The sequence below is a fragment of the Nonomuraea sp. NPDC049725 genome, assembly GCF_040674795.1.
Taxonomy (GTDB): domain Bacteria; phylum Actinomycetota; class Actinomycetes; order Streptosporangiales; family Streptosporangiaceae; genus Nonomuraea; species Nonomuraea ceibae.
Map to the genome: position 1 here is coordinate 1 of NZ_JBFANJ010000011.1, position 114,436 is coordinate 114,436.

Here is a 114,436-nt window from a genome sequence, read left to right on the forward strand (position 1 = left end):
GCAGCCGCCAGCATGCTCATCACGGGCGCCCGGTCGCGCCGGACGCCCGGCGCGACGGCGAGCTGGCCCGGCGGCTGGCCTCGGACCTCGGCGACCCGGGGCGGGGGGTGCTGCCCGCCGGGACGGCGAGCGTCGAGGCGCCGGCGGGCGCCCTGGTCAGGGACCTGCTGGGCGAGGACGGCTGGCAGTCCGGTGAGCCGTGGACGCCGCTGCGCCGCGACCTCACCGCGCCGGTGCCCGGCCCCGGCGTGCGGGTGGTGGAGGTCACCCCTGATCAGGTGCCCGATCGGGTGGCCGTCCAGCGGGCCTCGTTCGACGGGTCGACGTTCACGGAGGCGGCCTGGCACGCGATGGCCGCCGGCTCGCCGTACGCCGGCGCCCGCTGCCTGGTCGCCTACGACGAGCGGGGCGACGCGGTGGCGGCCGTGACCGTCTGGCCGGCCGGCCCGGACCGGCCCGGCCTGCTCGAACCGATGGGCGTGCACCGCGACCACCGAGGCCGCGGCCACGGCGCCGCGATCGTCCGCGCCGCCGCCGCGGCGCTGCGCGAGCTGGGCTCCTCCAGCGCGGTCGTGTGCACCCCCAGCTCCAACACCGCCGCCGTCGCCACCTACGGGTCGGCCGGCTTCGACCGCCTCCCCGAGGTCCGGGATCTGTGCCGGCCGCCCCTATGAGGGGTTCTGCTCCGTGGACTGGTCCATGACGTAGAGGGTCGCGCCGCCCGGGTCCCGGTAGGTGGCCTGGAAGCCGCCGGGGATCTCCGACGGCGCTTCGACCACGGCCAGCGACTCCGGGCGGGCGGCGTGGAACGCCTCGACGCTCTCGACGACGAACACCGGCCCGACCGGGGCGGCCGGGTCGTGGGCGTCGAGCATGATCTGCACGTCGGTGCCCGGCAGGGCCAGGGCCACGGTCGCGTCGCCCTCGCGCCAGCTCTCGGTGAAGCCGAGGCCGTCACGGTAGAGGGCGAGCGACGCCTTCAGGTCGGCGGTGGGGACGAACAGGAACTCCAGCTTCACGGCGCATCCTTCCGGATTCCGGACGTAATTGGATTTCCTCTCACCATAACGGCATTATGTACGGGTGCGCGAATGGATCCCCGTATCGACCTCCCCGAGGGGCAGGCTCGTACTCGCAGCGGTCAAGGAGTTCGGGGCGCGCCCCTTCGACGAGGTCACGGTCGCCGATCTGGCGGCGGCGGCCGAGGTCACCACGGGCGCCCTCTACCACCACTTCGGCAGCAAGCTCGGCCTGTACGCCTTCGTCCGGGACGACGTCGAACGGCGCCTGCTGGACCGGATGGAGGGCGCGATGGCGGCCACGGGGCCCGGGCCGGACCGCTCGGCGGTCGTCACCGCCGCCCTGCTGGTCGGCCTGGAATTCGCCGTACGCGAGAACTTCCTGCGCATCCTGGGCGAGCCGCCCCAGGACGCGGAGCGCGACCGGCTGGCCGAGCTGCTCGGACGCGGCGACCTGCCGTCGGCGCCGCTGCTGGGCCGCGTGCTCGCGGCGGCCTGGCGCGCGGCCCTGGCGGCGGTCGCCGAGGGCGCCGAGCCGGAACACGCCCGCGCCGCCCTCGCAGCCCTCAGGCCGCACACCCCCTGACGGGCCGCCGCCCGGGACGTGGGACGAATCGCCCGCTCAGGGAAGAAGGGCGTCGTCACCGGCCACGTCCATCCGGGCGCCGAGCCCGTACCTGTCGATCAGCTCGGTGATGGGCGTCCCGTCGACGCGGGCGACGACTTCGAGGGCGTCGAAACCGAGCTCGTCACGTCCCTGATCATCCCCCCTGGTCGAGGTCGGGTCAGGGGGTCAGAGAGGGCGCGGGTCAGGTGGGGGAGGTGGCGGGGGCGGGGAGGGCGGGGTCCGTGGGGGCGGACAGGCGGCGCAGGCCGCGTACCGGTCTGATCAGCAGCAGGGCGGCCGACACGCCGACCGTCACCACCGCCGAGCCCAGCAGGAAGGTCTGCGGCTCGACCACCAGGGCCGCCGGTCCGGCGAGCGCCTGGCCGACCGCCATGCCCGCGACCGATCCGGCCACCTGGTAGGCGGAGACCCGGTTGAGGACGTCCGGCGCGACGAGCGTCTGCACGCTGGTCGACCACATGACCGACCAGAACGCCATCGCGCATCCCCCGATCACGTGGCCCGCCATCAGCGTCGGCAGCGGCGCGCCGAGGGCGACGGTCAGCGGCACCGGAGCGTAGCCGATCAGCGCGATCGCCCCGGCGGCCAGCGGCCGGGCCGGGCGCAGCCGGATGGCGACCACGCCGCCGATCACCGTGCCGAGGCCGAGCGCGGCCATCACCCAGCCGTAGTCGGCGCCGATGACCTGCGACGACAGCGGCACGGACGGCCCGACGACCAGGACGCCCCAGAACACCCACACCAGGATGACCGACCACATCCAGCTCCTGGCCTTGAACTCGTGCCAGCCCCGGCGCAGGTCGGCCAGCACGTTCGAGGGTTCGGGCCTGGGCACGGTGACGCGGACCAGCAGCAGGCAGATGGCGCTGACCAGGAACGTCGCGGAGTCCAGCGCGTACACGAACACCGGGCCGGCCGCGAGCACCAGGATTCCGGCCAGCGCGGGCCCGGCGAGCTGGGTGATGGCCTCGGCGATCTTCAGCGTGGCGTTGGCCCGCTGCGGGTCGCGGGCGACGAGCGGCACCATGCCGTTGACGCCGGGCTCGAACATGCCGGCCCCGATCCCGGAGAGGAACGCCATCGCCAGCAGCAGGCCGTACGGCGGGGCGCCGTCGAGGAAGGCGACCGCCACCGTGGCCTGGGTGAGGATCCGCAGCAGATCCGCGACGATCATCACGGTACGGGCGCCGATGCGGTCGGCGAGGACGCCGCCGAAGAGCATGACGAGGACGGCGGAGGCGGTCCAGAGGGCCAGCACGTAGCCGACTCCCGCGATGCCGTACACCTGGCCGACCGCGAGGGCGGCGGCGACCGGCATCATGGCGTCACCGAGCAGCGAGATCGTCCGGGCGCCGAAATAGAGGGTGAAATTCCTCGTCCACATAAGCAACAATTGTGGATATTTCCAGATCAGGGCGCTGGTGTCCCAGATGACATCATTGGGTACATTTGCGCCATGCTCCTCGCGCCACCCCTGGACCTGCCCTCGGCCACGCTCCCCGCGTGCCCCCCGCCGCCTCCGCCGCTCGACCCGCACCGCGTGGTCGCCCTCGTCGGCGAGAACCAGGAGCTCTACCCCGTCACCTCGGCCTCGGCGGTCTTCGGCTACCAGGGACGCGAGATCCCCCAGCATTACAGCTTCCGCCTCTGCGCCGAACGCCCCGGCTCGCTCACCACCACGCTGGGCGCCCCCATCCACGTCGAACACGGCCTCGACGCCCTCGACACCGCCGACACCGTCGTCATCGCGAGCTGGACGGTCGCCCCCACGCCCGCCGTGCTCGACGCCGTCGCCGGGGTCCACGCCCGCGGCGGCCGGATCGTCGCCGTCTGCGCCGGGATCTTCATCCCGGCCGCGCTCGGCCTGCTCGACGGCCGCCGCGCCTCCGTCCACTGGGACCTCGCCGCCGACCTGGTCGCGCGCCACCCCCGCATCGTCCCCGACGACACCGTCATCTACGTGGACCACGGCGACGTCGCCACCGCCGGGGCCTCGGCCGCCACCCTGGACCTCTGCCTCCACCAGGTCCTCCAGGAGCACGGCGCGTCCCACGCCATGCGCGTCGGCCGCCAGCTCGCCGCCGGGCCGCACCGCGAGGGCTGCCAGCGCCAGTACCCGCCGCTGCCGACGGCCGGGCCCATGCCGGACTCCCTCGCGCCGCTGCTGGAATGGCTGCTCGCGCACCTGTCCGAGCCCGTCACCGTCGAGGACATGGCCGCCTTCTCCGGCGTCTCCCCGCGCACGCTCACCCGCCAGTTCGCCGACCAGCTCGGCGTCCCGCCGGCCCGCTGGCTGCTGGAGCGCCGCCTGGCCGCCACCCGCGCGCTCCTGGAGGACACCGACCTGCCGGTGGAGACGATCGCCGCCCGCGTCGGCCTGTCCTCGGCGGTCAACCTGCGCCGCCGCTTCCACGCCGCGCTCAACACCACCCCGGCCGCCTACCGCCGCGCCTTCCGCTGACCGGCCCCGTGCCGGGCCCGGCCGGGGGCGGCTACGGGGCGCGGTCCTCCGGGTCGGGGGCGGAGCCGCCGGCGACGAGGGCGTCGCCGAGCTCGGAGCGCAGGTAGAGGACCGAGCGGCCGTGCCGCGCGCTGGTGAGCAGGCCGGCGTCGCGCAGCGCGCGCAGGTGCTGGTTGACGGCCGAGGTGGTGACGCCGAGGCGGCCGGCCAGCTCGGTGGAGGAGGCCGGGGTCGCGAGCGTCGTCAGCAGTCCCGCGCGGGTCGCGCCGAGCAGGCCGGTGAGCGCCGCGGGGGAGCGGTGCGTCTCCGTCTGCCAGAGCGTGCCCGCGCCGCGCGTGCCGTACATGATCAGCGGTGGCTCCTCCGGCGAGATGGGTGCGGTCACCCCCCGGCCGAACAGCGTCGGCACGAGGGTGAGCCCCTCGCCGCCGGTGGAGCGCCGGTAGCCGGCGCTGGTGGTCAGGCGGACGCGCACCACGCCGCCGTCGAGGGAGACGCGTTCGCTGAGCCCGGCGAACATGGCCGCCAGGCCGTGCGCCGAGATGACCTGCGCCCGGTGGATGATGTCGGCCTGCAGGACCGTGCGCATCCTCGGCCACCAGGGCGCGAAGCAGGCGTGCCAGTACGCGCGCAGCGCCGTGGTGATGCGCTCGCGCACGGCGGCCGGGTCGCCGCGCAGCGGCTCGGGCAGTTCCCCTGGGTGCAGGGCGCGCAGGTCGTCGAGCATGCGCTCCAGGGGGACGCGGGCGATGGCGGCGAGCTCGTCGTCGATGCGGGTGAGCGGCGCGTACGGCCGGGGCGTCAGGTAGTCGGGCGACCACATGGACGCGTTCGTGAGGGCGTGGAGCAGGGGCAGGTCGAGCCCGGCCCGGACCCGCTCGGTGCGCCGCAGCCAGGGCAGGTGGACGGGATAGCGCCCGGGGTCGCGGAACGTGCGCAGGGACAGCGTCAGCTCGTTGACGGGCGAGACGGCGAAGCGCACGTCGGCGACGTCCATCCCGGCGAGCTCGTACGAGATCAGCCCGCCGCCCGGGAGCATGACCATGTAGCCATACCCTACATGAATTCGCCCATCGGTTCCGATACGGCACAAAGGGGACCGTGATCCGTACCTTCTTCCCCGAGGACCGCGTCGGCCGCTCGCTCACGCTGAGCACGATGGCGTTCGCGCTGTCCAGCGGCGTCTTCTACACCGTCAGCACGCTGTACTTCACGCTCGTCGTCGGGCTCGCCCCCACCACCGTGGGCCTGGGGCTCGGCATCGCGGGCGGCGCCGGCGTGCTGTCCTCGTACGTCTCGGGACGGCTGGCCGACCGGCTCGGCGCGCATCGCGTCCAGGTGGCGGCGACGGCGCTCAACGGCGCGGCGATGCTCGGCTACACGCTCACCTCGGACGCCGTCGCGTTCACCGTGGTCGCCTGCCTGGCGACGGCGATGCGGTCGGCCAGCGGCACGTCGAAGCAGGCGATGCTGGCGCGCTGGTACACCGGCCCGGAACGCGTCGAGGTGCGGGCCCGGATGCGCGTGGTCACGAACGTCTTCATCGGCCTGGGCACCGTGGCCGCCGCCGCGGCGCTCCTGGCCGGCACCGCCGCCGCCTACCGGGCCGCGATGCTCGTCTCCGGCCTGCTGCTGCTGACGGCGAGCGTGCCCCTGGCGCGGCTGGCCGGCCGGGTGCCGGAGCTGGCCGGACGGATGGCCGCCCCGGCCGGTCCCGCGAAGGGCGCCGCCGCCGGGCCGTCGCCGCTCAAGGACCGCACGTACGTGGCGAGCGTCGCGTGCAACACGGTGGTGGCCATGCAGTTCGGCCTGATGACCGTCGGCGTGCCGCTGTGGGTCGCCTCCACCGAGGCCCCGACCGCCCTCGTGTCGGTGCTGCTCGTCCTCAACACCGTGGTCGTGGCCCTGCTCCAGGTGCGCTTCTCGCGCGGCGTGCACGACGTGCGCCGCGCCGGGATCGCCGTCCGCCGCGCGTCGTGGCTGCTCGCGCTCGCCTGCGGGGCGTACGCGCTGGCGGGCTACGGGAACGTGGCCGTCGCGTGCGCGCTGCTCCTGGTGGCCGCGTTCGCCCACACGCTCGGCGAGATCCTCGGCGAGGCGGGCGGCTGGGGCATGGCCTTCGAGCTGGCCGACCCGCGCAGCGCGGGCGCCTACCAGGGCCTCAGCCAGACCGGCTACTCGATCGCCGCGATGGTCTCTCCGGTGCTCGTCACCGCCACCGCCGTCGAGCACGGGACCGTGGGCTGGCTCGCGCTGGCCGTGCTGTTCGTCGCCGGCGGCACCGGGGCCGCGGCGGTCGCCCGCCGGCACCGCCCCGCGCCCGCCGCGGACGGCCCCGCGCCGGTCACCGAGCCCGTCGGCTCGCCGCCCGCCTGACAGGAGCGCCGGGGCGACTTGACCGGATGATGTTGCCCGGCGCCCCGGAAAGGGCAGGGACCCCCGGAGACGATCATCCGCTCGGACGACCTGAGGAGCTGGTGTGCAAGACATCCTGTCGAGGATCTCGGACTTCGTCTGGGGACCGTTCCTGCTGATCCCGTTGCTCCTGCTGACGGGCCTCTACCTGACGATCATGCTGCGCGGGCTGCAGTTCCGCAGGCTGTTCTACGCGTTGTGGCTGGCGCTCATCCGGCGCAAGGAGCCGGGCGGCGTCGGCGACATCACCCACTACCAGGCGCTGTCGACGGCGCTGGCGGCCACCGTGGGCGTCGGCAACATCGCGGGCGTCGCCACGGCCATCCACTTCGGCGGGCCCGGCGCGCTGTTCTGGATGTGGGTGACCGGCCTGGTCGGCATGGCGACCAAGTACTCCGAGGCGTTCCTCGGCGTCCGCTTCCGCCGCACCGACGCCAAGGGCGAGCAGAGCGGCGGCCCGATGTTCTACCTCACCTACGGGGTGGGCGGCAGGTTCGGGGCGACGCTGGGCGTGCTGTTCGCGGTGTTCGGCGCGCTGGCGGCGTTCGGCATCGGCAACATGGTGCAGTCCAACAGCGTGGCCGACGCGATCAACGCGCAGTGGGACGTGCCCATGTGGCTGACCGGCGCGGTCATCACGGTGCTGGCCGCCGTCGTCATCCTGGGCGGCATCAAGAGCATCGGCGCGGTCACCAGCGCCTTCGTCCCCGTGATGATCGTCTTCTACATCCTCGGGGCGCTGTGGATCATCATCGCCAACGTCGGCGAGCTGCCCGGCGCGCTCGCGCTCATCTTCACCGACGCCTTCACGGGCACCGCCGCCACGGGCGGGTTCGCGGGCGCGGGCGTCCTGCTGGCGATCCGGTACGGGGTCGCCCGCGGCATCTTCTCCAACGAGTCCGGCCTCGGGACCGGCGGGATCGCCGCGGCGGCGGCCAAGACGACCGAGCCCGCGCGACAGGCGCTCGTGTCGATGACGCAGACGTTCATCGACACGCTCGTCGTGGTCAGCATGACCGGCCTGGCCATCGTCGTCACCGGCGCCTGGCGCAGCGGCGAGAACGGCGCGCCCCTGACCACCCTGGCCTTCAGCCACGGCCTGCCCGGTCAGTGGGGCGGCATCGTCGTCACGATCGGCCTGGTGTTCTTCGCGTTCTCCACGCTGCTCGGCTGGGCGTACTACGGGGAGCGGTGCATGGACCGGCTCTTCGGTCGGGTGGCGGTGACGCCGTACCGGCTGCTGTTCATCGTGCTGATCTTCACCGGCACGGTGCTGGAGCTGCAGACGGTGTGGACGTTCTCCGACATCATGAACGGCCTCATGGCGCTGCCGAACCTCATCGGCCTCATCCTGCTGTCGGGCCTGGTCGTCCGCGAGACCCGCGCGTACTTCGCCAGGCCGGACTGGCGGGACGACACGGTGTCGCGGTGAGCCCACGCGCCCTCACCGCGGCCGGCGCCCGGACGGCCCGCGCCACCAGGGCCTTGGGTCCCGGACCTCTGTTTGAAACAACTGTTTACGGGCGCTGGTAGGATCGCCCGAATGGGAGTCCCTGAGGATTTGCTGGCCGCGGCCAAGCAGTGCCTGTCCGAGCGCGGCTACGCCCGCACGACGGTGCGCGACATCGTCGCCGTCTCCGGCAGCAACCTCGCCGCGATCAACTACCACTTCCGCTCCAAGGACGCCCTGCTCACCCAGGCGATGATCGAGACGACCGGGGAAGCGGTCGCCGAGGTCCTCAAGGCGTTCCCGGACGACTCCAAGCAGTGGTTCGAGGCGTTCTGGGGGGAGATGATCGAATCGTTCCGGGCCAATCCGATGGTGTGGCGCGCCAACGTGGAGACGCTCGCGCAGGCGCCCCACCTGCCCGAGGTACGGGCCCGCCTGACCGAAGGGCAGGCGCTCGCCCAGCGCGAGCTGGGCAGGCGGCTGCCGCACGGGGACGAGGCGGGCGCGCAGGTGCTGCTGACGCTGTTCATCGGCCTGCTGGTGCGCTGGCAGCTCGACCCGGACAACGCCCCGTCGGCCCGCGACCTGGTCGCCGGGATCCGCTCGGTGGCCGAGGCCGCGGGCGGCTAACGCATCGCGTGCCGCCCGGCGGGGTCCGGCTGGGCGGGCGGCGTCGCGCGCCGCACGGAACGCAGCAGGACCGGCGCGAGCACCGCCATCAGGCACAGGCCCGCCGCGGCGGCGCTCATGGCGTAGTGCTGGCCCTGCGTGAAGGCCACCCGGGCCGCCCCGGCCAGCGCGCTCCCGGCCGCCTCCGGCAGGTGCCGGGCCGTCTCCAGAGCGCCGCCGAGGGTGTCCATCGCGGGCGCGGGCGCGCCGGTGCCGGCGAGGTGGCCCCGGTAGACGGCGGTCCCGATGCTCCCCAGCAGCGAGATGCCGAGCGCGCCGCCGAACTCGGTGGCCACCTGCGACAGCCCGGCGACCGACCCGGCCCGCTCCGGCGGGGCGGTGGCGATGATCAGATCCGAGGAGACGGTCAGGACGAGCGTCACGCCGCCGGCCATGAGCATGATCCCGGCGATCAGCAGGCCGCCCTGGCCGGTCACGTCCAGCATCGAGAGCACCGCGAACCCGCTCGCGCCGACGAGCAGCCCCACGCAGACCACCAGCCCGGGCCGCACCCTGCGGACCAGGACGGGGGCCAGCCCGGCGGCGAGCATCGCCGTGCCCGCCGACGGAAGCGCGTACAGCCCGGCGATGAGCGGCCTGGCGCCCATGACCATCTGCAGATACTGGGTGGTGAACAGGCTGGAGCCGACCATGGCGAAGACGCCGAGCGTGTTGGCGCTGATGGCCGCGGTGAAGGCGCGGCTGCCGAACAGGCGCACGTCCAGCAGGGGATCGGCGGCCGAGCGCTGGCGGCGGACGAAGGCCACGCCCAGCGCCAGCCCGGTCACGACGGCGAGCACCGGGGCCCAGCCGAGGCCGTCCTGGGCGATGTGCTGGATCCCGTAGATCGCCGGCAGGATCGCGCCCAGTGACAGGGCCACGCTCACCAGGTCGAAGCGCCCCGGGCGCGGGTCACGCGACTCGGGGAGCAGCAGCGGCGCCAGGACCAGCAGCAGCGCCATCACCGGCAGGTTGACCAGGAACACCGAGCCCCACCAGAAGTGCTCCAGCAGCGCGCCGCCCATCAGCGGGCCCAGCATGGCGCCACCGGCGAACGCGCCCGTCCAGATGGAGATCGCGACCCGGCGCTGGCCGGCGTCGTGGAACATGTTGCGGATCAGCGACAGCGTCGAGGGCATCAGGGTCGCGCCGCCCACCCCGAGCAGGGCCCGGGTGACGATGAGCAGGTCCGCGCTGGGGGAGAAGGCGGCGACCGCCGAGGCCGCGCCGAAGGCCGCCGCCCCGGCCAGCAGCAGCCGCCGCCGTCCGATCCGGTCGCCCAGCGTGCCCATCGGCAGCAGCAGCCCGGCCAGCATGAACGGGTAGATGTCGATGATCCACAGCAGCTGGGCGCCGCTCGGCGCCAGCTCGGCGCTGATGAACGGCAGCGCGTACGACAGCACGTGCAGGTCGACGGAGATCAGGAGCACGGGCAGGACCAGGACCGCCAGCCCGATCCACTGCTTGCGTCCGGCCCTCATGGCCGGCCCGCCCGGCCGAGGGGGTGCGGGGGGTGTGGGACCGCGGTCGTCGCGGTGGGTGATGTCATGCCGCCGACCATACACACGTTTGGCGCAGTCGTGCAAAACGTTTGTTTGTGACAATTGTTTGGATAGGGTGGCGGCATGACCGAGCGAGACGACCCGGCCCCGGCGATGCCGTCGCTGACCCTGCGTCAGGCTTTGCTGATCGTGGACGCGGTGAACGGCCTGGGCTCCACCGGCCGCCTGGCCAGGGCACGCCTGCTGGCGCGGGAGGTGGCGGCGGTGATCGCGCTGGGCGCGCCGGAGGTGTGGGCCGACGACGGGCGCGCCCTGCTGGGGCTGATCGAGACCTGGACGACCGGCGAGCGCCTGGCCGTCATCGACGCCGCCGAGCGGTTCTGGGCCTCCGCCGAGGGCGGCTACGAGGAGGGCCTGCGCGCGGCGGGCCTGCTGCCCGGGGCATGAACCGGGCGGGAACCCGGCCGTGCCCGGCGCCGGAGAGTGAGCCGGGCCTCCGTCACCGGTGGCGGACGACGCCCGTCATCGTGGTGCCGCCGGCGGGCACGCTGTTCACCGTCACCAGCCCGCCCACCTCGGCGAACGCGGCGCTCAGCGCGGCGATCCGCGACGCCGGCCACGGCTCGCCGCCGCCCTCGTGGCTGACCGTCAGGCGCACCCCCCGGGCGCCCGACGTGCAGGCCACGTGCACCACCGCCGGCCGCTCGCCGTCCTCGACCGCGCCCAGCGCCTCCCGCAGCGCCCGCGCGAGCGCCCCGGCGACCCGCGCCGGCACGGGCGTGCCGGTCCAGAGCCACGCCTCCACGGGGACGCCGGTCCGCTCCGACCAGGCGGTCAGCACCTCCGCCACCGTCGCGGGACGGCCGGGCGCACGCGTCCCGCTCACCGCGACCGGACCGCCATCCGCACCCCGATGACCCCGTACGTGCCCACCAGCCAGGCGGCGCTGACGTACGTGGACACGACGCCGCCACCGAGGATCTGCGCGGCCATCGTCACCGGGAACCAGCACCCGGCCACGAGCGGCAGCCACCGCATCGCCCCCCGGTAGCGGCCGGTCACCGCGACCGCCACGCCGAGCACCAGCATGCCGAGCATGCTCAGCGGCCAGCACCCGTCCAGGATCATCAGCCACAGCGGGAACTCGTCGTGCGTGGCGTAGCCGAACGACAGCGCGTTCAGCAGGAACGCCCCCGGCAGCAGCGCGAGCAGGACGACGGGCACGGCCCGCCCGGCCCGGTCGCCGCTGGCCCGGTCGGCCCGCAGCCGCCACACGAACGCCCACACCCCGGCCGCGAACATCATGCCGGTGACCGTGTCCAGCGTCTGGATGCCCTCCTGGATCTTCTCCCCGACCACGAGCGTGCCCACGGCCCAGGCGCTCGCGCCGGCCGCGAGCAGCACCCCGGCCGTCCGGGTCGCCGCCCGTCCGTCGGGGACTCTCGCGGCGAGGGCCCCCGTGGCGAGGGTGGTGTCGTGCGGGCTCTCTGACATGGGGCGCCTCCGTCGTCGCGGGCCCCGGCCGGGCGCCGGGGCGGCCTCCACGGTCGCGCCGCCGCGTCCCGGGCCACCAGGGAACGCCGCCACCCCCGCCGTCCCGGCGCTGTCCCGGACCGGACGGGACAGGAGTCCCGGCAGATCCGGGATCGCGGTCACCTCCCGCCGGCGGCGGCGCGTGCCACGCTAGGGAGGTGTTCAGGTATCGCGCGGGCCGCCGCGTCCCGGGCCACCAGGAAACGCCCCCGCCCCCGTCCCCGCCGCCCCGCGACCCGGCGCGGACGGCCGCCGTCGCCGTCGCCGCCGCGGCGGGCCTGGCCGCGCTCGCCGCCACCGGGCTGGACCTCGCGGCGGGCCCCGCCGTCCGGCCCGAGCCGATCGACTGGCCGGTGTGGTCGTCGACGGTGCCGGGCGTCGCGCTCGCCGCCGCCGGGTTCGTCCTCGCCACCCGGCTGCCCCGCCACCTGATGACCTGGCTGCTGCTCGGCGGCGGCGCCGTCTCCGGCCTGAACGCGCTCGGCGCCGCCTACGCCGTCCTGTCGCTGCACGCGCACGGCGGGCGGCTGCCGCTGACGGCCGCCGCCCTGTTCGCCGGGGCGCGGCTCGGGCCGCTGCTCAACCTGGTGACGCCGCTGGTGCTGCTGTACTTCCCCGACGGGCGGCTGCCGTCGCCGCGCTGGCGCGCCGCGGCCTGGCTGACGCTCGGCTCGGCCGGGCTGGCCGCCCTCCTGTTCATGACCGTGCCCTGGCGGCTGATGTCGGCCGGACCCGGGTGGCCGGGCGTCGACGCACCGCTGCCGCCGCTGCCCGACGCGGTGTGGACCGCGCTGCTGCCCGCCGCGCCCCTGCTGCTCGTCGTGAGCACGGCCGTCCCGGTGCTCGCGTTCGTCAGCCGCTTCCGCGGCTCGCGCGGCGTGCTGCGCGCCCAGCTCCGCTGGATGGCGCTGGCCGCGCTGCTCAACGGCGCGCTCATCCTGCTGCCGCTCGCGCTGAGAGGGCTGCCGCAGGACCTCGCGTTCGTGCTGTCGCTGCTGGCCGTCGCGGGCGCGGTGCTTGTCGCCGTCGGCCGCTACCGGCTGTACGACATCGACCCGCTGCTCGGCTGGACGCTGCTGTACGGCGGCCTGGCCGTGGCCGTCGTCGCCATCGACGTGCCCATCTTCGTCGGGCTCGGCGCGCTGATCGACGAGCCGGTCGCCGCCGTCCTGGCCGCCTCGGCCGTCGCCCTGGTGTACGCGCCGCTGCGCGAGCGGGCCCGCCGCTGGGTGAGCCGCGTCCTGACCGGCCGGGCCGAGCCGTACGAGGTCGTCTCGGTCCTGGCGCGGCGGCTGGAGGAGGCGACCGGCCCCGAACGCCCCCTGCTGGAGCCGCTGCTGGAGACCGCGCGGGCCGTCTGCGCCGCCTACGGCTCCCCGTACGCGAGGGTGGAGCTCGACCAGGCGGACGGCGGGACGCTCGTCGCCGAGCACGGCACGCCGGGCGGCGCCACGGTCGTGCTGCCGATCGGCTACCGGGGCGAGCCCATCGGGCGGCTGTCGCTGACCCCGCGCGGCCGGCTCGCCGAGGCCGACGAGCGGCTGCTGGCCGACGTCGTCCGGCAGACGGCGGCGGCGGTGCGGGCGATCGCGCTCAGCGAGGAGCTGCAGGAGAGCCGGGCGCGACTGGTGTCCGGGGTGGCCGAGGAGCGGCGGCGGCTGCGCCGCGACCTGCACGACGGGCTCGGCCCGGCGCTCGCCGCGGCGGCGCTGAAGGTCGAGGCGGCCGGCAACCTGATGGAGCGCGAGCCCGCCGCCGCCCGGCAGGCGCTCGGGCAGGTGCGCGCCGACCTCGGCGCCGTCATCGGCGACGTCCGGCGGCTCGTGCACGACCTGCGGCCGCCCGCGCTGGACCAGTGGGGGCTGGCCGGGGCGCTGCGCAAGGAGGCGGCCAGGTTCAGCGACGGCGGGCTGGCCGTGCGCGTCGAGGTGCGCGGCGAGCTCGACGGGCTGCCCGCCGCCACGGAGGTCGCCGCGTACCGGATCGTGTGCGAGGCTCTCGTCAACGTGGCCAGGCACGCGGCCGCGCGGACGTGCGAGGTCCGGCTGACCCGGACCGGCGGCGAGCTGGAGGTCGAGGTGGCCGACGACGGCCGGGGCGTGGAGCCGCAGGCGGCGCCCGGGGTGGGGCTGATCGCCATGCGGGAGCGGGCGCGGGAGCTGGGCGGCCGGTGCTCGGTCGCGCTGCGGGCGGGCGGCGGCACGCTCGTCCGGGCGGTGCTGCCGTCGGGGGGCGTCGCGTGAGCGTGCCGCGCGTGCTGCTGGCCGACGACCATCCCGTCTACCGTGACGGGCTGCGCATGATGCTCGACTCGACGGGCCAGGTCGAGGTGGTCGGCACCGCCGCCGACGGCGCGCGGGCCGTGGCGCTGGCCGCCGAGCTGCGGCCCGACGTGGTGGTGCTCGACCTGCAGATGCCGGGCCTGGACGGGCTCGCCGCCGCCGAACGCATCCTGGCGGCGGCGCCGGGCACGGGCGTGCTCGTGCTGAGCATGCACGAGGACGACGACACCGTGCTGGCGGCGATGCGCGCGGGCGCGCGCGGCTACCTGCTCAAGGGCGCCGACCAGACGGAGATCCTGCGGGCGATCACCGCCGTCGCGGGCGGCGAGGTGATCTTCGGGCAGGCGCTGGCGGCGCGGGTGAGCGGCTTCTTCGCCCGGCTGGCGGGCGGCGACGCGCCGAGGGCGCAGCCGTTCCCGCAGCTCACCGCCCGCGAACGGGAGGTGCTGGAGCTGATCGCGGCGGGGCTGTCCAACGCGGAGATCGCGGCGCGGCTGTTCCTGTCGCCGAAGACGGTGCGCAACAACGTGTCGAACGTGTTCGCCAAGCTCCAGGTCGCCGACCGCGCCCAGGCGATCATCCGGGCACGCGACGCGGGTCTCGGCCGCTGACCTGCGCCCGGCCGGTCAGGAGCGCAGCACGTGGCTGGTCAGCTCGTACAGGCGGTGGGCGGCGGCCGGGTCGAGCGTGGGCAGCGACGGGTCGAGCGGGCGGCGGCGGTCGTAGGCGAGCAGGCCGCCCGTGCCCGGCGGGCCGTCCATCAGCTCGATGATCGGCGCGATCGCCCGCTCGACCGGCTGGGCGGCGAACCTGGCCAGCAGCTTGACGACGGACCTGGCCGGCTGCGCGAGCCCGTCGGCGCCGCTGTCGGTGAAGCCGGGGTGGTGCAGCAGGTAGCGGGTGCGGGCGTCCGGGTGGTTGCGGGCGTACGCGACGCCGAGCAGGTCGGTGGCGCGACCGGCCTGCAGCATGGCCTTGACGGTGCCGTAGCCGCGCTTGAGCGACAGGTCGTCCCAGTGGATGCGGCCCTTGGTGACGCCGACGCCGCAGATGTTCACGATCATCGGGTTCGCGCCGCGTTCGAGCAGGCCGGTGAGGCCGTAGGCGAGCAGGAAGCGGCTGACGTAGTAGAGGGCGAACGTGGCCTCGTAGCCGTCGGGCGTCTCCACCCGCTTCGGGAACGGCCGCAGCGCGGTGCAGACCAGGCCGTCCAGCGCGTCGTGCCGTGCCTTGACCTCCTCGATCACCCGGGCGTTCTCCGCCGCCGACGTCAGGTCGGCGCGCACGAACGCGGCCCGGTCCGCGGCGCCCAGGCGGGCGGCGTCGTCGAGCAGGCGCCGCCCCCTGGCGGGGTCGCTGCCCACGACCGTCACCCGGTCGCCCCGGCTCAGGAAGTGCAGGGCGAGCCCGCGGCCCATGCCGTTGGTCCCGCCCGCCACCACGTACGTCCCCATGAGTCACTCCGTAAGTCATCGAACGCTGACTTGAGTGAACGTAGCACGACCTCCGCCTACAATGTCAACGGTCGATGACCGAGCGAGGAGGACCGCGGTGCAGAAGAGGGACAGGGAGGCCACCCGGGCGCGCCTGCTGGAGGCCGCCAGGCTGCGCTTCGCCCGCGAGGGCTACGACGCCACCAGCGTCCGCGACATCGCCCGCGACTCCGGCGTCGACGCCACCCTCATCTTCCGCTACTTCGGCTCCAAGAAGCAGCTCTTCGACCTGGCCACCGCCGCCGACGTCCCCGCCGGGCTGCTCGACGGCCCCCAGGAGGAGCTGGTCGCCCGCATGGTGCGCACGGTCGTCGAGCACGACTGGACCGCGTACGGCGGCGAGCATCCCCTGGTCGCCATGCTGCGCTCGTCGGCCCACGAGGACGCCCGCCGCCGCATCCGCGACGAGGTCTGCGCCACCTACGTCGACGCCCTGCGCGACCTGGCCGAAGGCGAGGACGCCGAGCTGCGGGCCGAGCTGCTCAGCGCCTGGATGGTCGGCATCGGCATCCTGCGCTCGGTCGTCGCCACCCCCGCCCTGGCCGGGGCGAGCGCCGCCGACCTGGACCCGCACGTCGCCGCCGTCGCCACGGCCCTCCTCGGCCGCCCCATGTCGGGCGCCGTCGCCCCCGACGGCGAACGCTGACGCACCCGCCTCCGCGCCTGGCCGCCGCTCAGGCACCCCGTGTATACCCTCGGTATATATTGGGCTTCCATGACTGTCCCCCTGGCCCTGCTCGGCCTCCTGGACCGAGAGCCCAGCTACGGCTACGACCTCAAGCGCGACTACGACACGTACTTCGCCAGGGGCAAGCCGCTGCCCTTCGGCCAGGTCTACTCGACGCTCAGCCGCCTGGCCAGGGACGGCAAGGTCACGGCCGGTCAGAGCGAGCCCGGCGACGGCCCCGACCGCAAGCGCTACTCCATCACCACGCTCGGCAAGCAGGAGGTGGACGCCTGGCTGGCCGAGCCGGTGGCGGCCGAGCCGTTCCTGCAGACGGTGCTGTTCACCAAGGTCGTGCTGGCGCTGATGCTGGGCCACGACGCGCAGCGCTTCCTCGACACGCAGCGCGCCACCCACCTGCGGCGCATGCGCGAGCTGTCGGAGATCAAACGCGGCGGCGCGCTCGTCGACGCCCTGCTGGCCGACCACGCGCTGTTCCACCTGGACGCCGACCTGCGCTGGATCGACGTGACCACGGCCCGGCTGGGGGCGCTGGCCGAGACGGTGCGCCGCGCATGACCGTCGACGGCCTCCCCGTGCCGGGCCCGCTGCTGGAGGCCCGCGCGATCGACCGCTCCTACGGCCGCACGCAGGCGCTGCGCGAGGCCAGCCTGTCCGTGACGCCGGGGGAGATCCTGGCGATCATGGGCCCGAGCGGATCCGGCAAGTCCACGCTGCTGCACTGCCTGGCCGGCATCTTCACCCCCGACGCGGGCGAGGTCTGGTTCGACGGGCGGCGGCTCGACACGCTGAGCGACGCCCGGCGCTCGGAGCTGCGCCGCACCGCGTTCGGCTTCGTGTTCCAGTTCGGTGAGCTCGTGCCGGAGCTCACCGTGGCCGACAACGTCGCCCTGCCGCTGCTGCTCGGCAGAGCCGGGCGCAAGGAGGCGTACCGGCGGGCGGCCGGCTGGCTCCAGCGGCTGGAGCTGGACACCCTGAGCGGGCGGCGCACCGGCGAGCTGTCCGGCGGGCAGGCGCAGCGGGCGGCCATCGCGCGGGCGCTGGTGACGCGCCCCAAGGTGGTCTTCGCCGACGAGCCCACCGGCGCGCTCGACTCGCTCACCGGCGAGCGGGTCATGGACCTGCTCGTCGGCCTGGCCCGCGAGGAGGGCACGAGCGTGGTCGTGGTGACCCATGACGCCCGCGTCGCCGCCTGCGCCGACCGGGAGGTCATGGTGCGCGACGGCAGGGTGACCGATCCGTACGTCGGCGGGGCCGTCCGATGACGCTCCGGCTCGGCCTGCGGCTGTCGCTGCGCGGCGGCCGGGAGGCGGCCGGCCGGCTGGTCCTGGTCGCGGCCTCGGTCGCGCTGGGGGTGGCGGTGCTGCTGTCCACGCTGGCGCTGTTCAACGCCTTCCGGGCCACCGCGGCCCGCCCGTGCTGGGAGTGCACGACCGGCTCCGCGCCGGGCGCCGCCCCGGGCCCCACCTTGGGCGCGGTGCTGTGGAACCACCGCCAGGACTCGTACGCGGGCCGCCCGATCGTCCGCCTCGACGTCGCCGTCCCCGCCACGCGGGCGGCCCTGCCCGGCATCCCGGGCATCCCGGAGCTGCCAGGAGCCGGCCGCCACTACGTCTCGCCCGCGCTGGCCGGGCTGATGGCCGCCGTGCCGCGCGACCAGCTCGCCGACCGCGTCCCCGGCACCCGCGCCGGCCTCATCGGCAGGGCGGCGTTGTCCGGCCCCGACGACCTGGTCGTCATCGCCGGCCGGAGCGCCGCGGAGCTGACCGCGATGGCCGGCACCGTGGCCGTCGGCGAGGTCGCCACCGCCCCGCGCGCCGACGACACCACCGCCCTGTACGAGCACGGGTTCGGCATCGCCGCCGTCGGCCTGGTCTTCCCGCTGCTCGTCCTCGTCGGCACCGCCACCCGCCTGGCCGCCGCCCGCCGGGAGGCGCGGTTCGCGGCGATCCGCCTGGCCGGCGCCACCGCGCGGCAGGTCAACGCGATCGCGTCGGTGGACGCGGCGCTCGGCGCCGCCCTGGGCGCGCTCGCCGGGATCGCCGTCTTCCAGGCGATCCGTCCCGTCCTGGCCGAGGTGGCCATCACCGGGTCCCGGTTCTTCCCCGACGTGGTCGCGCCCACCGCGCTCCAGTACGCAGCCGTGGCCGCGGGCGTCCCGCTCGCCGCGGCCGGAGCCGCCCTGTGGTCGCTGCGCCGGGTGCGGATCACCCCGCTCGGCGCGGCGCGCACGGCGCGGGCCTCCGCCCCCGGCTGGTGGCGGGTGCTCCCGCTCCTGGCGGGCCTGGGCCTGTTCGCCGGCCCGGCGATCGCGCCGGGGAAGGAGCCCGACGCGGTGCTCGTCGACACCGGCCTGGCCCTGATCATGGCCGGGCTCGTGCTGGCCGGGCCCTGGCTGACGATGCTGACCGCGCGGCTGGCCGCCCGCGTCACCTCCGGCCCGGCGACGCTGCTGGCCGCGCAGCGGCTGGCGGCCGACCCCAAGGGCGCCTTCCGGTCGGTGAACGGCATCGTGCTCGCGGTCTTCATCGGCACGGCCGTCGCCGGCATCGTCCCCGCCGTCGTCTCCGGCCAGCAGGCCGCGGGTGGCGGCACGCTGAACGCGGTCCTGCGGGCCTCCTTCGGCGACGACCGGCCCCTCCCGCCCGCCGCCGAGGCCGGCCTGCTGGCCCGGTTGCGCGCCCAGCCCGGCGTCACCGTGCTGCCGATCCACCACCGGCCCGACGCGCCGCCCCTGCCCATGCGGCCTCCGCCGTGTGACCCGGGCCCCGGCTGCCGCCCCGGCTTCCTGCTGCGCCACGTGGTCGCGTGCGACGCCCTGGCCGCCTTCCCGGCGCTCGGCCGGTGCGTCCCGGGCCCCCGCGCCGTGGCGGTCGACCTCAACCGGCTGCTGACCAGCGACAACATGCTCTCCGTCGACCGCAACCTGCCGGTCGTCGACGCGGCCAACCCGGCCGCGCCCGGCGACCCTGGCGCCTGGGCCGGCCTGCCGCTGGCCGCGGTGCTGGTCCACACGGACGACCCGGCCGTACGCGAACGCGTCCGCACGCTGCTCGGCCCGTACCTCGCCCGCACCGGCAGCACCGAGACGCCGCAGACGCTCGCCGAGGTCGCCCAGGCCCGCGCGGTGCTGCTGGACCGGGTCGAGGACGCCGCGCTGGCCATCGTCGCGCTGACCCTGCTGGTGGCGGGCTGCGGCCTGCTGGTCTCGGTCGCCGGCGGCGTCGTGGAGCGCAAACGGCCGTTCACGCAGCTGCGGCTGTGCGGCACGCCGACGCGGACGCTGTCGAGCGTGGTGCTGCTGGAGACGGCGGCCCCCGTGGTGCTGGCCGCCCTGGTGGCGGCGGTCGCGGGGGTGGGCGTGGCAGGCCCGGTGATCGGCCGGCTGGCCATCAAGAGCGCTCCGGCGGCGCTGCCGGGCCCCGCCTACTTCCTGACCGTCGGCGGCGGCCTGGTCGTCGCGCTGCTCGTGATCCTCGCCGGGCTGCCGCTGCTCAAGCGCGTGACCGCGCCCGGCGGCGCCCGCTTCGAGTAGGACCGCCGGCGAACCCGGGCCCGGTCCGGCGACCGGCGGTGCCGACCGGCCGATCTTCGCCTATGCTCACAGTGACCATTCGATCACCATGAGTGTCACTCGTGCGGCAGGAGCTCGGCATGACGGTCAGTCCGGCGCAGCCCCCGGCGACGAGAGCCGGGCGCCGCGACCGGGTCGTGCTCTGGCTCGGCGTCGCCATCATTCGACCTCGGCTCTTAGCGGACGCCTCGCCGGGCGCGGCCGGCGCACATGACCGACGCCCCCGAGGAGAGTCATGACCCGATATGCGCCGATGCTGATTCCGGCCTGGCTCGCCCTGGGTGACCCCGCCGTGACCCGGGCCTTCGACCGGGCCGGCGACATGATCACCAGCTGGGCGCCGGGCATCGGGCGGCTGGTGGTGATCCGCGACCCGGTCCTGGTCCGGCAGGTGATGCGCGCCCCGGGCGAGGACGTCGACGCCGTGTCGGCCAACCGGCTGCAGGAGCCGGTGGCCGGCCGCCTCGGCCTGGCCGTGCTCGACGGCGACGAGCACCGCCGCATCCGCGCGATCATGCTGCCCGCGCTGAAGGGCCGGATCCTGCACGACCTGCGCGACGTCGCCGCCCGCATCGCGCTGCGCACCGTCGAGACGTGCCCGGCGGGCACGCCGTTCCGGCTGCTGCCGCGCCTGCGGCCGGCCATGCTCCACGCCATCCTGCACACCACGGTCGGGGGCGACCCGCTCCTGCTGCGCCGGTGGGGCACCCCGCTGCGCCGCCTGCTCAACCTGGCCGACTCCTACGAGATGCACGTGCGGTACGCGCTCCGCGACGTGGGCGGCCTCGCGCTGTGGCAGTCGTACCGGCGGCTGGGCCGCGAGTGCGACCGGCTCATCCACGCCGAGGTCGATCGCCGCCTGCGGCGCGGCGAGGACCATGACGACGTGCTCGGCCTGCTGATGCGGGCCCGCGACGAGCGCGGCGCCCGGCTCACCCAGCAGGCGCTGCGCGACGAGCTGATGAGCGTCATCAGCGCCGCGCGCACCTCCACCGCCACCGGCATCGCCTGGGCGTTCGAACGGCTCGCCCGGCATCCGGAGGCGCTGCGCCGCCTGACGGCGGAGGCCGACGCGGGCGAGGGCGCGTACGCCGACGCCGTCACCTACGAGACGCTGCGCGTGCGGCCGCCGGTCGCCTTCGTCGGCCGCCGCACCGTGCGCGCCTACCGGCTGGGCGGGCGCGTCCTGCCGCCCGGCACGCTGATCGCCGTGCACCTCAAGAGCCTGCACCACGACCCCGGCCTCTACCCGGACCCGGAGGAGTTCCGTCCCGGACGCTGGTTCGACGGCCGGCCGGGCGGCTACGGCTGGATGCCGTTCGGCGGCGGCGCCCACACCTGCGTCGGCGACCGCCTGGCGTTGCTGCACATCAGGACGTTCCTGCACGTGTTCGCCAGGCACGTGACGATCACGCCCGCCGATCCGCGGGACGAGCCGGTCAGGTGGCGGGCCGTCTCCAACGTCCCGGGCCGCCAGTGCCGGCTCGTCCTTCACCCGCGCTGAGCCCCGGCCCGCGCCGGAACCTCACTCCACCTCGGTCACCGGCTCGGCGAACTGCGCCGAGTAGAGCGCGGCATAGGCCCCGCCGGCTGCCAGCAGCGACTCGTGGGTGCCCTGCTCCACGATCCGCCCGTTCTCCATGACGAGAATCAGGCTGGCGTCGCGGATCGTCGACAGCCGGTGCGCGATCACGAAACTCGTCCGCCCCTCGCGCAGGGAGCCCATGGCCCGCTGGATGAGCACCTCCGTCCGGGTGTCGACGGAGCTGGTCGCCTCGTCCAGGATGAGGATCGCCGGCTCCGACAGGAACGCCCGCGCGATGGTGATCAGCTGCTTCTCGCCCGCGCTGACCGTCGCGCCCTCCTCGTCGAGGACCGTGTCGTACCCGTCGGGCAGCGTGTGCGCGATCCGGTCCACGTGCGCGGCCTCGGCGGCGGCCTCGACGCGCTCGCGGGTGGCGCCCTCGGCGCCGTAGGCGATGTTCTCCGCGATCGTGCCGCCGAACAGCCAGGCGTCCTGGAGCACCATGCCCATCGCGCCGCGCAGCTCCTCCCGCGACATCTCCGCGATGTCGACGCCGTCGAGCGTGATCCGGCCGCCGGTCACGTCGTAGAAGCGCATGAGGAGGTTGACCAGCGTCGTCTTGCCCGCCCCGGTCGGGCCGACGATGGCCACGGTCTGGCCGGGCTCCACGGTGAGCGACAGGTTCTCGATCAGCGGCCGGTCCGGCGCGTACCGGAAGGACACGTTCTCGAACGCCACGCGCCCCCTGATCCGCGCCGGCCGGGCCGGGGCCGCCGGTTCGGGCGACTGCTCGGGGGCCTCCAGCAGCTCGAAGACCCGCTCGGCCGAGGCGGCGCCCGACTGGACGATGCCCGCCATGCCGGCCACCTGGGTCAGCGGCTGGCTGAACTGCCGCGAGTACTGCACGAACGCCTGCACGTCGCCGAGTGAGATCGAGCCCGACGCCACCTTGAGCCCGCCGACGACGGCCACCAGCACGTAGTTGAGGTTGCCGATGAACATCATCGCCGGCTGGATGAGCCCGGAGATGAACTGGGCGCGGAAGCTGGAGGCGAACAGCGCCTCGTTGTGCTCGGTGAACGTCTCGGCCGCCTCGCGCTGCCTGCCGAACACCCTGACCAGTGTGTGCCCGCCGTACATCTCCTCGATGTGGCCGTTGAGCCGGCCCGTCGACGACCACTGCTTGACGAACTGCGGCTGCGACCGCTTGCCCACGACGGCGGTGACGTAGATCGACACCGGCACGGTGACCAGCGCGATGAGCGCCAGGAGCGGTGAGATCCAGAACATCATCGCCAGCACGCCCACCACCGTCAGCAGCGACGAGATGAGCTGGCTCAGCGTCTGCTGCAGCGACTGGGCGATGTTGTCGGTGTCGTTGGTGGCGCGGCTGAGGATCTCGCCGCGCGGCTGGCCGTCGAAGTAGCTGAGCGGCAGCCGCCCCAGCTTGGCCTCGATGCGCTCGCGCAGCCGGTACGCCGAGCGCTGCACGACGTTCGTGGTGAGCCGGAACTGCGCGATGCCGAGCAGCGCCGCCACCAGGTAGATGGCCAGGACCCAGGCGAGCACCCCGGCCAGCGCGGTGAAGTCGATGCCCTGCCCCGGCACGACGCTCATCGAGGCGACCATGTCGGCGTACGTGCCCTGCCCCTGGGCGCGCAGCCCGGCCACGGCCTGCTCCTTGGTGAGCCCGGCGGGCAGCTGGGACCCCACGATCCCGGCGAAGATCAGGTCGGTGGCGTGGCCGAGGATCTTGGGCCCGATCACGGTCAGCGCGACCCCGGCGGCGCCGAGGGCCAGCACCACGACCAGCATCGGGCGTTCGGGGCGCAGCAGCCGCATCAGGTGGCGGATGGTGCCCTTGAAGTCGCCGGGCTTCTCGGCGGGGCCGGCCATCATCCGCCCGGGCCCGAAGCCGGGCTGCGGCCGGCGCGCGGGCGTCTGCGTGGTCATGCCGCGGCCTCCTGTTCGGTGAGCTGGGACAGGACGATCTCGCGGTAGGTCGGGCAGGTGTCCATGAGCTCGCCGTGGGTGCCGATCCCGGCCACGCGGCCGTCGTCGAGCACCACGATGCGGTCGGCGTCGCGGATGGTGTTGACCCGCTGGGCCACGATGACGATCGTGGCGTCGGCGATCTCCTCGGCGAGCGCGGTGCGCAGCCGGGCGTCGGTGGCGTAGTCGAGGGCCGAGAACGAGTCGTCGAACAGGTAGACGCCGGGCCGGTGCACGAGCGCCCGCGCGATGGCCAGGCGCTGGCGCTGCCCGCCGGAGACGTTCGTGCCGCCCTGCGCGATCGGCTCGTCCAGCCCGCCGGGCATCGCCTCGACGAACTCGCGCGCCTGCGCCACCTCCAGCGCCCGCCACAGCTCCTCGTCGGTCGCGTCCGGCCTGCCGTAGCGGAGGTTGGAGGCGACGGTGCCGGAGAAGAGGTAGGGCGCCTGCGGGAGCAGGCCGACCCGCTCGGCGAGCGCCGCCGGGTCGAGGTCGCGCACGTCGACGCCGTCGACGAGCACCTGCCCCGAGGTCGCGTCGAACAGCCGGGGGACGAGGTTGAGCAGCGTCGTCTTGCCGCTGCCCGTGCTGCCGATGATCGCGGTGGTGCGGCCGGGCCGCGCCGCGAAGCTCACGCCGGACAGCACCGGCTCCTCGGCGCCCGGGTAGCGGAAGCCCGCCTCGCGCAGCTCCAGCTCGCCGGTGCGGCGCGGCGGGACGACCGGGTTGGCCGGCGGGCGGACGGTCGGCTCGGTGCCGAGGACCTCCTCGATGCGCTCGGCGCACACCTCGGCCCGGGGGATCATCATGAACATGAACATCGCCATCATCACGGACATGAGGATCTGCATCAGGTAGGAGATGACCGCGGTCAGCGCGCCCACCTGCATGGCGCCGCCGGCGATGCGGTCGGCGCCGAACCAGACCACGGCGACGCTCGACAGGTTCACCACCAGCATCACCGAGGGGAACATCAGCGCCATCAGCCGCCCGACCCGCAGCGACACGTCGGTGAGCTCGTCGTTGGCCGCGCCGAACCGCTCGCGCTCGTGCCGGTCGCGGACGAAGGCCCTGATGACCCGGATGCCGGTGATCTGCTCGCGCAGCACCTGGTTGATCCGGTCGATGCGCTCCTGCATGGCGCGGAACAGCGGGCGCATCCGCATCACGACCAGGCTCACGATGACGATCATCAGGGGCAGCGCGACGAGCAGCAGCGACGACAGCGTCACGTCCTGGCGCAGCGCCAGCACGATGCCGCCGACGCACATGATCGGCGCCGTCACCACCATCGTGCACGTCATCAGCACGAGCAACTGGACCTGCTGCACGTCGTTGGTGGTCCGGGTGATCAGCGACGGCGCCCCGAACCCGTTGACCTCCTGGGCGGAGAAGTCCTGCACCCGGTGGAAGATCGCGGCCCGCAGGTCGCGGCCCAGCGCCATCGAGGTGCGGGCGCCGTAGTAGACGGCCACGACCGAGCAGACGATCTGCACGAGCGTCACCCCGAGCATCACCAGCCCGACGCGGACGATGTAGTCGGTGTCGCCCTTGACGACGCCGTCGTCGATGATGTCGGCGTTCAGCGTGGGCAGGTAGAGCGTGGCCAGCGTCTGGACGAACTGGAAGAGCACGACGAGCGTGATCTCTTTCCCGTACGGCCTGAGCCGGGCCCGCAGGAGACGGAGCAGCATCAGGGAGCGCTTCCTGTGGAAGGGGCGGGGGAGTGGCGCACGAGGAGACCATCGAGCAGCATGGAGACGATCTCGTCGTCGTCCACGTCGCCGATCTCCGCGCCGCCGTGCCCGAGGTCGGCGTGCGCGCTGACCGCGACCAGCGTGAACAGCAGGTGGGCGGTGGTCTCGGGGGAGCGGCGCAGCAGGTGGCGGTCGGGTTCGACGAGGGCGGCGAGCGCGGCGGCCAGCCGGTCCCGGCCTTCCACCATCCGGTCGCGGAAGCACGCGTCGCCGTTCATCAGCTCGCGGGGCGCGGTGAGGAGGTTGGCGTTGGCCCGCATCCCGGCTCTCAGGATCGCGACGGCCTCGCGCAGTCGCTCGCGCAGCCCGGCCGTGGTCGCGCCGACGGCCGCCAGCGCGTCGATCCCGGGCTGCGGGTCGAACGCGTTCATGAGCGCCGCGCGCAGCAGGGACGCCTTGTCGGGGAAGACGCCGAAGATCGTGCCTTCGGCCACTCCGGCGGCCTCGGCGATCTGGCGGGTGCTCACCGCGGTGCCGTGCTCGCGCAGCAGGGGGACGGTGGCGGCGATGAGCGCCGCCCGGCGGTCTTCCGGCGCCATGGCCGGCACTCTGCGCCTTTTGGACATGCCGGACACCCTAATGAGCGAGCGCTCACTCGTCCAACGGGTTTTCGGGGCGTCCGGTCTTCGGGGGGTCCGTGCGGGGAGAGGGCGGCCGCCCGGCCTCGTGGCGGGGCCGGACGGCCGTTCGGGGTCAGGCCGTCAGAGCGGGCGCACGTCCAGGCCGTAGGAGACGCGGTCGATCCACCAGGGGCCGCAGCTCGCCGAGCTCCACTGCCCGGTGTTGGTCGTCACCCAGGCGCCGTCCCGGCGGCCGTTGACGCACTGGACGTAGGCGCGGAACTCGTAGGCGGGGCCGCTGGTCGCGCACCGGGCGGAGAACGAGTTCCCGCCCCAGCCGTATTCACAGTCGCCGGCCGCCGACGCCGGGCTCAGCAGGCCCGACCCGACGGTGACGGCTCCTGCCGCGAGCACGGTCGCGGCCAGGACGCGCAGGGTTCTGGTCATACCTCTCCTTGTGCTGGTGACGGTCGCCCCGAGTGAATTGCTTAGGAAACTTTCCTAAGCGAAAGATACGCGCCGACCAGGGCCCGTCAACCCCCCGCGCCACCCCATTCCGACCCCTTTCCGGCCCCCTCTCCGGAGCCGACGACAATGGGGGACATGACACGTGCTGTGTACGTCGCGGCGGGCGAGGCCGGGAGCAACAAGGCGACCGTGGCCCTGGGGCTGGTCGAGCTGCTGTCCCGGCAGGTCGGGGCCGTGGGCGTCTTCCGCCCCGTGGTCCGGGCGGGCCGCGAGGACGCGCTGGTCAACACCATCAGGAGCCGCTTCCAGCTCGCCCTGCCCTACGCGGCCTGCGCGGGCGTCACGTACGACGACGTGCACGACGACGTCGAGCGCGCGGCCGGCGAGATCGTGGCCCGCTACCGCGCCCTCGCCGGGCGCTGCGACGCGGTGGTGGTGATCGGCACCGACTACACCGACGTGGGGGCGCCGACGGAGTTCGGCTTCAACGCCCGGCTGGCCGCCGACCTGGGCACGCCCGTGATCAACGTGGTCAGCGGGCGGGGCCGCACCGCCGCGCAGATCGCCGCGGCGGTCGAGCTGTCGACCCGGGAGCTGGCGCAGCACCACGCCCACGAGCTCGCCGTCGTGGTGACCCGGGCCGCGCCGGGCACGCCCGCCGTCGGGCACCGGACGCCGGTGTTCGTGCTGCCGGAGACCCCCTCGCTGCGCGCGCCGACGGTCGCCGACCTGCTCGACGCCTGCGACGGGAAGCTCTTCCTCGGCGAGCGGGAAGGGCTCGGCCGCGAGGCGAGCAGCCTCATGGTCGGGGCCATGTCGCTGCCCGGCATCCTCGACCGCTACACCGAGGGCGCCGCCGTCATCATCCCCTCCGACCGGGCCGCCGCCCTGCTGCCCGGCCTGATCGCCGCGCACACCTCGCCCGGCTTCCCCTCCCTGTCGGCCGTGGTGCTCACCGGAGGCACGGACCTGCCGGGGCCGGTCGACCGGCTGCTGCGCGGCATGACGATCCCGCTGCCCGTGATCGCCGCCGACCACGACACCTTCGAGACCGCCACCAGGCTGTCGGCCGTGGAGGGCCGCTTCACCCCCGAGGCCATCGGCAAGATCGACACGGCGCTGCGGCTGTTCGCCGAGCACGTGGACGGCCCGCTGCTGCTCGACCGGCTCGCCATCGCCAAGACCGACGTCGTCACACCCCTGATGTTCGAGTACGAGCTGCTGGACCGGGCCCGCGCCCGGCGCAGGCACATCGTGCTGCCCGAAGGGGAGGAGCCCCGCATCCTGCGCGCGGCCGACATCCTGCTGCGCCGCGGCGTCGCCGAGCTCACCCTGCTCGGCGACGAGGAGCGCATCAAGGTCCAGGCCGGGCAGCTCGGCCTCGACCTGACCGGCGCCAGGGTGCTCAGCCCGTTCGACCCGGACCTGCGCGAACGCTTCGCCCGCGCCTACGCCGACGCCCGGGCGCACCGGGGCATGACCGTCGAGCTGGCCCGCGACACCGTCACCGACGTGTCCTACTTCGGCACGCTGATGGTCCACACGGGCATGGCCGACGGCATGGTGTCCGGTGCGGCCCACACCACCGCCCACACCATCAGGCCCGCCTTCGAGATCCTGCGCCTGGGCCTGGTCTCCAGCGTGTTCTTCATGTGCCTGGCCGACCGGGTGCTCGTGTACGGCGACTGCGCGGTCAACCCCGACCCGAGCGCCGAACAGCTCGCCGACATCGCGATCGCCTCCGCGCGCACCGCCGCGTCGTTCGGCGTCGACCCCAGGATCGCCATGCTGTCGTACTCGACGGGCGCCTCGGGCGCGGGCGCCGACGTCGACAAGGTGCGCGCCGCCACCGAGCTGGTCCGCGAGCGCCGCCCGGATCTCCAGGTGGAGGGGCCGATCCAGTACGACGCCGCGGTGGACCCCGCGGTCGCGCGGGCCAAGATGCCCGGCAGCCGGGTGGCCGGCCGGGCCACGGTCTTCGTCGTGCCCGACCTGAACACCGGCAACAACCTCTACAAGGCCGTCCAGCGCAGCGCGGGCGCCGTCGCGGTCGGGCCGGTCCTCCAGGGGCTGCGCAAGCCGGTCAACGACCTGTCGCGCGGCGCGACGGTGGCCGACATCGTGACCACCGTCGCCGTCACCGCAGCCCAGGTGAGCGACGAGCCCCCCGAGCCGCACGAGCCGCCCAGGTGAGCGGCGAGCCGCACGAGCTCACGCGGTGGTCGCCGGGTCGGACGGCCGCACCAGCGCGAGGGTCTGGGAGGCGATCTCCCACTCCTCGTCGGTGGGGACGACCAGGACGGCCACCTCGGCGCCCGGCGGCGACACCGCGCGCTCGCCCTCCCGCGCCGCCTCGTTGAGCGCGGCGTCCACGGTCACGCCGAGCCGGTCGAGCCCCGCCAGCGATTCGGCGCGGGTGGCGGCGTCGTGCTCGCCGATCCCGCCGGTGAACACGATCGCGTCCACGCGGCCGAGCAGCGCGTAGTAGGCGCCGACGTACGTGCGGATGCGCCGGGTGTAGACGTCCAGCGCCAGCCGGGCCGCGTCGTCGTCGCGGGCGCGCACCTCGCGCATGTCGCCGGACCCGGCCAGCGCCAGCAGGCCGCCCTCGTGGGTGAGCGCGCGCTCGACCCGCTCGGCGTCCAGCCCGGCCGCCCGCGACAGGTAGCCGGCCAGGGCCGGGTCGACGTCGCCGGAGCGGGTGCCCATGACGAGCCCCTCCAGCGGCGTCATCCCCATGGACGTGCCGACGCTGACGCCGCCGGAGATCGCGGTGGCGCTGGCGCCGTTGCCCAGGTGCAGCACGATCAGGCCGAGCTCGGCGAGGTCGCGGCCCAGCACGGCGGCGGCGCGCCGCGACACGTAGGCGCAGGACGTGCCGTGGAAGCCGAACCGGCGCACGCCGAACCGCTCGCGCCACTCGCCCGGCACCGCGTAGGTGTACGCCTCGGGCGGCAGCGTGCCGTGGAAGGCGGTGTCGAACACCGCCACCTGCGGCACCTCGGGGAACACCTCGCGGGCGAGCCGGATGCCGGTCAGGTTGATCGGGTTGTGCAGGGGCGCGAGCGGGGCGAGCTCCTCGACGGCGGCGATGACCTCCTCGTCGATGAGCACGGCCGAGGTGAACCGGGTGCCGCCGTGCACCACCCGGTGCCCGACCGCGACCGGCGCCGGCTCCGGGCCCGCCTCGGCGAACGCCGCCATCATCGCCGCCAGCCCCTCGGCGTGGTCGCGGAAGCGCCGCTCCACGACGTACGGCGGCGCGTCCCCGTGACGGTGGGTCAGCCGGCCCCGCTCCTCCCCGATGCGCTCGACGAGCCCCTTGGCGGCGCGCTCGCGCGTGTGCGGGTCGACGAGCTCGTACTTGATCGAGGAGGAGCCCGTGTTGAGGACGAGAATGTGGTCGGCCATGACGACGAGCCTATTTCCGCGGCGGCGGCCCGCCCCCGGCGGCCCGTATCAGGTGGCCGTCTCAGGTGGCGGCCTCGTTGAGCGGGCGGCCGTACGTCTCGGGCGCCAGGAACGCCGACGCCACCACCCCCACGCCGCAGAACGCCCCCAGCAGCACCATCGTCAGCGAGATCCCCGCCCCGTCGAGCAGCGACGGCACCACGAACGTGCCCAGTACGGCGCCGATGCGGCTGGCCGCCACCCCGATCCCGAACGCGGTCGCCCGGATCTCGGTCGGGAAGATCTCGTTGGGGTAGATCCACTGCAGGATCGTGGGGCCGCCGATGGCCAGCGCGTAGACGCCGGCGAGCAGCAGGATGACGGGCGGCGGCGCCTGCGCGAGCACGCCGAGCAGCACCAGGCAGCCCGAGGCCACCGCCATCGGCCAGATGAGCAGCGTCCTGCGCCTCATCCGGTCGGCGACCAGGGTCGCCACCACGCAGCCCAGCAGCAGCAGCCCCCCGACGGCGACGCTGGAGGCGCGGTCGTCGCTGATGCGCAGCGCCTGGAGGATCTGCGGCGCGAAGGCGTAGATCGCGTACAGCGGCGTCACCGAGCACGTCCAGAACAGCGCCACGAACACGGTGCGGCGCAGGTACACGCCCTGGAAGACGGTGCGGAACCGGGTGGGCGCCCGCCGCTCGCCGACGCCGTCGAGATCGGCCGACTCCCCGTAGACGCGGCGGGTGACGGCCAGCGCCTCGCCGCCGCGGCCCTTGGTGATCAGCCAGCGCGGGGACTCGGGCGTCCCGATGCGCAGCACGAACAGCACCGCCGCCACCAGCGCCGGCGACATGAGCAGCCACCGCCACGCGTCCGGCCCGAACCCCATCACCCACAGGCCGAGCAGGTACGCCAGCGCGTTGCCCGCCGACCACATGACCGTCTGCAGGCCGATGAGCGTGGCCCGCGACCGGCGCGGGGCGAACTCGGCCAGCAGCGAGGTGGCGATGGGGTAGTCGGCGCCGATGGCGACCCCGAGCAGCAGGCGCAGCACGAGCAGCTGCTCGGGCCCGGTGACGAAGAACTGCGCCCCGGAGAAGATCGCGATGGCCGCGATGTCCAGGGTGTACATGAGCTTGCGGCCCACGAGGTCGGTGACGTACCCGAAGACGAACCCGCCGGCGAACAGGCCGAGCAGCGCGGAGGCGGCCAGCGCGCCCTGCCACAGCTCGTCGAGCCGCCATTCGGCGGTCATCGGAGGCAGCGCGAGCCCGATGACGCCGAGCGCGAGGCCGTCGAGTAACGGCCCGCCGGAGCAGAACAGGGCCAGCCTGCGGTGGAAAGGCGTCATGGGGGCGTCGTCGATGACGTTCGCCGCCCGGGTCTCGTTCGTGGTCATGGGCTGCTCCGATCGGAGTGGGCCGCGTTCCTGTTCCTGGCGGCGTTGGCGTACCAGAACAGGGCGGCCAGCACGAGGCCGAGCGCGGCGAGCGAGACGAAGGGGTTGTCCAGCACCCGGATCGGCAGATCCCAGCCCATCGACCTGGGCAGCGCGGCGGAGAGCCCGACCAGGGCCTCGCCGGTGATGAGCCCCGAGCAGACCAGCACCGCCCGGTCGTGGGCGACGTCCTCGGCGCCGGGCTCGCCCGACCGGCGGCCGGCCCGTTCGAGCGCGTGGGCCAGCAGCCCGCCGACGAGCAGCGGCAGTGACAGGCTGAGTGGCAGGTAGATGCCGATCGCGATCGGCATCACGTAGATGACGGCCCCGCCGGTGACGCGGCGCAGCACCTGGTCCAGGACGATCAGCGCGACGCCGATCCCCGCGCCGGTCCACAGCATCCCCATCGGGACTGAGCCCCGGGTGAAGACCGCGTCGGCGAGGTTGGCGAAGATCACCGCCTGGGGCGCCTTGAGCGTGTCGCTGCCCTCCCCGCCGATGCCGTAGCCGGCCAGCAGCAGGACCACGATGGGGGCGACGACGAAGGCGAACACCCCGACGCCGAACAGCTGCGCGAGCTGCACCCGGCGCGGCGTGCCGCCGAGGATCGCGCCGGTCTTGACGTGCTGCGCGGTGTCGCCCGCCGTCGCCGTGGCGGTGCAGACGAACACCGCGATGAGCAGCACGCACAGCACCACGCGCGAGTCGGCGCCGGCCCGCAGCAGCGTGAAGATCAGGGACGCGGCCAGGAACCCGCAGATCGCCAGCCCCGAGATCGGGTTGTTGGAGTTGCCGACGAAACCGACCACGTAGCCGGACACCGCCGAGAAGAAGAACACCAGGACGACGGCGACCACGGCCGACAGCGCCGCCAGCGCGACCGAGCCGACCATGGACCACACGAAGGCGAAGATGCCGAGCCCGGCCAGCGCGACGCCGCCGACGACCCAGCGCATGCCCAGGTCGGTGTCGGTCCGCTCGGTGGCCGCCCGCCGGCCGGGGCGCAGCCCGGCGAACGCGGTCCTGGCGCCCCGGGCGATCGACGTCCGGGCCTGGACGATCGACCAGCAGCCGCCGACGATCATCGCGCCGATGCCCAGGTAGCGGATGTCGGAGGCCCAGGTGTCCCAGGCGAGCGTCACCAGCGACCCGCCCGCGGCCGGCACGTCCGCCAGGAGCGGGATGGCGACCAGCCAGGACAGCACGCCCCCGGCCACGATCATCACCGTGAAGCGCAGCTTGACGATGAGACCGACGCCGACCAGCGCCAGCGAGATGTCCATGCCGCCGTAGAACACCCTGCCGCCGATCGCGACGGCGCCCTCGACCGTGCCCGAGATCACCTGGACGACGCTGGACAGGACCTTGAACACGGCGCCGGCCAGCACCGCGAGCCCCGCCGGCAGCAGGGTGCCCCGCCCGTCCTCCCCGGCCTCGGCGATCTTGGCGGCGGCCACGCTCTCCGGATAGGTCAGCTCGGGCGACTCCACCGTGAGCGAGCGGCGCAGCGGGATCATGAACAGGACCCCGAGCAGGCCGCCCAGCGCCGCCGCGAGGCTGACCTCCCAGTAGTCCAGGTCCTGCCTGACCCCGGCGAGCACCAGCGCGGGCAGGGTGAAGGCGACGCCCACCGCCAGCGCCTCGCCGGAGGAGGCGATGGTCTGCGCCAGGTTGTTCTCCAGCACGGTCGCCCGTTTCGCCCGGACGCGGATCAGCCCGGTGCAGATCAGCGCCGCGGGGATGGCCGCCGAGATGGCCAGCCCCGAGTACAGCGCCAGGTAGGTGATGGCCGCCGTCATGACGAAGCCGACAGCGAATCCGATCCCGACGGACCGTACGGACAGCTCCGAACGCTCGCCCAGCTCCTTCACGCGCATCCTTTCGTGGTGCTTGAACAGATCCGTGCTGCCGGACCGCCGGCGCGGTCCCCTACTCGACCTTCAGGCGCACCAGCTCGTGCACCGCCTCGGCGTCGCGTTCGAGCTGCGCCCGGTCCTCGTGGACCAGCCGCACCAGCCCCCACGCCGACCCCAGGTCCACCGTGACCGGCCAGTAGCCGCCCTCCTCGGCGATCAGCCGCACGCCGTCGTACGACTCCAGCCGGCTGACCTCCTCCAGCCCCTCGAACCCGCTCACCCGGCCGGCGCGGTCGTTGATCAGGCAGCACATGTTGTAGTGCCGGTGGAAGACGTGCGGCTCGGCGTTGTCGTACTCGCCCAGGAAGATCTGGATGTTGTCGCGGTACCAGCTGCGGCCGGTGCACTTCTCGGCCATCAGCGGGGTGCCCGCGCCCGGCAGCCGGTTGTTGATCTCCAGGGCGCGCGGCCCCCGCGAGGTGAGCTTGTACTCGGTGTCGTTGATCCCGTAACGCACGTCGACCGCCGTGTTGAGATCCTGGATGTACGGCAGCGCCTCCAGCACCCCGGGATCGTCCAGGGGCAGCGACCGGAAGTTCCGGTAGACGCTGGGGCGCCCTTCCCGCTGCAGCTTGTCGTACTTGGCGGCCGAGACCAGCTGGCCCCGGCCGCCGTTGTGCAGCAGGTTCATGAAGTACTCGTCGCCGTCCAGGTACTCCTCGGCCAGCACCGAGCCGAAGCGCCGGTCGTACAGGTCGGGCAGGCTCGTGATCGCCGCGAACGCCTTGGCGACCTCCCGCTCGTCGGTGCAGACGAAGACGTTCGACGCGCCGGTGGAGGCGTTCGGCTTGAGCACCACGGGATACCCCTGGCGCTCGGCCCACTCCACCACGGACTCCACCCGGTCGGACTCGTGGAAGGCCGCGCACGGCAGCCCGTGCGCGTTCCAGCGCTCCTTCATCGCGCGCTTGTTCACCCGGGCCGCCAGGCTCTCGACCGGGTTGCCGATCAGGCCGAGCTCGCCGGCGAGCAGATCGGTGATGTCGAGCGCGACCTGGGTGCCGGGGATGACGGCGGCGACCTGGCGGGAGGCCAGGAACGCCACCGTCTCCCCGATCGAGCGGTGCTCGTGGATCTCGTCGTAGTCGTCGGGCTGGAAGGTCTGCACGACGTACGAGGCGGTGTACTCCTGGCTCAGCACGGCGATCACGGACAGGCCGAGGGCCTTGCCGGCCTCCCCGTACGACGCCCCGCTCGCCACCGGGTCGACGACCGCTATCGTCCGGCGGTGTCCCGTCATCCCATGACCTCCTTGTTGTGACACGAACGCTGGTGACAGGAGCCCGTCAGGACACGAACTCGAAGTAGCCGTTGGGGGAGTAGTCGTAGCCGGCCCGCTTGAACCGCTCCGCGGGCATCGGGAACCCGGCCTCCAGATACCGTTCGAGGAAGTAGGCGCCCTCGCGCGAGTCGATGCCGATGCTCTTGGCGAGCGTGTCGTCCTCGACGTCCTGGGCACGCGCGTACTCCACGAGCGTGTTCTTCATGCCGCTGCCGTCCGGCATGCGGATCTTGGGGCGGTTCGTGATGTACGCCGGCAGCCGGTCCTTGAAGGCCTCGCGCAGCAGCCACTTGTCCACGCCGCCGCGCAGCTTCATCTCCATCGGCACGCTGTAGGCGAACTCCAGCAGGTGGCGGTCCATGAACGGCACCCGGGTCTCGACCGAGTTCATCATGCTCGACCGGTCGACCCGCTGCAGGTCCGTACGGTGCAGGTTCGCCACCCGGTAGCGCATCAGGTCCACCGGGTCGTGGTGGTGCCGGAACAGGTCGTACCCGGCCATGACCTCGTCGCTGCCCTCACCGCACAGGGCGAGCTTGAAGCCGTGCCGCTTGGCCAGCTCGAAGGCGAAGTAGCCGACGCAGGTGTCCATGACGTCGATGGCCTCGAAGAACTCCGCGCCGTAGACGATGTCGGGGATGATGTCGACCAGCGCGTCCCGGTTGAGGTGCGCCACCACGTGCGGGATGTCGTGCTCCTGGCAGTAGCGCCGGGCGACCTCGATGTCGGCGGCCCCCTCGAACCCGATCGTCAGCGCCGTGACCGCCGGGTGGTGCAGGCGGGCGCTGGCCAGCACGGCCGCGCTGTCGATCCCGCCGCTGAAGGTCACCGCGACCGGCAGGTCGGTGTCGACCTGCCGCCTGACCGCGTCGTCGAACAGCTCCCGGTAGCGCGCCACCATGTCCCGCTCGGGCAGGTCGCACGGCGTGTCGTCGAGCTGGTGGTAGCGCGTGACCCCCCGCTCGGTGAGGTAGCTGCCCGGCGGCAGCGTCCGGATCTCCCCGGGCACCCCGAGCAGGCACTTCTGCTCGGAGGCGAACCGGTACACGCCGTCCGACACCACGTAGTAGAGCGGCTTCATGCCGACGTGGTCGCGGGCCGCCAGGAACGTGCGCCGTTCGCTGTCGAAGACCACGAACGCGAACATGCCGTTGAACCTGCCGAGCATGTCCGGGCCCCACTCGGCGTAGGCCTGCGCGATCACCTCGGTGTCCGAGGTGGTCCTGAAGCGGTGCCCGAGCCGCTCCAGCTCGCGCCGCACGTCCTGGAAGCCGTACAGCTCGCCGTTGTAGGCGACCCAGATCCGGCCGTGCTGGTCGGACTGGGGCTGCTGGGCGTGCTCGCGGTCCACGATGGCCAGCCGGTTGGCGCCGAGGGCGGCGCCCACCTCCGAGCGCCGCTCGGCGAAGCACTCCGGGTCGCCGCGGTGCCAGATCTTCGCCAGCATCGCGATGAGCTCACGGTCGCGCGCCGCCAGCCGATGGGCGTCCTCGGCGACGACCCGGGGGTCGATGATCGCTGCGATTCCGCACAAGGTGATCTCCTCCTCCGTTACGCGTCGACCGTCGCGCCGAGGCGCTGCAGGTCATCGAAGAACCGGGGGTACGTCTGCGCCACGTACTGCGGGTCCTTGATCGTCAGCCCGGTACGGCTGCGCAGCGCGACCACGCTCATCGCCATGACCACGGCGTGGTCGTAGTGGCTGTCCACGGTGACGCCGCCGGGCACGCCGGCCGGCGAGCCGTGCACGATCAGCTCGTCCCGCTTCTCGTCGCAGGCGATGCCCGCCCGCTCCAGCTCCCGGCGGAAGTCGCTGATGCGGTCGCACTCCTTGTAGCGGATGTGCTCGATGTTGTAGAAGCGGCTCGTGCCGTCGGCGTGGGCGGCCAGCGCGGCCAGCGGCAGCACGGCGTCCGGCGCCAGCGAGCCGTCGAAGTCCAGCGGCCGCAGCTCGCCGCCGCCCTGCACGCGCAGCGTCGAGTCCTCCTCGGTGACGCTGACGCCGATGTCGCGCAGGTAGGCCAGCACCCCGTCGAGCTCCTCGAGCCGGTGGTGCCGCAGCTCCACCGTCGAGTCGACGCAGGCGGCCACGGCGAGCAGCGCCGCGGTGCTGGCCGGGTCGCTGCCGCAGACGTAGTGCGCCGGCTGGTAGGCGGTGGCGGCCGGCACCCGGTAGCTCATCATGTCCTCGCTCGCGGCGACCTCGACCCCGGCCGAGCCGAGCACCGTCAGCGTGGTCCGCACCATCGCCTTGGCCTTGAGCTCGTCCGGGACGCGCACCGACAGGGCGTCGTCGAGGAGCCCGCCGAGGAAGAGCAGGCCGCTGAGGAACTGGGAGCTGCGCCGGCCGGAGATCTCCACCTCGCCGCCGTGCGCGGCCGAGCCGTCGAGCGTGATCGGCAGGGTGCCCTCCTCGCCCGCCTCGACCACGACGCCGAGCGCCCGCAGCGCGTCGACCATCTCCTGGTTGGCCCGGCGGCCGAGGGAGTCGAGGTACGGCGTCATGAACGTGATGCCGCGGTTGCGCGCGGCGGCGCCCATGAGCAGGCGCAGCACGATGCCGGAGTTGCCGGGGGAGAGGGTCACGCCGTCGTGGAACCTGCCGGGGCCCTCCACCTGGAGTCGGCCGGGCTCGACGTGCGTCAGGCGCGCGCCGAGCTCCTGGCAGCACTCCATCATCGCCTTGACGTTGTTACTGGAGGCGACGTTGTCGATGAGGCTCGTGCCGGGGGCGAGGGACGCGGCGAGCACGGCCCTGGCCGAATAGCTCTTGGAGGCCGGCGGGACGACTTCGCCCTTGAGCACCTTGGCCGGGTGGACATGAAGCTGCTTGTACTGGAGGAAATCCATGGTCCTTCTCAACTCGTCTTCGACGGATCCGTCGTGAGCCCGGCGGCCGGCGCCTGGGTGCGGCCGGCCGCCCGGGGTGATCTGGCGGTTCTGCTGGAGCTAGTTGGCGACCTGCACCCGCGTGTGGCCGGTGACGACGCGCACGCCCAGGCCCTCCATGACCTCCAGGTAGTCGGGGAAGCTCGCGTGCAGGTGCTGCACTCCCTCGATGGACGTCGGCCGCCGCGCGCCGAGCGCGGCGGTGGCCAGGCTCAGGAAGATGCGGTGGTCGCCGTGGCTGTCGACGGTGACGCCGCCGGCCGGCGCCTGCCGCCCGGCGGTGGCGAACCCGTCCACCTCGCCGTCGGCGCCGTACGTGGGCTCGATCGCGCAGCCCATCCGGCGCAGCTCCCCGATCATCACCGAGATGCGCGGGCACTTGTGGTTGTTGACCTGAGCCGCGTTGCGCAGCGTCACCTTGGCCTCGACGAACGGCGCGATCGCCGCGAGGGTGGGGACGACGGTCGGGATGTTGCCGCCGTCGATCTCTATCGAGGCCGAGCCGGGCGAGGTGCGCCGCAGCCGCAGCTCGCCGCTCACCCTGTCGTGCTCGGCACGCACGCCCAGCGCCTCCAGCACCTCGAAGAACTCGGCCTCCGAGCTGAGCGAGGAGCGCTGGTAGCCGGCTACGGCGATCTCGCCGTGGTCGGCCGTGGCCACCGCGCCGGCCAGGTAGGACAGGGCGGTGAAGTCGGAGGCCACCCGGTGGATGCGCGATTGGTAGGCCGACGGGGTGATCGTGAACGACCGCCCGTCCTGCTCCACGACCGCGCCCTGCTCCCGCATCATCTGCAGGGTCAGGTCCACGTACCCCTGCCCGACCGGGTCGTCGGTGCAGTCCACCCGGATCGCGCGGCGGGCCAGCGGCGCGACCAGCAGCACCGCCGTCAGCACCTGCGAGCTGTGCCGCGTGTCGACGGTGGTCCGGCCGCCGAGCCGGCGGCTGCCGTGGATGCGCACGCGCAGCCGCCGGGAGTCGCTGACGTCCTCGAACCGGCCGCCGAGGTCGCCGATGAACCCCATGTGCTCGCGCACCGGGCGGGCGAACATCGAGGTGTCGCCCTCGATGACGGTCTCGTGGCTGGACAGGCAGGCCAGCGCGGCGAGCGTACGGAAGTTGAAGGCCGAGCCCGCCACGGGCACCGGCGCCCGGCCCGCCCGCAGCGACCGGCCGACACCCGACACGATCAGCTTGCTCGCCTCGTCGTGCAGCACGTCGAGGCCGAACTGCCGGGCCGCCGTGAACAGCTTCTCCGCCTCCGAGCTCCACGCCGGGTTCACGATGATGCTCGGCGCGTTGGTCAGCAGGCTGAGCAGAATGGCGCGCTGCATGTGCGGCTTCGAGTACGGCAGGCGCCCGGTCCCGCCGATGCCGCGTCGTGCCGGATGTATTTCCACCAGGCGCATCGTCGCGCTTCCCTCTTTTCCGGTCATCATGATTCCGCGGTGCCCGGTAGTATCGCGGTCGCGGTGATTTCGACGAGGAACTCCGGCTTCACCAGGGCGACGGCCACCGTGGTGTTCACCGGCGTGATGTGCCCGAAGTACTTCTGGAACGCCCGGGCATAATCGTCGAAATGGGCGAAGTCGGTGAGGTGCGTGGTGGTGCTCACGACGTCCTCGAGCTCCGCGCCGAGGCGGCGCAGCGAAGTCTGAATTTTCTCGATGATGAATTCCGTCTGGGCGAACGCGTCGTGGCCGACCGCGTTTCCCTCCCCGTCGGCGGCGACGGTTCCCGCGATGAACACCTGGTTTCCGATGCGGACGCCGCGGGAGTATCCCATCTGCGGTTCCCAGGGCGACGCGCTGAAGATGATCTTCTTCTCGGACTGCCGGTCCGCTGCTGCTGTTGCGGTGTTTTCCATGCTCAACCGTCTGACTTCCCTTGTGAGGTGGTGTTTTCGGGCATGCGTGGGCCCGAGATCGGATAATGCGCGGTGAAAACTGAGTAACGGCAGGCTCGCGCCGCCGCCGCGCAAAAGAGAAGTGTTTCCGGCGAAATGGGTTCCCTGCGTCATGGGAGCAATTCCGGAGCCCCCCGGCTCCACCCGTCGCCGTGTGGCGCGATCATGCAAAGGAAGATCGCTGGTATTTCCCCCGATGTGCCTCCAGTACCTTGCCGCCCGCTTTCCTTTGGCTACATAAGTACATGCGGAGACATGAGTCAAGGGTCACTCTTCCGGCTTTTGCCCGGCTCAACATCGACATCGGGGCGGGATGGCGAGAAAGCGCATGTGGAAGGGTGGTCCGGCGCCGGGTTTCGCCGGAGGAGAATGATTTCGGACGGTGACTTACCGGGAAAAGACTCGTCCGGACCGCCGTGTCGGATCGGCAGTCAGGGCGGGAGACGGCGAGAATATTTCTTATAATCTTCCGCCGTCGGCCACCTCCGTTCCTCCGGACGATCGGACACGTCACCGCGGCAGGGCCGCGCCTGTCTCCGCCGGGCGGGGTATGCCGGGAGTGACCCGCTCGGGACCAATGGCCGGACCTTCCGGGACTTCCTCCTCCTGTGCCGTGCGGGCCGCCGGGGCGAGGCTGGCGGCGAGAGCCGGCAGGCAGTGAGGAGACGTGAGATGGCCGATCGGATCGTGGTGGGCGTGGACGGGTCCGCGCCGGCGGCCGCGGCGGTGGAATGGGCGGCGGCCGACGCCCAGCGGCGCGGGCTGGACCTGCGGATCGTGCACGTGTGCGGGCACGAGACGGACGCCGGAGAGACGCTGGAGATCGCCGCCGACCGGGCGCTCGCGCTGACCCGCGACGTCGAGGTGACCACCGAGTCGCTGCCCGGGCACGCGGCCGACCGGCTCATCGGCGAATCCGCGACGGCCGACAGCCTGGTGCTCGGCAGCCGCGGGCTCGGCGGGTTCACCCGGCTGCTGGTCGGCTCGGTTAGCGTCGCCGTGGCCGGGCACGCCGCCGGGCCGGTCGTCGTCGTCCGCGCCCCGCGCGTGGTCGAGCACGGCAGGGTCGTGGTCGGCTACGACGGCTCGGAGCACTCGCACGCCGCCATGGAGTACGCCGTCCAGCAGGCGCGCGCCCGCCAGGCCCAGCTGCACGTGGTCACGTCCTGGCAGATGCCGCCGTTCTTCTCCTCGCACGCCGTGGCGTACACCGGCCTGATCGAGGAGGCGATGGAGGACGAGATGCGCATGGCGCGCGAGCGCGTGACGCCCTGGCGGCTGGCCAACCCCGGCCTCGTCATCACCGACGAGCAGTCGCGCATCCACCCGATCTCCGCCCTCGTCGAGGCGGCCGAGTCGGCCGACCTGGTCGTGGTGGGCTCGCGCGGGCGAGGCGGCTTCGCCTCGGCGCTGCTCGGCTCGGTCAGCCACGGCGTGCTCCACCACGCGCCGTGCCCGGTCGCCGTGGTCCGGCCGCGCCCATGAGCCCCGTCGCGCTCGTGCTCTACGAGTCCCGGTACGGCAGCACGCGGCTGATCGCCGAAGCGGTGGCGGAGGGCCTGGCCACCCGGATGCCGGCGGAGGCGCGCGAGGCCGCCTCCACACCCGCCCGCCTGGGGGAGGACGTCACGCTCCTCGTGGTGGGCGCGCCGACGCACGCCTCCCCGATGAGCCGCGCGCCCGTCCCGCGGGGCGGGGGCGTGCGGGAATGGCTGGCCGCGCTCGGCCCGCCGCCGGCCACGCTCGGCTCGGCCGCCTTCGACACCCGCGTGGGCAGGCCCCGCCTGCCCGGCGCGGCCGCCCACGCGCTGACCAGATCGCTGCGGCGGCTCGGCGTCAGGTCCGTCGCCCCGGCGCGGAGCTTCGCCGTCACCGCCGTTCAGGGCCCGCCGGCCGAGGGCGAGCTGGACCGTGCCAGGCGATGGGGTGAGAGCCTCGCCGCCCGGCACCTGCCGGCGGAGCGGGACGCCGCGACCGCCTCCGTGCACGGCTGACCGTCCGCTACAGCAGCGTGGTCATCGCCGCGATCACGAAGATCAGCGCGATCGGCCCCAGCACCGCCGACGACACCACGATCGCCCGGTGGCCGGGCAGCAGCCGGGCCAGCGCGTGCGACGCCGCCTGCCGCACCGTCCCCGCGCCCGGCAGCACGAACAGCCCCAGCGTGAACACGGCCGCCGCCAGCGGCTCCACGTGGCTGGTGCTCAACCGGCCGGTCCAGTGCAGGAAGCTGGAGGCGGCGATGCCGAGCGCCAGCGACAGCACGACGTGGCCCACCGTCACGAGCACGACCCTGGACAGCGTCCGGCGGTGCTCGCCCAGGAAGTACGCCCCGGCCCGCAGCGCCACGGACAGCGCCGCCGCGGTCAGCCCGACGCCGACCGGCTTGAGCACGGTCAGCGCCATCAGCGTCACCAGGACGAGCACCCCGGAGAAGTCGCTGCCGGCCAGGAACCGCCGCAGGTCGAAGGGCTCCCGGGGCGGCGACGGGCGCTCGGGCTCCGGCCGCTCGGCATGCACCGTCGGCGCGGGTGCGGCCACGGGGCCGGCCGGCGCGTACCGGACCGGCGGGAGCAGGTCGGAGACCGTGTCCAAGGCCCGCGTACGGTCCGCCCGCACGGGCTCCGGGCTTACGGGCACCGGGCTCACGGGCACTGGGCGTACCGGCTCCGCGCGCCCGCCCGGGTCGAGCGCCCCGGCCATCCGCAGCAGCTCCCGCGCGCTGGGCCGCGCCGCCGGATCGACCTGGAGCGCCCGGCTCAGCCAGCCCCGCAGCCACGCCGGGGCCCGGTCGATCTGCGCCCGGCCTTCCAGCGTGTTGAAGCAGACCGCCTCGAACGTCCCGGTCCCGAACGGCGGCAGCCCCGTAGCGGCGAAGAACACCGTCGAGGCCAGCGCGTGCACGTCGGCCGCCGGCGTGATCACCGAGCCCCGGATGATCTCCGGAGCCAGGTAGCCGGGCGTGCCGACGAACATCCCGGACTGCGTCAGCCGGGCCGCGTTCACCAGGTGGGCGATGCCGAAGTCGATCACCAGCGGCTCGTCCCCGACCAGCATGACGTTGGACGGCTTGAGGTCGCGGTGGATGACGCCGGCCTCGTGGATGTCCACCAGCGCCTGGCACAGCTTCCTGGCCAGCGCGACGACCTCACCGGCCCCCAGCGGGCCCCGGTCCAGGATCGTGGCCTCCAGCGTGCGCCCCGGGGCGAACCGCGTCACCACGTACGGGGTGCCGCCCGTCAGCTCCGCGTCGAGCGTCTCGGCCACGTACCGGCTGCGCACCCGCCGCATGGTCTCCACCTCGCGGACCAGCCGGTCGCGCGCCTTCAGGTCGGCCGCCACGTGCGGGTGCAACACCTTGATCGCGACTTGCCGGCCCGCGCCGTCGAGTCCGAGATGGACGACTCCCATGCCGCCCTCGCCGATCTTCTCGATCAGCCGGTACGGGCCCAGATGCTCCTGCGTCCGCGTGCTCATTCCCGACGTCTTCCTCCTTGCTCCGGCAGCGCCCCCGCCTTGGACATTAAGCGACGACCGGCGCCGGCGCGGCGTCTAGGCGACGTCGGGCCGGGTCATCAGCGGTGATCGCACGTGCACCTCAAGGCTAGGGCCGGTCAGGGGGACGATGTTCCACGCCGCCACCGCCGTCCGCGCGACGGCGTCCACCACCAGCCTGACCCGGTGCGGCGTGGTGATGACATAGACGTCGGCGACGAACGTGTCGCCCTGCCAGGCGGCGGACGCCACGACGGGACGGCCGAGCGGCGCGCTCTCCCGCCACCCGCCGTGACCGGCCTCGACGACGAGGGAAGCCCCGAGCCGCAGGAGCCACCCGCCGTCCACCGGGTCGGCCGCCACCGTGCTCCCCTCGGGCAGCGGCGACCCCTCGGCGCAGGCGTCGAGCCGCGCCTCGACCGGACGCCCCGGCTCGGCGGCCCCCGGCACCGGCGCGAACGACAGCCCCCGCAGCCGCTCGGCCAGCTTCTCGTCGTCCCCGGCGCTGTCGGCGCGGTCCAGGCCGGGCAGCAGGCACTCCCAGATCGCGTCGAGCACGCCCTGCTCCTGGTGGTGGGCGCCGGTCAGCACGACCACCAGATCGTGCGACGGGGCGACCACGAACTGCTGCCCGAAGGAGCCGACGCCGTGGAAGCCGTGCGGCGACGTCCAGAACTGGTAGCCGTAACCGTCCAGGAAATCGGCGTCCCCCGGCCCGTCAGCGGGCGGCAGCGGGTCGGCGTGCCGCCTGGTGGCCAGCTCGATCCAGGCGGCGGGGACGAGCCGCCGGTCCCCCCGGACGCCGCCGCGCAGCAGCAGCTCGGCGAAGGCGGCGACGGCCTCGGTGGTCAGGTGCAGGCCGTGGAAGCCGAACGCGGCGCCGCTCGCCACCCGGTCCCACTCGGCGTGATCGACGCCCATCGGCTCGAACAGGCGCTCGTCGAGCAGCTCCGGCAGGCCGAGTCCGGTGACCCGCTCGACCATCCGGGCCAGCACGTACGTGGTCGCGTTGTCGTAGGTGTGCCGGGTCCCCTCGGGGTCGGTGAACGGGATGCGCAGGAAGCCCTTCACCAGGTCGCCCGGTTCGAGCCGCCAGGCCTCGCCGAGGCTGTCCGTGCGGTATCCGGCCGTCATGGACAGCAGGTGGTGGACGGTGAGGCGGCGCGCCTGCGCCGAGACGCCCGCCGGGACGTGGTCGGGCAGCACGTCCACCACCCGATCGTCGAGCGAGAGCAGCCCGTCGGCGATCGCGAGCCCCACGGCGACCGAGGTGAACGACTTGGTCACCGAGTACAGGAGGTGCGGGCGCCCGGCCGAGTAGGGCGCCCACCAGCCTTCGGCGACGACGTGACCGTGGCGGACGACCATGATCGAGTGGCACTCGACGGACCGCTCCTCGAGCCGGTCCAGCAGCGCGGCGACGGCGCGGGACGACACCCCCGAGGCGGCCGGCGTCGAGCGCGGCAGCAGTGCGCGGTGAGAAGGCATCCCGGCACCGTAACAAAGCCACCGAAACCGCCCCACCGATTCAAGGGCGGACCCGCACTCGGGCACGATGTACGCGCCAGCACCGCGCCCGCCCGGCGTGCCTGCGCCCGGCCCGTAGCATGGGGGCGTGCGGACGTTCATGCACGGGCCGGCGGCGTGGGGGGTCGAGAGCCCGCGGCGGCCCAGCCGGGTGGCCGGCGTCACCATGGCCGGGTTCCGCGTCCGTGACCTGGACGCGCTCCGGATGGTGCCGCACCCGGCCGTGACGGTGGTCCTGAACTTCGGCGACGGCTCGCCCGTCCTCGACGGCGCCCCCGGGCGCGGGCGGGGCGGCAGCATCGTCGCCGGGCCCGGCCTCGGGGCCGCGGGCGCGGTCCGGGTGCGCGGGGAGAACGTCGCGTGCGTCCAGGTGCGCCTGTCCCCGGTGGTCGCGGGCGCGGTCCTGGGCGTCTCCCCGGCCGAGCTCGACGGCGCCGTCGTGCCGCTGGACGACCTGTGGGGCGCGGAGGCGTCACGCATCCGCGAGCGGCTGGGCGAGGCCGCCTCGTGGCAGGAACGCTTCGCGCTGACGGACGAGCTGCTCGCCCGCCGCGACGGCGCCGGGCCGCCCGTGGACCCGGAGGTCGCCTGGGCCTGGCACCGGATCGCCGCCGGCCACGGCCGGGCCCGGGTCGACGGGCTCGCGGCCGAGGTCGGGTGGAGCCGCAAGCGGCTCTGGTCCCGGTTCCGGTCGCAGCTCGGGCTGCCGCCCAAGCAGGCGGCGAAGCTGGTCCGCTTCGACCACGCCGCCCACCGCCTGGTCGCGGGGGAGAGCCCGGCCCTGGTCGCGGCCGACGCCGGCTACGTCGACCAGTCCCACCTGCACCGCGACGTCCTCGCCTACACCGGGGCCACCCCCGCGACCGTGGCCGGCGAGGCGTTCCTGGCCGTGGACGACCTCGCCTGGCCCGGCCACGCGGCGCCCCGGCCGCCCGCGCTCACCCGGGCGGCACGACGAGGCCCTGCGGGTCGAGCGGGGTCTTGAGCCACTTCCGCTCGTGCGCCAGGTCCGCCAGCCGCCGCAGCTCCTCCAAGTCCGGCGTGGCGGGATAGATGCCCTGCCTGATCCGCAGGGCGGCCGGCTCGGTGATGCGGATGTAGTACGGCAGGATCGCCGCGGCCTGCCCGGGGTCCTCCGCGATCAGGCGGTGCGCCCGGGCGAGCGCGCGCCGGAACGCGCCCAGCGTGGCCGGGTTGCGCCGCACCCAGTCGTCGCCGGCCATCCACCCGGCGACGTGCAGCCCCGCGAACGCGCCGGTCATCGGGTCCGCCAGCACCCGCGTACGCCGCTGCGCGACTCCCTGGGAGACGAACGGCTCCACCAGCAGAGCCGCCGCGAACCGGCCCTTCTCCAGCCCGCCGATCAGCTCGGGCAGCGGGGTCTCCACCAGGACGACGTCGCTCCGCCTCAGCCCGGCGCGCTCCAGCGTGGCCTCCAGCGCCAGCTCCTCGACGCTCCTCAGCCCGGCGACGCCGATCCTCCTGCCCTTGAGCCCGGCCACGGACCTGATGCGGGACCCGGCACCGACCACGAGCGCGGTGGTCCCCGGCCGCGCCTGGTGGAGGCTGCCGACGATCTTCAGGGGGTGGCCGTTCTCGGCCGCCATCAGCGTCGCGAGATAGTCGGTCTGCGCGAGGTCCAGGTCGCCGGCGCTCACCCGGGGCACGCTCGCGGCGGCGGCGGGGATCACGTGCGGCTCCACCGTCAGCCCCTCCTGCCGGAAGAACCCCTTGGCGTTCGCCACGTACAGCGGCGCCGCCGCCGCGCTCGCCACCACCCCGACCCGGAGCGTGCTCCGCTCGGGCGGGGGCGCCGGCGCGGCGGGCTCCTGCCGCGCGCCGGGCAGCGCGCGGACGCCGACGGTCGCGGCGAGCACCGTGACGACGACCACGGCCGCCGCGGTGAGCGCCACCAGGTTGCGCCGCCTGCGCCGGTGGATCTCGATGGCCCGGGCGGCCAGATCCCGGTCCGGCATGTCCTCCGCGATACGCCCGAGAGCGTCTCCCAGCCAGGTCATCGGCGCGCCTCCCTCATGTCGGCCGGATCGTCCAGAACGGGCAGGCGCGAGGCCAGCTCCGGCGCCAGCGCGCGCAGCCGGGCCAGGGCGTGATGCGTCTGGCTCTTCACCGTGCCGACCGAACAGCCCATCAGTCCGGCGACGTCACGTTCGGTGCGGTCCTCGTAGAAGCGCAGCACGATCACCGCGCGCTGCTTGGGGGTCAGCCGCATCAGCGCCTGGCGCAGCACGATCCGCAGGACGGTGGAGTCCTCCGTCGAATAGCCCCGCTCGGGCGGCTCCGGGCTCAGCACCTCACCGGTGACGCGCCGCCGCCGCCACGAGATGTACTGGTTCACCAGGGCCTTGCGGGCGTACGCGTCGGGCCGGTCCATCCGGCGTAACCTCGGCCAGCGCCCGACCATCCGTACCAGCACGCTCTGCAGCAGGTCCTCGGCGAGATGCACCTCACCGGTCAGCAGGTATGCCAGACGCATCAGCGGGCGCTGGTGAGCATCGACGAACGCCCGGAAACTGGCATCGCGATCCACGTCTCTCCTCAACTCGGTCACCCCCCAAACGCCGCGAACCCCCCGAAAGGTTGGCACCGGACCCCGGACCCGGTTCGACACCCAGATGTCGGCTGCCGTTCACGAGGGGCGGCCATCGGCCGGAAACCAAGATCGGATAGCCTCCAGAAGTCAAGATCACTTCTGAAGGGACGAAGCATTGCCCCAGGCATGGAAACTCAGGCTGGCCACTCTCGGTGCGGCGTTCGCGCTGCCGCTGGCGGTGATCGCGGTCCCCGCCCAGGCGGCGGAGCCGGCGCCGCTGCTCACGCCGGGCGAGCCGCAGGCCGGAGCCGAGGACCGCTACATCGTGGTCATGAAGCCCGAGAAGGCACGCTCGCGCGACTTACGCTCCTCGCTGGAACGTGACACCGTGGTGAACGGCGGCCGGGTCACCCGCCGCTACGGCAAGGCGCTGGCCGGGTTCGCGGCCGTCCTGCCCGGCAAGGCGCTGGCCGCGGTACGGGCGCACGCGGCCGTCGCCTACGTCGAGCGCGACTCCGTCATCACCGGCAGCACCGTGCAGCCCAACCCGCCGAGCTGGGGCCTCGACCGCGTCGACCAGCGCGCCCTGCCTCTCGACAACAGCTACACCTACAACGCCACCGGCGCGGGCGTCACCGCGTTCATCGTCGACAGCGGCATCCGCACCACGCACACCGAGTTCGGCGGGCGGGCGTCCTTCGGCGCCAACTTCGTCGCCGACGGCACCACCGAGGACTGCCACGGCCACGGCACGCACGTCGCGGGCACGGTCGGCGGCGCCACGTACGGCGTGGCCAAGGCCGTCAACCTGGTGGCGGTGCGCGTGCTCAACTGCAGCAACAGCGGCCTGACCAGCGACCTGGTCGCCGCGATGGACTGGGTCGCGGCCAACCACCCGCCGCGCTCGGTGGCCAACTTCAGCCTCCAGGGCTACGGCACGGCCAGCAACGACGCCGCCGAAGGGCTGATCGACTCGGGCGTGCAGACCGTGTTCATCGCCAACAACTACAACACCGACGCCTGCACCAACGCGCCGCGCTCGCCGCGCGGGGTCGTGGTCGGCGCGACGACCATCCTGGACGAGAAGGCGAGCTTCTCCTCCTTCGGGCCGTGCGTGGACGTGTTCGCGCCCGGCACGGCGATCACCTCCTCGGTCAGCACCAGCGACACCGCCTCGGGCGCCTGGTCGGGCACGTCCATGGCTGCCCCGCACGTCACCGGCTGGATCGCCCGCCACCTCCAGGAGAACCCCGCCGCCACGATGGCCGACAGCAAGGCGGCCATCATCAGCAGTTCCACCAAGGACGTGCTGACCGGCATCGGCGAGGGCTCGCCCAACCGGCTGCTGTACGCCGCCCCCGGCCCCGCGCCGGACGACACGGTCGCGCCCAGCACGCCCGGCACCCCGGTCGCGAGCGGCCTGACCGCGCGCGGCGTCACGCTCACCTGGACGGCCTCCACCGACAACGTCGGCGTCGCCGGGTACGACCTCTACACCGGCGCGGGCCAGCCCGTCGGCTCCTACACCGGCACCGTCGCCCAGCTCGGCGACCTCGCCCCGGACACCACCTACACCTACTACGTCCGGGCCCGGGACGCGGCGGGCAACCTGTCGGCCCCGTCCGGCACGGTCACCGTCACCACCCCGCCCGACGCGGCGGCCGGCTCCTGCAAGGTGACCTACCGCATCACCTCGCAGTGGGACAACCAGTTCAACGCCGAGGTGACCTTCACCAACACCGGCCAGACCGCGGTCGACGGCTGGACCATCGGCTGGTCCTACCCGGCCGGCCAGCAGGTGATCAGCGGCTGGAACGCCACCTTCGCCCAGACCGGCACCGCCGTCACGGCGGCGAGCCTCGACTGGAACCGCGGCGTCGCGCCCGGCGCGTCCGTCTCGGCCGGGTTCAGCGGCAGCCACACCGGGTCCAACCCGGCGCCGGCGGCCTTCACCGTCAACGGCTCGCCCTGCACCACGAGCTGACGCAGACCGCGCGGAGGCGGAGGCGTCCCCCCGCCTCCGCGCGGCACCCCCACCTGACGGGGCCGCTGATTCGTATCAGCTTGATTGACGGCCGCCACCCCGCCGGGCGAGCGTGCGGCACCCGGTCGCCGGGACGGTCATCCAGTCGCCGAACGACGACGACCACGGCTGCTGGGCGACGGCCCTCCCCGGCCGGCGTCCGGACGCCGACGGCGCCATGCCCGTGGAGTTCCTCGGCGGCAACCCCTACCGGCTGCGCCACCGCACACCGGACGCCTCGGTGGTCGCCGACGTGCGGATCACCGGCGGCCAGGTCCGCCGCTCGGTCCGCGCGGTCTCGGCGGCCGCGACCGCGGGCGGGCTGGAGCCGCGCCGCGCCGGGGGAGTGGTCCGCTTCAGCTGGGGCGCGGCACGGCCGGCCACGTTCGCCGTGACCTCGGCGGCCTGCCTGCGGGACGGCAGGCGGCGGCTGCACGCACGACGGCACGTCCGAGGCCGCGATCACGTTCGACCGCTGACCGCCTGCTAATCCGTATTACTCCCGCCCCGCCCCTTGACGCTGACGAGACGCGTACCGGACACTCTCTTCCACTGCTAATGCGCATTACCTGAAGGAAGGTGAGATGGGACGCATCACGCAGCGCGACATCGCCCGGCTCGCCGGCGTCAGCCAGACCACGGTCTCGCTGGTGCTCAACAACCGGCCGGGGGCCGAGACGAGGATCCCGGCCGAGACCCGGGACCGGGTGCTGCGCGTCATCAGGGAGACCGGGTACGTGGCCGACCCGCTGGCCAGGCGGCTGGCGGCGGGCCGGAACCGGATCCTCGGCGTCTTCACCTACGAGCCGGTCTTCCCGAGCGCGACGGGCGACTTCTACCACCCGTTCCTCATCGGGATCGAGGAGTCGGCCGAGCAGGTGGGCTGCGACCTGCTGCTGCTGACCAGCGCCCCGCTGGTCGACGGCCGCAAGCGCATCTACCACCAGGACCACCGCCTGCGCCTGGCCGACGGCTGCGTCCTGCTCGGCCGCGAGCTCGACCGGGAGGAGCTGGCCCGGCTGGTCGCCGAGGGCTACCCGTTCGTCTCGGTGGGCCGCCGCGACGACGCGGGCGGCCCGGTCTCCTACGTCGGCGCCGACTACGGCAGCGTGGTGCGCGAGCTGGTGGAGCGGGCCCGCGGCCTGGGTCATGAGAAATTCGCGTACGTCGGGCACGGCGCCGGGGCCGAGTCGTTCGCCGACCGCCACCGCGGATTCCAGGAGGGGACGGCCGGGCTCCAGGCCGTCACCCTCCCTCCGGCGGACGCCGAGGACGCGCTCGGCACCGGCGCCACCGCGATCTTCGTGGAGGAGTACGCCGACGGCGCGGTCATCCTCCAGGCGGCCAGGGCGCGCGGCCTGGCCGTGCCCGGGGACCTGTCGATCGTCACGCTCGGCGACCCCACCAGGCCCGCGCCGACCGACATCGACTTCACCGGCTTCCGCATCCCCCGTGCCGAGATGGGACGGCAGGCGGTGGAGGTCCTCACCGAACTCATCGAGGGCGGCAGCCCGGTCCAGCGGCTGCTCCCGTGCGAACCCGTCAAGGGCCTGACCCTGGGAAGGAACAACGTTGCGTGAGCTGAGCACCGAGGTGCTGGTCGTCGGAGGCGGCCTCGGGGGAGTGGCGGCGGCGCTCGCGGCGCTCAGAGCCGGACGGCGGGTGATCCTCACCGAGGAGCACGCCTGGCTGGGCGGGCAGCTGACCAGCCAGGCGGTGCCGCCGGACGAGCACACCTGGGTCGAGCAGTTCGGCGTCACGGCGAGCTACCGCGCGCTGCGCGACGGCATCCGCGACTACTACCGCCGCCACTTCCCCCTCACCGAGCCCGCGCGGGCCTGGCGTGAGCTCAACCCCGGCGCCGGATGGGTGAGCCCGATCTGCCACGAGCCCCGGGTGGCGCTGGCCGTCATCGAGGCCATGCTCGCCCCCTACCGGGGCAGCGGGCGGCTCACCGTGCTCCAGCCGTGCACGCCGCTGGCGGCGGAGACCGACGGGGACCGCGTCCTTTCCGTACGGCTGCGCCACGAGGGGGACGAGGTCGTGGTGACCGCGCCCTACATCCTGGACGCCACCGAGACCGGCGAGCTGCTGCCGCTGACCGGCACCGAGTACGTCACCGGCTTCGAGTCGCGCGACGACACGGGCGAGCCGAGCGCCCCCGCCGAGGCGCAGCCGCTCAACATGCAGGCGATCTCCGTCTGCTTCGCGGTCGACCACATGGACGGTGACCACACCGTCGACCGGCCCGCCTCGTACGACTTCTGGCGCGACTTCGAGCTGCCCTTCTGGGGCGGCAAGCTGCTCGGCTGGCGCAGCCCGAACCCGCGCACGCTGGAGATCGGCGAGCGGAGCTTCACCCCCAACCCGGACGACGATCCGCTGCTGGTCCGCGCCGACCAGCGGCGCAACCCCGGCGACGGCAACCTGTGGACCTTCCGCAGGATCGCCGCCCGCCGCCTGTTCACCCCGGGCGCGTACGCCAGCGACATCTGCCTGGTCAACTGGCCGATGATCGACTACGTGCTCGGCCCGGCCTTCGACGTGCCCGACGCCGCGGAGCACGTGGCCGCCGCCCGCGAGCTGTCCCGTTCGGTCCTGTACTGGCTGCAGACCGAGGCCCCGCGGCCCGACGGCGGCACCGGCTGGCCGGGGCTGCGGCTGCGCGGTGACGTGACCGGCTCGGCCGACGGCCTGGCCCAGGCTCCCTACATCCGGGAGTCGCGCCGCATCCTGGCCGAGCACACTGTGGTCGAGCAGGACGTGGTCAAGGGCGCGCGTTACGGTGATTCGGCCGGGATCGGGATGTACCGCATCGACCTGCACCCCTCGACCGGCGGCGACAACTACATCGACGTGCCGAGTGCGCCGTTCGAGATCCCGCTGGGCGCGCTGGTCCCGCGCCGGGTGGACAACCTCCTGCCCGCCGGCAAGAACCTCGGCACCACGCACATCACCAACGGCTGCTACCGGCTGCACCCCGTCGAGTGGAACATCGGCGAGGCCGCGGGCGCGCTGGCCGCCTTCTGCCTGGACAGCTCGGTGCCGCCGCGCGCCGTCCGGAACGATCCAGACCTGCTGGCCCGCTTCCAGGACCGCCTGGAGGCCCAGGGGATCGAACTGCACTGGCCGGATATTTCCGGTTATTAACCCCCCGCAAGGAGTAACGACATGCGCACAAAGGTGACCGCGCTCGGGCTGGCGGGCACGCTGGCCCTCGCGGCCTGCGGATCCTCCGCCGAGCCGCAGGGCGGCCCCGTCACGCTGCGAATGACGATCTGGACCGGCAACGAGGCCCACCTCAAGCTGTTCGGCGACATCGCGGCCGCCTACCGGAAGACCCACCCGGACGTCACGGTGAAGTACGACACCCTCCCGGTGGAGACCTACACGACCACGCTCACCACCCAGATCGCCGGCGGCAACACCCCGGACCTGGCGTGGATCTTCGAGAACTCGGCCCCCGACTTCGTCGGCTCCGGTGCGCTGGTCCCGCTGGACACCCTGGTCAAGCCCGAGGAGCTCGCACCCAGCACCACCAGGCTGTGGCAGAAGGACGGCGCCCTGTACGCCTACCCGTTCTCCACCTCGCCCTTCGGCGTCTTCGTCAACACCGACCTGCTCGAGAAGGCCGGGCAGAGCGTGCCGGCCAAGGGCTGGACGTGGGAGGAGGCCGTCAAGATCGCCTCTGCCGTGCAGGAGAAGACCGGCAAGGCCGGCCTGGTCGTGCGCGACTTCGACTACAAGGGCTGGGACAACCTGGCCGCCGTCTGGGGCGGCTGGGGCGCCGAGGCGTGGAGCGAGGACGGCAGGACCTGCGGTTTCGACAAGCCCGAGATGATCGAGGCGATGGGCTTCCTGCACAAGGCGATCTTCACCGGCAAGGCCATGCCCGCCCCCGGCACCACCGCCGACTTCTTCGCCGGCGAGGCCGGGATGACGATCACCCAGATCTCCCGCGCCTCCCTGCTCCAGGACGGCGCCTTCGGCTGGGACCTGGTGACGCTGCCCACCGGGCCGAAGGGCGCGTACAGCGTGATCGGCCAGGCCGGCATCGGCGTGCTCAAGAAGTCCAGGAACGCCGAGGCCGCCGCCGACTTCCTGGCCTTCTTCACCAACCCGGAGAACTCCGCCAAGCTCGCCCAGTACTTCCCGCCGCCCCGGCAGCCGCTGCTGACCGCGGACTCGCTCGCGAAGAGCAACCCGCTGCTCAAGCCGGAACAGCTCCAGGACGTCGTGGTCGACGGCATCGCCGCCGGCCGCGTCAAGCCCAGCCACACCGGGCAGGCCGAGCTGAGCCAGGCCGTACGCGCCGGGCTGGACCAGCTGTGGCAGCCGGACGCCGACGTGGCGACCGTGATGAAGGGCGTCTGCGCCGCCATCCAGCCGATGCTGGCCAAGTGATGGCGCTGTCCGTGACCCGCCGGGCGGGCTGGTGGACCGCCCGGCGGCGCGACCACCTGCTCGGCTACCTCTTCATCGGGCCGCAGCTCGCGGGCAGCCTGCTCTTCGTCTTCCTGCCGCTCGGGCTCGTCCTCACCTACAGCCTCAACGAGTGGAACGTGCTGGCGGACACGTTCACCTTCGTCGGCGCCGACAACTACCGGCGGCTGCTGAGCGACCCGAACATGGCGTCGGTGCTGACGGCCACCGGGCTCTTCTCCGTGGGGCTGGTCGTCCTCAACCTCGCGCTGGCGCTGCTGCTGGCCGTCCTGCTCAACCAGCGGCTGCGCGGCACCACGGTGTTCAGGACGCTGTTCTTCTCCCCGGTGGTCGTCTCGCTCGTGGCCTGGACGATCGTGTGGGGGTTCCTGCTGCAGAACAACGGCGGCATCAACGCGATCCTGGCCGCCGCCGGCATCGAGGGGCCCAACTGGCTGCGCTCCGGCTCGTGGGCGACGGTCTCGGTGATCGTGGTCCAGGTGTTCAAGAACGTCGGGCTCAACATGGTGCTCTTCCTGGCGGCGCTGCAGGGCGTGCCGAAGGACCTGTACGAGGCGGCCCGGCTGGACGGCGCCTCGGCGTGGACCCGGTTCCGGCGGATCACGCTGCCGATGATCAGCCCGACCGTGCTGCTCACCTCGATCATCACGGTCGCCGGGTCGCTGCAGGTGTTCGCCCAGATCGCGGTGCTCACCCAGGGCGGCCCCGGCACCTCGACCACCGTGCTCGTCTACTACCTGTACCAGCAGGCCTTCCAGTTCCACCACTTCGGCTACGGGGCCACGCTGTCGGTGCTGCTGTTCGTGATCGTGCTCGCCCTCACCCTGCTGCAGTGGCGCATGCGCAGGAGGTGGGTGTTCCATGAGGCGTAAGACCCTGCTGTACGGGCTGCTGTGCGTGCTGTGCGTGCCGTTCGTCTTCCCGACCTGGTGGATGGCCACCTCGTCGCTGAAGCCGGTGAGCGAGATCTTCGCCTTCCCGCCGTCGCTGTGGCCGGGGCGGCCGACGCTGGAGGCCTACCGGCAGGTCTTCGAGCTGCAGCCGTTCGCGCAGCAGTACTGGAACAGCCTTTACATCGCCGCGGTCGTCACGGCCGGCACGCTGGTGGTCTCCGCACTGGCCGGCTACGCCTTCGCCCGCATCCGCTTCCGCGGGTCGAACGTGCTGTTCGTGATCGTGCTGACCGGCCTGCTCATCCCGAGCGAGGTCACGATCGTGCCGCTGTTCCAGCTCTTCCACGGCTGGGGGCTGACCGACACGCACTGGCCGCTCGTCCTGGTGCCGATGCTGGGCGCGCCGAGCGTGCTCGTCACCTTCATCATGCGGCAGTTCTTCCTGGTGCTGCCCCGCGAGCTGGAGGAGGCCGCGGCCGTCGACGGCCTGGGACGGTTCGTCACGTTCGTGCGCATCGGGCTCCCGCTGGCCCGCCCCGCCCTTGGGGCCGTGGCCATCTTCACCTTCCTGCACAGCTGGAACCTCTACCTGGAGCCGATCGTGTTCCTCTCCAGCCCGGAGAAGTTCACCCTGCCCCAGGCGTTGACCCAGTTCGTCGACGCCTACGGCGGCCCCATGTGGAACGTCCAGCTCGCCGCCGCCTCCATGACGGCGCTGCCGGTGCTGGTGGTGTTCGTCCTGGCGCAGAAGCAGTTCGTCGAGGGCCTGGCCCACACCGGGCTGAAGGGGTGAGGGGCGCTCCCGGGCCGCCGGAGGCTCAGGCCGCCTTGGCGGCGGCCCTGTCGCGGGTCGCCCAGAGGTGGACGAGCGCGCCGGCGAACAGCACGATCGAGGTCCACTGGTTGATCCGCAGGCCCAGGAGCGTCACCGCGTGGTCGACCCCGCCCACCGGGTCGATGCGCAGCCCCTCGATCCAGAACCGCCCGAGCGTGTAACCCGCCACGTAGAGGGCGAACAGCCGCCCTGGGCGCGGCGCGAACCGCCTGCCGGCGTAGAGGAGGGCGAAGCCGAGCGCCAGGCTCCACAGCGACTCGTACAGGAACGTCGGGTGGTAGAGGACGCCGGGCTCGCCGCCGTGTGCCCGGTCGATCTCCAGGCCCCACGGCAGCGTGGTCGGCGAGCCGTACAGCTCCTGGTTGAACCAGTTGCCCCAGCGCGCGATCGCCTGCCCGAACGCGATGCCGGGCGCGACCGTGTCGGCCACCTCGCCGAGGGACAGCCCCCGGCGGCGGCAGGCCAGCCACACGCCCACGCCGCCCAGCGCGACCGCGCCCCAGATGCTGAGCCCGCCCTCCCAGATGAACAGCGCCTGGTAGGGCTCCTTGATCGCGCGCTCGCCGAAGTACGTCTGCCAGTCGGTGATGACGTGGTAGAGGCGCGCGCCGACCAGGCCGAAGATCACCCCGGGGAACGCGATGTCGCCGATGACGCCCTTCTCGCCGCCCCGGGCGCGCCAGCGCCGCTCGCTCAGCCAGATGCCGAACGCGATCGCGACGATGAAGCACAGCGCGTACGCCCGGATCGGGAGGAATCCGAGATGCCAGACCGCTTCGGGAGGGCTGGGGATCGAGGCGAGGGCCATGCGGGTGAGGCTAGCCCACACCGGGCTGTCACACGCGGGGCTGTCACACGCGGGGCCGCCTCAGGCGGGCCCGGTTGGCGCGCGGTTCACGGTGCGGGGCAGCAGCGCGAGCAGGGCCACCAGGACGAGGGCGGCCGGCGCGCCCCAGAACAGCACCTCCGGGACGGCGGCGGCGGTCGCCCGCGGGCCCGGGGGCCGCCCCTGGAGCTCGCGGGCCAGGACGCTGCCGAAGACGGACACGCCCAGCGACAGCCCCAGCCCGCGGACCGACACCACGGCCGACGTGGTCGCGGCCAGGTCCGCCGGAGAGGCCGCGTTCTGCGCGACGACCACGAGGTTCTGCATCAGCAGCCCGAAGCCGACGCCCAGCACGCCGAGGACCACGGCCAGCAGCACGTACGGAGTGCCGGGCCGGAGCAGGCTCAGCAGCCCGAACCCCGCCGCCGCGATCAGCGCGCCGGCGAGCAGGTACGGCCGGAACCGGCCGCTCGCGCCGATCCGGGCCCCGGCCAGCGAGGAGACCGCCATGAACGTCAGCACGTACGGGTTCAGCGCCAGCCCCGCCTGCGTCGCGCCCATCCCGTACGCGGCCTGCAGGTACGTCGGCAGGTAGACGGTCGAGCCGCCGAGCAGCGCGCCGAGCAGCGCGGTCGCGGGCAGCGCGACCCGCAGCACGGGATCGGCGAACAGCCGGGGCGGCAGCAGCGGGTCGGCCGCGCGACGCTCCCGCCACACGAACAGCGCGCCCAGCGCCACCACGGCCGCCGCCAGCGCGAGGATCACGCCGGAGTCCCACGCGTACGCGCGGCCGCCCTGCTCGGCCACCAGCAGCAGGCTCACCATCGCGCCGGCGACCAGCACGGCCCCGGCCAGGTCGACGCGGCCGTTCCCGCCGGTCCTGGGCAGGCGCAGCGCGAACGCGGCCAGCGCGACGGCGAGCAGGCCGAGCGGCAGGTTGACGTAGAAGATCCACCGCCAGCCCCACGCGTCGGTGATCGCGCCGCCGGCGAGTGGCCCGCCCACGCTGGCCAGCGCGAAGACGCCGCCGGTGAACCCCTGGACCCGGCTGCGCAGCCGGGCCGGGTACAGCTCCGACAGCGCGATCGTCGGCAGCACGAACAGCGCCCCCGCCCCGGCGCCCTGGAACGTCCTGGCGGCGATCAGCTCGGGCATCGTCCGCGCCAGTCCGCACAGCGCCGACCCCGTGACGAAGATCGCGACCCCGGTCACGAACACCGCGCGGCGGCCGAACCGGTCGCTGAGCCGCCCGTACAGCGCGCCCGTCGCGGTCGAGGTCAGCACGTACGCGGTGACGATCCAGCCGATCGCGTCCAGGCCGCCCAGGTCGGCCGCGATGTCGGGCAGCGCGACCGCCACCACGGTCTGGTCCAGGATCGACAGCAGCATGCCGATGAGCAGCCCTGCGGTGGCGAGCGGCACGTTGCCGCCGCGCGTCACCGCCGGGGCGACGTCCGTGCGCGTCATCGCCCGGCCCCCGCGAACGGGTTCGGCAGCCCGAAGTCGGCGCTCAGCAGGTCCTGGTCGAGCGCCGCCGCGGCCACGGTGCCGCTGGCCGCGGCGGCGATCACCGCGGCCAGCGGCACCGGCACGCTGGCCCGGCGCGCCATGTCGCCCGCGGCGTACACGCCGGGCACGCTGGTCTGCCCGAACTCGTTCACCTCCACGCACCCGTCGGCGAAGGCCGCGCAGCCCAGGCGGGCGGCCAGGCCGGAGCGCTGGCGCGGCACGTTGACCACGAACACCGCGTCCCGCTCCACCGGCGGCCCGGACGCGAACATGATCCGCTCCAGCCGCCCGCCGTCGCCCTCCAGGCGGGTGACGGCCTCCTCGCGGACGCCGACGCCGTGCCCTTCCAGCGCGGCCCGCGCCTCCGGGTCGAGCGGCCGGCCGTCGGCGCACAGGACGACGCCGGCGGCGAAGCGGCTGAGCTGCAGCGCCAGCCGGACGCGGGACGGGTCGGCGCCGAGCACGGCGACCCGCCTGCCGGTGCACTCGTAGCCGTGACAGTAGGGGCAGTGGAAGGCGGAGCGCCCCCACAGCTCCCGCACGCCGGGCGGGCCGGGAAGCTCGTCGGCCAGCCCGGTCGCCAGCAGCAGCCGCCGCCCCTCCACCGTGCCGCCCACGGTGCCGCCCGCCGTGTCGCCCACCGTGCCGCCCACCGTGCCGCCGCCGGACAGCTCCAGCCGGAACCCCTCGCCGTCCCGCGCGCTGACCCCGGCGACCGTCCCGGTCCTGGCCCGCACCGACGGGTACGCGGCCAGCTCCTCGCGGCCGAGCTTGCGCAGCTCGCCGGGCGGCGTGCCGTCCCGGGTCAGGAAGTTGTGCACGTTCGGGGCGGCGGCGTTGCGGCCCTCCCCGGCGTCGAGCAGCAGCGCCGATCGGTGCACTCGCCCCAGGGCCAGCGCTGCGGACATCCCGGTCGGGCCCCCGCCGACGATGACGACGTCGAACATCTCTTGCCTCCCTAGCAGTGATCGCTTAGCGTGAGGCAAGTGTGCAAGTTAATGTCAACATGAAGTCAAGCGCCCGGAGGAGTGGGGCTCGGCAGCTTCTGATCACCTTTCACGTCCACCGGGTCGAGCAGCTTGCCCGACAGGTAGCCGCCACCGGATACGCCCATCAGCACGATCAGCGTCGCCGGGATCTCCGGCAGCCCCTCCCGGGGATGGGTGACCAGCTGGAGCAGGAAGTAGCCGATGGTGATGACGGTGAAGAGGAAGTACTGGGCGTCCATCAGCGCCAGCCGCCCGTGGTCGTCGCTGATGGCCTGCCGGAGCCCGGCGACCCACCCGACCTCGTTCGCGTCGGTGGGCGGAGCCTTCACCCGCGCCGCGGTGTCGGTCTCCAGCGCGGCCGGGGTGCCGGCGGGGACGTCCACGCCGTGCGCCTCGTTGACCTCGTTGATCGAGTCCAGCGCCTTGTAGACCTGGCGCTTGGCGGTGATGGCCAGCGCCAGCGGCCAGCCCAGCAGGAACAGGTACTCCCACCGGAAGTCCCGGCCCAGCAGGGACGCGAACGATATCCCGCGCATGTCGTCGAGCGGGCAGTCGCCCTGGAACGGCGCGCCGGCCGGAAGCGGGCAGTTCGGCGTCCGGCCGACGACGATGAGCATCAGCAGCCCGAACGCCAGGGCCAGCGTCCAGATCGCCACCTGAAGCTGCGAGGTCGAGGTCCGCCCGTCGTTCCCGACGACCAGCCCCTTGAGCCCGGCCCGGCGGTAGTCCCGGATCCGCCGCGCCCGCTCCACCTCGCCGAGGCCCGCCAGCTCCCGCCGCGTCGGCCGAGGCGGCACGTCCTGCGCGAGCAGCACCGCCAGATGGACGGCTGTCAGGGTCGCGGCCAGGGTGAACGCGGCGACCAGAGCCGCCCACAGCGGCGTGAACCGCCAGGCCAGCCGTCCGTCGAACGGCCAGACTCCGGCGAACACGGCGACGATCCACCACACCGTCACGACGGCGCCCACGAGCACGATCGCGCCCAGCGCCATCAACCGGCGCCTCCGCCTCGACACGGTCATCGGACGGCTCCCTTTCACCGACGGAGCGTCATCCGCTCACGGCCGGGGGGTTACATCGCTGGTGTATGTCCCTCGGAGGAGCGGGCGGCACCCCGGTTTAACGAATTCATCCAAAACATGACCGGCGGCTGCCCGAGCGCGGCGGCGGCATTCTCGGGCAGGCGCGCACCGCCGCATTCGGAGTGCCGGAAAACGCGCGGGTCACGGCCGGCCCCGGTGATCTCCCCGCCCTTGAGAGCGGTGGGGGAAACAACGCAGCGGAGCGGGGGATGGCGCTGAAGGAGCGGCGGGAATATGCCGGACAGCCAGTGTCGTGCTTGATCGGCATTTCTCTGGGAGCGGCCGCGGGCCGCGACATCATCTCTCTTACGAATTCGCGGCAGGGGGCACAGGCGTGCCGCCGGTGGCCGTTCGTTCTCCGTATGTTTCCAGGAGCTCTGACGTGTCCAATTTTGTGTCAGGAGTGGGCCCGCTGTTCGGCCCCAACTCCGTCGTCGTCACCGTGAACGACGAGACGGGAAAGCCGTTGAGTCTTCAGGTTTATCCCGACGCGCACAACCCGGAACTGCGCGCGGCCGGAATGCCGACGCAGTACTACTTCCAGCCTTCGCGGATCATGCTCGCGCGCAAACAGGGATCCCCCGAGGACTTCGACTTCGAGATGACCCTCTTCAAGGGCCTGATGTCGGAGGAGACCACCATCACGCCGCAGGAGCTGGCCCAGAAGGAGCTGGGGGGCGGGTTCTGCACGTTCTCCACCACGTTCGGCATCCCGCCCAACGTGATCCAGCAGGTGCGCGAGAAAATCAAAAAGCAGGAGCACGACACCCCCAACGAGCGGTTCGGCGCGTTCTTCAACTACCAGCAGAACGACCCGGAGCCGAACGTCGGCATCATCCCGATCACCAGCAGCACCGTCGTCTGCGCGGTGCAGGACCCGGCCGTGTCCGGCAACGTGATCCAGATGAAGGCCGACTACAACGGCAAGGGCAGCATCGAGGCGCAGGGGATCAACTCGTTCCTCGTGTCGTGCAACCTCGCCGCCGCGGGCCTGATAGCCAGCGCGCTCAAGGCGGGCGGTTCGCCGCCGTTCCTGGTCATGAACACGCTCGAGGAGATGTTCTACATCAACGGCGTCACGGTCGAGGTCGAGGTCGACGTGGACAAGGTGTACGACTCGTTCTCCGCCGCCGTGTCGACCGGCTCCTTTTTCGGGATCACCGACATCAACGCCGAGTTCGCCTACAGTTCCTGCCTGACCAACGGCGGCATCACCACGAAAATATCCATGAACTCCGGGGTCCTCGACGACCCCACCAAAAAATGGATCATGGACAATGTCGTGACGATGCGGCAGACGGCGGTCGAGCTCGTCAAGAAGGAGATCTTCGACTGGGATCCGGCGAAGGCCGACACCAAGGCGTCGACGGCGGGACGCAGCTGGTTCAGCCAGATATTCGGTGGCTCGTCCGTCTCGCTGAAGTCCACGCACGAGAGAAAAGGCATCCGTTTCAAGGAGAAAATCATCCTCGACCAGGCGTACACGGCGACGCACGCGGTGAGCGGCGACCTGAACGAGCTGCTCCCGGCCGTACAGGCCAATCTCAACAAATATCTGTTCATCGTCGACATCGGGGAGTTCTTCAAGAAGGTTCAGGTCGCCGCGGTCTGCATGGTGGACTTCGATGACAAACTGGACGACGGCACCGTGCTCGACGACCCGGTGCAGGCGGTTCAGCTGGAGGCCGGTTATCCCGATTTCAGCCAGCCCGTGCAGGACGGAAAGCCGAATCTGCACATGCGCGGGCAGGGTCAGCACTACATCATCGGCTCGGACAAGCCGAAGACGTCCGACCAGCCGGCCATCTGGACCCGCGACAACGCCAAGGACATCGTCAACATCTCGTTCCTGCGGCTGGACACTCCCGTGGACGGCTGGCCGTCGGACCAGGTGAGGCTGCGACGCAAGATCATCTTCGACGGGCAGGACCCCCGGGTCAACCTGTCGAAGGCCATCGCCCCGAACGACCCGGCGATCGCCGAGATCGAGGTGGACAACAACGATCACGCCCCCACGCTGACCGCGAGCATGGTCGGGCACGTGTTCGTGCGCTTCATGCCGGTGCAGAAGCTGCCGCCCAACATCACCGTGGAGATCACCCCGACCATCGGGGCGGACACCTACGCCCCCATCACGATCACCAAGGACAACGAGAAGAACGCGCTGTGGGAGATCTACTCGGACAAGTACGTGATGGAGGACCACTTCACCTACACCATGACGGTCACGGTGGTGGGACCCAACTTCACCGACGAGGTGATCGTCTACTCGACCCCCGAGCCCGTCAAGGTGCCCGTGGCGCAGGGCCACATCAAGTACGTGCCGAAGTCGAGCGTGATGCTGCCGGACCCGCCCGACGACAAGCTCCCCCTGATCAACGACTACATCAAGAAGGCCACGGAGGCGGCGGCCACCGCGTGAGGCCGGCCGGCACAGAGGGGGATCAGCCATGCCGACAGCAGAACAACTCGCGCGCCTCGACCCGGTCGACGGCGACGGCGCGTCGATCGTCCAGAACGAGGACGGCTCCACACAGACGAGCTGGCCGGACGGCACCACGCGGGTCGACGAGCCCGACGGCCGGGTGATGGTGACCTTTCCCGACTTCTCGGTGCTCAACATCGAGACCGACGGGACGCGCACGCTCAACGACGTCAACGGGGCGCCGCTGGATCTCACCACCGGGCAGCCGCTGTCAGGCACGCCCGAAGGAGAGCCGGCGCCCACGCCGCCGCCGACCACGGTGGACCAGCTCAACGAAATAGTCGACGGGGCCGGCGCCCTCATCGACCTCGCCGGAGCCGAAGGGATCCTGCGGGCGTTCGGCGTCGCCGCCGTCGTCGACAAGGAGTACGCGGCGCTGTCGGAGCTCGCGATGGCCTTCGGCGACGCCCTCAAGGGGGAGATCTCACCGGTCGCCTGGTTCACCCAGCCGGTGAAGATGCTCCTGGCCGTGATCAAGGCCATCGAGACGGAGGAACGCGGCGTCAGCATGCGGTCCTGGGTCTACACGGTGGCCTACGACGCGATGGGCATGGGCACCCCGCCGGAGCCCGCCTTCTCCGGCAGCCTCGGCGGCCCCGACCAGGACGCGCGGAACAGGGAGGCGTGGATCGACGGCCAGGGGCAGGCCCAGCAGCAGCTGGCCGACGGCCGGAACGGCGTCGCCCTGCACAACCGCGTCGTGCTCGTCATCGCCAAGTGCGGTGCGAACCCGGCCACGGCGGTCACCGAGCTGTGGGCCGCCGCGTGCCGGCAGTCGGGCGACGACGGCGACGCCGGGCTGCTGGCCGCCTATCCGCAGCTGTCATGGCCGGAGCCGACAGGCGCCTGAGCAGGCGCGATCAGGAACGGTGCGGGGGTCGTACGGCTCCCGCACCACCCAGGGGGAGTGCCCACCATGACCGAAGACATCGCCGCCCTGCTCGAGAACCTCATCGACGTGACCTTCGACGCGCTGATCTCCGGCGGGTCCACGCCGTGGCTGGTGGCCCGGACGGGCGCCGGCATGCCGTCCGCGAGCGCCGAGCGCGCCGAGCTCCCGGCGGGCGCGGCGGACCTGCCCCGGCTCGAAGGGGGGATCTTCCCCGGCCTGCTGCATCCCAACTGGTTCATGCCCGAGTTCGCGCTGCCCGCCGAGGCCGACGCGGCCTTCGGGTTCAAGGTGACCCAGGCCGGGGTGGACCAGGACGGCGGGCCGTTCAACCGGGCCGCGCTGACGATGTCGCTGCGGGCCGCCATGCCGTCCCAGCTCGCCGCCCTGGCCGAGAGCGAGCCCGTACGACGGGTGCCGGACCTGGCCATCGAGCCCGTGCTGACCGTTCCCGTGGCCGCGCCCGACGGCTCGATCCAGCGCAGGCCCGTGCCCGGGACCGCGACCGAGGGCGCCGACGGCGGGTTCCTCCTGACCTTCGAACTGGTCGGCTCGCTGGTCGAGGCCGCGTACGTGCACCTGATGAGGGAGGGCGGGGTCGGGCTGGAGATCACGGCGAAGTACACCGCGTACCAGACGGCGCTCGTCGCCCCTCTCCAGATCGAGACGCTGCCGGTCGCCACCCCCCAGGTGCGGATGGAGCTGTTCGGTGACGGCGGCAACACGCCGGGCTTCCCCTTCGAGCCCGTCAGCCCGGCTGGAACGTACCGGTTCTTTCCGGTTGTCGCGCGGTTCAGCCGGTCGCTCCCGATCGGCGTGGTGTTCGCCACCGACGACTACCGGAGCCGCTACACGATCACCGCCGAGAACCTGACGCGGACCGTCATCGACGCCAACGACCTCAACGCCTTCGCCGGGCCGCGCTCGGAGTACCGGGAGCTGACCTCGCTGGGCGACGTCCCGGCCAAGTACCCGTCGCTGCGCCGCCTCTATTTCGGCGCGGTCAGCGGCACGGTCGTGGCGCTGCCCGCCGCCTACGGCATCCAGCGGACCGCGCAGGGGCTGCAGGCCAGTTGCGACTCCATCGTGGACACCACGCCCGGGGACGTCACCGGGTGCCGTTTCCACTTCACGTTCACGGTCTTCCCGATGGCCGACCCCGTCGACCTCGCTCAGGTGCGCGCCGACGTGCTCGGCATCCCCGAGGCCAAGGGCCGCACGTTGCGGGTCGTGCTGCCCGGCGGGCTGGACTCGCGCACGCCGCCGTCCCTGGAGGGGTTCGCCTCCGCGAAGACGGCCTTCAGCGACGCGCAGGTCCCGGCGATCAACGTCGGCGTGGAGATCGCCGACGCCGAGGGCAGCCCGGCGGTCACCAACGTCAACCTGTTCCTGCAGCAGCTCGGGTCGGCCGGGCCGCCGCCGCTGTTCGGCACCGTCGCCGTCAGGCTCGACGACGTGTTCCCCAGCCCGGTGCAGACGCAGGTCGTGCTCAACCTGCGCCAGACGGCCGGCGGGGACGAGCTCGTGACGACCGGCCCCCAGGCCGCCAACCGGGGGCCGCTCGACCTGGTGCTGCGCCGGTTCGCCGCCGTACAGGGCAACCAGGTCACGATCACCGCGCTCGGCGACCAGGCGCTGCCGGCCGGCGGCTCGGCCACGCTCGCCGGCGTGCCCGAGGGCGCGTCCGTCGAGGTGTCACGCACGCTCGCCGTGCCCACGCCCTTCCCGAAGACGCAGATGGCGAAGTACGTCGCCTTCCACACCCACACGGTGCAGCAGATCCTCCACCCGCTCACCGTCAACGCCGCCGGGCTCGACTTCGCCGCCGCCGGGGTCACCGCCATCGACGTGCAGATCACCATGACGGCGAACCCCGCCACCCCGATCCCGTCGATCTCGCTCAACCCCTCGCACGCCGTCGACTTCCGCCACGTCGCGATCCCCGTCGAGTCCGCCGTCACGGGCCTGGACTGCTCGGTCGCGCTCACCCTCACCGCGGCCGCCGGCCCCAGGACCGTCACCGTCCGCCACGACTTCATGGAGACCCCCATCCTCATCCTCACCCCGAACACGATCGCGTGAGAGCAGGACAGGAAGGAGGCAGCGATGCCGGAGAGACCGTCACCGGCGGGGCCGATCTTCGGGCCCGACACGGTCGTCGTCGAGGTCGACGGCCCCACCGGGGGTGTGCACGTGCGCCCCGACGCGGGAAATCCCGCGCTGCGGGCCGCCGGACTGCCCGCCCGGTACTACGTCCAGCCCGCCCGGATGGCGCTGGCGCGCCGCCAGGCGTCGCCCGACCTGGACTTCTCGGCGAGCGTCCTGGTCAAGGGGGCGCCCGGGACGCCGGAGTACGTCGGCGGCTCCTGCACGTTCGGCGTCGCGCTCGCGCTGCCGCCTTCCGCCCTGGAGATCGTCACCCGCAAGCTCGCCCACCACGACCACCCGGATCCCGCGCCACGGATCGCCGAGCTGTTCGAGCGCGGCGCCAAGGAGCCCGCCCCCTCGCTGACCCCCGTGCAGGTGACCCGGAGCGTGTTGTCGTGCGTGATCGAGGGTGAGCCCCCGCTGGTGATGACCGCCCAGCACGGGGCGACGGGCAGCGTCGAGGCGCAGGGACACAACACGTTCCTGGTGTCGTTCACCCCCGCCGCCGCCGAAGCCGTCGTGAGAAACCTGCGGGACGGCGCGGCGCCGCCCTTCACGATCCGCAACCGGCTGACCGAGCAGTTCACCACCGGACCGGCCGTCCTCACCGCGCGGGTCGACGTCGACGCCGACAAGCTGTACGACCTGCTCCGTGACGCCGCGGGGCCGGGCGGAGCGCTGCCCGAGGACGTCGCGCTCGACGCCGTCCACACCGCGGCCCTCGCCCGCGGCGCGGTCACCACCCGGGTCACCGACGCCGGGCACGGAAGCCTGGACGCCAGGACGACCCGCTGGCTCGGCGAGACCGACGAGATCAAGACGGCCGTGCTCGGGCTCGTCAGGCAGGAGCTCTTCGACCTCGGCGGCGGACCGGGCACCGCCACGCTGAAACGGGAGCACCCGCGTACGGGAACGGCGCTGAGCCAGGTCGTGACGCTGCACGGGCCCGTGTCCGCGGCGCGGACGGTGGAGGGCGACCTCCAGGAGCTGGCCTCCGCCGCCAGGACGGACCTCGGCAAGTACCTCGTCGTCGTCGACGCGGGCGCCTTCTGATCGGGACCTCAGGAAAGGAACGGCAGATGACTCAACTGCCCCAGGTACGCCGGACCGTCTTCGGCGGCGAGAAGATCGGCATGGGCTTCAACAGCGAGTCCGGATCGGCCCTCCCCTCCCCGTTCGAGGGTTTCACCCTGCAGGCGGGCGCCCCCGGCGGGGCGGGGCAGCAGGTCATCCCCACCGTCACCGTCGTCACCACGCACGAGGAGCTCCAGAACGCCCTGGGGATGTCCTTCACGGCCAACGGCCGATACGGATTCTTCAAGGAGTCGCCGAAGGGCATGTTCGCGCAGAGGACGCGGTACAACGCGCTGTCGTCCTTCCTCGTCGCCCGCGTGGTCGTGAAGAACCCGATCGAGCACGGGAAGGACTTCCGGCTCTCCAAGGAGGCGACCGACCTGCTGCACCCGACCCGCCTGCCGGAGTTCAGGCAGAAGTTCGGCGACAGCTTCGTCCGCGGGCTGCAGGGGGGCGGGGAGCTCTGCGCCGTCGTCCGCATCACCTCCATGTCCGTCGCGACGCAGGCGTCCCTCGCCGCGACTCTGCAGGCGGAACTGGACGGGCAGCAGGGCCCCGGATCGTTCGACGCGGCGTTCCTCCAGGCCAACACGGCCGGCGACACCAGCGCCGAGAGCGCGGCCGTGATGTTCCGGCACACCAGCCTGGGCCCGGAGACCTGGTCGCCGGAGTCCGTTGACGAGGTGATCCAGCACTTCAGGGAGTTCCCGGAGTTCGCCAGGAGCCGCCCCACGGCCTACGAGACCGAGGTGGCCACCTACGACACGGTGCCCCTGCCGATCCCCGTGCCCGACGAGTCGGCGGCCTTCGTCGCCGCCCTCGCCGACGCGCGCGCGAAGAAACTGCGTTATATCCAGCTCAAGAACGACCTGGAATTCGCCCGGGACAAACCCGCGTTCTACGACGCCGTCCCGGACGCGAACACGGTCACGGGGTCGATCAATCTTTATGACCAGTTGATAGACGCGGTCACGGAATACGCGGTCAAACTCACTACGAAAGAAATCGCCGTGCCGAATCCCTTCAATCCGGCGCTGCTGACGCCCCCTCTCGCGGAGCCGGCCCCGGTCACGCTCGCCAGGAAGACGTTCAGCAGCACCCCCGATTTCTCGCACGTGCGCCTGCACCGCATCATCCACGACCTGCAGCCGTTCAGGAGCGGGGAGCGCCCCATGTGATGGCGTCAGCCGTTCGGCCGCACCTCGTAGGTGACGTAGTAGTAGGAGGTCTCGGTCTCCGACTTGGCGAGCTTGGCGATCGACCCGGCGCCCGCCTCCGACTCGAGCACGGTGATCGAGCCCAGGAGGTCGTTGTCGGAGACGTCGTCGAAGTCCCAGAGCGAGATGTTCTGCGAGAACTCCACCGGCACGTCGACGCCAGGCGCCTGCGTCTGGTCCGCCTGCATGTCCACGGTGGTGTGGTCCGGCGGCCAGATGGAGTCGTCCAGGTCTCCTGACGTGGTGGTCGTGACGAAGAGGTTGTCCGGGTCGGAACGCGCGCTGTCGATGGCGTTCACCACGTTGGGCAGCCCTTTGACGAAGTCGGCCAGCGAGCCGCCGTCGAGCTCGCTGAGCAGCTTCACCGGCGCGAGCCCGGCCAGGCCCTCGACGACGCCGGCGTCCGTTCCCGTCGCATGACGCAGGCACCATATCTGCTGGATTGTTGCGGTCGCGGTCATGTTCTCCTCCTGGATTATCCGCCGCCTTGATTTCTGAAGTCAGTTATCCGGAACAAATGTCATGCGCGCTCAGTTACAAATCTATCGGGCGCCTCTGTCAGGGCAACCATGCGGGCGCAAAGCGGCACACAATATCCGGCGCGCCGCGAAAAGGCCTAATTTCTCGCCGTTTCCGGCCTCGGCAGGGGCCGAGCAGCTTCCTGAGGACGGCCTTGCACCGCAGGCATAAGCTGTTGCCCATGACGCAAGAGGACGAGGACCTCGACCACCTGGTGCGCACGCGCATCCGCGCGCTGCGGGTCGCGCAGGGCTGGTCCCTGGAGGAGCTGGCCACCCGCGCCCGGATGAGCCAGTCCTCGCTGAGCCGGATCGAGAACGGCCGCCGCCGCCTCGCGCTGGACCAGCTCGTCACCCTCGCCCGCGCCCTGGACACCTCCCTCGACCAGCTCGTCGAGACCGCCACCGACGACGTCGTCACCAGCCCGACGATCGACGCCGCCCACGGCCTGATGCGCTGGCCCGTCAAGGCCGACCCCGGCATGACCGTGATGCGCCGGCGCATCACCGAGCCGCCGCCCGCCAACCCGGCCCGCATGCGCGCCCACCCGGGCCGCGAATGGCTGGTCGTCCTGTCCGGCACGGCCGTCCTCATGCTGGGCCACCGCCGCCTGCGACTGGAGGCCAACCAGGCCGCCGAGTTTCCCACGATGACGCCGCACGCCATCGGCGCCGAAGGCGGACCGTGCGAGATCCTGGGCATCTTCGACCGTGACGCCCAGCGCGGCCACCACCGCGAGGGCGGCGACCGGCGGGACGACGTCCCCGCGTGAGGAGGAGCCGATGCTGACCGTTCGCGGCGTGTCGTACCTGGTGGACGACGCGCCACCCGGCGAGGTCGGGCGGGACCTGCGGGTGATCCGCGAGGAGCTGCACTGCACGGCGGTGATGCTGATCGGCACCGACGAGGAGCGCCTGATCCGCGCCGCCGGACAGGCGCTGGACGCCGGTCTGGAGATCTGGGTCCGGCCGCATCTGCGTGACCGTCCCCGGCCCGAGGTGCTGGCGCACCTGGAACGGGTGGCCACGGCGGCCGAACGCCTGCGCGCCGCGCATCCCGATCGGGTGATCCTGCTGGTGGGCAGCGAGTTCTCCCACACCGCCCCGGGGATCGTGCCGCTGCCCTGGTCCTACCTGCGGCTGCTGGCGATCCTGCGGGCCCGCCGCCTGCTGCGCCGCCGCATCACCCGGAAGCTGGACGCCTTCCTGGACCGGGCGGCGCGGTGCGCGCGGCAGGTCTTCCACGGCCCGCTGAGCTACGCGGCCGCCGGCTGGGAGCAGGTCGACTGGTCCCGCTTCGACGTGGCCGGGGTCAGCCTCTACCGCTCGGGCGACGACCACGCGGGCTACGAGCGGCGCCTGCGGTCACTGGTGCGCGACCAGGACCGGCCGGTGGTCGTCACCGAGTTCGGCTGTGGCGCGTTCACCGGGGCCGACCTGCGCGGGGCGGCCTCGTTCCGCATCGTCCGCTGGTTCGCCGAGCAGCCCGAGATCCGGGGCGACCACCCACGCGACGAGCGCACGCAGGCGGCCTACCTCGGCGAGCTGATCGGCCTGTACGACGACGCCGGCGTGCACGGGTGCTTCGTGTTCACCTTCGCGATGCGGGGCTTCCCGCACCGCGACGACCCGAGGCTCGACCTGGACAAGGCCGGGTTCGGCATCGTGAAGGTGGCGGACGGCGACGACCCGGCCTGGACGCCCAAGGCGGCCTTCCACGAGGTGGCGCACCGCTACCGTTCCCTGTTACGGGAGAACCGGGCGAACAGGAAGAAGTAGAGCCGGATGTACTGCCCGACGAGGATGCCGTTGATGATGGTGCCCTCGCGGATGAAGTGCGGCGCCCCGAGGAAGATCAGCCCGATCGCCGCCGAGGTGACCAGCAGCGTGCAGTCGAAGGCCGTCTTGATGTTGCCCCACTTCCAGCCCGTCCGCTTGAAGATCGTGTTGACGAACATGTCGATCGGCATGAGCACCAGGTTGGCGCGGATCATCAGGAACAGGCCGAACGCGAGCGTGGCGTCCGCGAACACCAGGAGCGCGAACCGGCCGGCGTACGGCTCGACCACGATCCAGTCCGTCAGCATCAGGTTCAGGTCCAGGAACGAGGCCAGGGCCAGGGCCGGGATCAGCGACAGGAAGCTCCTGGCCTTGAAGTCCTTCGGCATGACCAGGTACGTCAGCCCGAGCATGACGAGTTCGAGCAGGAAGTTGAACGTGCCCTGGCTGATCGGCGGCAGCACCAGGGTCATCGTGCGGGTGAGGCTGCTCTGCGGCGAGATGCCGATGCCCGCCCTGATGGCCAGGCTGACGCCGAGCGTCAGCACGTAGATCCCGGCGGCGTAGGTGATCCAGCGCCGCACCAGGCTTCCGGTGTCAGCGACCCCGGCATCGTGTTCGTTCTGTAGCACAGTCTCTCCTCGGCTACGTGTCAGGTGACCGGCACCCGCTGACGCTCGGTCGGATACGGAAACGCTGTCGTCAGAGCATGAAGCCGAAGCGGTCCAGCGAGATGAACAGGGTCAGGAGCTTGTTGACGACCGGCTCGCCCTCGTTGCGGTGGCCCAGCTTCTCCAGGGCGGCGTCGATCGAGCGGGTCGCGTCCACCAGCTCGGGCAGGTCCATGTCGGCCATGACGCCGTAGATGTCCAGCGGCAGCGAGGCCCGCACCTGCCCGTCCTCGGTGACGACGCAGCCGCCGACGTAGGCGTCGAGCCGTTCGAGGCTGGCGCACATCTCGCCGCTGTCGGCGCCGACGACCACGAAGTACGGGAAGGGGGCCGGCCAGAACGTGGAGACGGCGCCGCGGTCGATCGAGACGCCCTTGAACAGGCCGTTGACGATGTGGCGCGTCCCGTCGGCGTAGCGCTGCACGACCGAGATCCGGTTCAGCCGGACGCCGTCCACCTCGGGGACGACCGCGCCGTCCCGGAACGGGACCCACACCTCCTGGGCGAACTTGAGGTGGCCGCGCCCGTAGACGTCGAAGAGCAGGACCTTGGCCCGCTCGCCGTCGGCGGAGACCTCGATCGGCGTGAGGTCGAGCTGGTCAGGGGTCAGGCCGGTGAGGCCGGGCCTGGGCTGCTTCACCATGCCGGAGTAGTCGAGGCCGGCCCGCTTGAGGAGCTTGCGGTCCTGGGCCACCAGCTCGCCGCCCTTGAACACGTACCTCGGGTTGATCTTCGACAGGCTGTCGGTCAGCACGATGTCGGCGAAGCGGCCGGGGGCCAGCGAGCCGAACTCGTGGTCCATCCCGAAGGAGCGGGCGGCGTACAGGGTGCCCATCTTGATCGCCTGGATCGGGGGGACGCCCATCTCGACGGCCAGGGAGATCACCCAGTCGATGTGGCCCTTGGTCAGGACGCGGTCCACGGAGATGTTGTCCGCGCAGAGCTGGAAGTTCTCGGCGGGCCAGCGGCGCCTGACGATGGCGCGCAGCATCGTCCTGATCACCTCGGGGCTGCCCACGCCGAACTTGATCTGCGTGTGGAACCCGTACCGGACGCTCTTGTCGATGTCCTCCTCGTTCCAGACGTCGTGGTTGTTGTGGGCGCCGATCGCGGGCAGGTAGTTGAGCAGCATGTCCGGCAGCGCCGTCACCCCCCAGTGGGCGTTGACGAAGCCGCCGTTGGCGCGGCCCAGCGCGGCCTTGCGGAAGTCGTCGTCGTTGCCCGTCATGTACGACAGGTGGGCCAGCTCGCCGAGGCCGATCACCGGGTCCATCCGCAGCATGGCGGCGGTGACGTCGACCGACGTCTTCTTGCCCGGCGCGAAGGCGTAGATCCGGTACGGCAGCTTCTCGTGGTCCTTGAACAGGGCCTGGGCGGCCTCGATCGCCTCGTCGCCGGCGGCGCTGGCGAAGTCCAGCGTCTCGGCGAAGATCGTCGTGGTGCCGCTGGGCACGATCGCCTCGCCGAACGCCGCCGGGTGGGCGAGCTGGGCGTCGAAGTGGAGGTGCGCGTCGATCAGGCCGGGGATCGCGTACAGGCCCTGGCCGTCGAAGACCTCCCGCACCCGCACGACCGACTCGTCCGGGTCGAGCGCGATGATGCGCTGGTCGTGGACGAGGATCGAGCCCTGGTGGACGGCCTCGCCGTGCACGTCCAGGACGTTGAGGTCGCGCAGCAGCAGATCCGCCTCCCGTTCGCCCCGCAGAATGTCGAAGATCATCCGGACGTGGTCGTAGTGGGCCGGCAGGTCGGCCGTCTTGTCCTGGGGCATGCGTTTCCTCACTTCATCGCCGCTCTTGTCGCGTTGAGGACATGAAAGGGCACGCCACCGTTGCTGACAAGCAGCCGTTTTCGCACGGACTGTACGCTTTTTGCGTACAGTCGGGACGAGGAGGCCCCATGCTCCATTCACGCCTGCTGCAGTACCTCGACGAGGTCGCGCGGCACGGCTCCATCCGGGCGGCCGCGGCGAGGCTCCACATCGCCCCGTCGGCGATCAACCGGCAGATCCTGGTCCTCGAACAGGAGCTCGGCGAGCCGCTGTTCGAGCGGCTGCCGCGTGGCATGCGGCTCACCCCCGCCGGCGAGGTCCTGCTGGCGCACGTGCGGCGGACCATGCAGGAGTACCGCGAGGCCGTGACCGAGATCCGCGACCTGCACGCGCTCCCGAGCGGCGACGTGGTGATCGCCACGATGACCGGTCTGGCCAGCGGCATCGTCTCCGCCGCGACCGTCAGCTTCTACGCCCGCCATCCCGCCGTGCGCATCTCGATCCGGGCGCTGTCCACCCACGACATCCTGCGCGCCATGGTGGACAGCGAGGCCGACCTCGCGCTCGGCTTCAACATCCCCGCCTCCCCGCAGCTGGAGACCTGCTGGCAGCTCGACACCCGGCTCGGCGCGGTCGTCGCGCCGCAGCACCCGCTGGCCCGCCGCGAGTCGATCCCGCTGGCCGACTGCGCGGCCTACCCGCTCGTCTTCGCGGACCGGTCGATGCTCATCCACGGCATCATCGCCGACACCTTCGCCGAGGCCGGGCTCAGGGTCGAGCCCGCCTTCCACACGAACTCGATCGAGACGATGAAACGGCTCGCCGCCTCGGGGGCGGCCGTCGCGTTCCTCAGCAGGTTCGACATCGCCGAGGAGCAGCACAACGGCAGCCTGGCCTACCGGCCGGTCCGGGACCGCGCCTTCAGCAACAACATCCTCTCCCTCGTCCGGCGCGGGAAGCACGGCCACGGCCCGGCGGCGCTGCTGTTCGCGGAGGAGATCGTGGCGACGCTGGAGTCGGTCGTCTCCTCGGCGGGCTGACCCGGCCGGGCACGACGCGCCGACGCGGGCCTGGGGGCTGACCGCCTGCCCGTTCGTCGGCTACGGTCGGGAAACGCATGCCGAGTGCCGCGCTGCGCAACCTCGCGCCGCCTCGTGCCGCCCGCCGTGGCCGTTCCCAGCCCGTTGGAACGTGCCACCAGACCCCCCAAGCAAGGAACGGAGCCCCGACGTGACGAGCGAGCCACGCCCCATGACACGAGAGGACCGCAAGGTCCTCGCCAGCACCCTGGCCGGCACCACCATCGAGTGGTACGACTTCTTCATCTACGCCCAGGCCGCCGGCCTGGTGTTCGGCCCGCTGTTCCTGGCCCCGGTGAACGAGCAGGCCCCCGGTCTGGCCACGCTCATCTCGCTGGCCACGATCGGCATCAGCTTCCTGTTCCGGCCGCTCGGCGCGATCATCGCGGGCCGGTACGGCGACCGGCTGGGCCGCAAGCGCATGCTCGTGCTGACGCTGCTCATCATGGGCGGCGCCACCACCCTCATCGGCCTGCTGCCCACCTACGCCGACATCGGCGTGGCCGCGCCCATCGCCCTCATCCTGCTCCGCATCCTCCAGGGCTTCTCCGCGGGCGGCGAGTGGGGCGGCGCCGCCCTGCTGTCGGTGGAGCACGCGCCGCGCGAGCGCCGCGGCTGGTGGGGCGCCTTCCCGCAGGTCGGCGTGCCGATCGGGCTCATACTCGCGACCGGCGTGCTGTGGGTCATGAGCACGGTGACGACGCCGGAGCAGTTCCAGGCGTGGGGCTGGCGGGTGCCGTTCCTGCTCTCCCTCACGCTGATCGTCATCGGCTACCTGGTCCGGCGGGCCGTCGAGGAGAGCCCCGTCTTCCAGGAGCTCCAGCAGCGCACCAGGACCTCCTCCGCCCCGCTGCGCGACCTGTTCCGCCACAACAGCAAGAACGTGGTCCTCACCGCGCTGATCTTCGTGGCGAACAACGCCGCCGGATACCTCCTCATCGCCTACTTCATCAGCTACGGCACCACCACGCTGGGCCTGTCCCGGCCGTCCGTCCTGCTCGCCACCGTCGCCGGTTCCGTGGGCTGGCTCGGCTTCACGCTGTACGCCGGGGCGCTGTCCGACCGGATCGGCCGCGTGCGCACCTTCCAGATCGGGTACGCGCTCGTCTTCGTCTGGATGATCCCCCTCTTCCTGCTCATGGAGACCCGCAACATCTGGCTCTTCGCCACCGCGATCCTCGTCCTGACCCTCGGCCTCGGCCTGTCGTACGGGCCCATGTCGGCCATGTACGCCGAGATGTTCCCCGTCTCGGTCCGCTACTCCGGCGTCGCGATCGGCTACGCGCTCGGCGCGATCCTCGGCGGGGCCTTCGCGCCCACCATCGCCCAGGCCCTGGTGCAGAGCACGGGCACCACGATGTCCGTCGGCGCGTACATCATGGCGCTCTGCGTCGTCTCCCTCGTCGCCGTCACGGCGGTCAAGGAACCGAAGGGCGCCGACCTGGGCCTGACCCGGCCGTCGGCGCCCTGACGCACGGCGGCGACCGCGCTCGATCGGGACGGCGGCGAGTGGCAAGATGATCGGAATGCCGATCGATTCGCACCTGCTCGCCGTGTTCACGGTGACCACCGTCGTCGCTCTGATCACCCCGGGTCCCGACATGCTGTTCGTGCTGGGCTGCGGCGTGCGGGGCGGCGCCCGCGCCGGGCTGCTCGCCACGCTCGGCGTGATCACGGGTGACGCCCTGTACGTCGTCGCCGCGGCGGCCGGGCTCTCCGTGCTGCTGACGGCGTTCCCCGTCGTGTTCACCGTGCTGCGGCTGGCCGGGGCCGCGTACCTGATCTACCTCGGCGTCCAGATGTTCCGCAACCTCAGGAAGGGCTACGCCGACGACGCGCCCGGCGCCGGGATGACCGGCCGGAGCGCCTTCCTGAACGGCGTGGTGTCGTCGGCGGCCAACCCGCAGACGTTCACGTTCATGGTGGCCTTCCTGCCGCAGTTCATCGACCCGGGGGCGGGGCCGGTCTGGCTCCAGTTCGCGATCCTCGGCGCGATCCTGATCATCCTGGAGTTCCTGGCCGACGCGACCGTCGGCGTGCTGGCCGGGCGGATCGGCGGCTGGCTGCGCGCCCGGCAGGCGGTGCGCCGCCGCCTCGACGCGGCGACCGGCACCCTGTTCATCGGCCTGGGCGTCACCCTCGCGGCCCAGCGCTAGCCGCACGGCGGCCGGTGGGGCACGCCGGGGATGTGCCGCTCCCACTGCGCCCGGGTGATCGCCGGGTGCGCGCGCTCGCACACCCGGGCGGCCACCCGCCCGGCGTCGGTGTCCCACAGCCGCGCCGCGGCGTCGGCGCCGCCCGAGGCGAGCAGGCCGTCCGGGCCGTACGCCACCGTGTAGATCCGGTCGGTGTGTCCGCTCAGCACGGCCGGGACGCCGGGGCGGCGCGGGTCGTCGAGCCGCCACAGCCGCACCGTGCCGTCGAAGCTCGCCGTGGCGAGCGTCCGGCCGGCCGGGGCGAACGCGACGTCCGCGACGGCGTTGGAGTGCCCGGTCAGCGTGGCGAGCGGCTTCGGCCGGCGCGGGTCGGCGACGTCCCACAGCCGGGCCGTGCCGTCGAAGCCGGCGGACGCCAGCAGGTTCCGGCCGCCGAACGTCACGTCGTTGACGGCGTTGGCGTGACCGCCGAGCGTGGCCAGGGCCGCAGGCCGGCGCGGGTCGGCGACGTCCCACAGGCGCACGGTGCGGTCGGCCCCGGCGGTGGCCAGCGTCGTCCCGCCCGGGCCGAACGCCACCGAGTAGACCGTGTCCGCGTGAGCGGTCAGTGTGCCGAGCGCGGCAGGCCGGCGCGGGTCCGCGATGTCCCACAGGCGGACGGTGCGGTCGGCCCCGGCGGTGGCCAGCGTCGTGCCGCCCGGGGCGAACGCGACGGAGTAGACGTTGTCCGTATGGCCGCCCACCGTGGCCAGGTGGACGGGCCGGCGCGGGCCGGACACGTCCCACAGCCGCACGGTCCTGTCGAGGCTCGCCGTGGCGAGGGTCCGCCCGCCGGGCCCGAACGCCAGCCCGACGACGCCGTCCGCGTGCCCCGGCAGCGTGGCCACCCGGACGGGCCCGCCGGTGTCCCACAGCCGCACCGTCCGATGGCTCGCCGCGGCCAGCAGGCCGTCAGAGCCGAACGCCACCGCGTACACCGTCCCGCTGTTGCCCCCGAGCGCCGGGCCGGGGACGTCCCAGAGCCGGGCCGTGGCGTCCCTTCCGGCGGAGGCCAGCGTCCGGCCGTCCGGGCTGAAGGCCACCGCGAAGACCGTGTCGGCGTGCCCGCGCAGCGTGATCGGGTCACCGGCGTCGCGCGCGTCCGCGACGTCCCACAGCCGGACGGCGAAGTCGTAGCCGCCGGTGGCCAGCGTGCGCCCGGCCGGGCTGAACGCCGCCGCGGCGATCCCGCCGCCCTCCTCGGTCAGCGTGGCGAGCGGCTTCGGGCGGCGCGCATCGGCGACGTCCCACAGGCGCAGCGTGTCGTCGAAGCTGCCGGTGGCCAGCGTGCGGCCGTCCGGGCTGAACGCCGCCGTCAGGACGGGCCCGGTGTGGCCGCGGAGCGTGCCGAGCGGGGCGGGACGGCGCGGGTCGCCGAGGTCCCACAGGCGTATCGGACCGTCCGACCCGGCGGTGGCCAGCGTGCGCCCGCCGGGAGCGAGCGCCACGGCGGGTGAGGCCTCCTGTTCGCCGTCCAGCGCGGTCAGGAGCTCCGGGGCGCCCGGATCGGTCACGTCCCACAGCCGCACCAGCCGGTCGTGGCCGGCGGTGACGAGCGTGCGCCCGCCGGAGCCGAACACCACCCGCCGGACGTCGCCGGTGTGCCCGGCCAGCGTGGCCACCTGCCGCGGACGCCCGGGGACGCTGACGTCCCACAGGCGGGCGAGATCGTCCTCCCCGCCGGTCGCCAGCACCCGCCCGTCCGGGCTGAACGCCGCCGACAGCACCCCCTCGGCACGGGAGCCGGCCGTGGCCAGGAGCGCGGGGCGGTGCGGGGCGGACAGGTCCCACAGGCGCAGCGTACGGTCGGTGCTCCCGGTGGCGAGCAGCCGCCCGTCCGGGCTGAACGCCGTGGCGTAGACCGCGTTCGTGTGGCCGGCCAGCCGGGTCGCGTACGGGCCGGCCAGCGCGCTGAGCAGGCTGCCGCGCGCCTCCGGGCCGGGGACGAGGCGGTAGGCGGCCAGGCTGAGCTGGGCGGCCAGCGCCGGATCGGTGGCCCGCAGCGCGCCGGTCTCGGCGCTCAGCTTCAGCGACAGCGCCTCGTCCCGCTGCTGGGTGGCCGTGCGCTGCGCTTGGAAGGCGAGGCCGGAGGCGCCGAGCGCGAGGACGAGCAGGACGGCCAGCGCCACGATCACCTGGCGCATGCGCCGGGCGCGGCGGCGCGCGTGCCGGGTGCTGGCGTCGAGGAAGGCCCGCACCTGCGGCGGCAGGCCCCGCCCGGCGGCCCACTCCTGGGCCGCCAGCAGGCGCGCCCCGCGATAGAGGGCGTCGGGGTCGCGCCGGTCGCGCTGCCATGCGGCGGCGGTGGCGGCCAGCTCGCGCCCGGCGACCAGCCCCGCCCGGTCGGTGCCGAGCCATTCCCGCAGCGACGGCCAGGCCGTGAGCAGGGCCTCGTGGCTGATCTCGACGCTGTCGGCGCTCGCGGTGACGAGCCGCTGGGCGATGAAGCGGTCGAGCACGTCCTCCGCCTCGTCCGGCCGGTCACCGCCGTGCCTGGCCAGCAGCTCGGCGGTGGCGACCCGGCGCCGGGTGTCGGCGGTGTCGGGGGCGACGTGCACCAGGTCGAGGAGCAGGCGGCGCGCCGTCTCGCGCCCCGACGGCGACAGCGCGCCGTAGACCTGGTCCGCGCTGGCCGCCACGGCGCCGTCGAGGCCGCCGACCTCGTGGTATCCGGCGACCGTGAGCTTCCTGCCGTTCCCCTGCCGCCAGGCGGCGTGCAGCACGTGGGAGAGCAGCGGGAGGACCCCGGCGTCGTGCGCCGCCCGGTCCGCGCCCCTCGGGGCGACCTCCCGGACCAGGAGCTCGACGAGCCCGTCCTCGACGTCGATCCCGGCCAGGCGGGCCGGCTCGGTGATCGCCTCACGCAGCTCCGCCTCCGTCATGGGGCCGACGGCCAGCTGACCGTCCTGCACCGCGGCGACCAGCTCGGGGAAGCGCAGCAGCGGGGCGTAGAAGTCGGCCCGCAGCCCGAGCACCACCAGCGCGCCACCCGAGGCGGCCGCGCACAGCGCGGCGACGAACAGCCGCCGCTCCTCCTCGTCGGCGCAGAGCGTGAACACCTCCTCGAACTGGTCGACCACCAGGACGAGCGGCCCGCCGTACGCGGCGCAGCTCCCGGGGTCCGCCCGGATCGCCGCCGCGACCTCGCCCCCAGATGTCCTGGTGACCGCCGCCAGCCGCGCGGCCAGCTCGTCGACCGGACGGGCGCCGGGCACGCACAGCACCACCGGCCAGTCCCCGGAGCCGGGCAGCTCGCCCGCGCGCAGCGCCGCGATCAGGCCCGCGCGCAGCAGCGACGACTTGCCCGACCCGGACGGCCCCACGACGACCTGCACGCCGCCGCCCCGCTCCCGCAGCCGGCCCACGCGGGCGACCAGCCGGCGGGTCAGCTCGCGGCGGCCGAAGAACCACCGGGCGTCCTCGACCCCGAAGGACGCCAGCCCCCGGTACGGTTCCGGCCCGGCGGGGCGGCGGCCCGGCGAACGCCGCGTCCTGCGCCAGGCGCCCAGCCACTCCTCCAGCGTCCGCGCGTCGGTGACCCCGCACGCCTGCAGCACCCGCGTGAGCAGGTCCCGCGACGCCGCCGACGGCAGTCCCCGGCCGGCGAACCAGTCGCCGACGGTGCTGTGCGCGCCGTGCCCGCCCGCCTTCGCCGCGACCTGCCGGACCGTCAGGCCCGCCTGCTCGCGGAGCAGGGAGAGCTCGCGCGCGAAGTCCCGCCGGTCGCGCACCCGCCCGGGATCGGGCGCGTCGGCTCCGGGCGTGTCGGCTCCGGATGCGTCAGGTTCGGGTGTGTCGGCTTCGCGGGCGGCGTCGGGGCCTTCTCGGGTCGGCACACCAGTACGTCGCCGCGAGGTGGCGGAGGGTTACAGGCCCGGTGTCCGATACGTCGTGTACGGCCTTGTACGGACAATTCCGCACTGCTTCCCAACCGCCCAGGACTCCGTGATCGTCGACTCGGCGGCGTCCGCCGAGGCGCCCCCGTGCGCGGACGCGCCTCCACCTCACGTTAGGAGCAGCCGTATGCGACCACCTCCAGGAGCCACCCGCACCCGGCGCCCGCGGGCGTCCGCCGTGCTCGCGGTCGTCCTGCTCGCGGCCGCCGCCCTGGCCGGCCTGTCGCCCGTCACCCCCGCGGCTCCGGCGCACGCCGACGCCGGCCAGGTGTGCCGGGTGACGTTCTCCGTCACCACGGGCGGGGACGGGCTGCGCGACGACTCCACCGAGACCGTGACCCTGGGCGGCCAGGCGTTCCTCTTCGAGGACTGGAACGGCGACGGCGCCGACGACACCCCGCCCGAGCGGTTCCACCTGGGCGGCACCGGCGACCTCCAGCACACCACGTTCACCTGGCACGCCCACCTGTCGCCGTGCGTGCCAGCCGACGCGCTGCTCGACGGCTTCACCTTCCACCACCTGAACACGGCGCCCGACCTGAACGCGGACAACTGGGACCTGAAGGCCCTCAGGATCGTCGACCGCGACAGCGGCGCCGTCTACGCCGACCGTCCTGCCTCGGCCGAGCTGCTCCACCGCTTCTACAAGAACACCGACCAGACCTGGAACACCCGGGAGGGCCTGCCGGACGCGGACACCGACGGCGACGGCCTGACCGACCGCGTCGAGCTCCGGGGCATCCCGCGTCCCGACGGCACCCGCGACACCTGGCTGCCCGAGCACGGCGCCGACCCCTGCCGCAAGACGATCGCCGTGGAGATCGACTGGCTCGACGACGGCACGGACTCCGACCGGCCCACGCCCGGCGCCCTGGCGGAGGCGCGGCACATGTTCGACAGCGCGCCGGTCAGCCCCGCCGGGGCCTGCCCGTACGGTCCCGTGTCCAGGACGGGCATCCAGCTGCTGATCGACGAGTCGACCGCCATCGCGGTGACGCCGCAGGAGCGCAGGCGCTACCTGTTCGCCGAGGAGCCGGACGGGCGCACCGTCTTCGAGCACCACCGCGACGGCAACTTCCCCGCCGCCCGCCAGGGGTTCTTCTTCTACTCCCTGTGGGGCTACCAGTACAGCGACAACCACAGCGGCGGCCACTCGCACGCGGGCGGGAGACGTACCGACTTCATCGTCACGCTGGGATCGTGGGGCGACGTCACCGACCGCGAGCGGAGCGCGCTGTTCGTTCACGAGCTGGGGCACGCGCTCGGGCTCGCCCACGGCGGCGGCGACGGCGTCAACCACAAGCCGAACTACCTGTCCGTCATGAACTACGCCTACGGGCTCATCGGCGTGCCCGACTACAGCGCCTGGCAGGCGGCCGTCGGCAGCATGGGCGACGCCGACGCCGACGTCTGGAGCGACCGCGTCCGCGCGGTGAGCTCGATCGACTACTCGCGGGAGAAGCTCACGGACCTGCGGCAGTCGAAGCTGGTCGAGAGCAGGGGAGTCGGGGCCTGGACCGACCTGCTGGTGACCTGGCTCGACCCCCGCCTGGTCCAGCGGGTCGCCGACGCCTCCCAGGGGATCGACTGGGACTGGAGCTCCGGCGGCGCCGCCGACCCCGACCCGTCGCACGAGGTCGGCGTGAGCCTGCTGAGCTGGAGCCAGGTGTGCGTCTCCCCGGAGGATCCCGCCGGCACGCGGCCCGGCCTGGACACCACGCCGCACGACCTCGACCGGCGCTACGGCGACCTGATCGTCACCGGGAACGACGACGAGTGCTCGACCATGGCGGAGCCCGGCGACACGCAGGTCCGCGACCCGGGCTTCCGCTACCCGGGCAAGGACGAGACGCTGAGCGGCTTCGACGACTGGGACGCCATCACCTTCCCCATCGGGGTGTCGCCCGACGCCGGCGCTCCCTCCCCGCAGCCGCAGGAGCCCGAGCTGACCGAGAAGGAGGGCAGGCGCCTCGTCGCCCGCCTCGTCGACGCGATGGTCGCCGCCGCCGCCCCGGCGCCGTCGGCCACGCCCCGCTGGGGCTACGCGTACATGGACCAGGCGAGCGCGCCGCTGGGCGCGGACACGGCGCTGAACCCCGCCTACCAGTGGACCACCGGCAGGCTCGACCCCGCCACCGCGAGCCGGCGGGCGAGCGTGAGACGCACCGGGACCGGGGACTACGAGGTACGCCTGCCGGACGTCGCCTCGCAGACCGGCGTCGCCCACGCCACCGCCTACCGCACGCACTACCGGGGCCGCGTCTGCTCGGTGGCCGGTCAGCAGCCCGCCGGGCCCGACGAGGTGATCCGGGTGCGCTGCTTCGACCAGACCGGAGCCCCGGTGGACTGGTGGTTCACCGTGTTCTTCGCCGCGCCGGCCGCCGGGGACACCCCCTACGCCACCGTCCGCTACGACGCGCCCGGCGGCGCCGGTGACCTCGCCCCCGCGCGCAACGACGGCACGTTCAACTCGGCCGGCCTGGTCAACCACGTGCGCCACGAGGGGACCGGCCGCTACACGGCGGTGCTCAAGGGCGCGCCGTACGCCGCCGACAAGGGATACCTCCAGGTGGGCGCGTACGGGACGGGAACGCCCGCGCGCTGCCACGCGGAAGGCACCTCGCCCGCCGGGGACGGTCTGGAGGTGAGCGTCGGCTGCTACGCGATCGGCGCGGACGCCACGCCCCGCCGGATCGACTCCCCGTGGGTCCTGTCCTACACGCAGGACGCCGGGCTGCACCGGGACGCCTCGACGCCCGCGGCCTACGTCACGACCACGGGCGACCCGGAGAACCCCGGGATCGACACCCGCCGCTCCCACAGCACGAGCGCCGAGACCCCGGCGGTCACCCGCCTCTCGGCAGGCTGGTACCGGATCGCGTACACGGGGATCGGCAAGCCGGGCGACAGCGCCCAGGTGTCGTCCCGGAGCGCGGGCCGCTACTGCCATCTCGGGAACGTCAACGCCCACAGCGCGCCGCCCGCGCTCCTGATGGACGTCTACTGTCACTCCGGGGCGGGCACCCTGGCCGACGCCCACTTCGGCGTCGCCTACCTCAGGGCGCCCTGACCGGGAGCCCCGCCCCACAGCCGCGCGCCGCGACGGAAGGAACGCGTGTTGACCAGTTCGGAAACGGCCGGTCCGCCCGCCCGGACCCGTGAGGCCGTGCTGTTCACCGGGCTCGGCCTCGTCGCGGACACGGCCGCCGTCGCGCAACTGGCGGTCAGCGGCTCGGTGACGGGCATCCTCGTCACCGGCCTGCTGGCCGCCCTGCTCGGGTTCGTCCTGCTGCTGCGGCGGCTCGGCAGCGCCCTGCGCATCGCCGACCTGCTGGTGGCCGTGCTGATCGCCGTCGGGGCCGGGACGGCGGGCGCCGCCTTCGACCGCCTCCTGACAGCGCCCGAAGCCTCCGCCGCCATCCCCGCGGCCAGCCCCACCGCCATCCCCGCCTCCTCGGCCGGCGGCGAGGAGGTCACCGTCCCGGCGACCCCGTCACCCTCCACGACCGCGACCGGCGAGGGCCAGGTCACACTGGCCGACAACGACTACCTCGACCTGGAGAGCGGCGTCGTCAGCGAGGTGAACGCCACCGCCGACATCGTCTACAACGCCCCGTACACCGACCTCTGGACCAAGGGGGGCGGCGAGCTGCGGATCACCCCCTTCGACGGGACCCCCACGAAGGCCGCGTGCGCGGCGCGGCTCCAGCGCCGCCACTACGGCAGCGTCGACGCCGAGAAGGGCGTCTGGTACTGCCTGGAGACCACCGAGCGGAACGTCGCCGCGGTGCGGGTCACGGACGTCTCCCGGCCCGGCGGCAGCGTCACCCTGTCCTACCTCGTCTGGAAGCCCTGACGCCGCCACGAGCCCAGGTCGTCCCACTCCTGGAGCAGGTGGGCCGTGGCCGCCGAGGGAGCCGTGAACGACCAGCGGCCCGGCGGCAGGCTCAGCGCGCACCCCCCGCCGGCCAGCCTGGTGACCGGCAGCTGCTCGTTCAGGCCCATGAGGAAGGTGCCGTTCACGGTCATCCCGTCCCACGCGCCGCGTACGGGCAGCACCGCGCGGGCGCTCACGCCCTCCGGGACGGCGAAGGTGAACTGGACCCCGTCGGGCCCGGCCCGCCAGCCCGACTCGACGGTCCCCGAGGCGCTCGCGTAGCGGGCGTGCGCCTGGCGCAGCAGCGGGACCGGACCGGGGCGCAGCAGCAGCTCGCCGAAGCCGCCGCCCGTCCCGCGCGGGTCGTCGCCCAGCCCCGCCACGTGCCGGAACAGCCAGTCGCCCACGCAGCCGTAGGCGTAGTGGTTGAAGGAGTTCATCGCCGGCGTCTGCAGGCCGTGGCGGTGGTGCCAGGCGTCCCAGCGCTCCCACATGGTCGTCGCCCCGGCGCGGAGCTGGTAGCGCCAGGACGGGTAGCCCTCCTGGTTGAAGATCCGGCACGCCAGGTCGTGGTGTCCGGTCTCCGACAGCACCGGCAGCAGCAGCGGGGTGCCGACGAAGCCCGTCATCAGCCGGTGCCCGTCGGCGCGGACCAGCTCGGCCAGCGCCCGCGCCGACGCGGCCCGGTCCTCAGGCGCGACCAGGTCCCAGGCGAGGGCGACGGCGTAGCCGGTCTGCGTCTCGGTGCGCAGCCTCGGCCCGTCGAGGAAGGCCCGCCGGAACGCGCCGGACACGCGGGCGGACGCCTCGGCGTACTCCGCCGCGTGCGGCTCGCCGAGCACGCCGGCCGCGTGCGCGATCAGGCGCAGGCTGCGGGCGAGCGCGGCGGTGGCGATGAGGTTCCTGGGCGTCTCGACCGTGCCGGGGGCCAGCCAGTCGCCCAGCGCCCGGCCCGGCCGGACGCCGTCCTCGGTCTGGGCCAGGCAGTAGGCGGCCCAGCGCCGCATCGGGTCGTACGCGCGGCGCAGCGTGCGGTCGTCGCCGTAGCGCCGCCACAGCAGCCACGGCACCTCGACCAGCGCGTCCGACCACACGGGGGAGTCGTAGCCGTACTCCGGCAGCACCGGCGCGACGTGCGGGACCGCGCCGTCGGCCCGCTGCCCGTCGATCAGCGACGTCACCCACCCGGACAGGAACGCCTGCGTGTGCCGCAGGAAGCTGAGCGTCGAGCCGAACACCGAGATGTCGGCCGTCCAGCCGGTCCGCTCGTCGCGCTGCGGGCAGTCGGTCGGCACGCTCACCAGGTTGCCGTCCGCCGACGCGCCGATGTTGGCGACGAGCTGCCGGACGGCCGGATCGCTCACGGTCAGCGAGCCGGTGACGGCCATCGCCGACGACAGCAGCACCGCCTCCAGGTCGTCCGGCGTCAGCGCGCCGGGAAAGCCGGTGATCTCCGCGTAGCGGAACCCGTGCAGCGTGAACGCGGGCTCCACCTCGTGCCGGCCGGGCCCGAGCAGGAACTCGTCGCGCTGGTCCGCGGTGCGCAGGTTGTCGGTGTAGAGCCGCCCGGTCGCGGTCAGCTCCTCCCCGTGCCGCACCACGATCCGCGCCGGGCCCGGCGCGTCGACGCGCAGCCGGACACGCCCGACGACGTTGCGCCCGAAGTCGGCCACCTGGACGCCCGGCGCGGGCTCGGTCACGCACACGGCGGGCACGGTGCCGATCACCCGCACCGGGGGAGCGGGGTCGGCCTCCACGAGGACCTCCGGGACGGCCACCGGCTCGGCCGCCCCGCCCTGCGGGAACGGCGTGTGCACGGTTCCCGCCTGCGGGAACGGCGTCTGCACGGTCTCGCCCATGATCAGGTCGGCGCGCGGGCGGCCGAGGTCGTGCCGGGTCCAGGCCGCGTCCGTGGCGCACACCCGCCGGACCCCGGCGCCGTCCCGCACGAGCACCTGGGCGCTGACGGCGGGCCGGTCGCCGTAGCGCCCAGGCCCGCCGCCGGCCACGTGACCCGCGTACCAGCCGGGCGCCAGCCACAGCTCCAGCTCGTTCTCACCCGGCACGAGCAGCCGCGTGAGCTCCAGCAGCCGGTAGCGGACCCGGTGACCGTAGTCGGTCCAGCCGGGGGCCAGCTCCTCCTCGCCCAGCCGCACCCCGTTGAGCAGCGCCCGGTAGACGCCCAGCGCGGTGGCCGCCAGCCAGACGCGCCCCGGCCGCGAGGTGAACGACCCGCGCAGGCTCACCGCCGCCCGCGGATCGCCCGCCAGCCACGGGGCGTCCCACCCGCCGCCCGCCCGCAGGCCCGTCGTGAACGCGCCGGCCGCGTGCCCGTCCACGCTCCACGTGTACGGCGTCAGCGGCGCCAGCAGGTCGTCCGGCACGTCCACCAGGTGCGACCCGGCCGGGACGGACGACCGCCACACCTCGCGCCCTTCGGCGCGCACCGTCACGGCGGCCTCCTCGGCGAGCCGGGCGCCCCACGACAGCCGGGGCGACGGCTCGTCCACGCCCACGGGATCGGCCAGACCGCACGTCAGCCCCGCCTGCGGGCCGGGCGGGACCGGACGGATGAGCGGCGCCTGCGCGCCCGAGACCTGCGGGCCGAGCACCCCCGATTCCCCGTTCACGCATCGAGCCCGGTGGTGAAGGCGTTGTGCAGGCCGTCGACGTCGACGCCGGACAGGCTCGGCGCCATCACGTTGATCAGCAGCACGAAGCACGCGTCCTGCTCCGGGTACATCCACCACTGGCAGCCCGAGGCGCCGCCGTGCCCGTACAGCCGCCGTTCCAGCAGCCCGGGAGCCGAGTGGCGCAGGTTCCAGGTGAGGCCCCAGTCCTGCCCGGCGTTGACCGGGTCGGGCTGCAGCTTGACCAGGCCCGTCGTCTGCGGGGTCGTCATCGCGGCCAGGGTGGTCGGGTGGATCAGCGCGCGGTCGCCGCGCAGCAGCGCCCCGCCGAGCGCCAGCAGGTCCTCGGCGCGGGAGAACAGCGCCCCGGCCGGGTGGCGGAGCCGGACGAACGCGTCGAGGTCGAAGCCGGGCCCGAGCAGCTCGACGCCGTGGACCTCGGCCGGGTCGCAGGCCGGGTCGAACGTGATGCGCCCGCCGCCCGGCACCAGCGCGTTCAGGTCGGAGTCGACGACGCCGGCCACGTCGCGGCCGGTGACGTCGCGGATCATCTCCGCGATCCCGGCGAAGGCCAGGTTGGAGTAGTGGCTGAGCGTGCCCGCCTCGAACAGCGCCGGCGCGGTGACCAGGTGCTCCACCAGGTCGTCGGGGGTGAGCGTCTGCTCGGCGATGCCGGCGGTGTGGGTGAGCAGGTGCCACAGGGTCACGTCGGGCCGCGCGAAGTCCGGCAGCACGTCGCGCAGCGGGCGGCGCAGCGACAGCAGCCCGCGCTCGACTTGGCGCAGCGCGGCCAGCCCCACCAGCGGCTTGGTCACGGAGAAGAGCGCGAAGTGGTCGTCGGTCCTGGTCGCGCGGCCGTCGTGCGTGCCGAACGCCTCCAGCACCTGGATGCCGCCGGAGGTGGCGGCGCCGAACACCGCGCACGGCAGCCGCCCCCCGTCGATCTCGCGTCTGACCCAGTCGAGCGCGATGTCGTGCGTGGTCATCCCTTGAGAGCACCTTCCGTGAGACCGGCCAGGACGCGCTTCTGCGCGGCGACGTACACCGCCACGAGGGGCAGCGTGGTGAGCAGGACGTGGGCGAAGACGAGGTTCCAGTTCAGGCTCTGCAGGGTGCCGGAGGCGAACTGGAACAGGCTGAGCGGCAGCGTGGCGTTCGCGCTGCCCTGGAGCAGGAAGAGGGCGAAGAAGAAGTCGTTCCAGACGCTGATGACGAGGATCACGCCGCCGACGAACAGCACCGGCCGCAGCAGGGGCAGCAGGATGCGGACGAAGACCTGCGGGCGGGAGGCGCCGTCGATGGCGGCGGCATGCTCCAGGTCGGGCGGGAACGCCCGGACGAACCCGGTCGCCAGGAAGACCACGATGCCGACGCGGCAGCCGGTCATCGTCAGCACGTAGCCGAGCGAGCCGCCGTCCAGCGACAGGGCGCGCAGCAGGTAGACGGTCGGGATGATCGACGGCGGCAGCAGGATCGACAGGCCCATGACGAAGTAGGCCGCCTGCAGCCACCGCGACCGGCTGCGTCCGAACGCCCAGGCCGCCGCCGCGCCGAGCAGCACCACGGCCGCCACGATCGGCACGCTCACCTTGAGGCTGTTGAGCAGCCCCGTCAGGTAGGCGCCCCGGTCGAGCACGATGCCGTAGTTCTCGGCGACCGCCCACGTGCGGGGCAGGCCGAGGCCCAGCTCGGCGGCCTCGCCCGCGGGCTTGAACGAGTTGACGACCACGAGCCACACGGGCACGATCACCCACGGGATCGCGAACAGCGTCAGCGCCGCGTACTTGAGCGCCTGCCTGAAGGCGGGCCTCATCCCGTCACCTCCCTGCGCCGCAGCCACCACACGAGGGGCACGGCGGTCGCGATCACCAGCAGCGTCACGGTGAAGCCCAGCGCGCTCGCGGTGCCGAAGAAGCCCTGACCCCACTGCTGGCGCATCACCACGTTCAGCGCCCGCGTGTGGTCGCCGGGCCCGCCGCCGGTGGTGGCGGCGATCACGTCGTACGCGCTCAGCGCGCCCACCAGCGTGACCGCCACGTTGAACGTCAGCGCCGGGGCGAGCATCGGGAACACCACCCGCCGGAACCGCGTCCACGCCCCGGCCCCGTCGACGGTCGCCGACTCCAGCAGCGACTTCGGGATCGAGTTGAGCCCCGCGATGTAGACGAGCGTGATCAGCCCGCTCCACTTCCACGCGTCGATGAACGCGACCACCACCAGCGCGGTGGCCGGCTCGCCCAGCCAGGCCCACTCGATGCCGAGGAAGGAGTTGACCGCCCCGTCGGGGGCGAGCAGCCCGCGCCAGATGTAGCCGGCGGCCAGCGGCGAGATGAGCGTCGGCAGGAAGAACGCCGAGCGGAAGACGGTGTTGACCCGGCCGGTCCGCTGGAGGGCCAGCGCCAGCGAGAGGCTGACGGCGTTCTGGATGGCCATGCACAGGATCGCGTACAGCACGGTCACGGTGACCGCGTTGGCCAGCAGGTCCTGGTCGATCAGCGTGCGGACGTTGTCCAGCCCGTTCCAGGTGATCTCGGCGCGGAAGCTCGTCCACGAGGAGAACGCGAACCGGACGTTGAGCAGGAACGGGGCGACGAAGAAGACCGCGACCAGCACGATCGCGGGCAGCGCCCACGGCAGCCAGGCCGCCCTGGCCCGCGTCATGTCCCGCATCACCATCCGGGCAGCCCCGCCGCCTTGGCCGCCTGCTCGACCTGGCCCTGGAGCTGGGCGGCGGCCTTCTGCGGGTCCTTCTGACCGGCGATCAGCTCGGACATGAGCTGCGCCAGCCCGCCCATGCCGGGGATGTCGGAGTTGAAGGCGATGACCGCGCCGGTGTCGTACGCCTTCTTGACGTCCTGGAGCACGGACGGGACGCCCTGCGGGCCGGGCACGTCCTTGAGCACGGGGAAGGTCTTGGACGCGGCGATGTACTCGGCGTAGGCCGGGCCGGTCATGAAGCGCACGAAGTCGAGCGCCGCCTTCTCGCGCGCCGGATCGCCGGTCTTGGGCAGGTAGAACGTGCCGATCGGGCCGGGCGCGTAGGTGACGAGCGGCTTGTCGCTCGACAGCCCGGCGAAGCCGACGGACTCGTCCACGATCTTCTGGTCGCCGCCCGCCGCCGCGAGGAGCGCCGGGAGCATGTCGGAGTGCTGGGCGACCATGGCCGCCTCACCGGTGACGAGGGCCTTCATCGAGTCCTCGAACTTGGCGGTGACGATGTCCTTGTTGAAGCAGCCGTCGGCCTGCAGTTTGGCGTAGGCGCTCAGCCCGGCGACGAAGGGCGAGCCCGCGTCGGCCAGCGTGCTGGTGTGGCTCGCGATGGCCTTGCCGTACGCGTTGCCCTGGTTGGCGCCGGCCAGGTAGAGGATGGGCAGGATCTGCACCGGCCAGATCGACCCGCCCGACTCGAAGACCGGCGTGACCCCGGCGGCCTTGAGCCCGGTGCAGGCGGCGGACAGCTCGGCGAAGGTGGTGGGCGGGGTCAGCCCGGCCTCGGCGAAGACCTTCTTGTTGTAGTAGAGGCCGAACACCTGGGGGAAGCCGGTGATGGCGGCGTAGACCTTGCCGTTCACGGCCCCGGCGGCCTGGTAGAGGTCGCCGGACCTGGCGATGTACGCCTCGCCGGTCAGCTCGCGCAGGTTCTCGGCCGGGTTGAGGGCCAGCAGGCCGCTCACCGTCGCGTGATACTCCAGGATGTCCGGGCGTTCGCCGGTGGCCCACTTGGTCTGGGTGGTGTCCTCGAAGCCGTCGGACGGGATCGACACGAGCTCGATCGTGTGGCCGGACTGCTTCTCGAACTTCTCGTACATCTCCAGCAGCGCCGCCGGGTCCGCGCTGTTGTGCCAGAGGGTCAGCTTCACCTGACCGGTCCCCTCCGGGGCGGGCGACCCGCAGCCGGAGACGGACAGGGCGAGGACGGCGCCGATCGCCGCGCCGAGCAGACGGGATGGTGCTCTCACGCCCGTGCTCCTGTTCACATAGGGGGGTTGGTTGTGTAGAACGTTCTCCATTGTTAGGGCACAAGATAATCGCCCGTCAAGAGGTAGACCTGAGCATCGATCCGAGTTAGCCTCCTCCCTCAGAAAGATCGTGTAGTTCGTTCTACGAGAGAAAGGACGGCGTGTGCCGAGCGGACGGGTGACGATCGCCGACGTGGCCAGGCGGGCCGGAGTGTCCACGGCGGCCGTGTCCAAGGTGGTGCGCGGCGCCTACGGCGTGAGCGCGGAGATGCAGGCCAAGGTGTCGCAGGCCATCGACGAGCTGGGCTACCGCCCGCACGCCGCGGCCCGCGCGCTGCGCGGACGCACCTACACGCTCGGCGTCATGCTCTCCGACACCCGCAACCCGTTCTTCCCCGACATCATCGAGGGCGTCACCGGGCACCTGAGCGACACCCAGTACCAAGTGCTGCTCGGCCCCGGCGGGATCGAGCCCAGGACGCAGGCCCGGATGACCGATGCCATGATCGACCGGAGCATGGACGGGCTCATTCTGATCTCCCCGGTCATGACGGACGCCGAGCTCACCGCCATCGCGACGGCCGTCCCCGTCGTCGTGGTGGGCCGGCACGGCGGCTCCGCCGCCTACGGCGCGGTCGTCGACGACGACGTCATGGGGGCCAGGCTCGTGGTCGACCACCTGGTCGGGCTCGGGCACACCCGGATCGCGCACATCACCCACCTGGAGCGCGCCCGCGCCCAGGGGCTCCCGCACACGGTGCGCGCCGAAGGCTACCGCCAGGCGATGCGCGCCCACGGGCTGGCCGACGACGTGCTGGCGACCTCCTTCACCGAGGAGGGCGGCTACGAGGGCGCGCGGCAACTGCTCGCCCGCGCCGACCGGCCCACCGCGATCTTCGCCGGGGCCGACATCGCGGCGCTCGGCGTGCTGCGCGCCGCCGACGAGGCGGGCCTGTCGGTGCCGGAGGACCTGTCGGTCGCCGGCTACGACAACATCGGCATCGCCTCGCTCAAGCGCATCTCGCTCACCAGCGTCGACCAGGACGGGCAGGCCATCGGGGCGATCGCCGCGCAGCTGCTCGTCGAACGCATCGAGGGCCGGACCCGGTCGGTGACCTCGTCGGTCTCGCCCACGCTGATCGTCCGGGGCACCACAGGCCCGCCCCGCCACTGAGAAAGCCCGGCCGCGCATCGGGGGACTGTCGCGGACCACGTATTAAAACGTTTCGTTGGAAGGATCCCCCGTGAGACGACTCGCCCTGCTCGCCCTTCTCCTCCCCCTGATCACACCAGCCCTGCCGGCCGCCGCCCAGGCGGCCACCCTGACCTGCCCCGTTCGCGTCGACCCCGCCGCGTTCGCCACCGAGGCCCGCCTGGGCGAGCTGGCCGAGCAGCAGGAGGCGTTCGGCCCCAGGCCGACCGGCTCGACCGCGCACGCCGGCTACATCGACTGGCTGGAGGACGAGCTGGCGGCCGTCCCCGGGCTCCAGCTCTCCTCCCTGCCCTACGCCATCGACCGCTGGGACAGCCTCGGCGCCGCCCTGACCGTCGGCGGCACGCCGGTGCAGGTGGCGGCCCCGGTGCCGTTCTCCGCCGCCGCCGGCGTCACGGCGCCGCTCGTCCACCTGCCCGCCGGCACGGGCATCACCGCGGCCAACGCCGCCGGGAAGATCGTCGTCCGGGACCTGCCGTGGACCAACGTGCCCAACCTGCTCTTCTATCCGCTCACCCTCGGCTACTCCGTGTACGACCCCGGTCTCACGATCAACATGCTCGGCTCGGAGTCGATGGAGGCCCCGGCCGCGGCCGACGCCGACCTGAAGGCCGCCGCCGCCGCGGGCGCGCTGGGCGTGATCGAGATCAGCACGCTCCCGCACGCCCAGATCGAGGGCATGTACGCGCCCTACGAGGGCCTGCCGTACGGCGTGCCCGGCGTGTACGTCGGCGCCGACCAGGGCAAGCAGATCAAGGACGCGCTGGCCGCCGGGCAGCAGGTCCAGGCCGCGCTCACCGTGAACGCCGCCTGGACGCCGACGACCACCCGCACCCTGCTCGCGACGCTCCCCGGTGGCGCCGCGCAGAAGATCGTCGTCGAGAGCCACACCGACGGCATGAGCCCGGTGTGGGACAACGGCCCCCTCACCATGATCGAGATGGCCCGCTACCTGGCGTCGCTGCCGGTGGCGTGCCGCCCGCGCACGGTGCAGTTCGCCTTCGTCACCGGTCACCTCTACCAGCACCTGACCGGCCCGGACGTGCGCGAGGGCGGCGCGGGCCAGCTCGCCGCCCAGCTCGACGCCGAGTACGACCAGGGCGGAGTCTCCTCCGTCGTCGTCCTGGAGCACCTGGGCGCCCGCCGCTACGACGCGGTCGCCAGGCCGGGCGGCCTGCCGGGCCGCCAGCTCGTCGCCGACCCCGCGCTCACCGAGCTGCTGCTGGTCCCCGTCAGCGAGAGCACCCCGCTGCGCGAGCTGGTCAGGGGCCACATCGAGCACTGGGACGTACGGCGCACCGCGATCCTCAAGGGCCTGTCGGCGGCCGACCTCACCAAGGTGCCGCGCCACTGCTCCTTCGGCGGCGAGGGCACCCCGTACAACCAGCACCTGCTGCCCGTCATCGCGCCCATCGCGGCGCCGAAGACGCTGTTCTCGCCGAGGTTCGGGGCCGAGGCGATCGACCTGGCGGTCATGCGCAAGGCGTCGCTCGCCTTCACCGACGTCGTGCTCGACCTCGGCCCGATGGCGCAGTCCGCCGTCGCGGGCGACGTGACCGCCATGCGCCAGCAGCGCGCCTCCGGCACCCCCGGCTGCGCCTGACCACCGGCCGTCTATCCAACGGCACGCCCACCGGCACGGCCGCGCGGAGCCCGCGCACCGTGCCGGTGCTTCCCCCCACCCCAGGAGACGCCCGGCGTCTCCGGACCACCCGTGAGGTGCCCATGAAGAACATCACCCGTCGCCAGGCCCTGCGCGCAGGGACGCTCGGCCTCCTGCCGGCCGCGTTCCTGGCGTCGGCCGCCGAGAGCGCCACCGCGACCGCCACCGCCACCATCGAGTCGGCCTACCAGGCGACCGGCCCGTGGCCGGTCACCACCGGAACCTCCGGCGGCCACCGCCTGTACCACCCCGCCACCCTGGGCGCGGGCGGCGTCACCCACCCGATCGTCACCTGGGGCAACGGCTCGTGGGCCACCCCCGACAACTACCCGGGACTGCTCAACCACCTCGCCTCGTGGGGCTTCGCGGTGATCGCCTCCACCGACACGACCACCGGCACCGGCGCCGAGATCCTGGCCGCCGCCCAGCACCTCGCCGCCCTCGGCGACGACCCGGCCAGCGTCTTCCACGGCAAGCTGGACGCCACCCGGATCGCCGCCGCCGGCCACTCCCAGGGCGCGGGCGGCTCGATCAACGCGGCCAACGACTCCGCCGGGCTGATCACGACCGTCGTGCCGATCGCCGTGCCCGCGCAGTGGATGGCGAGCCCCGGGGACGAGTTCTCCGTCGCCGACCTGACCTGCCCGGTGCTCTTCCTCAGCGGCGCGAACGACTGGCTGATCTCCTCGGCCGCGACCGTGCGCGGCTACTACGACCAGGCCACCGCCGGGGCGGGCATGGCGCTGCTCAAGGGCGCGGGACACAACGACATCCAGAACACCGGCGGCGCCTTCCTCGGCTACGTGACCGCCTGGCTGCGCTACCGCCTCATGGGCGACACGCAGGCCCGAGGGGCGTTCGCCGGAGCCGCCCCCGAGCTGACGGCCAATGCCGCCTGGCAGAACCAGGCCCTCAAGAACCTCGTCTAGCTGGCCACCCGGCCACCCCGTGGTCTTCAATGAATGCACCGATCGGAGGTTCTGACATGTGGTCCTATTCGAGCGCGGTCGCGCCGGCCCCGCTGCTGGGCGAGACCATCGGCGACAACTTCGAACGGACCGTCCGGCGCTTCGGCGACCGCGAGGCCCTCGTCGACGTGCCCACCGGCCGCCGCTGGACGTACGCGGAGCTCGACGCCGACGTGAACCGGCTCGCCCGCGCGCTCCTGGCCGCCGGCATCGCCAAGGGCGACCGGGTCGGCATCTGGGCGCCCAACTGCGCCGAGTGGGTGATCGTCCAGTACGCCACCGCGAAGATCGGCGCGATCCTGGTCAACGTCAACCCCGCCTACCGCGCCCACGAGCTCGACTTCGTCGTCAGGCAGTCGGGGATGCGCCTGCTGTTCAGCGCGCGCACGCACAAGGGCAGCGACTACCGGGCGATGATCGAGGAGATCGGCTTCTCCGGCGTCGTCTACCTCGGCGAGCCCGGCCCGCTGGAGGCGCTCGCTCCCGAGGAGGCGCTGCGCGAGCGCATGGCCGCACTCAGTCCCGACGACCCGATCAACATCCAGTACACCTCGGGCACGACGGGCTTCCCCAAGGGCGCCACGCTCTCGCACCACAACATCCTCAACAACGGCTACTTCGTCGGCGAGGGCATCGGCTACACCGAGCACGACCGGGTCTGCCTGCCGGTGCCCTTCTACCACTGCTTCGGCATGGTGATGGGCAACCTGGGCGCCACCTCCCACGGCGCCTGCGTCGTCATCCCGGCGCCCGGCTTCGACCCGGAGGCGACGCTGCGCGCCGTCCAGCAGGAGCGGTGCACCTCCCTGTACGGGGTGCCGACGATGTTCATCGCCGAGCTCGCCCTCGCGGGGCGCTTCGACCTGTCCAGCCTGCGCACCGGCATCATGGCGGGCTCGCCCTGCCCCGTCGAGGTGATGAAGCGCGTCGTCACCGAGATGAACATGGCCGAGGTCGCCATCTGCTACGGCATGACCGAGACCTCGCCCGTCTCCACCATGACCAGGTCCGACGACGACCTGCGACGCCGCACCGAGACCGTCGGGCAGGTGATGCCGCACGTCGAGGTCAAGATCACGCACCCGGAGACCGGGCTGACCGTGCCGCGCGGCGAGCCGGGCGAGCTGTGCACGCGCGGCTACTCGGTGATGCTCGGCTACTGGAACGAGCCGGAGCTCACCGCCCAGGCCATCGACGCCGCCCGCTGGATGCACACCGGCGACCTGGCCACCATGGACGCCGACGGCTATGTCAACGTGGTCGGCCGGATCAAGGACATGGTCATCAGGGGAGGGGAGAACGTCTACCCGCGCGAGATCGAGGAGTTCCTCCACCATCATCCCGACATCGCCGACGTGCAGGTGATCGGCGTGCCCGACGAGAAGTACGGGGAGGAGCTGATGGCCTGGATCGTCATGCGGGAGGGGAGCGAGCCGCTGACCGCGGCGGCCGTGCGCGAGTTCTGCGCGGGCAGGCTCGCCCACTACAAGATCCCGCGCTACGTCCACGTCGTCGACGGCTTCCCGATGACGGTCACCGGCAAGATCCGCAAGGTCGAGATGCGGGAGGAGAGCGTCCGCCTGCTCGGCCTTACGTGATCTACAACGTAAAGGCCGCCGGCAGGAGCGATCAGCCGGTCCGGGCCAGGAGAGCCCGCACGGCGGTGCGGATCGGCTCGCTCGGGGACTCGGGCACGCCGGTGGTGAGGGCGGTGAACAGGATGCCGAGCACGCTCATCTCCAGGAGCATGGCCTCGTCCTGGCCGATGTCGATCCCGGCGGCGCGGCACTGGCGGACGAGGAGGTCGCTCCGGCTGTGCAGGGCGCCGGTCAGTACGCGCCGCAGCCGGGGGTTCCTGGTGCTCTCCAGGTGCAGCTCGAACAGGGCCAGAGGGTCGTGCCGGTCGCTCAGCATCGTGGTCAGGACGCCGACCAGCGCCTCCTCCAGGTCGGCCGGCGAGATCGGCCGGACGGTGCAGGAGTCCACGCGTTCGCCGAGCCGGTGGGTGATGCGCTCGATGACCCCGTCGAGCAGCGCGTCGCGGGTGCGGAAGTAGCGCGAGGCGGTGCCGGCCGGCACGGCGGCGGCGGTGTCGACGGCTCGGTGGGTCAGCCCGCGTGACCCCTGCTCGGCCAGCACGGTGATGGCCGCGTCGGCCAGGTGGTCGCGGCGCTGGGGGTTAGGCGGTGGCATGGTTTCCTTCCCTGGTGGGGTGGCCGGCCGGACCGCACCATTTCACCAGAGCCGCTTCGACGCCGGTGTGGTCCCCGGCCCAGGCCACGTACCCGTCGGGGCGGACCAGCGTCGCCTCGGGCCTGGTGCTGGTCAGGGGCCTGGCGTGCCGGACGCGGGTACGCCACGGGGCCGGGACGCCGTGGTCGGAGAGCAGGACGAAGGCGCCGGCGCGCAGCACCTCGTACAGGCGGCCCGTGTGGGTCGGGCCGTCGGCGGCGCGGCGGCCGGCCAGCGGGTGGGCGTCCGGCTCGCGGGGCGGGTAGGCGAACTCCAGGCCGGACAGCCTGCCGAGGATGCGGCGGCGGCCGGGCGCGGTGTGGAGCAGGGTCGCCATGACGCGCCGGTTGATCTCCAGGCGCGCTCGTGAACCGCTGAGCACCAGCCCGGTGAGGTGGTCGGTCATGGCCAGGACGGCGGAGCCGACGGGGTGCCGCTCGGCGTGGTAGGTGTCGAGCAGCCAGGGCGGTGCCCAGCCGTGCAGGGTGGCGGCGAGCTTCCAGCCCAGGTTGGCGGCGTCCTGGATACCGGTGTTCATGCCCTGGCCGCCGATGGGGGAGTTGACGTGGGCGGCGTCCCCGGCCAGGAACACACGCCCTGATCGGTAGCTGCGGGCCTGGCGGCGTTCGGCGGTGAAGCGGGAGAACCAGCGCGGCTCGCTCATGCCGTAGTCGGTGCCGGCGATGTGGTGGAAGGCTTCGCGGATCCGGGCGAAGCCGGCGTCCTTCTCCTCTTCGCGCAGCCATGCGCCGACCCGGTACCAGCCGTCGCCGAAGGGGAGGGTCACCACCACGCCCTGCGTGCCGACCTGCGTGATGGGCGGCGGCTCGGCGGTGGGGATGCGGACGTCGGCCAGCAGCATGGGCAGGCTGTAGGCCGCGCCGGCGAAGCCCACGCCGGTCAGGTCGCGGACCGTGCTGTGGGCGCCGTCGGCGCCGATGACGTACCGGGCCTCCAGTTCGTCCCCGTCCTTGAGCGTCAGCCGTGCCGAGTCGGCGTCCTGGGTCAGGCCGGTCACCTGGGCGTCGCGGCGGATCCGTACGCCGAGCTCGGCGGCCCGGTCCTGAAGGAGCTTCTCGGTGCCGTTCTGGGGGACGAGCAGCAGCATCGGGTAGCGCGTGTCGAGCCGTCCGAAGTCGACCCGTGAGGCGTAGGCGGGGTGCACCGTCCTGAGCGGGTTCCCCGCCCGGACGAGGGCGTCGCCCAGGCCGCGGGCGTCGAGCAGTTCCAGGGCCCGGGCGTGCAGGCCGAAGGCGCGGGTGACGCTGGACGCGCTGCCGCGCTTGTCCACGATCGTGCAGGACACGCCCGCCAGCGCGAGCTCGCAGGCGGCCATCAGTCCGGTGGGGCCGGCTCCCACGATGAGGACGTCGTGCATGACTCGACTCCATTCGCTACATCTGTATCGCTACATTTATAGCGCATGGTGGGCCGGCCGCGTCAACGCAGGCGTTCGAGCCTGGTCCAGCCCGTCCAGCCGCGCTGCCTCAGGAGCTCGATCAGCCGCCGCGCCGGCGGCACCGTCGCGAACGCCAGCGTGTCCATCAGCGCGGCGAGCGGCAGCTCGATGCCGGTGTCGTCGACGTAGTCCTCGCCGCGCTCGTCGGCCAGCCGCGTCAGGTAGGCGGCCAGCCTGTCCGCCAGCCCGGCCAGCAGCGGGTCGTCGTCGGCCCGGTCCAGGGCCTGGCTCAGCGTGAGGAGGAAGTCGACGAACCGCGGGTCGCCGAGCTGCTCGCGCTTGCGCGCCATCCACTCCGGCACCCGCCCGGGAGAGTGTGCCGCCAAGGGGATCCAGCCCTCGCGCTCGGCCTGGACGATCCGCTCGTCGACCCCGAGCTCCCGCAGCCGGTCCAGATACGCGACCACCTCCGGGGGCAGCACCAGCAGTTCCCCGGCGGCCAGGCGGGCGATCCGCTCGCGATGCCGCTGCCGCTCGCGGATCTCCGCCCGCAGCCTCCGGTCGATGTCCGCGATCGCCGCGGCGAACTCCTCCTCACCGGCCCGCAGCAGCTCTCGCACCCGCGCCAGCGGGACCCCGGCCTCGGCCAGGGTCCGGATCCTGATCAGCTCGACCACGGCGCCGCCGTCGTACCTGCGGTAGCCGGAGTGGTCCCGTTCCGGCTCGGGCAGCAGCCCCTTGGCGTGGTAGTGCCGCACCGCGCGGACCGTCACTCCCGCGTACGACGCCAGTTCGCTGATGGTCAGCATCAGAGCACTCTCCAGGAATCGCTTCAGAAGCTCGCCGTCGCCCTGCCGATGATCCGGGCGATCTCGTGGGCATGGGTGAAGACGAGTTGGTGGTCGGCGTCGAGCCAGGTGGTGGTGATGTGCGGGTGCGCGCGGACGAGTCGTTCGACGCCCGCCCGCCAGTTCCGGTTGAAGCCCGGCGCGGGTCCCTCGCCGTCGCCGCCGGCCATCGAGGTCGACATGATCATGGTGATGGGCCGGTCGATCTTCTTGTACCGGTCGAGGATCCCGGCCCGGATCGCGTCGATCTCGAGGTTCAGCTCGGCGATCTCCTGGGCGGTGAGCAGCACTTGGCGCGCGGTGCCCCGCAGGGTCTCCTGCCGGGCCGCCAGGCCCTCCCACATGGCGCGGAACTGCGGCAGGAGGGCCTCGGTGACGAACGGTTCCGGCACCGGGTTTGCCCCGTCGACGAGGACGAGCCCGGCGACGGCGCCGGGACGCTCGCAGGCGTAGTGCACGGCGAGGTCGGCGCCCAGCGAGTAGCCCGCCAGCACGGGCGCCTCGGCCAGGCCGCGCCGTCCCAGCTCGGCCATCACCGCGCCGAGATCGCCGAGGAACGCCTCGAAGGAGTAGCGGCCGGCGGCCGAGGCGAGGCCGTGGCCGCGCAGGTCGAAGGTCACCACCTCGTGGTCGCGTCGCAGCAGCTCGGCCAGCTCGCGCAGGTCGGCCTGGGTGGAGTTCAGCCCGGGGCACAGGACCAGCGGCCGTCCCCGGCCCCCTTGGGACACCGGGATCGTGACGCCGTCGTGCCGGATGGTGAAGTGCCGCATGGTCGTGTCGTCTCTCTCCGCCCGCTCTTCATCGGTCATGCCACCATGCTGAAAGCTTGACCCAGCGTCAGGGTCAAGCCGTCCCTCGGGCCGGGCCGGAGGGTGAGTTGCGGCCGGGATCCGGCCGCATCTGTTCGTACGGTGGCGGTATGGAGATCGCTGTCACTGCACCGGCCGGCAACGTCGGTCGTTTTCTGGTCGGGCATCTGGTCCGTGCCGGGGTCCGCCCCCGGCTGCTGAGCCGTCATCCTGAGCGGCTGCGCGCGGCCTGGGGTGACCTCGTCGACGCGCGTGAGGTCGATCTGCGGGACGCCGGGGCCGTGTCTCAGGCTACGCGGGGTGTGGACGCGCTGTTCCTGGTCGTGCCGCCGGGTGACGGCGACGATCCGGTGGCCGCGTACGCCGAGGTGGGGAAGGTCGTGGCCGCCGCGGTGGCCGGCAACGGCGTGCCGCGTACGGTGCTGCAGAGCAGCGTGGGGGCGGAGCTGCGGGAGGGCGCCGGGGAGATCGACGGGCTGGCGCGGGTGGAGCAGACGCTGGACCGCGTCGTCGTGGGGGAGGCGGGTCTGGCCGTCACCCACCTGCGGTGCGGCTTCTTCTACAGCAATCTGCTGTACGAGCTCGACGGCATCCGGGCGGGGGAGGTGTCCGTGCTGCTGCCGACCGGTATGCCGTTCGCGTGGGTGGCTCCGGCGGACATCGCGGCGGTGGGCGCGTCGCTGGTGCTGAGCCGTGACTGGTCGGGGCGGCGGGTGCAGGCGGTGCATGGGCCCGGGGACCTGTCGTGGGAGGAGGCGGTGGCCGTGGTCGGGGAGGTCGTGGGGCGTACGGTCACGGTCCGCCGGGTGGCCGACGAGGACATGCGGGCGGCGCTGACGGGCGCGGGGCTGTCGCCGGCGCGGGTGGAGGCGGTGATGGGCATGTCGACCGGGTTGCGTGACGGCTTCGTGCCCGAGCAGCCGCGGACCGCGGTGACGACCACCGACACGACGCTCGGGGCGTGGGCGTGGGCCGAGCTGCGCCCCGCCCTCGGTCTGACCGGCTGAGCCGCGCCGTGCGAACTTCGCGGGGTCGTTGATCGTTGTCAGGGTGTGTCGAGCTCAGGGGGAACCTTGGTGGAGCAGGTCTTCGCGTACTTTCCGTTGCTGTTCGTGGCGTTCGGCGCGGTGATCGCGTGGGGGTCGGTCAGGGGGATCGTGAACGGCAGGCGGTTCGTGCGCGGGGCGCGGCGGGTGCCGGGCGTGGTCGCCGACGTGCGGACGACGTTCGCCGGGCGGGGTGAGCATCTGCGGGCGAGCCGGCGGCCGGTGCTGACGTTCACGACCGTGGAGGGGCGGGAGGTGACCACCGAGTCGTGGGCGGTGTCGGACCTGGGGGTAGGCCGGGAGGTCGAGGTCCTGTACGACCCGCAGGACCCGACGCACGCCGCGCCCGCCGGCGCCGTCGGCGGCGGCTACGGGGGCATCGTCCTCGGGCTCGTGGCGGCCGTCGCCGGTCTGGCGTTCTTCGCCGTCTTCTCCGAGTTCTTCGGCTCGTTCGGCGGCGGTGGCTTCTAGGCCGGTGGTTTCCAGGCCGGTGGTTTCCAGGCCGGCGGGTTCAGCCGAAGATGCTGAGCCGGGCCAGCTCGCGGCGGGAGGTGACGCCGAGCTTCGGGTAGGCCCGGTAGAGGTGGTGTTCGACGGTCCGGCGGCTGAGGAACAGCCGGGCGGCGATCTCCCTGCTGGTGTGGCCCTCCGCGGCCAGCCGGGTGACCTGCAGCTCCTGCGGGGTCAGCCGGTCCAGGGGGTTGGGCGCGGCCGGGCGGGCGGGGGCGGCCGGGGCGCCGATGGCGCGCAGCTCGCCGCGGCTGCGTTCGGCCCAGGGGCGGGCGCGCAGCTCCTCGAAGATCCGCAGCGCCGTGGTGAGGTGTTCGCGCGCTTCGGCGGCGCGGCGGTCGCGGCGGAGCCGCTCGCCGTACAGCAGGGCGGTCCTGGCCCGCTCGAACGGCCTGCCGCCCTTGGCGTGCAGGGCCAGCGCGTCGGCGTACAGGTCGGGGGAGCCGGTGAGCAGGGCGCGGCAGCGCAGCGCGACGGCTTCGGCCCATGGCTGGCGGCTCGCGTGGGCCCATGCCTCGAAGCGGCGCAGCGGCTCCTCGGCCCGTTCGGCGGCGCCGATCCGTACGGCGGCTTCGACGAGGTCCGGCATGGACGTGGTGAGCACGGTGACGTGGTGGCCCGGCCCGGCGTGGGCGGCTTCGAGGCGCCGCAGGGCGGCCTCGTCGCGGCCGAGGCCGAGGTCGAGGAGGCTGAGGGCGCAGGCCGCGGCCACGCGGCTGGTGTCGGTGGCGTCGGCGACGAGCTCGCGGCAGCGGGCTTCGTCGCCTTCGGCGGCGGCGATCCAGGCGAGCGCCACCTCGATCTCGTCGATGCGGCGGCGCAGGCCGGTGTCGCGGGCGATCGTGACGGCCTCGGCGGCGGCCGCGGCGGCGTCCTGGGGGCGGCCGGCCCGGAAGAGGGCGGTGCACCGGTTCTGCAGGACCTTCGGCAGGCGGCCGATGAGCCCCTGCCTGCGGTACTTCTCGATCTCGGCGGCGGTGAGCTCCAGGACGGCGTCGTCGTCGCCGAGCAGGGCGGCGGCGTAGATGGCGTGGATGCGCTCGGGGTCGCCGCCTGCCGAGAGGGTGCGCCGTACGTGGCGTTCGAGCCGGCGCACGCCGGCCGGGTAGTCCTGCTCGATGAGCAGCGCCATGCCGGTCGCCGTGTCGTCGGGCAGGCCGAGGGCGTCGAGGCGCGCGGCGGCGGTGTGGACGGTGGCGGGGTCGCCGGAGAACCAGCCGTAGCCGGCGGCGAGCCGGAGCATCTCGGCCGCGTGCTCCGGTTCGGCCCCGGCGGCGCCGTCGATGAGCAGGAGGGCCGCGTGGCCGGGGTTCTCGCGTTCGAAGGCGACCGTGGCGCGGACCCGGGCGACGCGGGCCCGGTGGGGGCCGTCGGCCGTCGTGGTGGCGGCGTCGGCCGCGAGGGTCTCGGCGTGGTCGGTGTCCCCCGCGGCGAGGGCCTGTTCGGCGGCTCGCGCCCGGCGTTCGGCGCGGCGGCGCGGGTCGGGGGTGAGCTGGGCCGCCCGCTCGTACAGGTGGGCGGCCGAGGCGTACGCGCCCCGGGCGTGCGCCCGGCTCGCGGCTGCGGCGAGGTCGGCGGCGGTCGGCTCGTGCGGCTCGGTGGTGGCGGCGGACAGGTGGCGTACGCGCAGGTCGGGGTCGTCGATCGCGCCGGCCAGGGCGGCGTGGACGGCGAGCCGGCGGCTGGGCGCGAGGGCGTGGTAGGCGGCGTTGCGGATCATCGGGTGGCGGAAGACGACCCGGTCCGTCGTGATGCAGATCAGCCCGGCGCGGTCGGCCTTGTCGAGGTCGCTCAGGCTCGCGCCGAGCACTCGCCCGGCCGTGGCGAGAGTGGGCAGGTGGCCGCGGCCCTCGGCGGCGGCCAGGGACAGCATGGTGCGGGTGCGCTGGGGGAGGCCGGCGATCTGCGCGTGGAACAGGCCGGTGAGCCGGTCGGGGACCGGCAGCGGGGCAGCGGGGTCCGGCTGGGGGGCGGGCGAGGCGGCGAACTCGACGAGCGCGAGGGGGTTGCCGCCCGATTCGGCGATGATCCGTTCCGCGAGGGCAGCCGGGAGGTTGCGCGCGGCGAGGACCCGCGCCGCGTCGGCGTCGTTCAGGCGGGACAGGTGGAGTTCGGCGAGGCCGGCGGCGTCGAAGGAGCCGGTGCGGGCCGAGAACACCATGACGACGCCCTCCGCGGCCAGGCGCCGGGCGGTGAACAGCAGCGCCTCCGTCGTGGCGCGGTCGACCCAGTGGGCGTCGTCGACGAGGCAGAGCACGGGCTGCCGGTCGGCGAGCTCGGTGAGGAGGGTGAGCACGGCCAGGGCGTTGAGGAAGCGGTCCACGCCGGTGGCGCCGCCGGTGCCCAGCACCGCGCGGAGCGCGTCGGCCTGGGGCCGGGGGAGGGCGGCGATGTGCTCCTGGACGGGCCACAGCAGCTGGACGAGGCCCGCGTACGCCAGGTCGGCCTCGCTCTCGACGCCGGTCACGCGCAGGATGCGGAAGCCGCGCGCGGCGGCGGTGGAGGCGGTCCAGTCGGCGAGCGCCGACTTGCCGATGCCGGCCTCGCCGCGGATCACCACGGCGCCGCTGCGCCTGCTCGCGGCGGCGGTCAGGAGCGCCTCGACGGCTTCCTGCTCGGCTGCCCGCCCGTACAGCACCGGCCCTCCGTCCGTAGGTGTGTCAGTACCCATACGTAACCCTGCCCGGCCAACCGCAATTCCGTAATTTTTACCGATTCGGGGTATGGGGTGTGGTTCCTACGGTCGGGATCATGACTGTCACGCAAAGCAGGCCGGGCCGGTTGGCCGGGCTGACCCTCGCCCTCCTGGCGTTCGCCAATCTGATCACGTCGCTGGACTTCACCATCATCTATGTCGCGCTCCCGCACATCGGGCAGGACGCGGGCTTCACCGCGCACGGCCTGCAGTGGGTGGTCAGCGCCTATGCCGTCTTCTACGGCGGGTTCCTGCTGCTGGGCGGGCGGCTGGCCGACCTGCTGGGGCGGCGCAGGACGCTGAACGCCGGATTGATCCTGTTCGGCGCGGCCTCGGTCCTCGGCGGCCTGGCCTCCTCCCCGGCGCCGCTGATCGTCGCCCGGGTGTTGCAGGGGATCGGCGCGGCGCTCGTGTTCCCCGCCACGCTGTCGCTGGTGAACACGGTGTTCGCCGAGGGCAGGCAGCGCAACCGGGCGCTGATGTGGTGGGCGCTGGCCGGGGCGGGCGGGCTCAGCCTGGGCGCGCTGCTGGGCGGGCTGCTCACCCACGCCTTCGGCTGGCAGGCCGTGTTCTGGGTGAACCTCCCGCTGGTGGGCGCGGCGCTGATCGGCGCGTTCACGCTGCTCGACGCCGACCGTCCGCAGGCGCGCGGCGCGTTCGACATCCCCGGGGCGATCACCGGGACGGCCGGGGCCACGCTGCTGGTGTTCGCCATCGCCCAGGCCGGTGAGGCCGGGCTCACCACGACGGTGGCCGTGGCGGGGGTGCTCGCCGTGCTGTCGCTGGCCGGGTTCGTGGCGATCGAGGCGCGCAGCCGTTCGCCGCTGATGCCGCTGCGCCTGCTGGCCAACCGCAACCTCAGCGCGGGCATCCTCGTGATCGTCCCGTTCGGGGCGGCCATGAACACCGTCATGTTCTTCCTCACGCTGTACTTCCAGGACGTGCTCGCCTACACCGCGCTCCAGGCCGGGCTGGCGTTCCTGGTGATGTCGCTGGTCATCGCCGCCGGAGACTTCTGCTCCGAGCGGCTCATGCACCGCTTCGGCACCCGTACGACGCTGATCGTCGGACTGCTCGCCGGGGTGGCCGGGAACGTCCTGCTCGCCGCCTCGATGGGCGCCCAGGCCGGCTTCGTCGCGCTGCTTCCCGGCGTGGTCGTCTACGGGCTGGGGATGGGCATCGTCTTCCCCGCCATGTTCGCCGCCACCGGCACGGGGGTGGCCGATCACGAGCAGGGCACGGCGAGCGGGATGGCGTCGACCGCCTTCCAGGTGGGCATAGCCACCGGCCTGGCGGTCCTGGTCGCGATCTCCGCCGCGTGGGGGATGCCGGCCGCGGTGTACGTCGCGGCCGCCGGCACCGCGCTCGGCCTCTTCGCCGCCGTCGCCCTGCCCTCCCGCACGCCGTAGCCCGTCAGCCCGGACGGCCGCCCATGACGTACCGGCTTCCTCCCCCGGCCCGGCCGTCACACGGGGGAGAGGGCCGGTTCGGCGGCCTCGTCGCGGTCGCCGGTGCGCAGGTGGCGGCTGGCGAGCGCGGGCAGGATCGTGAGGATCGCCAGGACGGCCAGCACGACGCCCAGCACGATCGGGGCGCGGAGCCCGTGGCCCGGGATGAGCGCCGAGCCGATCGCGGAGCCGAGGACGACCCCGAGCGTGATGAACGATGCGTGCACGGTGTTGACCAGCGGCGCGGTGCTGCCGGCTCGCTGCACGCGCACGGCCATCGCGGGGTTCATGGTCACGCCGGTCAGGCCGATGCCGAGCATGAACGCCACCGCCGCGGCCGGGACGTCGGTGAAGAGCGCCAGCCCCGCCAGGGAGACCGCGTTGAGCGCGGTGCCGGTCAGCAGCGTGGCGACGGTGCGCCGGTCGGCCAGCCGGCCGACGACCGCGTTGCCGATGAGCGTGGCGGCGCCGTAGGCGAGCAGGAGCAGCGGGACGGTGCCCTCGCCGAAGCCGGTGACCCGGGTCAGGACGGGGGTGAAGAAGCTGAAGGCGGAGAAGGTCGCGCCGATGATCAGCGTGCTGGAGACGATCGCCAGCAGGAACTGGGGCCGGCGCAGCACGGCGAGCTCGTCGCGCAGCGACGCCGATGGAGCCGCCGCGGCGTCGGGCCGCGCGGGGTCGCGGACGTAGGCGACGGTGAGGATCGCGGCGATCACGGTGAGCGCCGAGATGGTCCAGAAGGCCGCCTGCCAGCCGAGCCGCCCGCCGACGAACGTCGCCAGCGGCAGCCCGAGCAGCGTGCCGAGCATGAGCCCGCTCATCGCCACGCCGACCGCCCGGCCGCGCATCCGCTCGTCGACCACGCGGGCGCACATCGACACGGCGATGCCGAAGAACGCCTGCGAGGCCACCCCGCTGACGACCCGCGCGACCACCATGACCGGGTACGAGGCCGCGAGCGCGGCCAGGACGTTGCCGGCGAGGAAGACGGCGATGATGACTAGCAGCGCGGTCTTCGGCGGGACGCGCAGCAGCGCCATCGTCAGAACCGGACCGCCGACCGCCATCGCCACGGCGAAGATCGTCACCAGGTAGCCGATCCGCTCGATGCCGGTGCCGAGTCCCTCGGCGAGCTGGGGCATGAGGCCGGCGACGGCGAACTCGCTGGTCACCATCGCGAAGATGCCGGCGGCCAGGACGTAGACGACCAGGGGAACCGTTCGGGTCATGTCATCAGCTTTCTGTGATTGAGAATCCAAAATGAGGGCATGCGGAAGCGCCCCGAGGGCCGAGGCGGGGGGTCAGCCCAGGAGGGCGTGCAGCCCGGCCAGCGCGATCCGCCGCAGGGTCTCGGGGTCCGTACCGGCCTGCGCGGTGACCCGCAGGCCGGAGATGACGGTGCTGACCAGCAGTGCGCCGTCGTCGGGGTCGACGCCGGGGGAGATGCTGCCGTCGAGCTGCCCGGCGCGGATCGCCTCGCCCACCAGGGCGCGCCGCTCGCGCAGGTCGCGGTCGAGGAGGCGGGCGACGCGCTCGTCCCGCTCGCGCAGGCCGGGGTCCATGAAGCCGTGCACGACCATGCACCCGGCCGCGTGGCCCCTGGCGGCGGCGTCATGCTCCTCGGCGACCACCACGTCGACGAGCCTGCGCAGCCGCTCGGCGCCGCGCACGCCCTGGTCGGTGAGGATCGCGGCCTGCCGCGCGCCCGTCACCTCGACGTAGCGCTCCAGCGCGCGGACGTAGAGCTCGTCCTTGGAGACGAAGGTGTTGTAGAGGCTGCTGCGCCGCACGCCCGCCGCCTCGCACACCTGCTCGGTCGACGTGCCGGCGAACCCGCGCACCCGGAACTCGTCCGCCGCGGCGTCGAGCACCTTGACCTCGTCGAACATCCGTGGCCTGCCCATGACGCACACCCTAACACGTAATGGACTCTGAAATCCAAAACGGTTCAGGCGGGAGCGACGCCCTCGTAGTCGACCAGCAGGTGGCGCGGCCCGCGCAGCACGGCGCTCGGGCGGTACGGCGGCGGGTCGGCGACCAGGTGCGGCCCGCGCAGCCTGCGGACGAGCTCGGCCAGCACGATCTGCGCCTCCAGCCTGGCCAGCGGCGCGCCGAAGCAGTAGTGGACGCCGCCGCCGAAGCCCAGGTGCTCGTTGCGGGCACGGCACGGGTCGAAGCGGTCCGGGTCGGCCACGTGGCCGGGGTCGCGGCTGCCCGCCGCCAGGGCGAGCACGATCGGCGATCCGGCGGGAATCGTCGTGCCGGCGATCACGATGTCGTCCAGGGCGATCCGCGAGGACACCAGCTGCACCGGCGGCTCGTACCGCAGGAGCTCCTCCACGGCGGGGACGATGAGGCCCGGATCGGCGCGCAGGCGGTCGAGCAGGCCGGGATCGCGCAGGAAGGTGAGCATGCCGTTGGCGATGAGGTTGATCGTGGTCTCGTGGCCCGCGATGAGCAGCAGCACGGCGGTGGAGACGACCTCCTCGGGCGACATGCCGCCCTCGGGCCCCCGGTACGTGACGAACCCGGACAGCATGTCGTCGCCCGGCTGCCGGCGGCGCTCCTCGGCCAGCCCGCCGAGATAGCGCTCCAGGTCCCGCGCCACGGCCAGGCGTTCGCGCTCGCGCTCGGCGCGGTCCTCCTCGCCCGGTCCGAGCGTTTCCACGATCTGGTCGGCCCAGGCGTGGAACTGCGGCTCGTCCTCCTGCGGGACGCCCAGCAGCCGGCAGATCACCGCCACGGGCAGCGGGTAGGCGACCTCGTCCACCAGGTCGGCCCGCCGCTTGCCGGCGATGCCGTCGATCAGCTCCGTGGTGATGGCCAGCATCGCCGGCCGCAGCCCGTCCACGACGCCGGGGGAGTGCGGCGGCCCGAAGTGACGCATGGCCAGCCGCCGCAGCCGGTCGTGCGCGGGCGGGTCCAGCCCGATGAACGAGATCGCGCCGTCCTCCTTCCCGCTCGCGCCCGGGTCCGCGTCCGGGCCGCCGAGGTTGCGGCGGTCGGAGCTGACCCTCGGGTCGTGCAGCAGCGCGACGATCTCGCGGTACGTGCTGACGACGTACGTGCCGTCGGGCTGGCGCGCGACCGGAGTGCGGCGCAGCTCGCCGAACAGCGGATAGGGGTCGGCGCGGCCCGAGGGGTCGAGGATCCGCTCGAAGGCGCTGGACGAGGTCGTGGTCATGTCTTCTCCTGCCGGGGCGATCAGCTCTGCGGCGCGTGCAGCAGCGAGGCGCGGCGCTCGGCCGGGTCGTGGCCGGTCACCACCACGGTGGCCCCCGCCGTGGCGACCAGCCGTTCGGGCACCCGCGCGGGCACCGGCCCGCCGTCGCCGTCCTGGTCGACGTGGCGGAACTCCGGCGGGAACGGCGCGGCCGACTCGATCAGCCGCTGGTAGAACTCCAGCCACAGCCCCTGGTCGAACGTCACCGCCGCGGTGACGCGGCCCCGGTAGCCGTAGACGGCGGCGAAGCGGCGCTCGGCGACAGAGCCCTGCGTGATGACGACCTCGTCGGCGAACGTCGGCACGCCGACCGACTTGATGTTGACGCCGAACTGGGTGGACCAGAACACCGGCACCGACAGGTGCGGCCACCGGTGCGCCTGGTCGCTGACCATGTTGTGGGCGGCGATCTCGGCCTGGGCGACCGCGTTGCCCCAGTGCTCCAGCGTCATGAACTGGTAGTCGTAGAGCGGGTGCGGGAAGCGGGCGATGTCGCCGGCGACGAACACGTCGTCGGTGACCAGGCCGTTGGTGTCCACGGCGCGGCAGCCCGCGTCGCAGGCCACGCCCCACACCCCGGCGGCCAGGCCGGAGTCGCGCAGCCACTCGACGTTGCGGATCGAGCCGAGCGCGACGACGGCCACGTCCGCCTCGACGGTGCTGCCGTCGGACAGGCGGGCCCCGCGCAACCGGCCCTGCCCGTCGCCTTCCAGCGCCGTCACCGTCGTGCCGCACCGCAGGTCCACGCCGTGCTCGCGCTGCAACGCGGCCGCCACGTCGCCGATCACGCCGCCGAGCGCGTTGACCAGCGGGGCGGGGCCGCGTTCGACGACCGTCACCGGCAGGTCCAGCTCGCGGCAGACGGAGGCGATCTCGCTGCCGGTGAACCCGGCGCCGAGCACGAGCACCCGGCTGGGCCGGGCGGCCAGCGCGGCGCGCAGCCGCTCGGCGTCGGCCGTGGTGCGCAGCGTGTGGACGCCCTCCAGCGCGGCCTCCGCCTCGTCCGGCCAGGGCCGGGCCCGGGTGCCCGTGGCCAGCAGCACCCGGTCGAAGCCGATCTCGCGGCCGTCGGCCAGCCGCACCTGCTTGCCGGCCACGTCGAGCCCGGTCGCCGGGGTGCCCCACAGCCATTCGGCGTCGACCTCGCGCAGGTGGGGCAGCATCGTGTGGCCGGGCGCGACCTGGCCGGTGAGCACCTGCTTGGACAGGGGCGGCCGGTCGTACGGCTCCTGCCGCTCGTCGCCGATCACCGTGAGCGAACCGGCGAACCCCTCCCGCCTGAGCACCCCCGCGGCCCTGGCCCCGGCCAGCGACGCGCCGACGATGACGATGCGGCCGTCGGTCATCTTCCGGCCGGACGGCCGGGACCGTCCCTGGGCGGCGTACGTCTCGGTCCAGTCGAGATGGATGGCCTGCACCGGGCAGGCGGCCGCCGCCCGCAGCACGTGCCCGCGCTGCTCGTCGACGGGGTCGAGGTCGTACAGGAGCGCCTCTTCGCGCATGCTGAAGACGTCCGGCGCGAGGAAGGCGCACTGCCCGTATCCCTGGCAGCGCGTCAGGTCGACGACGACTCTCACAGGCACTCCCCGTTGAGCGGGCACGCGCCCCCGCTCCTCGGTGGCGGCCCGGCCTGTGAGGGCCTACCCCGCCCCGCTCGGGCCGTAGCCCGCCCGGCCCCGTTCCTTCCCGTCTCTTTGCCGTCCCCGCCCCCGCCCCGCCCCCCGTCCCCGTCCCCGCTCCCGCCCGGGGATGATGGAGGCATGACACGCAGAAGCCCGTCACCCTCGCCCGTGGTCGTCGGGATCGCGGCGCTGGCGCTCGGCGTCGCCGGGGTGACGCTCTGGAGCGTCGCCACCCTCGTCGCCTACGTGCTCGGCCGGCAGGGTCTCGCCGTTCTGGCGCTGGTCCTCCTGGCTGCCGGGCTCGCGACCTTCGTGCTCGTCCGCGCCCGCAGGGCCGGGTAGAGGCGCGATCACCAGTTGGTGAACGCGCCGTCGGGGGTGCGCAGGTGGGGGCGTTCGGCGGCCGTGGCCTGGTAGGCGCGGGCCCGGGCGCGATCGATGTCGACGCCCAGGCCGGGCAGGTCGGGGACGGCGAAACGGCCGCCGCGCACCACGGGCCGGGCGGTGAAGACGTCGGCCAGCTCGGGCAGCGCCTGGTGCTCCTGCACGCCGACGTACGGCGAGGCCAGGTTCAGGTGCAGCGAGGAGGCGGCGGTGACCGGGCCGAGCGGGTTGTGGGTGGCCAGCTTGACGTAGTGCGTCTCGCACATCGCGGCGATCTTCCTGGCCTCGGTGAGCCCGGCCGCCACGGCGACGTCCACCCGGGCGTAGTCGACCAGGTCCTGCTCGACGAGGCGCTGGAACTCCCATTTGGACCCGAGCTGCTCGCCCGCCGCCAGCGGCACCGCCGTACGCGATCGCAGCGACCGGTACACCTCGAGACTCTCGCAGCGCAGCGGGTCCTCCACGAAGTACGGCCTGGCCGGCTCGATCTCGCGGCACAGCGTCACGGCCTCGGGCAGGTCGAGCCGCGTGTGCACGTCGAGGATCAGCTCCACGTCGTCGCCGACGGCCTGGCGTACGGCGTGGAACAGCTCGATGCCCCAGCGCATCGAGGCGCGCTGGTCGAGCGTGCCGTCGCGGTCGTGGGGCACGGCGAAGCGCAGGTGCCGCCAGCCGTCCGCGATGAGTGCCCTGGCCCGGTCCAGGAACGCGTCGAGGTCGTGGTAGTCGTCCCCCAGGTGCGCGTAGGCGGGGACGTGGTCGCGCACCCGCCCGCCGAACAGCTCGTAGACCGGCACGCCCAGCGTCTTGCCCCGGATGTCCCACAGTGCGACGTCGATCGCGGCGATGGCGGAGGACAGGATCCGGTCGGCCGGGAAGAAGCCGCGGCGGAACATCACCTGCCACAGGTGCTCGATCCTGGCGGGGTCCTCGCCGAGCAGCAGGTCGCCCAGGTGGTCGATCGCCCCGGCGACCGCCTTCTGCCGTGATCGGATGCCCACCTCGCCGATGCCGTGCACGCCCTCGTCGGTGTCGATGACGACGAGCATCATGCTGTCGCCGTGCTCGGGCAGGGTGAGCACTTCCCAACCAGTGATCTTCACAGGCGAACTCCAATGAGAACGTTACCGGGATTTTCGCAACAAATCATGCAACATCCCGACTGGATTGACCAGGGGCGGATTCATGCCGGTCAGAAAGGTGAAGAACACTCTTGACGGTTCCCGGGAACGTTTGCGAGCATCCTCCGTACCGATGACGAGGAGGGCGGCGTGGCAGTGACGATCCGGCAGGTGGCGCAGGCGGCGGGGGTGTCGGTCTCGACCGTCTCCCGCGCGTTCACCGCGCCCGACCAGGTGCAGCCGCAGACCCTGCGGCGCATCAGGGACGCCGCCGCGCAACTGGGCTACACGCCCAACCCGGCGGCCCGCTCGCTGCGCGGCGGGAAGACCGAGTCGCTCGGACTGATCATCCCCGACATCGCCAACCCGTTCTTCCCGCCGATCATGAAGGCGATGCAGGCCCGCGCCAGGAGGCTCGGCTACACCGTGCTCGCCGCCGACACCGACGAGCGGGAGTCCGACGAGCTGGAGACCATCGCCGCGGTCTCCAAGCGGGTGGACGGCATGATCCTGTGGGCCTCCACCCTGGCCGAGGACCGGCTCGCCGAGCTGGCCGCGACCATGCCGGTGGTGCTGGTGAACCGGCACGTGCCCGGCATCCCGGAGGTCCACATCTCGCTGACCGCCGGCATCTCCCAGGCGGCCGAGCACCTGAAGGCCTACGGCCACTCCCGCTGCGTCTTCGTCAACGGCTCGCGGGCCGAGCTCAGCCGGGGCAAGTCGATAAAGGAGGCGTTCGAGGCGCACGGCCTGTCCCTCGTCGAGTTCGGCCCGTACGAGCCGCGCTTCGAGACCGGCGTGCACGCCGCCACCCTGGTCACCTCCTCCGGTGCCACCGCGGTGCTCGCCCACAACGACCTGGTCGCGCTCGGCGTGCTGCACCAGCTCGCCAAGCTCGGCGTCAGCGTGCCGGGCGACGTCAGCGTGATCGGCATAGACGACACGCTGCTGGCCGAGACCTCCACCCCGTCGCTGACCACCATCCGCATCTCGGCCGAGGAGCTCGCCACCCAGGCCACCGACCTGCTGCTCGACACCATCGCCGAGCGGGGCGGCGGGCGCGTGGTGGAGATCGGCTCCCGGCTCATCCCCAGATCCTCGACCGGGCCCGTGCACAGCTGACCGAAAGGTCCCTTTCGCGGTGCGGCATGCCGTACCGCTATCCCGTCATGCCATCTTTAACACCATTCATCCTGCTATGACCTGAATGCGGGAGTTCAGATGAAGAAGACCACCGCCGCCCTCGGCGTCGCCGCCCTGGCCACGGCCCTCGCCGCGTGCGGCTCGTCCTCCGGTTCCGGTCAGGAGTCCGGCACCATCACCCTCAGGGTCCAGGGCATGCCGCCGGCGACCGACAAGCCGGGCCTGGCCGCGTTCGAGAAGATGGCCGCCGACTTCGAGAAGCAGAACCCCGGCATCGCCGTCGAAGGCTCCTCGGCCGACTACGACCCGCTGACGTTCTCCGCCAAGCTGGCCGGCGGCAAGGTCGAGGACGTGATCAAGGTGCCGCTCACCGAGCCGCAGGGGCTCATCGCCCGCAAGCAGGTCAAGCCGCTCACCGCGGAGCTGGCCAGGTGGCCGCACTACAAGGAGTTCAACCCGCAGGTGCTGCGGCCGCTGAGCGACACCGCCGGCCAGGTGTACGGCGTGCCCCAGTCGCCGTTCGCGATGGGGCTCGTCTACAACCGCGACCTGTTCGAGAAGGCCGGCCTGGACCCCGACCGGCCGCCGGCGACCTGGGACGAGGTCCGCGACCACGCCAGGCGGATCGCCGAGAAGACCGGCAAGGCCGGGTTCGTGCACGAGTCCAAGAACAACCAGGGCGGCTGGCAGCTCACGAAGCTCACCTACGCCTTCGGCGGCGACATGGAGAAGCAGGACGGCGGCTCGTGGGTGGCGGCCTTCAACGCCGAGCCGGCACGCCAGGCCCTGACCCTGCTCAAGGAGATGCGCTGGAGCGACGACTCCATGGGCGACAACCAGCTCATCGACCAGAACGACGTGATCAAACGGTTCGCCGCCGGCGAGATCGGCATGTACCTGGGCACGCCCGGCACCTACCGGCTGGCCAAGATGACCTACGGCATGAAGGACACCGACGCGTTCGGCGTCGGCCCGATGCCCCAGGCGGGCGGGAACGCCACGATGACCGGCGGCGACGTCTACATGGTGCCCAGATCGGCCTCCGCGGAGAAGACGGCCGCGGCCGTGAAGTGGCTGCTGTTCGCCTACGCCCAGCCGCAGTACGACACCGGCGCCGCCGCCGAGCGGGCCAAGGCGCTGGCGGCCGACCCGAACGCCGCCGTGGGCGTGCCGACGCTGCCGATGTTCGACGAGGCCCAGCAGGCCAAGATCGACGAGGCCGTCAAGCCGTACGTGAACGTCAAGCTCGAGCACTTCCGGCCGTGGGTCGAGGGCACGCCCGAGCTCGAACTCCGCGCCGAGCCCCCGGTGCAGGCCCAGGCCGTCTACGCCGTGCTCGACAGCGTGGTGCAGGCCGTCCTGACCGACAAGGACGCCGACGTCAGCGCCCTCCTGGCCCAGGCGGAGACCGACGTCAACACCAAGCTCGCCGCGAGCCGGCAGTGATCGTGGCGCCACTCGCCAGGAGGCGGGGGAACCCCGTCATGGCGTTCCTCTTCCTCATCCCGGCCTTCGTCGCCTTCGGGGTGTTCTCCTACTGGCCGATGATCAGGGGACTGCTGATCTCCTTCCAGGAGACGAACCTGGTCGACCCCGCCACCTGGGTGGGACTGGACAACTTCACCGCGCTCCTGCGGGACCCGCTGCTGTCCACGGCGATCGCCAACACCCTGCTGTTCGTCGGGCTCGGCCTGCTGATCGGGTTCCCCGCGCCGCTGATCCTGGCCACCGTCATGTCGACGGTGCGCAAGGGCGCGGGGATCTACCGCTTCCTCGTCTACCTCCCGGTGGTGATCCCGCCGGTGGTGGCGATCCTGCTGTGGAAGTGGTTCTACGACCCCGGCCACGGCCTGTTCAACGAGCTGCTGGGCCTGGCCGGCCTGGGCCCCTTCCCCTGGCTGGAGTCGCCCAGGACCGCCATGCTCAGCCTGGTCATCCAGTCCACCTGGGCCTGGATGGGCAGCACGGTCCTCATCTACCTGGCCGCGCTGGTCACCATCCCCGCCGAGCTCTACGAGGCGGCGCAGATGGACGGCGCGTCGATCGCGCGCAGGCTGTGGCACATCACCCTGCCCCAGCTCCGCCCCACCATCGGCCTGCTGCTGCTCCTGCAACTGGTCAGCACCACCCAGGTGTTCACCGAACCGTACGTGTTCACCGACGGCGGCCCGGAGAACAGCACGCTGACGGTCCTCCTGCTGATCTTCAGGTACGCCTTCCGCGACGGCGACTACGGCCAGGCCGCCGCGCTCGCCTTCCTCCTGGCGATCTTCCTCGGCCTGCTGTCCACGATCTACCTGCGGGCCACCCGCAGCTGGAGTTCCGCATGAGCCTGATCTCCCACGTCGAGGAGCGCCGCCCGGCCGTCAGGGCCGCGGTGCGCACGGTCCAGTGGCTCACCCTGGCCGTCCTGGCGGTGATCGGCATCGGCCCGCTCTACATGACCGTCAAGGGCGCGGTCTCGCCGGCCACCGACCTGATCGCCGAACCGCTCCAGCTGTGGCCCGGCGACCCCCGGCCGGAGAACTTCGGCACCGCGTGGAACGACCTGGGCATCGGCCACTACCTGCTCAACACCCTCCAGGTCGTCGGCGGCTCCTGGGCCGTGCAGCTCGTCGTCGCGGTCACCGCCGGCTACGCCCTGTCGGTGCTGAGACCCCGGCTCGGCACGGTGATCTACGGCGCGATCCTCGCCACCATGTTCGTCCCCTACACGGTCTCCATGACCAGCCTTTTCCTGACCATCATCGACCTGGGCCTGGTCGACTCCTACTGGGCGATCTGGCTGCCCGCCGGAGCCAGCGCCTTCAACGTCCTGCTGGCCAAGCGGTTCTTCGACGCGCTGCCGCCCGAGCTGTTCGCCGCGGCCAGGGTCGACGGCGCCAACTCCTGGCAGCTCCTGACCAGGATCGTGCT

The 114,436-nt window shown here is 73.0% G+C and carries 95 protein-coding genes (1 of these 95 cut by a window edge); 49 read left to right on the plus strand and 46 right to left on the minus strand.

From position 1 onward, the window contains the following. Window positions 1-674 (plus strand): GNAT family N-acetyltransferase (locus AB0J53_RS27275; RefSeq protein WP_364177317.1); only part of this gene is annotated, 674 nt, incomplete at its 5' end. On the opposite strand, the gene AB0J53_RS27280 is transcribed toward AB0J53_RS27275, so the two are convergent. Beyond that, entirely contained in the window at window positions 669-1,019 is a 351-nt protein-coding gene (locus AB0J53_RS27280) for a VOC family protein (RefSeq protein WP_364177320.1), read from the minus strand. The genes AB0J53_RS27275 and AB0J53_RS27280 overlap by 6 nt on opposite strands. Before the next feature lie 64 nt (window positions 1,020-1,083). On the opposite strand from AB0J53_RS27280, the gene AB0J53_RS27285 reads away from it, so the two are divergent. Further along, a complete protein-coding gene (locus AB0J53_RS27285) occupies window positions 1,084-1,605 on the plus strand; it encodes a helix-turn-helix domain-containing protein (protein ID WP_364177323.1) in 522 nt (173 codons plus the stop codon). 223 nt (window positions 1,606-1,828) lie between these two features. Here the strand turns inward: AB0J53_RS27285 and AB0J53_RS27290 are convergent, their stop codons facing one another. After that, window positions 1,829-3,031 carry an MFS transporter gene (locus tag AB0J53_RS27290; RefSeq protein ID WP_364177326.1) on the minus strand — a complete coding sequence of 401 codons (1,203 nt, stop codon included), beginning with the start codon at window positions 3,029-3,031 and terminating at the stop codon, window positions 1,829-1,831. Between the two features lie 72 nt (window positions 3,032-3,103). Here AB0J53_RS27290 and AB0J53_RS27295 point away from each other — a divergent pair, with 72 nt between their 5' ends. After that, window positions 3,104-4,108: a helix-turn-helix domain-containing protein gene (locus tag AB0J53_RS27295; protein ID WP_219510952.1), complete on the plus strand. Its 1,005-nt coding sequence runs from the start codon at window positions 3,104-3,106 to the stop codon at window positions 4,106-4,108. 31 nt (window positions 4,109-4,139) lie between these two features. Here the strand turns inward: AB0J53_RS27295 and AB0J53_RS27300 are convergent, their stop codons facing one another. Continuing rightward, on the minus strand, window positions 4,140-5,153 hold the full coding sequence (locus AB0J53_RS27300; protein WP_364177329.1) for a DUF5937 family protein: 1,014 nt from the start codon (window positions 5,151-5,153) through the stop codon (window positions 4,140-4,142). A gap of 56 nt (window positions 5,154-5,209) precedes the next feature. Between AB0J53_RS27300 and AB0J53_RS27305 the strand changes: the two genes are divergently transcribed. From AB0J53_RS27305 to AB0J53_RS27315, 3 genes are all read left to right on the plus strand, one after another. Continuing rightward, on the plus strand, window positions 5,210-6,484 hold the full coding sequence (locus AB0J53_RS27305; protein WP_364177332.1) for an MFS transporter: 1,275 nt from the start codon (window positions 5,210-5,212) through the stop codon (window positions 6,482-6,484). A 103-nt stretch (window positions 6,485-6,587) separates the two neighbouring features. Then, window positions 6,588-7,955 (plus strand): sodium:alanine symporter family protein, encoded by a 1,368-nt coding sequence (locus AB0J53_RS27310; protein WP_364177335.1) that lies wholly within the window; start codon window positions 6,588-6,590, stop codon window positions 7,953-7,955. Window positions 7,956-8,066: 111 nt separating this feature from the next. Next, window positions 8,067-8,603 (plus strand): TetR/AcrR family transcriptional regulator, encoded by a 537-nt coding sequence (locus AB0J53_RS27315; RefSeq protein ID WP_219510961.1) that lies wholly within the window; start codon window positions 8,067-8,069, stop codon window positions 8,601-8,603. On the opposite strand, the gene AB0J53_RS27320 is transcribed toward AB0J53_RS27315, so the two are convergent. Further along, a complete protein-coding gene (locus AB0J53_RS27320; protein WP_364177339.1) occupies window positions 8,600-10,123 on the minus strand; it encodes an MFS transporter in 1,524 nt (507 codons plus the stop codon). The two genes, AB0J53_RS27315 and AB0J53_RS27320, sit on opposite strands and share 4 nt — an antisense overlap. 144 nt (window positions 10,124-10,267) lie before the next feature. Between AB0J53_RS27320 and AB0J53_RS27325 the strand changes: the two genes are divergently transcribed. Further along, window positions 10,268-10,591 carry a hypothetical protein gene (locus AB0J53_RS27325; RefSeq protein WP_364177342.1) on the plus strand — a complete coding sequence of 108 codons (324 nt, stop codon included), beginning with the start codon at window positions 10,268-10,270 and terminating at the stop codon, window positions 10,589-10,591. A 52-nt stretch (window positions 10,592-10,643) separates the two neighbouring features. On the opposite strand, the gene AB0J53_RS27330 is transcribed toward AB0J53_RS27325, so the two are convergent. Both AB0J53_RS27330 and AB0J53_RS27335 read right to left on the minus strand, forming a co-directional pair. After that, the gene (locus tag AB0J53_RS27330; RefSeq protein WP_364177345.1) at window positions 10,644-11,030 is read right to left on the minus strand and encodes a hypothetical protein; all 387 of its coding nucleotides are present in this window, start codon (window positions 11,028-11,030) and stop codon (window positions 10,644-10,646) included. Further along, entirely contained in the window at window positions 11,027-11,638 is a 612-nt protein-coding gene (locus AB0J53_RS27335; RefSeq protein WP_364177348.1) for a hypothetical protein, read from the minus strand. Before AB0J53_RS27335 ends, AB0J53_RS27330 begins: the two co-directional genes overlap by 4 nt. Window positions 11,639-11,835: 197 nt before the next feature. Here AB0J53_RS27335 and AB0J53_RS27340 point away from each other — a divergent pair, with 197 nt between their 5' ends. Together AB0J53_RS27340 and AB0J53_RS27345 are read left to right on the plus strand one after the other, a co-directional pair. Next, on the plus strand, window positions 11,836-13,920 hold the full coding sequence (locus AB0J53_RS27340; RefSeq protein WP_364177351.1) for a sensor histidine kinase: 2,085 nt from the start codon (window positions 11,836-11,838) through the stop codon (window positions 13,918-13,920). Continuing rightward, window positions 13,917-14,570: a response regulator transcription factor gene (locus AB0J53_RS27345; RefSeq protein ID WP_364177354.1), complete on the plus strand. Its 654-nt coding sequence runs from the start codon at window positions 13,917-13,919 to the stop codon at window positions 14,568-14,570. Before AB0J53_RS27340 ends, AB0J53_RS27345 begins: the two co-directional genes overlap by 4 nt. A 15-nt stretch (window positions 14,571-14,585) precedes the next feature. Here the strand turns inward: AB0J53_RS27345 and AB0J53_RS27350 are convergent, their stop codons facing one another. Beyond that, a complete protein-coding gene (locus AB0J53_RS27350; protein WP_364177356.1) occupies window positions 14,586-15,413 on the minus strand; it encodes an SDR family NAD(P)-dependent oxidoreductase in 828 nt (275 codons plus the stop codon). A gap of 97 nt (window positions 15,414-15,510) precedes the next feature. Between AB0J53_RS27350 and AB0J53_RS27355 the strand changes: the two genes are divergently transcribed. The 5 genes from AB0J53_RS27355 (at window position 15,511) to AB0J53_RS27375 (ending at window position 21,215) form a co-directional block, all read left to right on the plus strand. Continuing rightward, on the plus strand, window positions 15,511-16,098 hold the full coding sequence (locus AB0J53_RS27355) for a TetR family transcriptional regulator (protein WP_364177359.1): 588 nt from the start codon (window positions 15,511-15,513) through the stop codon (window positions 16,096-16,098). Between the two features lie 69 nt (window positions 16,099-16,167). Further along, window positions 16,168-16,695, plus strand: a complete 528-nt coding sequence (locus AB0J53_RS27360) for a PadR family transcriptional regulator (RefSeq protein ID WP_364177362.1) — start codon at window positions 16,168-16,170, stop codon at window positions 16,693-16,695. Beyond that, window positions 16,692-17,402, plus strand: a complete 711-nt coding sequence (locus AB0J53_RS27365) for an ABC transporter ATP-binding protein (protein ID WP_364177365.1) — start codon at window positions 16,692-16,694, stop codon at window positions 17,400-17,402. Before AB0J53_RS27360 ends, AB0J53_RS27365 begins: the two co-directional genes overlap by 4 nt. After that, window positions 17,399-19,672 (plus strand): FtsX-like permease family protein, encoded by a 2,274-nt coding sequence (locus tag AB0J53_RS27370; RefSeq protein ID WP_364177368.1) that lies wholly within the window; start codon window positions 17,399-17,401, stop codon window positions 19,670-19,672. The genes AB0J53_RS27365 and AB0J53_RS27370 overlap by 4 nt, the downstream gene beginning before the upstream one ends. 274 nt (window positions 19,673-19,946) lie before the next feature. Continuing rightward, complete coding sequence (locus AB0J53_RS27375) at window positions 19,947-21,215, plus strand: cytochrome P450 (protein ID WP_364177371.1); 1,269 nt, start codon at window positions 19,947-19,949, stop codon at window positions 21,213-21,215. Window positions 21,216-21,236: 21 nt separating this feature from the next. Here the strand turns inward: AB0J53_RS27375 and AB0J53_RS27380 are convergent, their stop codons facing one another. The 4 genes from AB0J53_RS27380 to AB0J53_RS27395 form a co-directional block, all read right to left on the minus strand. Further along, window positions 21,237-23,189 (minus strand): ABC transporter ATP-binding protein, encoded by a 1,953-nt coding sequence (locus AB0J53_RS27380; protein WP_364177374.1) that lies wholly within the window; start codon window positions 23,187-23,189, stop codon window positions 21,237-21,239. Beyond that, window positions 23,186-24,922, minus strand: coding sequence for an ABC transporter ATP-binding protein (locus tag AB0J53_RS27385; RefSeq protein WP_364177377.1), 1,737 nt, complete (start codon window positions 24,920-24,922; stop codon window positions 23,186-23,188). The genes AB0J53_RS27380 and AB0J53_RS27385 overlap by 4 nt, the downstream gene beginning before the upstream one ends. Next, window positions 24,922-25,524, minus strand: coding sequence for a TetR/AcrR family transcriptional regulator (locus tag AB0J53_RS27390; protein WP_219511013.1), 603 nt, complete (start codon window positions 25,522-25,524; stop codon window positions 24,922-24,924). Before AB0J53_RS27390 ends, AB0J53_RS27385 begins: the two co-directional genes overlap by 1 nt. Before the next feature lie 162 nt (window positions 25,525-25,686). Continuing rightward, entirely contained in the window at window positions 25,687-25,992 is a 306-nt protein-coding gene (locus AB0J53_RS27395; protein ID WP_219511016.1) for a hypothetical protein, read from the minus strand. 156 nt (window positions 25,993-26,148) lie between these two features. Between AB0J53_RS27395 and pta the strand changes: the two genes are divergently transcribed. Then, window positions 26,149-28,206: a phosphate acetyltransferase gene (pta, locus tag AB0J53_RS27400; RefSeq protein WP_364177381.1), complete on the plus strand. Its 2,058-nt coding sequence runs from the start codon at window positions 26,149-26,151 to the stop codon at window positions 28,204-28,206. An 18-nt stretch (window positions 28,207-28,224) separates the two neighbouring features. Here the strand turns inward: pta and AB0J53_RS27405 are convergent, their stop codons facing one another. The 8 genes from AB0J53_RS27405 to AB0J53_RS27440 all read right to left on the minus strand — a co-directional run bounded on the left by AB0J53_RS27405 (window position 28,225) and on the right by AB0J53_RS27440 (window position 38,949). Continuing rightward, window positions 28,225-29,424, minus strand: a complete 1,200-nt coding sequence (locus AB0J53_RS27405) for an acetate kinase (protein ID WP_364177385.1) — start codon at window positions 29,422-29,424, stop codon at window positions 28,225-28,227. Between the two features lie 61 nt (window positions 29,425-29,485). Further along, a complete protein-coding gene (locus tag AB0J53_RS27410) occupies window positions 29,486-30,805 on the minus strand; it encodes an MFS transporter (RefSeq protein WP_357593629.1) in 1,320 nt (439 codons plus the stop codon). Further along, window positions 30,802-32,721: an oligopeptide transporter, OPT family gene (locus AB0J53_RS27415; RefSeq protein ID WP_364177388.1), complete on the minus strand. Its 1,920-nt coding sequence runs from the start codon at window positions 32,719-32,721 to the stop codon at window positions 30,802-30,804. The genes AB0J53_RS27410 and AB0J53_RS27415 overlap by 4 nt, the downstream gene beginning before the upstream one ends. A gap of 52 nt (window positions 32,722-32,773) precedes the next feature. Next, window positions 32,774-34,000, minus strand: coding sequence for an ATP-grasp domain-containing protein (locus AB0J53_RS27420; protein ID WP_364177391.1), 1,227 nt, complete (start codon window positions 33,998-34,000; stop codon window positions 32,774-32,776). A gap of 46 nt (window positions 34,001-34,046) precedes the next feature. Then, complete coding sequence (asnB, locus tag AB0J53_RS27425; RefSeq protein ID WP_364177394.1) at window positions 34,047-35,576, minus strand: asparagine synthase (glutamine-hydrolyzing); 1,530 nt, start codon at window positions 35,574-35,576, stop codon at window positions 34,047-34,049. 17 nt (window positions 35,577-35,593) lie between these two features. Beyond that, window positions 35,594-36,892, minus strand: coding sequence for a 3-phosphoshikimate 1-carboxyvinyltransferase (gene aroA / locus AB0J53_RS27430; RefSeq protein ID WP_364177397.1), 1,299 nt, complete (start codon window positions 36,890-36,892; stop codon window positions 35,594-35,596). Between the two features lie 99 nt (window positions 36,893-36,991). Next, complete coding sequence (locus AB0J53_RS27435; RefSeq protein ID WP_364177399.1) at window positions 36,992-38,368, minus strand: hypothetical protein; 1,377 nt, start codon at window positions 38,366-38,368, stop codon at window positions 36,992-36,994. Continuing rightward, window positions 38,365-38,949, minus strand: a complete 585-nt coding sequence (locus tag AB0J53_RS27440) for a RidA family protein (RefSeq protein WP_364177402.1) — start codon at window positions 38,947-38,949, stop codon at window positions 38,365-38,367. Before AB0J53_RS27440 ends, AB0J53_RS27435 begins: the two co-directional genes overlap by 4 nt. Before the next feature lie 558 nt (window positions 38,950-39,507). On the opposite strand from AB0J53_RS27440, the gene AB0J53_RS27445 reads away from it, so the two are divergent. Continuing rightward, on the plus strand, window positions 39,508-40,320 hold the full coding sequence (locus tag AB0J53_RS27445) for a universal stress protein (protein ID WP_357593637.1): 813 nt from the start codon (window positions 39,508-39,510) through the stop codon (window positions 40,318-40,320). Beyond that, a complete protein-coding gene (locus tag AB0J53_RS27450; protein WP_364177406.1) occupies window positions 40,317-40,829 on the plus strand; it encodes a flavodoxin in 513 nt (170 codons plus the stop codon). The genes AB0J53_RS27445 and AB0J53_RS27450 overlap by 4 nt, the downstream gene beginning before the upstream one ends. A gap of 7 nt (window positions 40,830-40,836) precedes the next feature. Here AB0J53_RS27450 and AB0J53_RS27455 read toward each other — a convergent pair whose 3' ends face one another. Further along, window positions 40,837-42,312 carry a serine/threonine-protein kinase gene (locus AB0J53_RS27455; RefSeq protein ID WP_364177408.1) on the minus strand — a complete coding sequence of 492 codons (1,476 nt, stop codon included), beginning with the start codon at window positions 42,310-42,312 and terminating at the stop codon, window positions 40,837-40,839. Between the two features lie 75 nt (window positions 42,313-42,387). Continuing rightward, a complete protein-coding gene (locus AB0J53_RS27460) occupies window positions 42,388-43,818 on the minus strand; it encodes a serine hydrolase domain-containing protein (protein WP_364177411.1) in 1,431 nt (476 codons plus the stop codon). A 127-nt stretch (window positions 43,819-43,945) separates the two neighbouring features. On the opposite strand from AB0J53_RS27460, the gene AB0J53_RS27465 reads away from it, so the two are divergent. Then, entirely contained in the window at window positions 43,946-44,842 is an 897-nt protein-coding gene (locus tag AB0J53_RS27465) for a helix-turn-helix domain-containing protein (RefSeq protein WP_364177414.1), read from the plus strand. Here AB0J53_RS27465 and AB0J53_RS27470 read toward each other — a convergent pair. Continuing rightward, complete coding sequence (locus AB0J53_RS27470; protein ID WP_364177417.1) at window positions 44,796-45,875, minus strand: ABC transporter substrate-binding protein; 1,080 nt, start codon at window positions 45,873-45,875, stop codon at window positions 44,796-44,798. The genes AB0J53_RS27465 and AB0J53_RS27470 overlap by 47 nt on opposite strands. Continuing rightward, window positions 45,872-46,405 (minus strand): SigE family RNA polymerase sigma factor, encoded by a 534-nt coding sequence (locus tag AB0J53_RS27475; protein WP_219520041.1) that lies wholly within the window; start codon window positions 46,403-46,405, stop codon window positions 45,872-45,874. Before AB0J53_RS27475 ends, AB0J53_RS27470 begins: the two co-directional genes overlap by 4 nt. Before the next feature lie 178 nt (window positions 46,406-46,583). Here AB0J53_RS27475 and AB0J53_RS27480 point away from each other — a divergent pair, with 178 nt between their 5' ends. The 7 genes from AB0J53_RS27480 to AB0J53_RS27510 all read left to right on the plus strand — a co-directional run bounded on the left by AB0J53_RS27480 (window position 46,584) and on the right by AB0J53_RS27510 (window position 54,560). Then, a complete protein-coding gene (locus AB0J53_RS27480; RefSeq protein WP_364177420.1) occupies window positions 46,584-48,392 on the plus strand; it encodes a cellulose binding domain-containing protein in 1,809 nt (602 codons plus the stop codon). A 112-nt stretch (window positions 48,393-48,504) separates the two neighbouring features. Then, on the plus strand, window positions 48,505-48,921 hold the full coding sequence (locus AB0J53_RS27485) for a hypothetical protein (RefSeq protein ID WP_364177423.1): 417 nt from the start codon (window positions 48,505-48,507) through the stop codon (window positions 48,919-48,921). Window positions 48,922-49,015: 94 nt separating this feature from the next. Then, window positions 49,016-50,011: a LacI family DNA-binding transcriptional regulator gene (locus AB0J53_RS27490; protein WP_364177426.1), complete on the plus strand. Its 996-nt coding sequence runs from the start codon at window positions 49,016-49,018 to the stop codon at window positions 50,009-50,011. Continuing rightward, a complete protein-coding gene (locus tag AB0J53_RS27495) occupies window positions 50,004-51,581 on the plus strand; it encodes an FAD-dependent oxidoreductase (RefSeq protein ID WP_364177429.1) in 1,578 nt (525 codons plus the stop codon). The genes AB0J53_RS27490 and AB0J53_RS27495 overlap by 8 nt, the downstream gene beginning before the upstream one ends. Window positions 51,582-51,602: 21 nt before the next feature. Next, window positions 51,603-52,835, plus strand: coding sequence for a sugar ABC transporter substrate-binding protein (locus tag AB0J53_RS27500; RefSeq protein WP_364177432.1), 1,233 nt, complete (start codon window positions 51,603-51,605; stop codon window positions 52,833-52,835). Next, complete coding sequence (locus AB0J53_RS27505) at window positions 52,835-53,746, plus strand: sugar ABC transporter permease (protein WP_364177435.1); 912 nt, start codon at window positions 52,835-52,837, stop codon at window positions 53,744-53,746. The genes AB0J53_RS27500 and AB0J53_RS27505 overlap by 1 nt, the downstream gene beginning before the upstream one ends. Then, window positions 53,736-54,560: a carbohydrate ABC transporter permease gene (locus AB0J53_RS27510; RefSeq protein ID WP_364177438.1), complete on the plus strand. Its 825-nt coding sequence runs from the start codon at window positions 53,736-53,738 to the stop codon at window positions 54,558-54,560. Before AB0J53_RS27505 ends, AB0J53_RS27510 begins: the two co-directional genes overlap by 11 nt. A gap of 25 nt (window positions 54,561-54,585) precedes the next feature. On the opposite strand, the gene lgt is transcribed toward AB0J53_RS27510, so the two are convergent. From lgt to AB0J53_RS27530, 4 genes are all read right to left on the minus strand, one after another. Beyond that, window positions 54,586-55,410, minus strand: a complete 825-nt coding sequence (gene lgt / locus AB0J53_RS27515; protein ID WP_364177441.1) for a prolipoprotein diacylglyceryl transferase — start codon at window positions 55,408-55,410, stop codon at window positions 54,586-54,588. Window positions 55,411-55,470: 60 nt separating this feature from the next. Continuing rightward, window positions 55,471-56,895, minus strand: coding sequence for a DHA2 family efflux MFS transporter permease subunit (locus AB0J53_RS27520; protein ID WP_364177444.1), 1,425 nt, complete (start codon window positions 56,893-56,895; stop codon window positions 55,471-55,473). Further along, window positions 56,892-57,884 (minus strand): NAD(P)/FAD-dependent oxidoreductase, encoded by a 993-nt coding sequence (locus AB0J53_RS27525; protein WP_364177447.1) that lies wholly within the window; start codon window positions 57,882-57,884, stop codon window positions 56,892-56,894. The genes AB0J53_RS27520 and AB0J53_RS27525 overlap by 4 nt, the downstream gene beginning before the upstream one ends. A gap of 65 nt (window positions 57,885-57,949) precedes the next feature. Continuing rightward, on the minus strand, window positions 57,950-58,948 hold the full coding sequence (locus AB0J53_RS27530; RefSeq protein ID WP_364177450.1) for a hypothetical protein: 999 nt from the start codon (window positions 58,946-58,948) through the stop codon (window positions 57,950-57,952). A gap of 313 nt (window positions 58,949-59,261) precedes the next feature. Between AB0J53_RS27530 and AB0J53_RS27535 the strand changes: the two genes are divergently transcribed. From AB0J53_RS27535 to AB0J53_RS27555, 5 genes are all read left to right on the plus strand, one after another. Beyond that, window positions 59,262-61,430, plus strand: a complete 2,169-nt coding sequence (locus tag AB0J53_RS27535) for a hypothetical protein (RefSeq protein WP_364177453.1) — start codon at window positions 59,262-59,264, stop codon at window positions 61,428-61,430. A 28-nt stretch (window positions 61,431-61,458) separates the two neighbouring features. Continuing rightward, window positions 61,459-62,343, plus strand: a complete 885-nt coding sequence (locus AB0J53_RS27540; protein WP_364177456.1) for a hypothetical protein — start codon at window positions 61,459-61,461, stop codon at window positions 62,341-62,343. Window positions 62,344-62,409: 66 nt separating this feature from the next. After that, window positions 62,410-64,464, plus strand: coding sequence for a hypothetical protein (locus AB0J53_RS27545; RefSeq protein WP_364177459.1), 2,055 nt, complete (start codon window positions 62,410-62,412; stop codon window positions 64,462-64,464). 24 nt (window positions 64,465-64,488) lie between these two features. Then, on the plus strand, window positions 64,489-65,583 hold the full coding sequence (locus AB0J53_RS27550; RefSeq protein ID WP_364177462.1) for a hypothetical protein: 1,095 nt from the start codon (window positions 64,489-64,491) through the stop codon (window positions 65,581-65,583). A 26-nt stretch (window positions 65,584-65,609) separates the two neighbouring features. Continuing rightward, complete coding sequence (locus AB0J53_RS27555) at window positions 65,610-66,782, plus strand: hypothetical protein (protein ID WP_364177465.1); 1,173 nt, start codon at window positions 65,610-65,612, stop codon at window positions 66,780-66,782. Between the two features lie 5 nt (window positions 66,783-66,787). On the opposite strand, the gene AB0J53_RS27560 is transcribed toward AB0J53_RS27555, so the two are convergent. Further along, window positions 66,788-67,282: a hypothetical protein gene (locus tag AB0J53_RS27560; protein WP_357589369.1), complete on the minus strand. Its 495-nt coding sequence runs from the start codon at window positions 67,280-67,282 to the stop codon at window positions 66,788-66,790. Window positions 67,283-67,521: 239 nt separating this feature from the next. On the opposite strand from AB0J53_RS27560, the gene AB0J53_RS27565 reads away from it, so the two are divergent. Further along, the gene (locus tag AB0J53_RS27565) at window positions 67,522-68,112 is read left to right on the plus strand and encodes an XRE family transcriptional regulator (RefSeq protein WP_364177469.1); all 591 of its coding nucleotides are present in this window, start codon (window positions 67,522-67,524) and stop codon (window positions 68,110-68,112) included. Between the two features lie 10 nt (window positions 68,113-68,122). Further along, a complete protein-coding gene (locus tag AB0J53_RS27570) occupies window positions 68,123-69,118 on the plus strand; it encodes a hypothetical protein (RefSeq protein WP_364177472.1) in 996 nt (331 codons plus the stop codon). Here the strand turns inward: AB0J53_RS27570 and AB0J53_RS27575 are convergent. After that, window positions 69,073-69,750 carry a DUF6198 family protein gene (locus tag AB0J53_RS27575; RefSeq protein WP_219509055.1) on the minus strand — a complete coding sequence of 226 codons (678 nt, stop codon included), beginning with the start codon at window positions 69,748-69,750 and terminating at the stop codon, window positions 69,073-69,075. The two genes, AB0J53_RS27570 and AB0J53_RS27575, sit on opposite strands and share 46 nt — an antisense overlap. Before the next feature lie 70 nt (window positions 69,751-69,820). After that, entirely contained in the window at window positions 69,821-71,560 is a 1,740-nt protein-coding gene (locus tag AB0J53_RS27580) for an adenine deaminase C-terminal domain-containing protein (protein WP_364177475.1), read from the minus strand. Window positions 71,561-71,688: 128 nt separating this feature from the next. On the opposite strand from AB0J53_RS27580, the gene AB0J53_RS27585 reads away from it, so the two are divergent. The 3 genes from AB0J53_RS27585 (at window position 71,689) to AB0J53_RS27595 (ending at window position 74,795) form a co-directional block, all read left to right on the plus strand. Next, a complete protein-coding gene (locus AB0J53_RS27585) occupies window positions 71,689-72,600 on the plus strand; it encodes a LysR family transcriptional regulator (protein WP_219509059.1) in 912 nt (303 codons plus the stop codon). Between the two features lie 211 nt (window positions 72,601-72,811). Further along, window positions 72,812-74,110 carry an MFS transporter gene (locus AB0J53_RS27590; protein ID WP_219509061.1) on the plus strand — a complete coding sequence of 433 codons (1,299 nt, stop codon included), beginning with the start codon at window positions 72,812-72,814 and terminating at the stop codon, window positions 74,108-74,110. Between the two features lie 55 nt (window positions 74,111-74,165). After that, complete coding sequence (locus tag AB0J53_RS27595; protein WP_219509063.1) at window positions 74,166-74,795, plus strand: LysE family translocator; 630 nt, start codon at window positions 74,166-74,168, stop codon at window positions 74,793-74,795. On the opposite strand, the gene AB0J53_RS27600 is transcribed toward AB0J53_RS27595, so the two are convergent. Then, window positions 74,792-78,670: a helix-turn-helix domain-containing protein gene (locus AB0J53_RS27600; RefSeq protein WP_364177480.1), complete on the minus strand. Its 3,879-nt coding sequence runs from the start codon at window positions 78,668-78,670 to the stop codon at window positions 74,792-74,794. The genes AB0J53_RS27595 and AB0J53_RS27600 overlap by 4 nt on opposite strands. Window positions 78,671-78,857: 187 nt before the next feature. Here AB0J53_RS27600 and AB0J53_RS27605 point away from each other — a divergent pair, with 187 nt between their 5' ends. Continuing rightward, a complete protein-coding gene (locus AB0J53_RS27605) occupies window positions 78,858-81,800 on the plus strand; it encodes a hypothetical protein (protein ID WP_364177483.1) in 2,943 nt (980 codons plus the stop codon). 48 nt (window positions 81,801-81,848) lie between these two features. Continuing rightward, complete coding sequence (locus AB0J53_RS27610; protein WP_364177485.1) at window positions 81,849-82,586, plus strand: hypothetical protein; 738 nt, start codon at window positions 81,849-81,851, stop codon at window positions 82,584-82,586. Here AB0J53_RS27610 and AB0J53_RS27615 read toward each other — a convergent pair. Genes AB0J53_RS27615 through AB0J53_RS27635 form a run of 5 tightly spaced genes read right to left on the minus strand, consistent with a single transcriptional unit; the run spans window position 82,565 to window position 89,196 of the window. Continuing rightward, a complete protein-coding gene (locus tag AB0J53_RS27615) occupies window positions 82,565-85,237 on the minus strand; it encodes a family 78 glycoside hydrolase catalytic domain (protein ID WP_364177488.1) in 2,673 nt (890 codons plus the stop codon). The genes AB0J53_RS27610 and AB0J53_RS27615 overlap by 22 nt on opposite strands. Continuing rightward, window positions 85,234-86,223 carry a serine hydrolase domain-containing protein gene (locus tag AB0J53_RS27620; RefSeq protein WP_364177491.1) on the minus strand — a complete coding sequence of 330 codons (990 nt, stop codon included), beginning with the start codon at window positions 86,221-86,223 and terminating at the stop codon, window positions 85,234-85,236. The genes AB0J53_RS27615 and AB0J53_RS27620 overlap by 4 nt, the downstream gene beginning before the upstream one ends. Further along, the gene (locus AB0J53_RS27625; RefSeq protein ID WP_219509070.1) at window positions 86,220-87,050 is read right to left on the minus strand and encodes a carbohydrate ABC transporter permease; all 831 of its coding nucleotides are present in this window, start codon (window positions 87,048-87,050) and stop codon (window positions 86,220-86,222) included. Before AB0J53_RS27625 ends, AB0J53_RS27620 begins: the two co-directional genes overlap by 4 nt. Then, window positions 87,047-87,898, minus strand: a complete 852-nt coding sequence (locus AB0J53_RS27630; RefSeq protein WP_246645848.1) for a sugar ABC transporter permease — start codon at window positions 87,896-87,898, stop codon at window positions 87,047-87,049. Before AB0J53_RS27630 ends, AB0J53_RS27625 begins: the two co-directional genes overlap by 4 nt. Before the next feature lie 8 nt (window positions 87,899-87,906). Continuing rightward, window positions 87,907-89,196, minus strand: coding sequence for an ABC transporter substrate-binding protein (locus AB0J53_RS27635; protein WP_364177495.1), 1,290 nt, complete (start codon window positions 89,194-89,196; stop codon window positions 87,907-87,909). 163 nt (window positions 89,197-89,359) lie between these two features. Here AB0J53_RS27635 and AB0J53_RS27640 point away from each other — a divergent pair, with 163 nt between their 5' ends. From AB0J53_RS27640 to AB0J53_RS27655, 4 genes are all read left to right on the plus strand, one after another. Beyond that, a complete protein-coding gene (locus tag AB0J53_RS27640; protein WP_357589348.1) occupies window positions 89,360-90,370 on the plus strand; it encodes a LacI family DNA-binding transcriptional regulator in 1,011 nt (336 codons plus the stop codon). Window positions 90,371-90,440: 70 nt separating this feature from the next. Beyond that, on the plus strand, window positions 90,441-92,012 hold the full coding sequence (locus AB0J53_RS27645; RefSeq protein ID WP_364177499.1) for a hypothetical protein: 1,572 nt from the start codon (window positions 90,441-90,443) through the stop codon (window positions 92,010-92,012). Window positions 92,013-92,134: 122 nt separating this feature from the next. Beyond that, window positions 92,135-93,001 (plus strand): alpha/beta hydrolase, encoded by an 867-nt coding sequence (locus AB0J53_RS27650; RefSeq protein WP_364177502.1) that lies wholly within the window; start codon window positions 92,135-92,137, stop codon window positions 92,999-93,001. A 56-nt stretch (window positions 93,002-93,057) separates the two neighbouring features. Continuing rightward, window positions 93,058-94,638, plus strand: a complete 1,581-nt coding sequence (locus AB0J53_RS27655) for an AMP-binding protein (protein ID WP_364177505.1) — start codon at window positions 93,058-93,060, stop codon at window positions 94,636-94,638. A gap of 31 nt (window positions 94,639-94,669) precedes the next feature. Here the strand turns inward: AB0J53_RS27655 and AB0J53_RS27660 are convergent, their stop codons facing one another. The 4 genes from AB0J53_RS27660 to AB0J53_RS27675 all read right to left on the minus strand — a co-directional run bounded on the left by AB0J53_RS27660 (window position 94,670) and on the right by AB0J53_RS27675 (window position 98,328). Then, window positions 94,670-95,233, minus strand: a complete 564-nt coding sequence (locus tag AB0J53_RS27660) for a TetR family transcriptional regulator (protein ID WP_364177508.1) — start codon at window positions 95,231-95,233, stop codon at window positions 94,670-94,672. Continuing rightward, the gene (locus AB0J53_RS27665) at window positions 95,220-96,650 is read right to left on the minus strand and encodes an FAD-dependent monooxygenase (protein ID WP_364177511.1); all 1,431 of its coding nucleotides are present in this window, start codon (window positions 96,648-96,650) and stop codon (window positions 95,220-95,222) included. The genes AB0J53_RS27660 and AB0J53_RS27665 overlap by 14 nt, the downstream gene beginning before the upstream one ends. Window positions 96,651-96,712: 62 nt before the next feature. Further along, a complete protein-coding gene (locus AB0J53_RS27670; protein WP_364177514.1) occupies window positions 96,713-97,480 on the minus strand; it encodes a MerR family transcriptional regulator in 768 nt (255 codons plus the stop codon). Window positions 97,481-97,503: 23 nt separating this feature from the next. Further along, the gene (locus tag AB0J53_RS27675; protein ID WP_364177517.1) at window positions 97,504-98,328 is read right to left on the minus strand and encodes an alpha/beta fold hydrolase; all 825 of its coding nucleotides are present in this window, start codon (window positions 98,326-98,328) and stop codon (window positions 97,504-97,506) included. Between the two features lie 110 nt (window positions 98,329-98,438). Here AB0J53_RS27675 and AB0J53_RS27680 point away from each other — a divergent pair, with 110 nt between their 5' ends. After that, complete coding sequence (locus AB0J53_RS27680; protein WP_364177520.1) at window positions 98,439-99,335, plus strand: NAD(P)H-binding protein; 897 nt, start codon at window positions 98,439-98,441, stop codon at window positions 99,333-99,335. 69 nt (window positions 99,336-99,404) lie between these two features. Continuing rightward, window positions 99,405-99,845 (plus strand): DUF3592 domain-containing protein, encoded by a 441-nt coding sequence (locus AB0J53_RS27685; protein WP_308125945.1) that lies wholly within the window; start codon window positions 99,405-99,407, stop codon window positions 99,843-99,845. A 40-nt stretch (window positions 99,846-99,885) separates the two neighbouring features. On the opposite strand, the gene AB0J53_RS27690 is transcribed toward AB0J53_RS27685, so the two are convergent. Then, window positions 99,886-102,522, minus strand: coding sequence for an AAA family ATPase (locus AB0J53_RS27690; RefSeq protein WP_364177523.1), 2,637 nt, complete (start codon window positions 102,520-102,522; stop codon window positions 99,886-99,888). Window positions 102,523-102,635: 113 nt separating this feature from the next. Here AB0J53_RS27690 and AB0J53_RS27695 point away from each other — a divergent pair, with 113 nt between their 5' ends. Next, the gene (locus AB0J53_RS27695; RefSeq protein ID WP_364177525.1) at window positions 102,636-103,988 is read left to right on the plus strand and encodes an MFS transporter; all 1,353 of its coding nucleotides are present in this window, start codon (window positions 102,636-102,638) and stop codon (window positions 103,986-103,988) included. A gap of 56 nt (window positions 103,989-104,044) precedes the next feature. Here the strand turns inward: AB0J53_RS27695 and AB0J53_RS27700 are convergent, their stop codons facing one another. From AB0J53_RS27700 to AB0J53_RS27715, 4 genes are all read right to left on the minus strand, one after another. After that, on the minus strand, window positions 104,045-105,256 hold the full coding sequence (locus AB0J53_RS27700) for an MFS transporter (RefSeq protein ID WP_364177528.1): 1,212 nt from the start codon (window positions 105,254-105,256) through the stop codon (window positions 104,045-104,047). A 72-nt stretch (window positions 105,257-105,328) separates the two neighbouring features. Further along, window positions 105,329-105,931, minus strand: a complete 603-nt coding sequence (locus AB0J53_RS27705) for a TetR/AcrR family transcriptional regulator (RefSeq protein ID WP_364177531.1) — start codon at window positions 105,929-105,931, stop codon at window positions 105,329-105,331. Window positions 105,932-105,975: 44 nt separating this feature from the next. After that, on the minus strand, window positions 105,976-107,211 hold the full coding sequence (locus tag AB0J53_RS27710) for a cytochrome P450 (protein ID WP_364177534.1): 1,236 nt from the start codon (window positions 107,209-107,211) through the stop codon (window positions 105,976-105,978). 20 nt (window positions 107,212-107,231) lie between these two features. After that, entirely contained in the window at window positions 107,232-108,827 is a 1,596-nt protein-coding gene (locus AB0J53_RS27715) for an FAD-dependent oxidoreductase (RefSeq protein WP_364177537.1), read from the minus strand. A gap of 183 nt (window positions 108,828-109,010) precedes the next feature. On the opposite strand from AB0J53_RS27715, the gene AB0J53_RS27720 reads away from it, so the two are divergent. Continuing rightward, a complete protein-coding gene (locus tag AB0J53_RS27720) occupies window positions 109,011-109,214 on the plus strand; it encodes a hypothetical protein (RefSeq protein ID WP_364177540.1) in 204 nt (67 codons plus the stop codon). A gap of 8 nt (window positions 109,215-109,222) precedes the next feature. Here the strand turns inward: AB0J53_RS27720 and AB0J53_RS27725 are convergent, their stop codons facing one another. Continuing rightward, window positions 109,223-110,359, minus strand: a complete 1,137-nt coding sequence (locus tag AB0J53_RS27725; RefSeq protein ID WP_364177543.1) for a mandelate racemase/muconate lactonizing enzyme family protein — start codon at window positions 110,357-110,359, stop codon at window positions 109,223-109,225. A gap of 168 nt (window positions 110,360-110,527) precedes the next feature. On the opposite strand from AB0J53_RS27725, the gene AB0J53_RS27730 reads away from it, so the two are divergent. The 4 genes from AB0J53_RS27730 to AB0J53_RS27745 all read left to right on the plus strand — a co-directional run. Continuing rightward, a complete protein-coding gene (locus tag AB0J53_RS27730) occupies window positions 110,528-111,499 on the plus strand; it encodes a LacI family DNA-binding transcriptional regulator (protein WP_364177546.1) in 972 nt (323 codons plus the stop codon). Between the two features lie 99 nt (window positions 111,500-111,598). Then, on the plus strand, window positions 111,599-112,966 hold the full coding sequence (locus AB0J53_RS27735; RefSeq protein ID WP_364177549.1) for an extracellular solute-binding protein: 1,368 nt from the start codon (window positions 111,599-111,601) through the stop codon (window positions 112,964-112,966). A 38-nt stretch (window positions 112,967-113,004) separates the two neighbouring features. Further along, window positions 113,005-113,850: a sugar ABC transporter permease gene (locus tag AB0J53_RS27740; RefSeq protein WP_364177552.1), complete on the plus strand. Its 846-nt coding sequence runs from the start codon at window positions 113,005-113,007 to the stop codon at window positions 113,848-113,850. Beyond that, window positions 113,847-114,436: the 5' portion of a carbohydrate ABC transporter permease gene (locus AB0J53_RS27745; RefSeq protein WP_219509107.1), read on the plus strand. The gene runs 262 nt beyond the window's last position; 590 of the gene's 852 nt are visible here — the first part of the coding sequence; the start codon lies at window positions 113,847-113,849; the stop codon falls past the right edge of the window. The genes AB0J53_RS27740 and AB0J53_RS27745 overlap by 4 nt, the downstream gene beginning before the upstream one ends.

What these genes read in the sequence shown, in the direction of transcription:
- AB0J53_RS27550 (WP_364177462.1), top strand. Translation starts at nt 64,489, where the DNA reads ATGCCGGAGAGACCGTCACCGGCGGGGCCGATCTTCGGGCCCGACACG.
- AB0J53_RS27470 (WP_364177417.1), bottom strand. Translation starts at nt 45,875, where the DNA reads ATGACCTGGCTGGGAGACGCTCTCGGGCGTATCGCGGAGGACATGCCG.
- AB0J53_RS27710 (WP_364177534.1), bottom strand. Translation starts at nt 107,211, where the DNA reads ATGACCACGACCTCGTCCAGCGCCTTCGAGCGGATCCTCGACCCCTCG.
- AB0J53_RS27655 (WP_364177505.1), top strand. Translation starts at nt 93,058, where the DNA reads ATGTGGTCCTATTCGAGCGCGGTCGCGCCGGCCCCGCTGCTGGGCGAG.
- AB0J53_RS27500 (WP_364177432.1), top strand. Translation starts at nt 51,603, where the DNA reads ATGCGCACAAAGGTGACCGCGCTCGGGCTGGCGGGCACGCTGGCCCTC.
- AB0J53_RS27390 (WP_219511013.1), bottom strand. Translation starts at nt 25,524, where the DNA reads ATGGCGCCGGAAGACCGCCGGGCGGCGCTCATCGCCGCCACCGTCCCC.
- AB0J53_RS27605 (WP_364177483.1), top strand. Translation starts at nt 78,858, where the DNA reads ATGCGACCACCTCCAGGAGCCACCCGCACCCGGCGCCCGCGGGCGTCC.
- AB0J53_RS27565 (WP_364177469.1), top strand. Translation starts at nt 67,522, where the DNA reads ATGACGCAAGAGGACGAGGACCTCGACCACCTGGTGCGCACGCGCATC.
- AB0J53_RS27625 (WP_219509070.1), bottom strand. Translation starts at nt 87,050, where the DNA reads ATGAGGCCCGCCTTCAGGCAGGCGCTCAAGTACGCGGCGCTGACGCTG.
- AB0J53_RS27560 (WP_357589369.1), bottom strand. Translation starts at nt 67,282, where the DNA reads ATGACCGCGACCGCAACAATCCAGCAGATATGGTGCCTGCGTCATGCG.
- AB0J53_RS27510 (WP_364177438.1), top strand. Translation starts at nt 53,736, where the DNA reads ATGAGGCGTAAGACCCTGCTGTACGGGCTGCTGTGCGTGCTGTGCGTG.
- AB0J53_RS27720 (WP_364177540.1), top strand. Translation starts at nt 109,011, where the DNA reads ATGACACGCAGAAGCCCGTCACCCTCGCCCGTGGTCGTCGGGATCGCG.
- AB0J53_RS27670 (WP_364177514.1), bottom strand. Translation starts at nt 97,480, where the DNA reads ATGCTGACCATCAGCGAACTGGCGTCGTACGCGGGAGTGACGGTCCGC.
- AB0J53_RS27570 (WP_364177472.1), top strand. Translation starts at nt 68,123, where the DNA reads ATGCTGACCGTTCGCGGCGTGTCGTACCTGGTGGACGACGCGCCACCC.
- AB0J53_RS27580 (WP_364177475.1), bottom strand. Translation starts at nt 71,560, where the DNA reads ATGCCCCAGGACAAGACGGCCGACCTGCCGGCCCACTACGACCACGTC.
- AB0J53_RS27545 (WP_364177459.1), top strand. Translation starts at nt 62,410, where the DNA reads ATGACCGAAGACATCGCCGCCCTGCTCGAGAACCTCATCGACGTGACC.
- AB0J53_RS27370 (WP_364177368.1), top strand. Translation starts at nt 17,399, where the DNA reads ATGACGCTCCGGCTCGGCCTGCGGCTGTCGCTGCGCGGCGGCCGGGAG.
- AB0J53_RS27660 (WP_364177508.1), bottom strand. Translation starts at nt 95,233, where the DNA reads ATGCCACCGCCTAACCCCCAGCGCCGCGACCACCTGGCCGACGCGGCC.
- AB0J53_RS27490 (WP_364177426.1), top strand. Translation starts at nt 49,016, where the DNA reads ATGGGACGCATCACGCAGCGCGACATCGCCCGGCTCGCCGGCGTCAGC.
- AB0J53_RS27380 (WP_364177374.1), bottom strand. Translation starts at nt 23,189, where the DNA reads ATGACCACGCAGACGCCCGCGCGCCGGCCGCAGCCCGGCTTCGGGCCC.
- AB0J53_RS27595 (WP_219509063.1), top strand. Translation starts at nt 74,166, where the DNA reads ATGCCGATCGATTCGCACCTGCTCGCCGTGTTCACGGTGACCACCGTC.
- AB0J53_RS27395 (WP_219511016.1), bottom strand. Translation starts at nt 25,992, where the DNA reads ATGACCAGAACCCTGCGCGTCCTGGCCGCGACCGTGCTCGCGGCAGGA.
- AB0J53_RS27525 (WP_364177447.1), bottom strand. Translation starts at nt 57,884, where the DNA reads ATGTTCGACGTCGTCATCGTCGGCGGGGGCCCGACCGGGATGTCCGCA.
- pta (WP_364177381.1), top strand. Translation starts at nt 26,149, where the DNA reads ATGACACGTGCTGTGTACGTCGCGGCGGGCGAGGCCGGGAGCAACAAG.
- AB0J53_RS27410 (WP_357593629.1), bottom strand. Translation starts at nt 30,805, where the DNA reads ATGACCACGAACGAGACCCGGGCGGCGAACGTCATCGACGACGCCCCC.
- AB0J53_RS27295 (WP_219510952.1), top strand. Translation starts at nt 3,104, where the DNA reads ATGCTCCTCGCGCCACCCCTGGACCTGCCCTCGGCCACGCTCCCCGCG.
- AB0J53_RS27375 (WP_364177371.1), top strand. Translation starts at nt 19,947, where the DNA reads ATGACCCGATATGCGCCGATGCTGATTCCGGCCTGGCTCGCCCTGGGT.
- AB0J53_RS27590 (WP_219509061.1), top strand. Translation starts at nt 72,812, where the DNA reads ATGACACGAGAGGACCGCAAGGTCCTCGCCAGCACCCTGGCCGGCACC.
- AB0J53_RS27440 (WP_364177402.1), bottom strand. Translation starts at nt 38,949, where the DNA reads ATGACGCAGGGAACCCATTTCGCCGGAAACACTTCTCTTTTGCGCGGC.
- AB0J53_RS27290 (WP_364177326.1), bottom strand. Translation starts at nt 3,031, where the DNA reads ATGTGGACGAGGAATTTCACCCTCTATTTCGGCGCCCGGACGATCTCG.
- AB0J53_RS27435 (WP_364177399.1), bottom strand. Translation starts at nt 38,368, where the DNA reads ATGATGACCGGAAAAGAGGGAAGCGCGACGATGCGCCTGGTGGAAATA.
- AB0J53_RS27415 (WP_364177388.1), bottom strand. Translation starts at nt 32,721, where the DNA reads ATGCGCGTGAAGGAGCTGGGCGAGCGTTCGGAGCTGTCCGTACGGTCC.
- AB0J53_RS27620 (WP_364177491.1), bottom strand. Translation starts at nt 86,223, where the DNA reads ATGACCACGCACGACATCGCGCTCGACTGGGTCAGACGCGAGATCGAC.
- AB0J53_RS27505 (WP_364177435.1), top strand. Translation starts at nt 52,835, where the DNA reads ATGGCGCTGTCCGTGACCCGCCGGGCGGGCTGGTGGACCGCCCGGCGG.
- AB0J53_RS27530 (WP_364177450.1), bottom strand. Translation starts at nt 58,948, where the DNA reads ATGACCGTGTCGAGGCGGAGGCGCCGGTTGATGGCGCTGGGCGCGATC.
- lgt (WP_364177441.1), bottom strand. Translation starts at nt 55,410, where the DNA reads ATGGCCCTCGCCTCGATCCCCAGCCCTCCCGAAGCGGTCTGGCATCTC.
- AB0J53_RS27585 (WP_219509059.1), top strand. Translation starts at nt 71,689, where the DNA reads ATGCTCCATTCACGCCTGCTGCAGTACCTCGACGAGGTCGCGCGGCAC.
- AB0J53_RS27555 (WP_364177465.1), top strand. Translation starts at nt 65,610, where the DNA reads ATGACTCAACTGCCCCAGGTACGCCGGACCGTCTTCGGCGGCGAGAAG.
- AB0J53_RS27320 (WP_364177339.1), bottom strand. Translation starts at nt 10,123, where the DNA reads ATGAGGGCCGGACGCAAGCAGTGGATCGGGCTGGCGGTCCTGGTCCTG.
- AB0J53_RS27405 (WP_364177385.1), bottom strand. Translation starts at nt 29,424, where the DNA reads ATGGCCGACCACATTCTCGTCCTCAACACGGGCTCCTCCTCGATCAAG.
- AB0J53_RS27385 (WP_364177377.1), bottom strand. Translation starts at nt 24,922, where the DNA reads ATGCTGCTCCGTCTCCTGCGGGCCCGGCTCAGGCCGTACGGGAAAGAG.
- AB0J53_RS27740 (WP_364177552.1), top strand. Translation starts at nt 113,005, where the DNA reads ATGGCGTTCCTCTTCCTCATCCCGGCCTTCGTCGCCTTCGGGGTGTTC.
- AB0J53_RS27325 (WP_364177342.1), top strand. Translation starts at nt 10,268, where the DNA reads ATGACCGAGCGAGACGACCCGGCCCCGGCGATGCCGTCGCTGACCCTG.
- AB0J53_RS27665 (WP_364177511.1), bottom strand. Translation starts at nt 96,650, where the DNA reads ATGCACGACGTCCTCATCGTGGGAGCCGGCCCCACCGGACTGATGGCC.
- AB0J53_RS27315 (WP_219510961.1), top strand. Translation starts at nt 8,067, where the DNA reads ATGGGAGTCCCTGAGGATTTGCTGGCCGCGGCCAAGCAGTGCCTGTCC.
- AB0J53_RS27650 (WP_364177502.1), top strand. Translation starts at nt 92,135, where the DNA reads ATGAAGAACATCACCCGTCGCCAGGCCCTGCGCGCAGGGACGCTCGGC.
- AB0J53_RS27360 (WP_364177362.1), top strand. Translation starts at nt 16,168, where the DNA reads ATGACTGTCCCCCTGGCCCTGCTCGGCCTCCTGGACCGAGAGCCCAGC.
- AB0J53_RS27335 (WP_364177348.1), bottom strand. Translation starts at nt 11,638, where the DNA reads ATGTCAGAGAGCCCGCACGACACCACCCTCGCCACGGGGGCCCTCGCC.
- AB0J53_RS27705 (WP_364177531.1), bottom strand. Translation starts at nt 105,931, where the DNA reads ATGGGCAGGCCACGGATGTTCGACGAGGTCAAGGTGCTCGACGCCGCG.
- AB0J53_RS27365 (WP_364177365.1), top strand. Translation starts at nt 16,692, where the DNA reads ATGACCGTCGACGGCCTCCCCGTGCCGGGCCCGCTGCTGGAGGCCCGC.
- AB0J53_RS27520 (WP_364177444.1), bottom strand. Translation starts at nt 56,895, where the DNA reads ATGACGCGCACGGACGTCGCCCCGGCGGTGACGCGCGGCGGCAACGTG.
- AB0J53_RS27460 (WP_364177411.1), bottom strand. Translation starts at nt 43,818, where the DNA reads ATGCCTTCTCACCGCGCACTGCTGCCGCGCTCGACGCCGGCCGCCTCG.
- aroA (WP_364177397.1), bottom strand. Translation starts at nt 36,892, where the DNA reads ATGGATTTCCTCCAGTACAAGCAGCTTCATGTCCACCCGGCCAAGGTG.
- AB0J53_RS27695 (WP_364177525.1), top strand. Translation starts at nt 102,636, where the DNA reads ATGACTGTCACGCAAAGCAGGCCGGGCCGGTTGGCCGGGCTGACCCTC.
- AB0J53_RS27455 (WP_364177408.1), bottom strand. Translation starts at nt 42,312, where the DNA reads ATGAGCACGCGGACGCAGGAGCATCTGGGCCCGTACCGGCTGATCGAG.
- AB0J53_RS27300 (WP_364177329.1), bottom strand. Translation starts at nt 5,153, where the DNA reads ATGGTCATGCTCCCGGGCGGCGGGCTGATCTCGTACGAGCTCGCCGGG.
- AB0J53_RS27450 (WP_364177406.1), top strand. Translation starts at nt 40,317, where the DNA reads ATGAGCCCCGTCGCGCTCGTGCTCTACGAGTCCCGGTACGGCAGCACG.
- AB0J53_RS27445 (WP_357593637.1), top strand. Translation starts at nt 39,508, where the DNA reads ATGGCCGATCGGATCGTGGTGGGCGTGGACGGGTCCGCGCCGGCGGCC.
- AB0J53_RS27540 (WP_364177456.1), top strand. Translation starts at nt 61,459, where the DNA reads ATGCCGACAGCAGAACAACTCGCGCGCCTCGACCCGGTCGACGGCGAC.
- AB0J53_RS27420 (WP_364177391.1), bottom strand. Translation starts at nt 34,000, where the DNA reads ATGACGGGACACCGCCGGACGATAGCGGTCGTCGACCCGGTGGCGAGC.
- AB0J53_RS27700 (WP_364177528.1), bottom strand. Translation starts at nt 105,256, where the DNA reads ATGACCCGAACGGTTCCCCTGGTCGTCTACGTCCTGGCCGCCGGCATC.
- AB0J53_RS27350 (WP_364177356.1), bottom strand. Translation starts at nt 15,413, where the DNA reads ATGGGGACGTACGTGGTGGCGGGCGGGACCAACGGCATGGGCCGCGGG.
- AB0J53_RS27675 (WP_364177517.1), bottom strand. Translation starts at nt 98,328, where the DNA reads ATGACCGATGAAGAGCGGGCGGAGAGAGACGACACGACCATGCGGCAC.
- AB0J53_RS27680 (WP_364177520.1), top strand. Translation starts at nt 98,439, where the DNA reads ATGGAGATCGCTGTCACTGCACCGGCCGGCAACGTCGGTCGTTTTCTG.
- AB0J53_RS27630 (WP_246645848.1), bottom strand. Translation starts at nt 87,898, where the DNA reads ATGACGCGGGCCAGGGCGGCCTGGCTGCCGTGGGCGCTGCCCGCGATC.
- AB0J53_RS27735 (WP_364177549.1), top strand. Translation starts at nt 111,599, where the DNA reads ATGAAGAAGACCACCGCCGCCCTCGGCGTCGCCGCCCTGGCCACGGCC.